This window comes from Parasphingomonas puruogangriensis (assembly GCF_036663635.1).
Classification (GTDB): Bacteria; Pseudomonadota; Alphaproteobacteria; order Sphingomonadales; family Sphingomonadaceae; genus Sphingomonas.
The window spans coordinates 55,151-170,493 of sequence record NZ_JAXOJI010000007.1; the positions used below are offsets into that span (position 1 = coordinate 55,151).

Below are 115,343 nucleotides of genomic sequence, written 5' to 3' on the forward strand. Positions count from 1 at the left end.
ACGTCTCATAGGCGATGTCGACCGGTGACAGCAACGCCCCGCCGTCGAGCCTCAGCGGCCCAGCCAGCGTGATGCGGCGGTCCAGGCCGAAGCGGCTATCGCCAGAGGGATCCGAACAGGTCACGGGCGCAGCGCTAGGGGGGGTGCGGGCCGCTTGTCAATTTCCCCCCGCCCGCTATGCCGCCCTGCCATGACCGCACCTCAGCCAAAACCCTGGATCATGGCCATCGCGCCGTACATTCCCGGCCGCTCGACCACCGATGACGGGCGCAAGGTCGCCAAATTGTCGTCGAACGAAAATCCGCTCGGCACCAGCCCGGCCGCGCGCGCCGCGTTCGCCGGCGCAGCGCACGCGTTGGAACGTTATCCCGACGCCAGCGCCAGCGACCTGCGCGAGACGCTCGCCGTCAGGCATGGGCTCGATCCGGCGCGGATCATCTATGGCAACGGTTCGGACGAGATCCTGCATCTCGTCGCCGGCGCCTTTGCCGGGCTTGGCGACGAGATCATTCACGTGCGCTACGGTTTCGCGGTGTATGAGATCGCCACGCGCCGTGTTGGCGCCATCCCCGTCATCGCGCCGGACAAGGACTATGCGACGGACGTCGATGCGATCCTCGCCGCGGTCACCCACAGAACGCGCATGGTCTATGTTGCCAATCCCAACAACCCAACCGGCACCTACACGTCGAAGGCCGAGATCGCCCGGCTCCATGCCGGCCTGCGCCCCGACATCCTGCTCGTGCTCGATCACGCTTATGCCGAATATATCGAGGGCGATGCCGAGGATGGCGGCATGGCGCTGGCCGAATCGGCGGAGAATGTGCTGGTCACGCGCACCTTCTCCAAGATGTACGGGCTCGCCGCCGAGCGCATCGGCTGGGGCTATGCGTCGAGCGCGATCATCGAGGCGATGCATCGCATCCGTCTGCCGTTCAGCATCACCATCGCCGGCACCGCCGCGGCGATCGCCGCCGTTGGCGACACCGCGTTCGTCGAGCATACCCGGGCGCATAATGCCGAGTGGCGGCGGTGGTTTTCCGACGAGATCGGCAAGCTTGGCAATGCCGGCCTGCGCGCCGTGCCCAGCCAGGCGAACTTCGTGCTGGTCGTCTTCGAAGGCAAGCTCACCGCCGAGGCCGCCTATAAGGGCCTGATGGACGCTGGGTACATCGTTCGCTGGCTCCCCGGCCAGGGCCTGCCGCACGGCCTGCGCATCACCATCGGCACGGAGGACGAGACCAAGGGCGTCGCCGCCGCGCTGCGAATGCTCGTCGATAAAGCCGGCTGATGCTACCGTTCGCGCGCGTGACGATCATCGGGCTCGGGCTGATCGGCTCGTCGATCGCCCGTGCCGTCCGCGCACACCTGCCGACCGTGCGGCTCACCGGCTATGACGCCGATGCCGCGGTGCGCGCGACGGTCGATCGGCTGCAGCTCTGCGATGACGTCACCGAGTCCGCCGGCGCGGCGGTGATCGATGCCGATCTGGTCATCCTTTGCGTGCCGGTCGGCGCGATGGCCGCCGCCGCCGCCGAACTCGCCGCCGATCTGCCCGCAGAGGCGATCGTCAGCGATGTCGGCTCGTCCAAGGCCGAAGTGCTGCGCGTGCTGACCGAAGCACTGCCGGGGGCGACGATCATTCCCGCCCACCCCGTCGCCGGCACCGAACGCAGCGGGCCGGAAGCGGGCTTCGCTTCGCTGTTCCACAAGCGCTGGTGCATCGTCACGCCGGGCGAAGGCGCCGACCCCATTGCCGTCGAGCGCGTGAGCGAATTCTGGCGTCGTCTGGGCGCAGATATCGAAACGATGGCGCCCGAGCACCATGATCGCGTGCTCGCCGTGACCAGCCATTTGCCGCATCTCATCGCCTATACGATCGTCGGCACCGCCTCGGACCTCGAGGAAGTGACGCAATCCGAAGTGATCAAATATTCCGCCGGCGGCTTTCGCGATTTCACCCGCATCGCCGCCTCGGATCCGACCATGTGGCGCGACGTGTTCCTGACCAACAAGGATGCTGTGCTCGATATGCTGCAGCGCTTCTCGGAGGATCTGACGGCGCTGCAACGCGCCATCCGGCTGGGCAAGGGCGAAGAACTGTTCGATCACTTCACCCGCACGCGGGCGATCCGACGGGGCATCATCGAACAGGGCCAGGACGACCCCGCGCCCGATTTCGGGCGGACGCACGAATAGGCTGACCCCTGTTCCCCCGCGAAAGCGAGGCCCCACCGCCACAAGCACCATCCCATGGAACCCTGGGCTCCCGCTTTCGCGGGAGAACAATGTGTATGTCGGCCCAAGGAGCTCCCAGCCCGGTACGGAGTGACGGAGGGCTAGGCCGCGGGCACATCCAGCACGTTGATCGCCGCATGGACGCGCGCGACGACCTCCTCGCGCCCGACGCCAGGCGGGATGACTTCCTGAAACGCGAAGCGGATCACGCCGGACCGTTTGGTGCCCGTTTTGGGCCACACCGTCCCGCTATCGATCGCCACCGGCACCAATGGCAATTTCAACGCACGATACAGCCCGACAAAGCCCGGTTTCAGCTCGGGCTGCTCGCCCGGCGCGACGCGCGTGCCTTCGGGGAAGATCACCACCGAACGTCCGGTCGCCGCCGCCGCCTGGCCGGCGCGCATCATGGCACGCAGCGCGGCGGACGATCCCTCGCGATCCACCACGATCATGCCGTAACGTTGCGCCGCCCAGCCCCATACCGGTATGCTGGCCAATTCCTTTTTCAGCACCACCACCGGCGCATCGAGCAAGGCGACCATTTCGAACGTCTCGAACATCGCCTGATGCTTGCCGACATATAATGCCGGGGTGGTCGGGATCGTGCCCGAGGTGACCACGCGCACCCCCATCACCCAGCGCGCGCACCAGCGGTGATAGCGCGTCCACAAGACGACCCAGAAGCGTAGTGGGCCGGTGCCGAACAGCGCCATGACCGGCGCCATCAGCACGATCGGGACGGAGCCGCCGAAGAAGGCGACCATGAAGGCCCAGGTGCGCACGATGTTCATTGGCCAAGTCCCGTCCACAGCGCGCTTTGGCGCAGCAGCAATTTGTTATATTCGGCCACGAGCAGTCCGAAGCGCGGATGGCTGGGCACGCCGTCACCGATGATTTCGACGTCGTCATCAAGCGCGTGGACCAGTTCGAGCCGCGCGCGCGCCATATGCCAGTCTGACGTCACCAGTCGCACCGAGCGATAGCGATGCTCGGACACCCACGCAGCGGTCTCCTCGGCATTGGATTGTGTATCGACCGCCTCGCGGCCCAGATCGACGCAGCACGCGAACAACCGGGGCGGCGCCTTATATTCCGCCGCTAGCTCGCCTGGCCGCACCTGCGGCGCCACGCCGCTGATCAGCATGCGTTTCGCCGCCTTGGCCTGCATCAGGGCCAGTCCGCGATCGATTCGTCCTGCGCCGCCGGTGGGCACGACGATCGCATCGGTGGTGCGCGCGCCCAGCGGCTGCGGCAGTGCCAGCATGAACACGGCAAAGCCCAGCAGATATAGGATCAGCACCAGGGCAAGCAGCCGTTTGATCACAGGATCCGCCCCAGCGCGCCGGTCACCGCGATGCGCGCCGCAAGCGTCGCCAGCACCGCGAACGCCACCGGCAGCAAGGCGAGCAACAGCCAATCGTGCGGTGCCAGCGCCAGCCCGCTCAACAGATCAGAGCCAAGTGCGCCCAGTTGCATGCCGATCAAAACCACCAACCCGCCGGCCAGCGCTGTGCCCAGCAGCCCGCCGAGCAGCGTATCGAGCGCGATGCGCCGCTGGAACAGTCGCGAAACCTGCACATCGGTCGATCCCAGCATGTGCAGCACCTCGATCGTGTCGCGGTGCGTTTCGAGCCCGGCACGGGCGGCCAGGATCACCACCGCCGCGGTCGCCGCGGCCATCAGCAGAACCAGCGCCAGCGCCAGGCCGGTAACCATGGTCATGAAATCGGCCACCGGCGACATCCAGCTTTCCTGCCGGTCGAGCCGCGCCGCCGGCGCCACGGCCGCCACTGCCTGGGCCACCCGTGCCACCGCCGCGTCGCCCGCTTCTCGCAGATCGACATCGATCAGCGCCGGGATCGGCAGATCGGGGTCCGCTCCATCCGCGCCAAGCCACGGGCGCAGTAGTGATGCCAGTTCGGCGCGGTCCACTTCCTTGGCGCGGCGCACCTCGGGCAGACGGCGCAGCGTGGCAAGCGCGGCGGCGGTTTCCGCGACGCGCGTGGCTTCGACCGGCTCGATCACCTGCACGGTCAACCGGCCGGCAAGTTGCCGGTCGAGCAAGGCGGCAGCCGAGCGCGTGCCGAGCCCCAGAGCGCCCGCCAGCACGGTGAGGAATAGCATGATCGCCATGATCCACATCATCGCGCGCGTGCCGCGGCTTTCGTCGAGCAGCCGGCGGTCGGCGGGGGACGGGATAAGCTTGATCGCCATTATTCGCACCCGCTCATGCGGACGGTGGCGGCGGAAAACGCAACGATCCGGTCGGATCGAGCAGCCGCCCGCCATCCAGCCGCATCATGCGCGCATCGGGAATGCGCCCGAGCAGGTGGAAATCGTGCGTCGCCACCACCACGGTGGTGCCGAGCCGGTTGAGCGAATCGAACAGGTGCAGCAGCCGCTCGGCCATGTCGGGGTCGACGTTGCCGGTGGGTTCGTCCGCGACGAGCATTTCCGGCCGCCCGATCACCGCGCGCGCGATCGCCACGCGCTGCTGCTCGCCGCCGGACAGCGTCGGCGGCTTGGCATTGGCGCGTTCGCTCAACCCCACCCAGGCGAGCATTTCGCGCACCGGCGCCTCGATATCGCTCTCCGGCACGCCGGAGACGCGCAAGGGCAGGGCGATATTGTCGAATGCGGAGAGATGCGGGACGAGCCGAAAATCCTGGAACACCACGCCGATGCGGCGGCGAAAGCCGGGCAGGCGCTTGCGCGGCAGCGTTACGGCATCCTGCCCGAACAGGCGGATCAGCCCACGGGTCGGCCGCTGCGCGAGGTACAGGAGCTTGAGCAATGAGGTCTTGCCCGCGCCGGACGCGCCAGTGAGGAAATAAAACGAGCCGCTGGCGAGCGTGAAACTGACGTCGGACAGCGTCTCCTGGCCGGTGCCATAGCGTAGGCCGACATTCTCGAACTGTACGATATTGGCCATTACCGGCTGATGCCCGCTTCGTTGAAATCATCTGCCCCGCGCACAGCCTTCGCACGTTCGCCCGTCCCGCAGCAAGCGCGCCCGACGCGTGGCCCCAGCACGCCGTCTGGGCATGGCCGGTGCGCCGCCTCTTGCACGGACGCGTCATCGGGTGTTTAGTTTTGGTGCAGCCGGGGGTGCCGGGGCGATACGTAAAGCGTAATTGATGATCCTCGAATGCACCGAATGCCGGACCAGATACGTCGTCCCCGACAGTGCGATCGGGGTTGACGGCCGTACCGTGCGCTGCGCTGCCTGCCGGCACAGCTGGTTCCAGGCGCCCGCCGAGCGCGATCTTGTTGCGCTTGCCGAGGAACCCGAGCCGATCCCGGCCGCGGTCACCACGCCCGTTCCAGCGCCCCCGTCCGCGCCGCCTTCGGTCAGCGATCCTGTCATCATTGAGCAGGAAACAACATCGAGCGAGAGAAATTACGATGCCTTCGCGCATCAGCCACCGTTCCGCGCGCGGCGCAATCCGGCACGGCAATGGACGATCGTCGCGTTCGCCGCGGGCGCGGCGATGCTCGCTGGCCTGGCTGCGTTGGTCTATACCGGCGATACGGGCATCGCCGCGCAGCTCGGCATTCCGATCGCCCCCAGTGAAACGCCGCTCAGGCTGGTCGACAACCCGATCGAGCGCCGCGATCTCGCCAATGGCAGCGAAATGTTCGCGATCAGCGGCCGCATCGTCAATCCTACCGATACGCACCAAGCGGTGCCCGACATCCGCGCCGAACTGCGCGATGCGCAGGGCCGCCTGGTGTTCAGCTGGACGATCCGTCCCGAAGCGACCGCGCTGCCCCCGCGCGGCTCGGTCGAATTTAACAGCGCCAAGCTCGATGTGCCGGTCAATTCGGAGAAACTGGTGCTGAGTTTCTCAGGCGCGCGGCGCTAGCGGTTCACCATGAGCGTCACCCAGCGCAAGCTGGGGTCTCACGGGGCTGTCTTGCGCCAGCCGCTGAGATCCCAGCTTTCGCTGGGATGACGCAAAGGCTTGTAATTGATCGGCGCAGCGAGAAGCTACGTCGCCACGCTTGCCATCCCGGTATCCGCTTGCTAGGGGCGCTCGCCTACCAGCCTGCCGGGCCTTGCCGGCGGTGTTATGTGCGGCCATGGCGGAATTGGTAGACGCGCAACGTTGAGGTCGTTGTGGGCGAAAGCCCGTGGAAGTTCGAGTCTTCTTGGCCGCACCAAGCTCTCCCCAGCCCCTAAATCGAGCGCGCTCGATCGGCGCTGGCGGATCGAGTGGAGAAGAGTAGCGTTGTGCAACCGACGCGGTCTTTCATCCGCGCGTGCGAAAGCCGCTCCTTGCCCCTTGTTGCAGCCCAAGACGTCTATCTCAACGCAATCGGCACTGCCGTGCCGTGCCATGACATCCACCACGCCTTTATCGGCTGGGCGCGCGATCGCCTGGCCCCGCGTGAGGCCAAGCTGTTCGATCGCATGGCGGCGCGCTCTGGCATCGGTCACCGCTGGTCCGTGCTGCCGATCGGCGCAGACGGCGGCTCGCCGGTCGATCCCGGCGGCTTTTATGCCGATGCGATCCTGCCTGGCACGGCCGCGCGCATGGAACTGTATGCCGATGCCGCCCCTGCGCTCGGCCTTGCCGCGATCGATGCGCTCAAGGCGCAGGTCGATCTTGTCAGCATTACCCATGTCGTCGTCGCGAGTTGCACCGGCTTCGTTGCGCCGGGCATCGATCAGATCATCGCTCGGCGGCTGGGTCTGTCGCCCTCGGTCGAGCGGCTGCTGATCGGTTTCATGGGCTGCTACGCCGCGGTAGCGGCGTTGCGCACCGCACGCCACCTGGTGCGCTCCGAACCCACCGCGCGCGTGCTCGTGCTGTGCGTCGAACTGTCGACGTTGCACTTGCAGGACACGCCCGAGATCGAGCCGCTGCTCGCCATGCTGCAGTTCGGCGATGGCGCGGCGGCGGCATTGGTCAGCGCCGATCCGGTCGGTTTCGCGCTGGGCCAACCCTTCGCCACCACGCTCGACGAGTCGCACGATCTGATTCGCTGGGCGATCACCGATCAGGGCTTCGCGATGCACCTGTCGGGCGAAGTGCCGGGCCGCATCGCCCAGGCGCTGGCCGATCCCGCCTTCGCTATCGCGGCGACGGGCGGTCGCACGCCGGCCGAGATCGACGGCTGGGCGGTGCATGCCGGCGGCCGCTCGATTCTCGACGCGGTCGAACAGGGCCTGGCGCTGGCCCCCGACACGCTCGCCGCATCCCGCGCGGTGCTCGTGGAAAACGGCAACATGTCCTCGGCGACACTGATGTTCGTGCTGGCCAAGCTGCTCGCCGGCCCCCGCATCGATGATGGCGTCGCGCTTGCTTTCGGCCCCGGTCTTGCCGCCGAGGGTTTCGCGTTTCGGAGCGCGCGATGAGCCTGGCTCAGCGCGCCATCGCCGAGGAACTGATGGACGCCGAAGATCTCGATGCCGCGACCTATGCAGATGTCGTCGCCGATCTCGCCAAGGTCAACGTCATTACCATGGCGGCCCGCCCGACGCTCGATTTCCTGTCGCGCGGCACCAAGGGCTTGGCGGCGTTCAAGTTGCTCGACGTCGGCTTCGGTGATGGGGACATGCTGCGCCGCATCGCGCGCTGGGCGCGCCAGCGCGGGCTCCAAGCCGATCTGGTCGGCGTCGATCTCAACCCGCGCAGCGAGATAGCGGCGCGGGCGCATACGTCATCCGATCTGCCGATCACCTGGATCACCGGCGATTATGCCGATCATGCTGAGGGCGCAGATTTCATCATCTCCAGTCTCGTCGCGCATCACATGACGCCGGCGCAGCTGGTCGATTTCCTCCGTACAATGGAGGCGCGCGCTGCCAAGGGCTGGCTGATCAACGATCTTCACCGTCATGGTTTCGCCCATCGCGGCTTCCCGCTGCTGGCGCGGCTGTTTGGCTGGCACCGTATCGTGCGCCACGATGGCCAGCTGTCAATCGCACGTTCCTATCGTCCCGCCGAATGGCCGCCACTCTTGGCCCAAGCCGGCCTCACCGACGCGCGCGTCTATCGCGCCTTTCCGTTTCGCCTGTGCGTCGAACACCTGCGCTGATCGTCGGCGGCGGGCCGGCCGGCGCCAGCGCCGCGATCCGCCTCGCCCAGGCCTGCACGCCGCACCTGCTGCTCGAACGCAGCCGCGAGACCGGCGACGCTTTGTGCGGCGGCTTCCTGAGCTGGCGGACGCTCGAATCACTCGCCAGCCTCGGCGTTGCGCCGGACGCGCTTGGCCCCGCCCGCGTCACTAAAGTCCGGCTGTTGGCGGGCGAGCGCATTGTCGAGGCGGCTCTGCCGCGCCCGGCGCACGGCGTCTCGCGCCAGCACCTCGACACGCTGCTGCTGGCCCGCGCTGAAGCAGCCGGCGCGGCGATCGAGCGCGGCGTAACGGTCAAGCAAACGACCGGCCACACGGTGCGCCTGCACGACGGGACGACGATCGCCGCCGACACGCTGTTCCTCGCCAGTGGCAAGCACGATGTGCGCGGCCTTGCCCGCCCCGAGTCAGCACGTGGCGCCGACCCGACGCTTGGCCTGCGCATCCGGCTGGGACCATCGCCAACGCTGCAGGGCCTGATCGGCGACGCGATCGAGCTTCACCTGTTCGATCGGGGCTATGCCGGGATCGTGCTCCAGGAAGACGGCACGGCCAACCTGTGCATGGCTGTCCACCGGTCGCGGCTGACCGAGGCAGGCGATCCCGAGAAACTGCTAGCGATGCTTGGCGCAACGCTTCCCCGCCTTGCCGAACGGCTTGTCTGGCGCGCCGCCGGCAGCGTCGATGCCATTGCCAACGTCCCCTATGGCTGGCGCGCCCAGCGTGGCGAACCCGGCCTGTTCCGCCTCGGCGACCAGGCCGGCGTCATTCCTTCGCTCGCGGGTGAAGGCATGGGCATCGCCATCGCCAGCGGCATCCGCGCGGCGCATTCTTATGCCATTGGCGGCCCCGGTGCTGGGCCGGCTTTCCAGGCTCGTCTCGCCCGCGATCTCGCCCGTCCGATCGGCCTCGCCGGCCTGGTCCGCGACGTCGCCGAACATCCCGTCCTGACCCGCGCGCTGTTGCCGATCGTGCGGCACGCCCCGATCCTGCTCGACCTCGTCGCGCGCGCCACTCGCATCGGGTATCGGGCGTGACTGGTCGGCTAGACTAAATTCTCCTCTCCCGATGGGAGACGGAGTTCACGTCGCCCATTATTGCCGTGATTGCGGCTACGCGCCCCAGAATATCGATCGCGGCCGCTTGTTCAGCTTTCATATAGCGCCTATCCGTATTGGCGCTGCATGGCCCGACAGAAATCCACCCGCACCCGTTCGACATGGCGTCGCCGCTTCGCGCTGGCGCTGAAGATCCTTGTCGGGCTTGGCGTGCTTGCGCTGATCGGGCTGGTCATCGCCGTCTATGTTGCGCGCTCGCAACTGCCGAGCTTCGACGAACTAAAGTCCTCGCCCAATGGTCAGATGATCCGAGTCCATGCCGCTGACGGCACGGTGATCGTTTCGCTCGGGCCAAGCTACGGCGAATGGCTGCATTACGATCAGATCCCGGCAGTGATGCGCGATGCCATGGTCGCGGTGGAGGATCGCCGCTTCCGAGCGCATCTCGGCGTTGATCCGATCGGTCTCGCCCGCTCGGTCAAACTGGCCTATGAATATCGCGGGCAGGGGCGGCGTCTGCAGGGCGCCTCGACGATCACCCAGCAGGTCGCGCGCACGATCTTCCTGTCGAACAAATACGATGTAAGCCGCAAGGCGCGCGAGGCGATCCTGGCGCTCGCCATGGAGCGCAAGTTCAGCAAGGACCAGATCCTCGAACTGTATCTCAACAAGGTCTATTTTGGGGGCGGTGCCTACGGCATCGACGCCGCCTCGCGTCGTTTCTTCGGCCATGGCGCCAACACTTTGTCGTTGAGCGAGGCCGCGGTGATCGCCGGGTTGGTCAAGGCGCCGTCACGCTATTCGCCGACCGCCGATGCCGAAGCCGCGGTGGGCCGCGCCGGGGTGGTCATCCAGCTGATGCAGGAAACCGGCAAGATCAGCGCGGCGGAAGCGGCCATGGCCGATCCCAAGGGGGTCACGCTGGCGCCTGAGCCAAAGCAGAACAGCGTGCGCTATTTCACCGATTGGGCGCTGCCCCAGCTCGAGACGCTGATCGATGAGACGACGCGCCCGCTGGAAGTATGGACCACGCTCGACCTAAACATGCAGCGCGCCGCCGATGCCGCAGTGCGCGCCAATGCGCCGAACAAGGCGCAAGGCGCGTTGGTTTCGATCGACCGCGACGGGGCGATCCGCGCCATGGTCGGCGGCACCGATTACGTCTCGTCCAACTATAACCGCGCGACCCAGGCGGTCCGTCAGCCTGGCTCGGCGTGGAAATTGTTCGTCTATCTCGCCGCGCTCGAGGCCGGGCACAAGGTCGAGGACAAAGTGGTCGATGCGCCGATCAACATCAACGGCTGGAGTCCACGCAATTCCTCCGGCGCCAATCGGGGCGAGATGACGCTGCGCACGGCGTTTGCCTATTCGGTCAACACGGTCGCTGCTAAGCTGGGCCAAGAAGTCGGGTTCGGCACGGTTGCCGATATGGCGCGCCGCTTCGGCATCACCACGCCGGTCGATACGCACCCGGCGATGGTGCTCGGCACGTCGGACGTGCGTCTGCTCGACATGACCCGCGCATTTGCCAGCGTCGCCAATAAGGGCGTCGCGGTGCTACCCTACGGCATTACCAAGGTCACGGCGCAGGGCGAGACGATCTATGCCCAGGCGGTCGATCGCAGCCAGGTGCTGGTCGCGCCCTATGTCGCACAGCAAATGACCGATCTGCTGCAGACGGCGGTCAATACCGGCACCGGCAAGGCGGCGCAGATAGGGCGGCCGGTCGCCGGCAAGACTGGCACGACGAGCTCGAACAAGGACGGCTGGTTCGTTGGTTTCTCCAGCGGCCTCACCACCGGCGTGTGGATGGGCCGCGACGATGCCAAGGTCGTGCCCGGGCTACAGGGCGGCACCGCGCCGGCCCGCGCCTTCGCCGCCTTCATGAAGACCGCGGTCGCCAGTCGCCCGGTCGAACAGTTCGACACGCAGGTCACGTTGCCCGAATGGCAGCTCGAGCCGGACGAGGAGAGCTATTTTGGCCAGCCCGACAATGGCGTGTTCGTCGATGCCGATGGCAATCCGATCGAACAGGCCGAGCCGCCGTCGGACGACGCGCAGGAGGAGCGCGCGATCGCGCCGCCGCCGGTGTCGGAGCAGGATCCCGAGCAGCTCGACCAGGACTGGATCGATCGCGTGCTCGATCGTACCCCGGCGCCTGCGCCCCGCCCGACCTCAGTCCCGCGCCCGGCCGTAGCGCCGCCGCCCGAGCGCCCGGTCGATCGCAGTGTCGTGCGGTCTCAGGAAGCGCGCCCGAACCAGTGAAGCGTGGCGCCGTTGGCGCGCAGCCACGCGCGCGACTCGGCCGGATCGCCTTCGGTCAGCGCATCGGCCAACGCGTGGAAGTCCGGCCCGTGATGCATGTGGATGCGGTGCGCGATCTCGTGCGCCACGGTCGAACGGCGCACGAAGCGGGGGGCCAAGATCAGTCTCCAGCTATAGCGGATCGCACCGCGCGATGTGCAACTGCCCCACCGCGCCTTGGGATCGCCGATCGCCACGCTGGCCACCGTTACCCCGGCCCTGGCGGCAAAGTCCGCCGTATCCGCGCTCAGGATGCGCAACGCCTCACGCTTGAGCCACAATTCGATCCGCCGTGACAGCCCGTCGGCTGGCCCGCCGCAGCGCAATACATCGCCCTCGCGCAGGATGCGGCGCGGCCGGGCTTCGTCCCAATCGACCCGCAGCTCGATATCGTCGAATGGCAGCAGCGCGCCAGGCACGAACGGCCGCCCGGTAGGAAGCCGGGCAAGCTGGCGGTCGATCCAGTCCTGCTGCTCGCCCGCCCAGCGCAGCGCATTCTTCATCGAAGCGCGCGCCGGCAGCGTGAGCCGCACTTGGCCGGTGGCCGGATCGACCGACAATTTCGCGCGCCGGGCGCGCGCGTTCCTAGTGAAAATCACGGGATTTGGGGATGATGCGCACGTCGCGCGGGTTATTGGCGCGGGGGGCTTCCGGACGGCCTGGATAACGCGACGGCTGGCCGCTTTCGAATTCGTCGCACGGCATGAGGTGCAATGTCTTGCGGTCTTTCTCCGCCAGATGATCGAGCATCTGCGTACGATCGATCACGCGCGTCGCCATCAGGTGGACGACGTTGCCGTCGCGGGGACCCGCTTTCTGCACCTCGCCTTCGACCAGCATCAACCGCGCCGACATGATCTCGCGCCGGAAACGCTCAAAAGTGCGCTCCCACAAGACGATATTGGTCACGCCGGTTTCGTCCTCGATCGTCACGAAGATCGCCTTGCCGTTGCCGGGCCGCTGGCGGACCAAAACGATGCCGGCAGTGCGCACGCGCTGCCCGTTGCGCGCGGTCGAGGTCGCGGCGCAGCTCGACACGCCTTCCGCGTCCAGCGCATCGCGCAGGAAATGCATCGGGTGGTTCTTCAGCGACAGGCGCGTCATCTGGTAATCGGCGACGACATGTTCGGCGGGGGACATTGCGGGCAGCGCCAGATCCTCTTCCACGCCAAGCTCGCGCGCGCTGGCTGCGGCGAACAAGGGCAGCGCGGCATCCGGTGTGCGGCGCACTTCCCACAGCGCCGCCCGCCGATCAAGCGCGATCGAGCGGAACGCATCGGCATCGGCCAGCAGCCGCAGCGCGCGCTGCGGCAGGCCAGCGCGGCGGGCGACCGACTCGATCGTGTCATAGGGGATCGCGTCGCGTTCCTGCGCCAAGTCTTGCGCCCAGCTCTGTTTGAAGCCGGTAATCTGGCGTAGCCCGAGGCGCAGTGCGAGGCCGGCCGCACAGGGTTCGAGATGATTGTCCCAGCCACTGGCATTCACATCGATCTCGCGCACCTCGACGCCATGCTCGCGCGCATCGCGCACGATCTGCGCCGGGGCGTAGAAGCCCATCGGCTGCGAATTGAGCAACGCACAGGCGAACACCGCGGGGTGATGGCATTTGATCCACGAGGAGACATAGACCAATCGCGCGAAGGACAGCGCGTGGCTCTCCGGGAAACCATAGCTGCCAAAGCCCTCGATCTGCTTGTAGCAGCGCTCGGCAAAGTCGCGCCGATAGCCACGACCGACCATCCCCTCGACCAGCTTCTGCTCGAAATTGTGCATCCCCCCGACATTGCGGAACGTGGCCATCGCGCGGCGCAACTGATTGGCTTCGGAGGGCGTGAAGGCGGCGGCGACGATCGCCAGCTTCATCGCCTGTTCCTGAAACAGTGGCACGCCATAGGTCTTGCCGAGCAGATCGCGCAGCTCGTCCGGCGGGCCGAAGCGCGGATCGGGTTCGGGATATTCGGTCTTCTCCACGCCGGTGCGGCGTCGGAGATAGGGATGCACCATGTCACCCTGGATCGGCCCGGGGCGGACGATCGCCACCTGCACCGTCAGGTCATATAGGTTCTTGGGCCGGAGCCGGGGCAGCATGTTCATCTGTGCGCGGCTCTCGACCTGGAACACGCCGATACTGTCGCCCTTGCCGAGCATCTCGTACACGGCGGGATCGTTGGTATCGATATCGACTTCTAGCGTATGCTCGCCAAAGCCGTGCTGGCGGAGCAGCGTGAAACTCTTCTGGATGCAGGTGAGCATCCCGAGCGCCAGGATATCGACCTTCATCAGTCCGAGCGCATCGATATCGTCCTTGTCCCATTCGATGAAGGTGCGGTCGGCCATCGCCGCGTGATGTAGCGGCACGGTTTCGTCGAGCCGGTTCTCGGTCAGCACGAAGCCGCCGACATGCTGCGACAGATGGCGTGGGAACGGCGCTTCGAGAATCTGCTGCATGATGAAGCGCAATCGGGCGATCTCGGGATTGGCGACGTCAAAGCCGGCTTCGGCGATGCGGCGCTCTTCCATGTCGCCGGAATGGCTGCCCCACACCGTGCTGGCCATCCGTTCGGGGATATCGTCGCTCAAGCCCAACGCCTTCGCGACTTCGCGCACCGTGCTGCGCGAGCGGTAATGCGCTACCGTCGCGGCGATGCCGGCGCGGTGCCGGCCATAGCGGCGGTAAATATATTGCATCACTTCCTCGCGCCGCTCGTGCTCGAAATCGACATCGATATCGGGCGGCTCGTCACGCTCTTCGGAGACGAAGCGCGAGAACAGCAGATCGTGCTGCATCGGATCAATCGAGGTGACGCCAAGCAGGAAGCACACCGCCGAATTGGCGGCCGAACCGCGCCCCTGGCACAGGATCGGCGGATTTTGCGCGCGGGCGAACTGGACAAGATCGTGCACGGTGAGGAAATAGTAAGAGTAACCTCGCGCGCTGATCAGGGTGAATTCTTCGCTGAGCGTGGCGATCACCTTGGGCGGCATATAATCGGGATAACGCTCGATCGCCGCTTGCCAGGCGATATGTTCGAGCCAGGTCTGGGCATCCCAGCCCTCAGGCACGGGTTCATGCGGATATTCGTAGCGCAGCTGTTTCAGATCGAAGCCGATGCGCGACAGCAGGATTTGCGTCTGTGCGATTGCATCGGGATGATCGCGAAACAGCCGCGCCATCTCCTCGGGTGCTTTCAAATACCGCTCGGCATTGGCCTCCAGCCTCTTGCCCGCCGCGGCGATTGTCGTGCCTTCGCGGATGCAGGTCAGCACGTCGTGCAACGGGCGCTGCTCCGGTGTGGCGTACAGCACGTCGTTGGTGGCGAGCAGCGGCACGCCGGCCTGGCGCGCAATGCGCTGCAGGCGGACCAGTTCCCGCCCATCGCGCCCGTGATGCGGCATTGCCGCGCCGAGCCACACCCGGTCGGGCGCCGCGCGCGACAGGCGTTGGAGCGTCGTGACGATATCCTCGTCCGGTTTGGACACGAGCCGCAGCAATGGCTTTGACGGATCGGCGCTATCATCGAATTGATATTCGGCCGGCTTGCGGTGTTGTTCCTGCTCCTGCGCGGTCGATCCGGACATGACGATCAGCAGCAGATCCTGGCAATAATCGATCAGGTCATCGACATTCAGGATGCAATCGCCCTTTACCGCGCGCAGATTGCCGCGCGTCAGCAGGCGCGTGAGGCGGCCCCAGCCATAGCGCGTGGCGGGATAGGCGACGATGTCAGGCGTGCCGTCGGCGAACACCAGCCGCGCACCGACCACCAGCCGCAGATCGACGGTGCAGGCAGCCCATTCCTCGGGCGTCAGTTCCTCCTTCTCGCCTGCGGCCTTTTTAGCGGCGAGCATGGCGACACGATTCTTGTCGGGCGCGTTCTTCAGCGCGGACCAGGCGCGCACCACGCCGGCCACCGTGTTGCGGTCGGCGATGCCGATCGCGTTCATGCCCAGCCGCCAGGCGCGATCGAGCAGATCGGAGCCGTGACTTGCACCGCGCAGAAACGAATAGTTCGTCGTCGCCACCAGCTCTGCAAACCCCGCCATGCTCATGCGAACAACCCGTGCATGTACCAGCCGGGATCGCGCCGTTCGCTTTCGTACAATCCGTGCCGGAACACCCAGAAGCGGCGGCCGCGCGTATCCTCGATGCGGTAATAATCGCGCGTCAGCTTGGCCCCGGCATCGTGCCACCATTCCGCCGCGATGCGCTCCGGGCCTTCGAAACGCAGTACATCGTGCAAGCTGCGCCGCCAGCGGAACTGGCGGGGTGGGCCGTCGGGGACCTGCGCGGTGACCTGGATCGGCTGCGGTGGATCGAACATGTGCAACGGGCGCATCGGCGGCTCGCCGGTCTCGGGCTCGGGCCAAATCGCTGGGGTGGTCGCGTCGATCGCCGGTAGGGCTAGCACGGCTTGCTCAGGGATATGCGTGTCGCGCGGGGACAGGCGGCGGAAGCGGCCGCGGCCCATGCGCGTGCTGAGCCGATCGATCAGCGCGGTAAGCTCGCCTTCAGCCACTGCACCGCCTTCGAGCAGCAATTGTGTCGGTGCAAGCGGGGCGAGCGAGGGCACGGCCAATCGGATCAGATCGAAACCGAAGCCCGGATCGATCGGATCGGACAAGGTATCCAGCCGCTCGTCGAACAATCGCATCACCACTTTGGGATCGCGCAGAGGCAGGCTGGTTTCGACCGCAAGATCGATCGCCAGCCCATCGCTGCGAAAAAAGCGCGCAGCGAAGCGGCGGCCGCCGAGATGGCGCTCCTCCATATCCTGCGCAGCCTCGGCGGTGAGGTCGCCCAGGATCTGCAGCGCGTGTTCGGTGTGTGCGATCGGCTCGGCCAGGCGGCGCTCGACCATCAGCGCCGGGGCGACACGACGGGCGACGATGCGGCTGTCCGATTTGCCCAGCAACCGCGCTAGCGCGCCGGTCATCGCATCACCGAAGCGCGCGGCGAGCGGGCCGGTCGGGCGGCCGGCGAGGTCGCCGATCGTCTTCAGTCCAGCGCGGCGCAAGGCGAGCTCGGTCGCGTCGTCTAGCCGGAGGGCAACGACGCCAAGGCGTCGCACCGCCCCCTGTTCGTCCGCCGCCGGCATGGTCTGGAACCGCGCCAGCGCCTGCGCCGCCTCGGGCGTGCCGGCTAGCGCATGGCGCGCTTGCAGGCCGTAGGTAGCGAGACGGGCGACGAGATCGTCGGCCAGCGTCTCCTCATGGTCGAACAGATGCGTGCAGCCGGTGATGTCGAGCGTGAGACCATCGGGCGGGTCGATCGCCACGAGCGGCGTGTAACGATCGCAGCCATCGGCGATGCGCTCGAGCAGCAGATGATCGGCGACTGGATCGTGATCGAGGCCGACCAGTTCAGGCACGCGCGCGCGGGCATCGGCCAGCGTCATGTCGATCGCGATGCCTAGCGCTTGCGCACGGGCATCGACCGCGGCGAGTCGCATGCTGCCGCGCACTTTCTCGATCAGCGCATAAGGCGCCTCCGCCGGCGCCGCGCCGTCACGCGCGAGCCGTTCCGCCGGCAAGAGCGGGAACCACAAGCCCAGGTAGCGGCGCGTCCGGGGGGAGGCCGGCCGCGAGCTGCCCTTGTTCACGGAAGATTGCCTGGTCACGATCCCATTCCACACTCCATCGCCCGCCGGTCCTGCCACCGCGCTGACGCACCAATTCAATATCCAGCGCCGCAAAACCCGGCGCGTTCGCTTCCAGCGGCAAGGCCGGCAGCGCGCGGATCGACCAGCGCGTCGCCGCTGCGCTCGGCCCCTGTTCGGCGCCGACGCGCAGCAGCAAGGCAGTCACTCCCGAGGCTTCGGTCGCCACCGCCAAGCGCCTGGTGCCGGTGAGATCCAACGGGCGCGGATTGTTCCACAATTCGATCACCATCACGCCGACCTCGGCACAGCGCGCCACGTCCGCGGCAACGCGCAACAGGCTGAGCGGATCGGGCAGCACGCCGATCACCAGATCGACGCGACCGATGCCCAATTCGACCAGCCCCGGCATGTGCAGCACACCGCCAGCGCGCTGTGCCTCGTCCTGCCGCAGCCACACGACCGGCGCCTGGGGCCGTTCCGCGCGGCGCACGATCATCGAGGCGAAGCCGCCCGCGCTGCTGGCATCCTCGGTCTCGGCGAAAATCTCGTGCAGCCGCCCGCGTTCCAGCCCACCGCCTAGACGCGCATCGATGCCGGCATGACCGAGCGGCACGACACCGGACGTTTCCGTCTGGCGCAGTCCCTCCACCTGGGAGATACGGCGCCGGAGCGCGGCAATGGCAGTGGCCGAATCACGCATAACATGTTCCTGTTATGTTCTAATGCGACTCTGTGCCCGGGGGAGTCAAGGCCGGCGGAGGCCATGCGTTGAACTTGCTCAAACAGGTCTGTCGTCGCGCGGTCGGGATCGCTAGAGGCGCCTAGACGTTAGCGCTGCGCAAGGATGCGCACGGTCGGCAGTGCCGCACAATCGGGGGATATCTCATGGCCACGGGCCTTATCGCGCTGCTCGACGACGTTGCGGCGATCGCACGGCTTGCCGCAGCGTCGGCCGACGATGTCGCTGCCGCCTCGATGAAGGCGTCGTCCAAGGCGATCGGCGTGGTCGTCGACGATGCAGCGGTGACACCGAAATATATCGCCGGCCTGTCGCCGGCGCGTGAATTGCCGATCATCTGGAAGATCGCCAAGGGATCGTTGCGTAACAAGCTGCTGTTCCTGCTGCCGGCCGCATTGCTGCTCAGCGCATTCCTGCCGTGGATCATCACGCCGATCCTGATGCTCGGCGGCCTCTATCTGTCGTTCGAGGGGGCGGAGAAGATTCTCGCTGCCATCATGGGCCATGCGCATGCCGATACGGCGGCGCCCGAGGAAGGGCAGACGGCGGAGGATATCGAAAACCGTCAGGTCAGCGGCGCGATCCGTACCGATCTGATCCTATCGGGCGAGATCATGGCCATCTCCCTGGCCGAGGTGTCCGATCAGTCGATCCTGACCCAGGCGGCGGCGCTGATCGCGGTGTCGTTGATGATTACCGCCGGCGTGTACGGCGTGGTCGGGCTGCTCGTGAAAATGGACGATATCGGGCTGCACCTGGCCAAGCGGCAGGGCGCGGTGCGGGCGCTGGGGCGCGGGATGGTCGGCGCGATGCCATATGTGCTGGGGGCGATCGCCAAGATCGGCACCGTGGCGATGCTCTGGGTGGGGGGCGGCATCCTGATCCACGGGCTGGAGGAATTCCATCTCGAGACGATTCCCCATGCCGCGCATGTGGTCAGCGACGCGATTGCCGGAGTGATGCCGTTCGCGCCCGCGCTCGGCGAATGGCTCGGCTTTGCCATCGCCTCGGCGATTGTCGGGTTGGTGATCGGCGGTCTGGTGGCCTTGGCCGTGCCGCCGCTACTGCGCCTGTTCGGCAAGGGCCATCATTGAGGCGCTAGGTTATCCCAGCGACGTCGAAATGGCCGTAGCGGCGGGTAGCTTTTTAACTGCACGCGGCCCGGGCCTTTGCCGAAATGTTGCTGATCGTGATGGACGCGCGCGCTGTGCTGCCCCGGCGTGGCAGGGCTGTAACGTTTGATTGCTGCACCGCAATAAGGGAACCGCGCCACCGTGCGCTGGTCTAGGTCGGGAAGGTTCGCCCAGCCAATCCAGGTCGTGGCACCGACTCGAGGTCCGTTTTGTCGTTACCCTTATTCAAGACTTTGCGCGCCGATTTCCCTGCGTCGATCGTGGTGTTCCTGGTCGCCTTGCCGCTCTGTCTCGGCGTGGCCTTGGCCTCCGGCGCGCCGCTCTTCTCGGGCGTGATCGCCGGTATCGTCGGCGGTATCGTGGTCGGTTCATTGTCGAAATCGCCGCTGTCGGTCAGCGGCCCCGCTGCCGGCCTGACGGTGATCGTGTTCGCTGCGATCGAGAGCCTGCCGTCGTTCGAGGCTTTCCTGCTCGCGGTGATGCTCGCCGGCGTGATCCAGATCGCGCTCGCCGCGACGCGCTCGGGCATTGCCGCCGAATTTGTCCCTTCGTCGGTGATCACCGGCATGCTGGCGGCGATCGGCGTGATCCTGATCCTCAAGCAGGTGCCGCACGCGCTGGGTTACGATGGCGATTTCGAAGGCAGCTTCGAGTTCTTCCAGGCCGATGGCCGAAACACCTTCTCCGCGATCGTCGATGCCGTGCGCCAGCATCTCTCGGCTGGCGCCGTACTGATCGCGCTGATCAGCCTCGCTTTCCTTTTCTGGTGGGAGGATGCCCGGCCCAAGGACGGGCCGCTGCGCTTCGTGCCCGGGCCGCTGGTGGTGGTGTTGATCGGCGTCGGTGGCAATGCGCTGCTCGGTCTGGTCAAGCCGGAATGGCAATTGCGTGCATCGCACCTCGTGCAGGTGCCGATCGCCAAGAGTTTCAGCGAATTCACCTCGTTCTTCGCCACGCCCGATTTCTCGCAGATCGGCAATGGCGCGGTGTGGACCATCGCGGTGACGTTGGCGATCGTCGCTAGCCTCGAATCACTGCTCAGCGTGAAGGCGGTCGACGAGCTCGATCCACAGCGCCGCACCACGCCCAAGAATTGGGAAATGATGGCGCAAGGCGGGGGCAATATCGTCTCCGGGCTGATCGGCGGCCTGCCGGTCACCTCGGTGATCGTACGCTCGTCGGCGAACGTCGATGCCGGCGCCCAGAGCAAGGCGTCGACCATCATGCATGGCACCTGGCTGTTGCTCAGCGTCGCGCTGATCCCGTTCCTGCTCAACCTGATCCCGCTCGCCGCGCTCGCCGCGGTGCTGATCGCGACCGGCTACAAGCTGACCAAGCCGAAACTGTTCACCGAGCGCTTCAAGCAGGGCTGGTCGCAGTTCGTGCCGTTCGTCGTCACGATCGTCGCCATCCTGTTCACCGATCTGCTCATCGGCATCGTCATCGGCTTGGTCGTCGGCTTCGTGTTCGTCATCGCGCGCAACTTCCGCTCGGCAATCACTTTCGTGTGCGACGACAATGATTGCCTGCTGCGCGCTCGGCGCAACCTGTACTTCATCCATAAGTACGAGCTCCAGACCAAGCTCAACCAGGTGCCCGACAAGGCCAACCTGCTGATCGATCTGTCGTCGACCTCCTATGTCGATCTCGACAATGTCGATGTCATCAACGCCTTCATCAAGGGCGCCGACTATCGCGGCATCAACGTCACGGTGCGCGGCGACGTGGCCGAGCGCAGTGCGCCGCTGATCAACGCACCGACTTCGGGAATCCGTTTCGCATGAAGAATTACAAGCAATTGCTGCTCGCCAACCGCGCCTGGGCACTTGAATTGACCGAAGAAAAGCCTGACTTTTTTGAAAGGCAGACGCTGGGCCAGAAACCCGAATTCCTCTGGATCGGTTGCTCGGACAGCCGAGTGAGCCCCGAGCAGATGACCATGTCACCGCCCGGCGGCATGTTCATTCACCGCAACATCGCTAATCTGGTCAACGACCACGATCTCAACCTGATGTCCGTGCTGCAATATGCCGTGACCGTGCTCGGCGTGAAGCATCTGATCGTTTGCGGCCATTATGGCTGCGGTGGAGTAAAGGCGGCGCTTGATGGGGGCACAACCGGGCCGGTCGATGCTTGGCTGCAGACCGCGCGCGCTGTCGCCGACGATCATTGGGAGGAGCTGGGCAATCAGCCGACGCCGGAAGCAAAGGCCAACCGTTTCGTCGAGTTCAACGTGCGCGATCAGTTGGTCAATCTCGCGCGCACCACCACGGTGCAAGAGGCGTTCGCCAAGAAGCAGGAATTGTACCTGCACGGCTGGGTCTACGACATTCGCGACGGCCGAATCAAACCGCTGATGGAGATTGACCGCGACACGACGCTGGAGGCAGTGCCGCATCCCAAGCGCGTGTTGCTCACTGATGACGAGATCAGGGCCGCACCGCAGACCGCCGATTATTGAGCATTGAGCGGCGCGGATCGCGCCGAACGTGATCGCTCTTGGCCATCCTGCGGCGATCGGGCATTGTTTGGCGCGGCGGCGTTTGTGTGTTGCCGCCGTCGTCCCCCTCGCAATAGCCGGATTCGCTACGATGGCCCTAGCCCCCGACACCACGCCTACCACCGCTAGTAGCGGGGCCGACGCCGCCAGCTTGCGCTGGTTCGTCTTCGCCTTATTCTTCATCTTCGGCGGGATCACGTCCCTCAACGACGTGATCATTCCCAAGCTGAAGGAGCTGTTCACGCTCAGCCATGCTTCAGCGATGCTGGTGCAGACCGCGTTCTTCCTGGCTTATGCGTTGTTTTCGTTGCCCGCCGCAGCGATCGTGCGCCGAGCTGGTTACATGCGTACCGCGGCAATCGGCTTGGTGACGATGACCGCAGGCTGCCTGCTATTCATCCCCGCCTCGTCGACGGCGACGTTCGAACTGTTCTTGCTTGCCCTGTTTGTGCTCGGTGCCGGGATCACCATCGTTCAGGTCGTTGCCAACCCGCTGATTTCGATGCTCGGCGCGCCCGAGACCGCGCCGAGCCGGCTGACCTTCGCCCAGGCGTTCAATTCGCTCGGCACGACGATCTTCCCGCGCGTCGGTTCGGTGTTGATCCTGGGCGGTCTCGCCAGCGTCAGCGCGGCGTCGCTCAGCGGCGCCGCGCTTGACGCCTATCGTGCAGACGCCACGCGCGTCATCGTGCACACCTATCTTGGCCTCGCCGTGGCCTTGCTGGTGATCGCTGCGGCGGTTTGGTCGCAGCGCAACAAGCTGCGCGAACAACAGGATCGCACGGGCAATATCATCCATGCCTTCACGCTGCTGCGCCGTCCACGGTTCGCGATGGGGGCAGCGTGCATCTTCCTCTATGTCGGTGCAGAAGTCGCGATCGGCTCGCTGATCGTCAATTATCTCATGCAGGGCAGTGTCTGGGGCGTCGGCGATGTCGAGGCCGGCAACCATGTCTTCTATTACTGGGGCGGCGCGCTCGTCGGCCGCTTCATCGGCGCGTTCGTGCTGCGCGTTGTTTCGCCGGGCAAGGTGCTGGCGGCGGTCTCGATCGGGGCGATTGCGCTGATCGCGCTTTCCGCCAACACTACCGGTGCCGTCTCGGGCTGGGCCCTGCTAGCGATCGGGTTGATGAACGCGATCATGTTCCCGACGATCTTCAGCCTAGCGAGCCAGGGCCTGGGCACGCGCGCCGCGGAGGGATCGGGCGTGATCGCCACAGCAATCGTTGGTGGCGCGATAGTACCATGGCTGACCGGTGCGCTTGCCGATCTGCAGGGGTTGCACTTCGCGCTCGTGCTGCCGGCCGTCTGTTATGTCTGCATCGTGTTGTTCGGCCTGTACTGCAACGCTAAGCCGGCGCCAACGGCCCCCACCGAGCCTTTGGCGCAAGTATGATCGAGAAAGGTGGCGGCGAAAAATCTACTTAGAAAGATGCAGGGGCGGCCAGAAGCCGCTAAGAAAAAGGCGCTTGGACACGCACGTTATCGAACTCATCGTCGGCACCTATACCGAGTCCGGGGGACAGGGATTGTATCCGTTGTCCTACGCGCCGGCCACCGATAGCTGGAGCGTCGGCACGCCGGAAGCGGTGTTCGCCAACGCGTCGTTCGGGGTGCGCGCATCGGCGAATGGGCTCCTCTATCTGGTCGACGAACACGCTGGGTCCGTTGTGGCCTGCCGGCGCATAGCCGATGGCTGGCAGCGCCTCGCTATCGCTACCACTGGTGGTGCTGCGCCGTGCCACCTTGCGCTGCACCCCGACGGACGCTGGCTGGCGGTTGCCAATTATGAGAGCGGCTCGATCGCCGTGCTGGCGCTCGACCCGGCTGGTCTGCCGCACGGTCCGATGGCGCTGCAACGCCTCGACGGCAGCGGTCCAGATCATGCGCGGCAACAAGGCCCGCACGCCCATTGGGTCGGGTTCGATGATGACGGGCGAAGCCTGATCGCCGTCGATCTCGGCACCGATCGGATCCTGCGCTATCGCGTCCACGCGGCGACCGGTGCGTTGGGCAATGCGGCCATCGCCTATACCGCGCCGGGCGGATCGGGGCCGCGGCACTTGTTGTTCCACCCGCACCTGCCGATGGCCTATCTCGCCAGCGAAATGGCTGCGACCATCACCGTACTGCATCGTGACGGCACGGGCTTTGCCGCAGGAGCCAGTGTGCCGACGCTGGCGGGCAGCTTTGCCGGCCGCAACCTGGCCGGCGGCATGGCGCTCAACCGCGCCGCCGACCGACTGTATGTCGGCAATCGCGGCCATGACAGTGTCGCGATATTCGCGCTCGACGGGTCCGGCGCGCCGACACCGATCGGGCAGGTTCCCAGTGGCAACACGTCGCCGCGCTTCTTATTCGTGCTCGATGTGGTTGCGCGGCTGCTCGTTGCGCATGAAGGCGGCGACACCGTCACGGCGTTCACCATCCAGCCGGACGGCACGCTGACCGACCCGATTGCGATCGCCATCCCCGGCGCGGCCTTTATCGCCCTGGCCTGACGATTCGCTCGACACTTCGGGCGCGCCAGCGGAGAAGCCCGGCATGGCGCAAAATCCCTATTACGCTGGCGCGCTGTCAGATCATTTCGATGGCACCCGTTTCTTCAATCCCGGGCAACCGGCGACGGACCGGACGCTTGGCGAGGTCCTGCGTTGGAAGCTGGGCGAACGCCCGGCGCGCTGGCCGCGGTCGGTGCCGGTCACGCCGGCCAGGCCCGACGAGCGGGTTGCGGGGCTGCGCGCCACGATGGCCGGTCATGCTAGCCTGCTGATCCAGGCGGCGGGCGTGAACCTGCTGACCGATCCGGTGTGGTCTGAACGCGCCCGCCCGGTCCGTTTCGCCGGTCCCAAGCGCGTCACCGCACCGGGCATCGCTTTTGCCGATCTGCCGCCGATCGACGTGGTGCTGCTCAGCCATAACCATTACGACCATCTCGACATCGCCACGTTGCAGCGGCTGCACGCCGATCATGCGCCATTGATGATCATGCCGCTGGGCAATGCCGCGATCGTCGCCCGCGCGGTGCCGGGCGCGCGGACCGCCGAGGGCGACTGGCACGACCGCATCGCCATCGCCCCCGGTTGCACCACGACGCTGACGCGCGCCAACCATTGGTCAGCGCGTGGCGCGCGTGATCGGCGCATGGCGCTATGGGCCGGGCATTGGATCGACACGCCTGCGGGCAGTATCTGGTTTGCCGGCGACACGGCGTATGGCGACGGTGCGATCTTCCGGGATATCCGCGCGCGTTATGGCAGTCCAGATGTGGCGCTGATCCCGATCGGCGCCTATGCGCCGCGCTGGTTCATGTCGGCGCAGCATGCCGATCCCGGCGAGGCGGTACGCATTCTGCGCGACCTCGGCGCGGGGCGGGCGCTCGGTATTCATTGGGGCACGTTCCAGCTGACCAACGAATCGCGCGACGCGCCGGCGTGCGGGCTGATCGCAGCTCTGGCCGCGGCGGACGAACCGGCGGACCGTTTCGTCGCTGCCTATCCCGGCGGCGTGTTCGACTTCTGATCAGTCAATCCGCGGCGATCGTCGATGCCCACTCGGCGTAAGCGGTGGTGCGCGCCATGTGCCTGTTGAAATCGGGCGCTCCGTCCTGCCACCACACCGGACCACGCTCGCCCAGCGCGACTTTGACGCGATCGACCGCGGCGCGCGCCGCCGCCAGCCCCGGCGCATCGTTGGCGCGCAACGCTTGGCCCACCGCGCGCCGAGCGCCCATCAATTCGGCAACTAAAGTTGCCCGCAACTCCTCGGCCAGCTCCGGATTGGTGCGCCGCCACAACCGGCCGCGCACCATGATATAGCGGCCGTCGGGCGTCACCGGGGGCGGTGCCGACACCCAACTCAGCCGGTGACGGCCGCCTTGATCTTCTTGGCCGCGCGCGACACGAAGCCCTCTTCGGCAGCCTCGGCATCGGCCTTGGTCTTGTGCGCCACACCAGCCGGCTCGGCCGGCGGGGCATAGACCGAGAACAGCTTGAGCGGCCCGCTGCCCTTGTTGATGATATTGTGCTCGGCGCCCTTGGGGATGACGATCATGTGATTAGGCGAGACCTTGTTATGCCCGCCATCGACGGTCGCCTGGCCCTCGCCGCTGACGAAGAAGGTGGTCTGGTCGGCAGGGTGGGTTTCCATTCCAATATCCTCGCCGGCGGGAATGCTCATCAGCACGATCTGCACCTTGGCGTCGCGAAAGACTTCTTTCTGAAAGAAGTCATTCTTGCTCGCCAGCTCGATTATGTCCTTGTTGAAAATCGCCATGCTCTGTCTCCGTTGCTGGCAGCAGAACCGTCGGCAACGCTTTTGGATGCGTCAAAAGACACGATCTCGCTGGATGGCGCTTGCCGCTTGGGCCGACCCCATGGCTCGCGCTTGCGCTGCCGCGCGGCATAGGCATCGAGCCCGATCTGTAACCCGATCAGCATGTAGATGAACGACTGGAAGGCGATGGCGATGAACAATGAGCCGACCAGATAGACGATTTGTGCTGCCTGCAGCGCTGCGGCCAGTTCTGCGATCCAGGCTAGCGCGGGATCCTTGCGATAGCGATGCCGCAATAGCTCCATGCGGAATAGCCCGGCCAGATTGAGCAGCAGCCACATGGCTAGCCCCACCCAACCCTGCTCACCCAGCATCTCGAAATAGCTGCTGTGCCAGGCGCGGCCCGAATCGACCATCTTCTCGACGATCGGGGCAGATCCGTCAGTCGGCACGGTCACGGTATTGTAGGCAAAGCGATTTTGCCGATATGCCCCGAACCCGCCACCATTGGGGTGCACGCGGACATAATCCAACGTCCAATTCCACACCGCGACGCGGGTCGAAGCAGATTCGTCGGCCTGATAGCTGCCGATCGTGTTCATGCGTTGCGTATAGGTGGCGGGCAGAAACGGGATCGCCACCGCCACGCCGGCCGCGGCGATGCATAGATAGAGAATGCGGCGCTTGGTGTTGCGTAGCATCAGCACGCCGAGCACGGCGAGACATAGCAGCCCGGTGCGCGCTACCGTGCCGATTGGAATGAGCAGACAGGCAAAGATCAATGCGTAGCAGAACAACGCCTTCAGCTTGCCGCGCGGAAAAATCGTGTCATGGCGCAGCATGAATAGGATCAAGGGAATGATCGCCACCGCCACGGTGGAGATCGTGCTGCCTTCGTACAGCCCGCTATTATTGGCCACGCCCAAGTTGAGCTCGCCATACCCGCCGCCCGACGCCAGCGTCTTAATGCCACCGGTAATGATGATCGACGCCGCCGCCAGAATCATGAACGCCAGCAGCCCCTGAATGCGCAGCCTTGTGCGCAGCGTGAAGGGCAGGAAAATCGCGAAGGTCAGCGTTTTCCACACCCAATCCCATTTCTCCGCGGCGTCGATCGGAAAATCTGCGTTCATCGTGGTGTAGCCGCACCACAATAGCATCAGCAGCATCAGCAACTGGCGCGGCGCCAGTCGCATCCCTTCCTTATTGTCCGCCACCAGCCAGCCGAGCACCGCGCACAGGAAGAAGATCAGCGAGATCGGGATCGCCGCGAGGATGTAATAGGCGAGGCGCTGGGGGGATACGAGATCGATGTAAACGTAACCGAGCACGAACAGGAATGGACGGCGGAAGCCCATGGCCAGCAGCACCAGCAGGTAGCCGAGGAAAACCAGATCCCGCATGTGTTTCCCAAATAGCCGTGCCGTCGTTCGCGCAGCACGCTGCGCAAAGCTTGCCCCGTCTTACCGCGCGATGGTTAGGCGCGGGTTAATCGCCCCGACAGGCGCGTCGCGTTGCCGGCAGTTGCGATATATTAACAGTAGATCCAATAGCTAGCGGGCATGGCAGGCCTGTTCCTCGAGCGTGTTACCGCAACCGAGCCTGCGTCGCTAGCGGCCGCGCGGTCGCAATTTCGGGCGCATGGTTTCGCCGATCCCACCGCGTTCGCGGTGCCTGGCTGGCAGGCGCTGCACTGGCCGCCAATGACGGGCAGTGTCCCCACCATGCTGGTCCGTGGCGACGATCGTGTCGTGGTTGCAGGCACGCTGGTCTATGACGGGCTGATCGGCGCGGCGGCACTGGCGCGCTTGCTCGACACCGCGGCGCTGCCCAGCATCGATTGGTCGCGCATCGGCGGCGAGTTCGTCGCCATGGTACGGCAAGGCGGCCGCAATTTCTTGTTCTGCGATTATTTCGCCTCCTATCAATTATTCCATGATGTCGAGGGCAGCTTCTTCTCGACATCGTTTCTGGCGGCGACCGCCTGCATGCCGCGGCTGCGCTTCGACCGCCAAGGCCTGTACGAATATGCTTTCAACGCCGCGGCGATCGGCGATGACACCGTGATCGACGGGCTAAAGACACTCGGCCCAGACCGGATGATCGAACTGACGCCGGATGGCATCCGCACGCACGCGTTGCGTAAGGACCTGCCCATTGCGACCACCGACGAAACGCTGGCTGACCGGCTGGTCACGCATCGCGATCGACTGATGGCGACGATCGAGCCGTTCGTGCAGCATTATGGCGACGCGATGCACTGCCCGCTCTCGGGTGGGCTCGATTCGCGCTTGGTGCTCGCCGCCTTGCGCGCCGCAGGCGCCGCGCCTAGCGTTTATGTCTATGGCCCGCCGGGCGATACCGACGTGGCCATCGCGCGTCAGATCGGCGCGCGGCAGGGCTTTGACGTACGGTGGATCGACAAGGCAGCAACCGTGCAATTGGCGCCGGAGGCCTTTGCCGCGCAGGTCGAGATCAATTTCGAGCAATCGGATGCACTGCCTAATTTCGGCAATATCTTCGACAATGGCGGCAATCTGCTCGCGCAACAGGCACGTCATGCCGATGGCGCGCTCGCCATATCGGGCGGCTGTGGCGAGATCTTCCGCAACTTCTTCTATCTACCGGACCGTCCGCTCAGCGCGCGCGACGTGGCGCGGGCCTTTTTCGCGCGGGTCAGCCTTGCCGATGTGACGGAAGTTTTCGACTATCGCGCTTTCATGGCGCGCATCGCCGACAAGATCGCCGTCGCGCTCGACGCCGAGGATATCGCGCGCCCCCTGGCCCGCGCGCGGATCGAGCAGGCCTATCCTCGCGTGCGCTGCCGCGCTTTGTTCGGGCGCGAGATCAGCCTGGAAGGGCGCGTCGGAGCCTATGCTATGCCGTTCATCGATCACCGAATGGTCGCCGCGGCGCTGACCTTGCCGATGCCCCTCAAGCGGGCAGGGCGATTCGAAGCGATGCTATTGAACGCGATCGATCCGGCCTTGGCGGCGGAGCCATCGGCTTATGGCCACGATTTTACCGGGTCGCCGGGACGCCGCCATCGGCTGGAAGAATGGTCCACCCGGGCCCGCCCGATCTGGTTGCGCGAAAAGAGCTACGCCATCCAGCGCCGGTTGAAACCGATGTCCGACGAACATGGCGGGCTGCTGTCGTCCGATTATATGGGCCGCGTGATCGATCTCGACTTCCCCGCCATGCGCCGCTTCTTCCGTATCGATCGGATTGGCGACAGCGGGTTGTGGCGCCGCATTGCCGCGCTGGAATATTTCGCCGCGCGCATGGGGGCGCGGCTGGAGCCGTGATCCCGAGGCTCGTCGCGGTCCGCTGAAGCGTGTTTAAGCCCGCTGGCAATCCCGACATCTTCGACCACCGCCGCAGTCGGTGGGATCTATTGGCAAGGATAGCACGTCGCGTTCACGAGACGTTTGACGCGCTTTTCGACCGCTTAGGGCGAGGGCGGCTTGCGTTGACAGCCATCACGCAACAATCGCGACCGATGACCGCTGAAACATGAGACGATCCGCCCGGGGGGAATGATCGGACGGATCGTCCCACATAGCAGCGTGCTAAAGTTGGGGGGAGAAACACACGCTACCTGCTCGAGCGTAAACACCAAAGTCAACGTTGATCAAACTAAGGAATATTACTGGCCGTGAGCTGCGACCGTATTTGGAGGGGTTATGAAGCGGCACGGATGTCGTCTATCGCGGAGCGGACACGTTCGGCGCGACCGTCCACGTTCCAGTTGCGAATGCCTTCCTCTAGAATGCGGGCCCGATCACCGAGATCTGCTTCCTGAAACATTCCCGCCGTTCCAGCCAGCTTGTGCAGCAGGTCTGCCACATCAGATAGCTCAGCGTCAGAGTAAAGGCCGCGCCGTACTAGCTCGTCGAGCGCTTCAAGCGTTTCTAGCTTCCGGACACGGTATCGGTCACCGACCGTACCGCTAGGCCCAGCATTTGGCGCGGACGCCGTCACTGGAACGGGCGAGGCTTTTTGGAGCTGAGCCCACCGCCGCAGCGCTTGCCGCAAAGTAGCTAACGTTACAGGCTTTGCGAGGTGGTCCTGCATTCCAGCTGATAAACACATGGTGATATCATCAGCGTAAGCGTTGGCGGTCAGCGCCACGATCGGTAGCTCAATTGCCGTAAATCCCTGCGCGCGTAGTCGCCGTGTGGCTTCAACTCCATCCATTACGGGCATTTGGATGTCCATCAGCACAAGATGATAAGGCTGGCCAAGCGTCTGTGCTTTATCAATCATAGTGATTGCTTCGGCCCCGTTTGCAGCGATATCGATGTCCCAGCCTAGCTGCTGTAGCATAGCTGTAATTAGGAGCTGGTTGACGTCATGATCCTCAGCCACCAGCACCCGACCGTGCATCTGGCGCCCAGCTGGAAGAGACATATCAGGCAATGTGCCCGTGCCCGGGTCAAGCTGACGAGTGCTGGCGTCGTCCCCCGCTTTTATCACCAGCGGTAAGGTGAGCACGAAGCGGGACCCACCTCCTACATCGGTATCGAGCGCGAGCTGGCCGCCCATCAACTCGGCTAGCCGAGCGCTGATAGGCAGTCCTAGACCCGTGCCGCCAAAACGGCCTGCTGTTGTAGCCTCGGCTTGCACAAAAGCCTCGAAGATTGCGGCATGGCGATCTCGCGGTATGCCTATGCCGGTATCCTCCACGGTCACAGTGTAAGTCGTTCCCAAACCGCCTTTGACCGGGGCCACGCGCACTGTGATAGAGCCCTGCCAAGTAAATTTGGCAGCATTACCGAGCAGATTAAGGACGATCTGCCGGAGGCGAAGGCCGTCGCCGCACAGCATTGTCGGCAAAGCCTCGGAAAACTCCAAGTGTAATGTCACACCCTTGCGCTCAACAGCTGGCCTTACGAGCGTCAAGCATGCATTGATCGCATGGCGTAAATTGAATGCTTCGTGCGCAATCTGCATCTGGCCAGCCTCCACCTTGGAAAAGTCGAGGATGTCGTTAAGCAATCGCATCATGGCACGGCCAGAATCAGCAATCAGCTCGGCCTGACGGCGCTGTTCGCGCGTTAGATCGCCAGTGAGCAGCAGGTCGGTGAAACCGATCACGCCGTTCATAGGAGTGCGGATCTCATGGCTCATGTTTGCCAGAAAGCTGGATTTGGCCTGAACAGCCGATTCCGCCCGCTGCCGCGCCGCATCTAAGTCCACCATCGTGGTGGCAAGTTGATCGGCCATTTGGTTGTAGGCCAAAGCCAACCGGCCAAACTCCGTGTCACGAGTGGTCGTGGCGGCGCGGGCGGTCAGTTCGCCACTTCCGAAACGTGTCACCGCTTGGAGCAGGTCGCGTAGCGGTCGTGATATGCTTGCGCGGATCAGCCAGGCAATGGCCCCGATTAGCAATACTAGAAGCGGGCAGCCGTACAGTAGCAGCGTTCTCACACGGGCAGCAGACAGTGCCGCTGCGGCTGTTCGAACTGACAACAGCCTCGTTTCTTCGTCACGCATCTTGCGGACATGTTCGGTCACCGCCGTCATCAGGTCCCGGCCACGCATCCGTTCCCGAAAGTCTGGTATCGCGTTGGGGGGGGCGGCCCTTGTCCGCTCAACGATTTGTGCTGTGGCTCGCCCCTTTTCCGCAGCGAGTAGTGCCAGCTGCTCGGCACGTTTCTCCTGCACTGGGTTGTCGCGAACGAGCCCTTTTAGCCTGTCTCCTATAGCGTTGGCTTGAGAGACATCCGCATCGAGGCCAATAACGTATGTTTCTTCCTTATTTATCATGTACCCTCGAGCACGCGACTCTGCGCGACGAAGACTTGCTTCGAGCGCATCAAGGCTGACGAGCACATTCTGGGTGTGGCTAACCCTTCCAAAGGCTTTCTGATTTTGAGAGCTGCTCTGTAGAACCAACGAACCGAGCAGTAGCGCGATAACGGCAGTGATGGCGGCCAGGCCGTAGATTCGATTGCTCAGCGGGGCGAGACCGCGGATGGCTTGCTCACGCCCCTCTGGCGCCTGCACGCGACCTTCGACGCCTGCGTTTCTCAATATGTCGGCAAATTTCGCCACGCAATTTCTCCGGGAACTTAGGTCGGAGCGTTAGGCATCGCAGGTTAAGACTTTGGCGGTGGCCCCTGGCCGAAGCCGACCACGGATCTATTGCCGCTCTGCGCGAGCATGGCGACGCTGGTTATGCCGATCGCCCTTCCGCCGCTATCGCGATTGGTCCGAGTAGCGGCGATTGATCGCACGCGAATGCTGAGAGCGAGGCGCACATTCTTGCCAAGCCGTAGGGTGGTCAGTGGTGCGTTCATCAACCGCGCCATAGCGCCGCATGGGTGAGCGCTACAGTCTATCGTTCCGGGATCAGCGGTTGGTTTGCACGCCCTACGCGATCAGCTTCCTGATTGCTTCCGCCCGGGTGTAGATCGTTACCGCATCGATGGATCTAAGCGCCATCGCATCCTGGTAATGCGCGGGATTTCCATCACTGGCCTGCAACAACGATTTTGGGCAAACTGCCAATAGGTTCAACGGTAATTGCTCGAAACAATGTCTCCGCGCCCTCGGACTGGAGCTGGATATGCCCGTGTGTCAGCGGCACGCGTGTACCATCAGGCGCGGTGGTCGCCATGTCCGTGACTGCCGCAACCGGTACGCCGTTCACGACATGGATCGCGCGGTCACCAAGCACATACAGATCGAGCGTATTCCATTGTCCTAACGGCCGTTCCGCGTCGGTGGCGGCTTCGACGTTCCAGGTCGGGGTGCCGTTGGCCATGTCGATCTGCTGCCCGCCCACGCGGAATCGCAAATGCGGCGCGATCAAGGATGGATCGGAGGTGACGGTGATCCGCCCCCGGACTTTGTCGCCGACGGCGACGGCCATGCCGGTCGAGCCCTTCATGATCTCGAATTCCATCGACGGTTGCCATGTCCCGAACACTTCCCCAGGTGCACCGTGCGTGTGATAGAGGAGGCCGTTATTGGGTGGCAGGTGCTTACGCGGCGCCCAGGTCTTTGCCCCCCACTTATATTGCAGCCGAAGATGGTAGTTGCTCAGGTCAGCATTGTGCACGAGGCTGCCCCAGGTACGACCTTTGACCCGGATCGCGGGGCCGCCGTCGATCTGGCGCACGGCAAAATCATCACCGTTGTGTTCAGGACCGATCGGCTTGTGTTCGGGGGTGCTGCTATAAGTCGCAGCAGGATCGACGTAACCGAGCCACGGCGTCCAGTTTTCCAAGCTGCGCCCGTCGAACAGCGCGACCCGCTTGCCGGTGGTGCGGGGCAGGTCGGTCAAGACCAGGCGTTGCCGCCCATTGGCGGGTTCGCCGGCAATGGTTCGCGCCTGTTCGACGGAGCTTTGGGCCATGGCCGCGGTTGGCAGCCAAAAAGCCAGCGTTAGCACCCATTTGTTGGACATCGATATTTCCTACCAATAGGTTTATGCCGCCGCAGGAACGGCTGTACTATTTCTCACGACAAGTTCGTGATGCAACGTTTCCTGCTGCACCGCGCATCCCACGCCGCGCAAGATGCCGACCAGCAACTCGACGGTGCGGCGACCGATCAGCCCCTTGGGCTGTGCGATGGTCGTCAGCGGCGGTTGAAAATAGCGCGCGAGCGGGAGATCGTCGAAGCCGACGACCGAAACGTTCGTCGGGCACGACAGACCGTTCGCGCTAATCGCACTGAGTGCACCCATTGCCATTTCGTCGCTGAAACAGAAAATCGCTGTGACCTGGTGGGCGAGCAGATCGCCTGTGTGGGTGAAGGCAGAGCCGGCAGCATAGTTGCCGATGCGGACGTGCAGGCCGTCCTGCAAGCCGTGGCGCTCTGCGGCGCGCATCGCGCCGGCGAGACGGTCGCGGCTGATCGGGCTGATTTCGGGGCCGGTAATCACCCCGATGCTGCGGTGACCCAGACCGATCAAATGGTCGATCGCGTCCGCACTGGCTGCGGCATTGTCGATGTGGACGCTTGGGACGCCGAGGTCGGGACTATATTCACAGCCGTTGACGATGGGCACAGCGGCGCCTTGGCGCGATAGCAGTGGGCCGAGGCTGGCGGGCAGGCGGTGCCCGAGAAAGATCAGTCCGTCGACCTCGCGGCGCGAGAGCATGTCGGCATATTGATCCTCAAGTTCCGGATCATGCCGCGTATCCCCGACGACGACTGAATAGCCCGCGTCGCGCGCAGCCTCTTCCGCACCACGGATGACGCTCGCGAAGAACGCGTTGGAAATATCGGGCACGGTCAGAAGGATTTTCGCGGCGCGCAGCGTGCGCAGGCTGCGCGCCGCTACGTTAGGGGTATAACCTGACGAGTGAACGACCGCGAGCACGTGCTGACGCGTCTTTTCCGACACCTGCTCAGGCCTGCTGAGCACGCGCGACACCGTGGCGGTGGATACTCCCGCCAGTGCGGCCACTTCGATGATCGTCGTCATTGGGTGGTCATATATGCTCCGGCGCCGTTTCGATATAGCGCCGATGTAATCCTTTACATTCATGTTGCGGCTTCGTAGCTTTCGGCCTGACAAGCAGGAAAACTGCGATCGGAGAGGTGCGAATGGCCGTTGCAGACAAAGCATTCCCCGCCGCAGGCGTGGCCCCTGCGGGCGGCGTGCTGACAGGCCGCTTGAGCGCGATGATGTTCATGCAGTTCTTTGTCTGGGGCGCCTGGAATGTGACGCTCGGCCTCGTCATGCAGACGGTCGGGATCGGCAATCTGATCGGCAACGCCTTTTCGGTCGGCCCGATCGCCTCGATCGCCGGCTCTTTCCTGCTCGGGATGGCCGCCGCGCGCTATGTCAGCCCGCGCCTGCTAATGGTTATCCTGCATCTGATTGGGGGAGCAATTCTGTTTGCACTGCCGTCGTTCGTGACGCCCGCAGCAGGCAATAGTTTCGTCTGGCTGCTACTCGGCTACATGATCCTCTATATGCCGACGGTAGGCCTGGCCAACACGATCGCGCTGAAGAGCTTTGGAGAGCGCACCGACAAATTTCCGTTCGTTCGCGCCTTCGGTACGCTCGGTTGGATCACCGCTGGGTTAATCATCGGTTGGGCCGGACTGTCCGCCAGCCCGCAGATCTTCCGCGTCGCGGCCGTCGTATCGATCGCGCTCGGGCTGTACAGCTTCACGCTGCCGAACGTCGCGTCGGACGCGGCGCGCAATGAGAGCGTTATCCGGCAAGTGTTCTGTGTCGAGGCGTTCGGACTGCTTAAGCAGCGCTCATTCCTGATCTTCATGACCTGCGCGACGTTGATATCGATCCCGCTGGCCATGTATTATGCCTACGCCTCGCCTTATGTCGGCGCGACCGGGATTAGCAATGTCGGCGGTACGCTGGCGATCGGGCAGATGTCGGAACTGGTGTTCATGTTCTCTATGCCGTTTCTGTATCGACGGTTCGGAGTGAAGCCGCTGCTGCTGGTCGGCATGATCGCCTGGGCGGCGCGTTATGCCCTGTTCGCGATCGGCGATGGCGGCTCGTCGCTATGGGCGGTGTATCTCGGCGTCGCGCTGCACGGGGTGTGCTACGACTTCTTCTTCGTCGCCGGCGCAATATATACCGGCACGATCGCCACGCCCAAGGGCGTGAACGCTCAGGCACAGGGAATGCTGACGCTGTTCACCTATGGTGTCGGTATGCTGCTTGGATCGCAAATCGGCGCGCTGCTCTATGCGCAGTTACCCGCCGCGCCGAGCGTCGCCGATTGGCAGCATATGTGGTGGTATCCCGCCATTGCCGCAGCCGTCATCGCCTTGTTGTTCCAGCTGACCTTTCGCGACGACACCAAGCGGGAGGTTGCGGCATGACGGCGATGAAGGGGCCTGCGATATTCCTAGCGCAATTCCTGGGGTCAGAGCCGCCTTTCGATACCCTGGACGGGATTGCCAAATGGGCTGCGGCTCTCGGCTATGTCGGCGTGCAGATCCCGTGCACTACGCAATTGATCAACCTGAAGCTGGCGGCCGAAAGCCAGAGCTATTGCGATGATCTCCAAGGTGGCCTCGCCAGGCATGGAATTGAGGTCACCGAACTTTCGACCCATCTCCAGGGGCAGCTGGTGGCGGTGCATCCTGCCTATGACACGTTGTTCGACGGGTTCGCGCCGCCCGAGCTGCACGGCAAGCCGGTTGAGCGGCAGGCCTGGGCGGTGGAGCAGGTCAAGCTGGCGGCCAAGGCGAGCGCCAATCTCGGGCTCAGTGCGCATGCGACGTTTTCCGGCGCGCTGGCTTGGCCCTATGTCTATCCCTGGCCGCAGCGGCCGACCGGGTTGATCGAGGAAGCGTTCGCCGAGCTGGCGCGGCGCTGGACGCCGATCCTCGACGCGTTCGAGGAAGCCGGGGTCGATTGCGCGTTCGAGGTGCATCCGGGCGAGGACGTGCATGACGGTGCGACGTGGGAGCGTTTCCTGGCCGCGGTCGACCATCATCCACGGGCGCGGCTGCTGTTCGATCCATCGCATTTCGTCTTGCAGCAGCTTGACTATCTCGACTTCATCGATCGCTATCACCAGCGGATATCATGCTTCCACGTCAAGGATGCCGAGTTCAACCCGACCGGGCGGTCGGGCGTCTATGGCGGGTATGAGAATTGGGTCGATCGCGCCGGGCGATTCCGCTCGCTCGGCGACGGGCAGGTCGATTTCTCCGGCATTTTCAGTAAGCTCGCGCAATATGGCTATGAGGGCTGGGCGGTGCTCGAATGGGAGTGCGCGCTGAAGCGGGCCGAGGACGGGGCGCGAGAGGGCGCGCCGTTCATCCGCGATCACATCATCCATCTGACCAAGCGGCCGTTCGACGACTTCGCGGCGAGCGGTGTGGATCGCGCGGCGATCCGCGCGCTGCTCGGCCTGGAGGAGCAGCCGTGAGGCGATTGCGGCTCGGCATGGTCGGCGGCGGGGAGGGCGCGTTTATCGGGGCGGTCCACCGAATGGCGGCCGCGCTGGACGGCGATTGGCAGCTGGCGGCTGGCGCATTCAGCAGCGATGACGGACGCAACGTGCGGACCGGCGACTTGCTCGGGCTGAACGCAGAGCGGGTCTATCCGTCGTTCGAGGCGATGATCGCCGGAGAGCAGGCGTTGCCGGCGGATGAGCGGATCGAGGCGCTGGCGGTGGTCACACCGAACCATCTGCACGCGCCGATGTCGATCGCCGCGCTGGAGGCCGGCTTCCATGTCTTTTGTGAAAAGCCGATGGCGATGAACGTTGCCGAGGCAGAGGCAATCGCCGCAGCCGCTGATGCCAGCGGGCGTCAGTTCGCGCTGGCGTTCACCTATAGCGGCTATCCGTTGATTGAAGAGGCGCGCAAACGTGTCGCGCGCGGTGATTTCGGCGCGATCCGGCTGGTCGAGGTCGAATATCTGCAAGGCTGGCTGAGCCTGCCGATCGATACGGAGGGCAACAAGCAGGCCGAGTGGCGCACCGATCCCGCACGCGCCGGGCTCGGCGGGTGCCTCGGCGATATCGGCACGCACGCGTTTCAGCTTGTCGAGCATGTCTCGGGCTTGGCGGTGGAAGCGGTTTCGGCGGATCTTACGACGCATGTCGCGGGGCGGCGGCTGGACGATGACGTGAGCGCGTTGCTGCGCTTCGCGGGCGGCGCGCGCGGAGTGCTGAAAGCCAGCCAGGTGGCGGCGGGCGAGGAGAACGGACTGCGGCTGCGGATTTACGGCGAACACGGCGGGCTCGACTGGGCCCAGATGGAGCCCAACACGCTGACGTTGCGCTGGCCCGATCGCCCCAGCGAAATCGTGCGCACCGGCGGACCGGGACTGGACGATCGCGCGACGGCGCTCGTTCGCACGCCTGCCGGGCATCCGGAGGGCTATATCGAGGCGTTCGCCAACCTGTATCGCGCCTTCGCCGTGGCAATCCGCGGCGGCGGCGAGCGCCGGTTTCCGGGCGTGGCCGACGGGCTGCGCACGATGCGGTTCATCGAGGCGGTAATTGGCAATGCAAGCGCCGACCGGAAATGGACATTGATGGATACGGGAGACAAGGGGTGAAACTGCGCATCATTCTGGGCGCGGGCAGCGTCATGGCGGCGGCGATGATCGTAGGCGCGGCACCCACCACCGCGCAATCGACGGCGACCGCGCCGCCGGCCTTCGCGGTGTGTCGCGCCTGTCATACGGTTCCGAAAGGCGGCAAGAACGGGATCGGGCCGAACCTGCATGGCGTCGTCGGGCGTGCGGCCGCGACGACGCCCGGTTTCAATTATTCCCCGGCGATGAAAGCATCGAAACTGCGCTGGGACGAGAAGACGCTCGACGCGTATCTTGCCGCGCCATCGAAGATGGTCCCCGGCACCCGTATGCCGATCGCAACGCCCGATCCGGCCAAACGCGCGGCGATCATCGCCTATCTGAAGGCGGAGGGCGCGAAATGATCGCGCTGGTCGCGTGACGCTTTCGCGCCGTTCGCTGATCGCCGGGGGCGCCGCCGCGTCGCTGGTGCCGGCCGCGCTCGTCGCCCAGCGCCGGGGCGGCAACCCTGCGCGATTCTCGCTCGGCTATGCGCCGCACGAGGGCAGCTTTGCCAGTCGCGGCGGATTAATCGAGCAGATCGCCTTTGCCGCGGATCAGGGCTTCACCGCTTGGGAAGACAATGAAGCTGCGGCGCGCCCAGTAGGCGAGCAGGCGCGGATGGCCAAGGCGCTGGCTGAGCGCGGCATGACGATGGGCGTTTTCGTCGCCAGCATGCCGAAATGGGCCAAGTCGCGGCCGCTATTGGGCGCCGATGACGGCGCAGAGCGCGAGGAGTTCCTGGCCGACATCCGCGGCTCGATCGCGGTCGCCAAACGACTGAATGCGACGCGGATGACCGTCGTCACCGGGTTCATGGACCCCAAGCTGCCGGTCGATATCCAGACCGCGCGGGTGATCGACGTGATGCGCCGCGCCGGCGATATCGTCGCGCCACACGGGATAGCGATGGTGATGGAGCCGCTCAACACGCGGACCAACCATCCCGGCGTCTATATGCAGACGATCGCGCAGGGGTTTGCGGTTGCACGCGGCGTCGATAGCCCGGCGGTGAAGATCCTCGCAGATCTGTATCACGAGCAGATCCAGTCGGGGAATTTGATCGCGACGCTCGACACGTGCTGGAGCGAGATCGGCTATCTGCAGTTCGGCGACAATCCAGGACGCAACGAACCGTCGACCGGCGAGATCAATTACGCCTCGATCGTGAAGTGGCTGCGTGCGAAGCGCTATGCCGGGGTAATCGGCATGGAACATGGCAATTCGATCGCCGGACGCGCCGGCGAAGAGCGGCTGATCGCCGCCTATCGCGCGATCGACGCGGCATGACGGGAGCGGGCATGAACAATCGCTTGGTGGCAGGTCTGATGCTGGCGGCAGTGGCGGCGCAGGCCGCGGCGCAGGACAAGCCGGGGTTCACGGACACGCCGATGCTGCCGGGCGGGCAGTGGCGCGTGCATGATGCGGATCGTCCCGCGCCGCCGGTGGTCACGCCGGCCGCCAATCCCGGTGGTCCGCCGGCCGACGCCATCGTTCTGTTCGACGGGCGATCGACCGATGCGTGGAAGGCGGACCGTCTGGCCTGGCCGATCGCCGGCGGCGCGCTGACGATTCCGTCGCGCGCCCGGAGCGGCGGCGAGAACAATCTCGTATCGAAGCGGAGCTTCGGCGACGTCCAGTTGCATCTCGAATTCCGCGCGCCCAATCCGCCGACCAAGGGCTCGCAGGACCGCGGCAATAGCGGCATCTGGTTCATGCAGCGCTACGAGGTCCAAATTCTCGATGGCTATCAGAACCCGACCTATGCCGATGGCACGGTCGGCGCGGTTTATGGCTGGAAGCCGCCGCTGGTGAATGCCGCGCGCCGGCCGGGCGAATGGCAGAGCTACGACATCGTGTTCGAACGGCCGCGCTTTGCGCCCGACGGGAAGCTGGTCCGCCCAGCCTATGTTACCGCGCTGCTTAACGGCGTGCTGGTACAGAACCACCAGGCGATGCTCGGCACGACGATATGGCGCAAGGTCGCAAGCTACACGGCGCATGCCGATGCGGCGCCGATCCAGCTGCAGGATCACGACTCCCCGGTGGCGTTCCGCAACATCTGGGTCCGTCCGCTGCCCGCGGCGGCGATCGCGCAGGATTTGAGGAAGGACGGCAAATGATCGATCGCAGGACCGCGCTGGCCAGCGTCGTCGGCATGTTCGGCGCCACGTTGTTCGCGCCGATCGCGCGCGCCGCCGGGGTGGGCCCGGCGCCCGGCGCGGCGGCCAGTGTGCCCGTCATCAGCGAAGGCCCCCCCAGCATTGCAGTGTTCACGCCGGCGCAGCGCGCGTTAATGACTGCGCTCAGCGAACGCGTGCTGCCGACCACCGATACGCCGGGGGCGATCGCCGCGGGCGTGCCGTCCTATATCGAGAAATTGCTTGCCGACTGGGCCGAGCCGGCGGACCGGATGCCGATCCTGGCCGGGCTGGATGCGATCGAGGCGCGCAGTCTAGCAGAGTATAAGGTGCCCGCCGGGCAGGCCACGGCCGCGCAGCACGATGCGCTCCTCACGCTCGCGATGAACGACCAGCTGCCGTCGGGCGGGGTTTTCTTCGAAGCATTCCGGCAACTCGTCATCACTGGCTATTACACGTCGGAGATCGGCATGACGCAGGAGCGCGAATATCTGCCGGTGCCGGGTGAGTATGACGGCGCCTTCCCTTATTCCAAGATCAACAAGGTGTATTCCGCATGATCGTGAGCCGCAGAAACCTGCTCGTCGGCGCCGGCGCGGCGTCGGCGCTTACGCTCGTTCCGGCGGCCTCCGCCGCGCGACTAAAGGCGATCGGGCTCCAACTCTACACGGTGCGCGACATCTTCGCGAAGGACCCGGTCGGTACGCTCGAGCAAGTCGCGCGGATCGGTTACCGCGAGACCGAATTCGGTGGTGGCGGCTATGAAAGCATGGACCATGCGATGCTCCGCAAGACGATGGTCCGGCTCGGCCTGACCGCGCCGTCCATCCATATCAGCTATGACGCATTGCTGCAGCGGTTCGAGCCGTCGGTGGCGATGGCCAAAACGCTCGGCGCCACGACCGTCGTGCTTCCCTACATGACCGAGGAGCATCGAAATGAGCAGGGCTGGAACGCCGCGTTGCCGAACTTCAATCGCTTCGCCTCGGATCTGAGGAGGGTCGGGCTGGGGTTCGCCTATCACAATCACGACTTCGAGTTCACCGTGCGGCCGGGGGGCGTCAGCCTGTACGATCGGCTGCTCAAGGAAACGGATCCGACGCTCGTGAAGCTCGAACTCGATCTCTACTGGGCTGCGCATGCCGGCGAGGACCTGACAGCGCTGATCGGGCGGCTCGCGCCGCGGCTCTACGCCTATCACGTCAAGGACATGCGCACCGATCGCAGCATGGCGGCGGTCGGGCAGGGGACAATCGATTTCGCCGCGCTGTTCAAGCTTGGGGGCAGCGCTGGCGTGCGGCATTTCTATGTCGAGAATGACCAGGCGCCGGCGCCGTATCTTCCCGACATCGCCACGAGCTTTCGGACACTCCGCGCGCTGCGCTTCTGACCGGTATAAAGAAGGATAGAACATGGCATCGACCAACAGGTTCGACGCGATCGTCATCGGATCGGGCGTCAGCGGCGGCTTTGCCGCCAAGGAACTGACCGAGAAGGGACTGCGGGTCCTGATGCTCGATCGCGGCAAGATGGTCGAGCATGGCGAAGGCTATACCTATGACGGCAAGCCCGCCTATGAGGTCCCAGCGCGCAACATCATGCCCAAGTCATTGGTTGAAAGCGATTATTTCATCGCCAAACACGGCTATCTCGCGCCCAGCAACCGCGAATTCTACAATGATGACCGACTGAACCCCTATGCCCATGACGAGGGCAGCAAATTTTACTGGATCAGGCCTGCGGCGGTAGGCGGAAAATCGATCATCTGGGGGCGCTGGTGCTTCCGCTGGAGTCCCGAGGATTTCGAAGCCAACAAGCGCGACGGCGTGGATGGCGATTGGCCGATCCGCTATGACGACGTCGCGCCGTGGTACAGCTATGTTGAGAAATATATCGGCGTGTCTGGCTCGCGAGAAAATCTGCCGTATCTGCCTGACAGCGAATTCCAGCCGCCGATTCCGATGAACGTGGCCGAGAAATGGTTGAAACAGGGCCTCGAAGCCAAATTTCCAGGCCGCAAGCTGATCCATACGCGGCTGTCTAATATGACCGAGGACAAGCCGGAGCAGAACCGGACGAAGTGTCAGTTTCGCAACCAGTGCAGCAACGGCTGTTCGTTTGGCGCTTATTTCTCAACTCAGGCCGTGACTCTGCCCGCCGCCCGCGCGACCGGGCGGCTGACACTGAAATCGGACGCCGTGGTAACCAACCTGATTTACGATCCAGCAGGCAAGCGCGTGACCGGCGTGCGCTTCATCGATGCCAAGACGGAGCAGGCCCAGACGGTCGAGGCAGACCTAGTATTCCTTTGCGCATCGGCGATCGCGTCGACGCAGATCCTGTTGAACTCGCGCGCGCCGGGCAGCGATCGCAGTCATTTCGATGCAAGCGGAACCCTCGGCCGTTACGTGATGGATCATATCTTCCGGGTCGGGATTGAGGGCGACATCCCCGGGATGGACCAGTTTATCGAATATGGCCGGCGGCCGGGCGCGGTCTATATCCCGCGTTTCCGTAATATCGGTGGAGACGAGGGGCTCGGTTTCAGGCGCGGCTATGGCTATCAGGGCGGTGCCTACCGCAATCCGGCGGCCCCCGTCGGGTTCGGTGCGTCGATGAAACAGGGCATGCGACAATATGCGCCCTGGAAATTCAGCATGGGCGCGTTCGGTGAATGCCTTCCTTATGCGGACAACCGGATCTCGCTGCATCAGTCCAAAGCGGATCGCTTCGGTGTGCCCTTGGTGCGCTTCGACGTACGTTTCCGCGACAATGAGTTGCGCATGATGACGGACGCCAGAACGCAGGGTGAAGCAATGTTACAGGCGGCAGGCCTGACCAACGTGAAAAGCACGGAAAGCGAGCATGTGCCCGGGGATGCGATCCACGAAATGGGCGGCGCACGTATGGGCCGGGATCCCCGTACGTCGGTGTTGAACGAATGGAGCCAGGCCCATACCGCCGCCAATCTGTACGTAACGGATGGCGCACAGATGGCCTCGATAGCGTGCGTGAATCCATCACTGACGTTCATGGCGCTTACTGCGCGCGCCGCCGACCATGCGGTGCGGCAATTGAAGCAGCGCGTAGGGTAGCGAACTGTTCAGCAGTGACCGCTATCGAACTGTAGCAGAATATAACGGTAGCCGAGGCGGTATTGCAGGCCCACCCCGTATCAGTGATCGTTCAGAGATTTAGCAGACACCGAAGCTGGATGATCGGCCAACTCATGCGGATCACCGGTTCTATACGGGCGGACTGTCAGACCGAACGCACCGATCATCAGGCGGTGTGCAGTAGGGCACCGGCACGCCTCGCCCCCCGAGCGCGTGTGTCCGTTCCCCTATTTCAAATCACCACCTGGGGTGATCCGGCCAGCGATAATGTTTTTCTCTGTTAGTGCGCAACGCGGAGACCTGCTGCTTGAGCGTAGCAGAGATGTTTTCCATGAGACGGTACGGTTGTGGTGGAACCGCTTGGGGTAGATATTCGCCCGCGGCATTTGCTGGCTGCGGGGGTAGCGCATGCGCGGGTAACTTCCTGGCGACCTGCTGTTGCCCACATCGTTGCTGGGCGAACGGGTCAACCGCGTCAGGTCGGCGCCATTAGCGCCCATCGTACGGGCCCGCGTGCTCGGTCCCAAAGCCTTCCCGATCATGTGCCGCCTGTTGGGCCGGTGATACCAGCTCGCCTGAGACGATAGCGCTCTGCCATCCCTAAATGAAAGTTGTTGCAACATCGCGGCAAAAACACTAATAGATTGGTTAGCGCTAACATGCGCTTGCTAGATCGCTGAAATGGCGACCAGGAGAGGACCGGGGATGACAGACAATAACGGGACCGGTGCGAGCCGTCTCACGCTTGCTGCGGCGTTGCGTGGAAGCGTGTCGTGTTTCGCGATCGGTGTGGCTGCGGTTTCGACGCCGGCGATGGCGGGCGCGAGCCAGCCGGCAGTGCTGCGTGGCAGCGATACCAGTCCGGCGGTCGTTGCGGGCGGCGCGGGGTCTGCCGATCCTGCCGACGTTCAGAATACGGGCCAGGATGCTGGCGCCGGCGACGAGATCATCGTCACCGGTCGTCGCGCCGCGCTGGAGCAGGCTGATGCGCGCAAACGCAATAGTGAGACGATCATCGACTCCATCGTCGCCGATGATGCCGGTAAGCTGCCCGACAATTCGATCACCGAGGTGTTGCAGCGTGTGTCCGGCGTGACGATCGTGCGCTTCGCCGCGCTCAATGATCCCGATCACTTCTCGGTCGAAGGCTCAGGCATCCAGGTGCGCGGCCTGACCGGCGTAGCCTCGCGCCTAAACGGTCGCGAAGTGTTCAGCGCCAGCAGCGGTCGCGCGCTCCAGTTCGCCGATGTGACCCCCGAGTTGATGTCGGCAGTGGATGTCTACAAGGCGTCGACGGCGGACCTGATTGAGGGCGGCACCGGTGGCCAGATCGATTTGCGCACCAAATTGCCGTTCGATTTTTCTAAAGGACTTCATGTCGCCGCTACGGGCGAGCTCAGCATGGGCGATCTGGCGCAGAAGGCCGATCTTTCCGGCTCCATCCTGGTCAGCAACAAGTGGGAAACGCCGCTCGGCGAGATCGGCATCCTGGGGGATTATGCCTATAGCCGGCTGAGCAGCAATTCGCATTTCTTCCGCACAGAGCCGTTCTTCAAGACACGGATCAGCGGCGAGGATTATTACATTCCCGGCGGCTATACCTATGGCGAGGAGCAGTTCCAGCGCACCCGCACCGGCATCTATGGCGCCATCCAATGGGCGCCATCGGATTCGCTGACGCTGACCGGCACCTTCTTCCAGTCGCGTTATGAAAATACCTCGGGCGATTGGGGTGCCCTGGTACAGTCGCAGACGTTGTCGGTCGATCCGACGGTGAGCAAGTTTGACGCCAACAACGTGCTGATTTCCTCGCCCGCCTTCTTCAATCGCGATCCCGTCACCTTCCTGCCGGGTGGCACGATCAACAGCGGCGGCAACAAGGGCGCGTACGAGAGCAAGACGACGACGCGCGATTACTCGTTGAGCTTCAACTGGGCGCCGGCCGACAGCCCGCTGGCGATCAAGGGGTCGATCCAGCGTGTGTCCTCGACGCGCATCTATGACCGGCTCGACGTGTTCCGCGATGTGGCCTTCCCAGCAGGCTTTGGTTTGGACCTGAGCGGCGATTTGCCGGTGGTCAGCTTGCCGGCGTCCGCCAGTGCGACGCTCAGCGACCCGGCAAGCTATTTCTGGACGGCCAGCATGCCGCACAACGAAGACAATACGGGTCGACTGGACGCCGGCCAGTTGGATGCCGAATACAAGTTCGACAGCAGCTTCCTGCGTTCGATCAAGGTCGGCGGCCGCTATGCCGAGCGCACCGAGCGCGACTTCGACAATGGCTATAACTGGGCGGCGCTCGGCCGCGGCTGGAACGGCGACCCGCAGCTGACCTATGCCAATGCGGCACCTGGCGATGTCGAGACGCATGTCTACAAGGACTTCTTCCACGGCCAAGCCGTGCTGCCGGCGAACCTGATGTTCCCGACCGACGCACTGGTCAGAAGCTATCTCGGTGATCGCACCGGGCTCACCTCGTCGCCGCCGGCCGGCTTCTGTCCGGCGGGCACCGAATATAATTGCTCCGCTTCCGGGCCTTTGCCGAGCAGCACCTATGGCGGCCTCGCGCAGCAGCCGCCGCTCGTGCGGACCGACAATAAGACTCGCACCACGGCGGGCTATGCGCTGGTGCGGTTCGGGCCCGATGGCGGCCGCGGCATCGGCGGCAATGTCGGCGTCCGCGTGGTGCATCTGCAGAACGAGGGCAGCGGTTTCATCCAGCAGAACAGCTCGACGTTCATCCGCGACGGGCAGACCGTGACGCTGACGAGTGCCACCGTGCCTCGTTCTGGAAAAGCGTCGTTCACGCATGTCCTGCCATCGGTCAATTTGGACTATGCGCTGACCGAGAACACCAAGATCCGCGCCGGCTACAACATCACGCTGGACCTTCCATCCTTCCAGGCGCTGCGTGCGTCCGGTTCGGTCGGCGTGGCCACGACGCCCAATCCGATAACGGGCGATCCCGGCATCTTCACAAACTTCACCGCGGAAACGGGCAATCCGCTGCTCAAGCCGACGATTTCGAACAATTTCGATCTGTCGTTCGAATGGTATCCCAAGGACGGCACCACCTTCCACGTGGCGCCCTTCTACAAGCGGCTGACCGATCTGCCGATCTATTCGCTGACGCAGCGGCAGGCCACCGTGGTGTTCAGCGACGGGACCACGGAGAACGTCACCGCCGCCGCATCCGACTATATCAATTCGCCCAAGGCCGCGACGGTCAAGGGCGTTGAGGTCGGCGGGCGTGTGTTCTTCGACATGTTGCCGGGCGCGCTGGCGGGCTTTGGCTTCGAGGGTAATTACACCTTCATCCAAAGCAAGAACCCGGGCGATCTTTATCGGGATATCAACGGCGTCATCAAGAATGACGCGCCGTTGGTGGGATTGTCCAAGCACAATTTCAACGCGACCTTGTTGTACGAACGCAAGGCGATTTCGGCCCGTCTGGCCTATTCGTGGCGCTCCAAGTATCTGCAGACCACGAACGCCAACGGGACCAATCCGACCTATGCATTCTACAGCGCTCCGGGCCCTGCCGAGTCCGCGACCTCGACCCAGATTGCGCTTCCGGTATATGGCGACGATTACGGGCAGCTTGAGGCGAGCGTTCGTTTCAAGGTGACGGAGAATTTCTCCTTCAGCGTCCAGGGAACCAACCTCACCAATTCGATGCTGCGCACGTTGCAGGGCGGCTATCCCGGCGGCAAATTGTACGGGCGTAGCTGGTTCCAGAGCGACCGGCGGATCAGCACGGGCATCAATCTGGCCTTCTGATGACCAGCGTGGCACCTGTCGGTCGGCGGCCGACAGGTCCACACGAGTGAAAAGCCGATGAACAAGCGCATCCTGATCGTCGGCGGCGGTACCGCCGGTTGGCTGACCGCCGCCTATCTGGCCAAGCGGCTGGCCGCCGATCGGCCCGGTGGCGTCGCCATCACGCTGGTGGAATCCAGCGACATCGGCATTTTGGGGGTGGGCGAGGGCACGTTCCCGACGATCCGCCGCACGTTGCAGACGATCGGCATAGACGAGGCCGAACTCGTGCGACGGTGTGGCGCGACGTTCAAGCAAGGCGCGAAGTTCGTTCACTGGCAGCACGCACCGGGCACGCCCGGCCCCAATCATTTCCTGCACCCGTTCCAGCCGGCGGAAGCACCCGGCGGGCTGGAATTGCTGCCCTATTGGCTGCTCGGCGTGGGCGGTGCCGAAAACTGGGACGAGGTCAGCGGCCCGCAGAAGAAGGCGGCGGATGCGCATCGCGCGCCGAAACTGCCGTCGCACCCCGATTATGTCGGCCCGCTCAACTACGCTTTCCATTTCGATGCGGTCACGCTGGCGGCGATGTTGCGTGACCAGGGCGTCGCCAACGGCGTGACCCATCTCACCGACCGGGTTAGCGAGGTTCTGCTGACTGAGGACGGCGCGATCGGCGGCGTACGGACCGAGGCCAATGGCGTGCTCGACGCCGATCTGTATATCGATTGCACCGGCTTTCGCGCCGAGCTGATCGGCAAGGCGCTGGGCATGAAATGGCGCTCGTGCCGCGACACGCTGTTTTGCGACAGCGCGCTGGCGATGCAGGTGCCTTATGCGGATGCCAACGCGCCGATCGCTTCCTACACCATTTCGACCGCGCAGGACGCCGGCTGGGTGTGGGACATCGGGCTGGATACGCGCCGCGGGATCGGCCACGTCTTCTCTTCCGCGCATACCGACGATGCGACTGCGGAAGCGCGACTGCGCGCCTATATCGGCCCTGCGTCGGACCGGCTCGACTGCCGCAAGTTCCGCTTTGGCGCCGGCTATCGTGAGATCAACTGGCACAAGAACTGCGTCGCCATCGGGCTGTCGAGCGGCTTTTTCGAGCCGCTGGAAGCGACCGGCATCGTCTTTGCCGAGGTCGCCGCCGGGATGCTCGCCAATTTGTTTCCGTGGGGCGGCGACTATGAAACGTCAGCGCGCCAGTTTAATCATATCATGCGACAGCGCTACGAACGGGCGCTCGATTTCATCAAGCTGCATTATTGCATCACGCAGCGCCGCGATTCCGCTTTCTGGCGTGACAATGTGGCGGCATCGTCAATCCCCGATAGCCTGCACGACCTGCTCGATCGCTGGCGCTTCCGGCCACCGAGCGAGATCGACGTGGATCCACGCGTCGACATCTTCACCGAGGCGAGCTGGCAATATGTGCTGTACGGCATGGGCTGGAAGACCGATCTGTCGGCCCGAGCCGGCGTGTATCGCTACCACGACGATGCCCGGCGCGCTTTTGCCGAGGCGCGCCGCAAGGCCGATATGGCGATCGCCGGGCTACCCTCCAATCGCGATCTGGTGACCTATGCGCAGACGCACGGCTTCGGGCCGCACGGCATCGCCGCGTGAGCGCTACGGGCGAGCCGATCCGTAAGGTCGTCATTGTCGGCGGCGGCACCGCCGGGTGGATGACGGCGGCGGCGCTGTCGCGACTGACTGCTGCGGGTGTCTCGGTGACCTTGGTCGAATCCGACGAGATCGGCACGATCGGGGTCGGCGAGGCGACGATCCCCTCGCTGCTCGATTTTAATCGCATGCTCGGTATCGACGAGGATGACTTCGTTCGCGCCACCCGCGCGACGTTCAAATTGGGCATCCAATTCCGCAATTGGGCGCGGCTCGGCGACGAGTATCTCCACCCGTTCGGCGTGCATGGTCGCGATGTCGGCGGTGTATCCTTCCATCAGCTGTGGCTGCGCCAAACGCATGACGGTGCGACCGCGTACGATCCCGGCCCGATCGAGGATTATTGCTTGTCGGCGGTCGCCGCGCGCGAGGGCCGGTTCACCCGTCCGTCATCGAACCCCGCTGCGGTCCTGTCGACCTTGTCCTACGCGTTTCACTTCGATGCTGGCCTCTATGCAAGTTTCCTGCGCGATTATGCTGCCGATGGTGGCGTCGAGCGGATCGAGGGGCGCGTCGTCACGGTCGATCAGCATCCCGAAACCGGCTTGATTGAGGCGGTGACTTTGGCCGACGGGCAGCGGCTCGACGGCGACCTGTTCATCGATTGTAGCGGGTTCCGGGCGCTGCTGCTTGGCGAGACGCTGGGCGTGCCCTTCACCAGCTGGCAGCATTGGCTGCCCTGCGATCGTGCCTGGGCGGTGCCGAGCGCGCGCCTCGGCGATGCGGTGCCCTATACCCGCGCCACGGCGGGCAGCGCGGGCTGGCGCTGGCGGATTCCGCTGCAACACCGCGTCGGCAACGGCCATGTCTATTCCAGCCAGCATCTCGACGATGACCAGGCGTTGCGCGATCTGCTCGGCGGGCTTGACGGCACGCCGCTTGCCGAGCCGCGCCAATTGCGGTTCGTGGCCGGGCGCCGCGATCGGCTGTGGGAGGGAAATTGCGTTGCTATCGGCCTGTCTGGCGGGTTCCTCGAACCGCTCGAATCAACCAGCATCCATCTGATCCAATCGGGCATCACCCGGCTGATGAGCCTGTTCCCCAACGGCGCCGTCGATCCTGTGGAGGTCGCCGAATATAATCGCCTGATGCTGCGCGAATATGATCATGTGCGCGACTTCATCATCCTTCATTATCACGCCACGAACCGCAGCGACTCGCCGTTCTGGAATGCCTGCCGGACGATGGAATTGCCGCCCTCGCTGACTGCCAAACTGGCTCTGTGGTCGGGTAAGGCGCGGCTGTTGCGCGAAGCCGGCGAACTGTTCACGCCTGATAGCTGGATCGCCGTGTTGCTGGGTCAGCGCATTCGCCCGTCGGCCTTCGATCCGTTGGCGGCAGCGTTGCCGATGATGGAAAGTGCGCGGCTGATGGCGCATCTGCGGGACATCGTCGCCAAGACCGCCGCCGCGATGCCATCGCACGAACAGTTTATCGCCGAGCATTGCGCTGCAGTTGGTGTGCGGGACTTACAGGTAACGATATGATCAAGACACGCACGCTGCTCTCGCGGTGGGCGCTCACGCGCCTGTTAGCTGCTCTGGCCGGCTTGGCCGGTCCAGCTGCGGCGCAGGCGCCAACCGCCGTGCGATCGATCGACATTGATCTCGCGAAGGCCGGTGCGCCGATCGATCGGTCGTTCGATCTCGCAGTCGGCGCAGATTATGCGGGCACGCTGATCCGCCCAGATAGTCTGGCGCAACTCGATACGGCGGTGACGGAACTCGGCTTTCGCTATGTGCGCTTCCACGACATCTTCACCGATGCGTTGGGCACCGTACAGCGTCGCGACGGCAAGATCGTCTACGACTGGACCAAGATCGACAAATTGTACGATGCATTGCTCGCGCGCAAGATCCGGCCGTTCGTCGAACTAGGATTTACGCCGGCTGCGCTCAAGACGTCGGAACAGACGATCTTCTACTGGAAAGGCAATACGTCGCATCCGCAAGCGGATGGCTGGGCGGCGCTGATCACTGCCTATGTCCGCCACGTGCGCCAGCGTTATGGTGCCGCCGAGGTGCGCCGCTGGTATTTCGAGGTGTGGAACGAGCCCAATCTCGCGGGTTTCTGGGAAAAGGCCGACAAGGCCGCCTATTTTCGGCTGTATGAATCGACCGCGCGCACGATCAAGGCGATCGATCCCGCGCTGCGTGTCGGCGGGCCGTCGACCGCCGGCGCGGCATGGGTGCCCGATCTGCTTGACTATGCTGCGGCGCGGCGGGTGCCGATCGATTTCGTCACGACGCACACGTATGGCGTCGACGGCGGCTTTCTCGACGAACGCGGAGAGGACGACAACAAATTGTCTACCAACCCCGATGCCGTCAGTGGCGATGTGCGTCGGGTCCGGGCGCAGATCGACGCGTCGAAGTTCCCCGGTTTGCCGCTGTTCTTCACGGAATGGAGCAGCAGCTACAACCCGCGCGACCCGGTCCACGATTCCTACATCAGCGGCGCGTACATTCTGACCAAGCTGCGCGCCACGCGGCCCCACGCTCAAGCCATGAGCTATTGGACGTATAGCGACCTGTTCGAGGAAGCCGGGCCACCGCCGACGCCGTTTCACGGCGGTTTCGGCCTGATGAACCGTGAGGGTATCCGCAAGCCCGCCTGGTTCGCGTACAAATATCTTGCCCAGCTGCGCGGTCGCGAGATCGCCAGTGCCGATGATCAGGTGCTGGCGGCGACCGAGGCCAAGCGAACGGCCGTGCTGCTGTGGAACTGGCAGCAGCCGCTCCAAACGGTCAGCAATCGTCCGTTCTTTACGAAGGTGCTGCCGGCGCAAGCAGCATCCGATGCCGCCGTGCGCCTGACACACCTTGCTGCCGGCAGCTATCGCGTCACGGTACGTCGCACCGGCTTTCATGCCAACGATGCGCATACGCGCTATCTGGAGATGGGATCGCCGCCAGCGCTGGATGCCGCGCAACAGGCCGAGCTGCGGCGCCTGACAGCGGACGTGCCCGAGATCACCCGCACCGTGCGCGTCGCGAAGGACGGGCAATACCAGTTACGCGTACCGATGCGCACCAACGATGTCGTGCTCGTCACGCTCGAGCCGGTCGGTACCCATCAAGCGCGCTGACCGTTTCGTGTCGCCGGCAATGACTTATGGACGGACATCACGATGAACACGACCCGGCGTGAAGCACTGACAATGGCGCTGGCATCGGCGGGCATGACCGTATCACCGGCGCGTGCCGACCCTCGGGAGCAAGGCGAGACCGCCGGCGCGCGCGTTGCGTCGGCCATCGTGCCCCGTCCGGGTGTCGAGGGACAGCGCCGCGCCGACCTGGGCGACGGCCGTTTCATCAATCCCGTTCTGGCCGGCGATCGGCCGGATCCCAACATCCTGAAAGACGGTGAGGATTATTACGCGACCTTCTCGTCCTTTCATTATTATCCCGGCGTCACGATCTGGCATTCGCGCGATCTGGCAAACTGGACGCCGCTCACGGCCGCGCTACGCACGCCGATCGGCGAGGTCTGGGCGCTCGACATCGCCAAGTATGACGGCCGGTACTTCATCTATATTCCCGTGCTGAGTGACGGCGATCGTCCGCTCCGGACGTATGTGATCCATGCCCCGAGCATGAAGGGGCCGTGGAGCGTGCCGATCGACATGGAGATCGATAATCATATCGATCCGGGCCACGCCGTCGGTGAAGACGGCAAACGCTACCTGTTCTTCAACGGCGGCGGCCGCGTGCGGATCAGCGACGACGGCCTGTCGGTCGCGGGGCCGGTGGAGCATGTCTATGACGGCTGGCCGATCCCGGAGGATTGGATCATCGAGGGTTTCGCGCTCGAAGGCCCCAAGGTGCTGCGCAAGGACGGCTGGTTCTACCTCTTCTCGGGGCAGGGCGGGACGGCTGGCCCGCCGACCAGCCATATGGTGGTCGTCGCCCGAGCCCGGTCAATCCACGGCCCATGGTTCAATTGCCCGCACAACCCGATCGTTCGCACCACGAACAAGGCGGAACCATGGTGGTCGCGCGGTCACGCCACCGCGGTCGAAGCGCCGGACCGGAGTTGGTGGCTGGTATATCACGGCTATGAGAACGGCTTCCGAACGCTGGGCCGCCAAATGCTGCTCGAGCCGATCGACTGGACGGCGGACGGCTGGCCGCGGGCGCGGGGCGGCGATCTGTCGCGTCCGCTGCCCAAGCCGCGCGGTGTCACCGCAGGCCGCCATGGACTGGCGCTTTCCGGCTTCTCGGCGGACATGTTCGGCACCAAGCTGGCCTTCTTCCGGCCGCAGCCCGATTATCTCGACCGCGCCCGCGTAGCGAATGGCAAGCTGAGGATTATCGGACAGGGCACCAGCCCTGCCAATGCGTCTCCCTTGTTGTTCGTTGCCGGCGATCGTTCGTACGAGATCGTCGTCGAGGTCGAGCTTGAAGGTGCCTCCGTTGCCGGGCTGACCTTGTTCTACAATGACAAGCTGTTCTGCGGTCTGGGGGTCGGGCCCGGCAGCTTGCACGCCTATCGCATCGGCCAGGAAGAACGGTGGCCGCCCGGCGCCAAGATCGACGCCTCGCGCTTGTTTCTCAGGATGCTAAATGACGAGAATGTCGTGACGTTCTTCTACAGCCGCGACGGACGACAATGGATCAAGGATCGCTCGGTAGAAGTGGCAGGGTACAATCACAATGTAGCGGACGGATTTCTGAGCCTGCGCCCCGGATTCTATGCCGCCGGAACAGGCGCGGCCACGTTCGGCAGTTTCAGCTATCGGGCGCTGGTCTGAGCGGGCGCCGTCGGCGCACGCTGGCGTAACGCCTGGGTGATCGCGGCGCTGGCAATGGGGGCCATGCAATCATAGCCCACCGATGTCGGGTGGAGCCCGTCACGGGTCAGTTCCGCCTGCAGCAAGCCGTGCGCGTCGGTCATCGCACCGGCATAATCGGCGTAGCCATAGCCGCGACGGCGCGCGAAGGCGCGCAGCGCGGTGTTAATCGTCCGCAACGTCGCCGGTGGACGGTCTTTCAGCATGTATCGCGCATTGTCTGTATAGTCGTTCACCGGCAGCAGCGACGACAGGACAATGCGGATACCGCGCGCATCAGCAATGTCGGCCATGGCGGTGATGTTGGCGAGGATCGTCTCCGGCGTCTCGATCTGCAACATGCCGCTCACATCGTTGGTGCCGGCGAGGATGATCACCGCGGTCGGCCGCAGCGCGACGACATCCGCCTCGAAGCGCACCAGCATCTGCGCGCTGACCTGCGCGCCGATGCCACGATTGACGTACGGTTTGCCCGGGAAGCTGTGCGCCAGATCCCACATGTCCGTGATGGAGTCGCCGAAAAAAACCACGCGTTGCTCGCGCGTCGTCGGTGCCGGCAACGCCGCATTGGCGGCGGCATAGATGTAGCGTTCGCCGAAATCCTGCATCAGGGATGGCACCAGCTTGGCGCGAAACGGTCCGGCCCACGGCCCCCAGTCACGTGTTTCAACGACGGTGCGGCGCTCCGGGCTGCTCCGATAAGGCGGCGCGTCCGCTGCGATCAACGCCGCGCCGATCAGCAGCAGGAGCCAGCGCTTCATCTGGCGAGCACACCGTGGCGCTGCGCAAAGCCGGTAAATAGGTCGGGCCAGGCCGAGGCGGGCACTGTCTTCGGCAGGCGTGCGCCAAAGCCGTGCCCGCCCTGGTCGAAGGCATGCAGCTCCGCCGGTCGCTTGGCGTCGAGCAATGCCTGGTACAATGCCAGGCTATTCGCGATCGGCACCAAGCCGTCATCGCTGGCATGCGACAGGAACATCGGCGGCGTATCCACCGTGACGCGTGTCTCGACTGAGGCGGCGCGCAGCAGGGCAGGGGGCTGCGTCGGTCCGAATAGCATATCGCGGCTGCCGCCATGCGTGAAGGGAGCAGCAAGGCTTACCACGGGATAGATCAAGCCAGCCAGATCGGGGCGTGCCGACAGCCGGTCGGTGGCGTCGACCGGCGCATACACCGCCTCGGCGTGCCGCGTCGCCAGGCTGCCGGCGAGATGCCCGCCGGCAGAAAAGCCCAGCACCGCGACCCGCCTCGGATCCACGCCATAAGCGGCAGCGCGGGCGCGGATCAGTCGCAACCCGCGCTGCGCATCGGCCAGCGGTACGGTGGCGCGGTTGGCCCAACCTTCGCCGGGCAGGCGGTAGCTCAGGATGAAGCATGTCACGCCGCGTGCGGTCAGCCAGCGCGCCTGTTCCTCCCCCTCATTGTCCCAGGAGAGAAAGCCGTAACCCCCACCCGGCAGCAGCATCACCGCGCTGCCGTCCGGCGTGGCCGGCCGGCGCACGTCGAGCATCGGACGATCCACGCCGGTGATCCAGCGATCGTTGAACTTGGGGTCGCTGGAGCGCTGCTCGACCTTACGCGTCGGCATGGCCGCGGGTGCGCCGGGCGCCTTGCCCGGCCACAGCGCAATGGTCTCGCTTGGCCCGGCGGGTGCGGCCTGCGTCAAAGCCGGGGTGGCGAGCGTCGCGGCGGCAAGGCCCCCGATGACCGTGCGTCGGGTGGGACCATTCATTGTGGGCACACCGCGTCGGCCGGGTCGGTCGCCAGCCGTAGATCGGCAATGGTGATGGCGAACGGCGCGCTCGCGGTCAGCGCGAATGGCTCGGTCACCGTGTCCATCGCCGCGCCTTTGTCGCGGAAGCATTTGAGCGGCACGCGCAGTACCTGCCAGCCGCTGGCCTTGGCCAGGATCGGTGCAATATCCACCTTGCCGCCGCCCAGAGACAGCATCACCGGGCCGATCGGCGGCTTTACCGTGCGATAGGTCAGCTGCAGGTTGAGATCGGCGTTCACCTCGCGCACCAGCGCCAGTTCGGGCCCGCGAATCCGCGCCGCGCCAGCCCCGGTCCAGGCCAATTGCACTGCCCCTTCCTGCGTCGTCGCGCTATCCACCGCGCTGCGCTGCACGGTCGAATCGACGGCGAGCGTGAAGGGCGCCGGCACCTTGCCGCGCGCGAAGAACAGGCTGGTATTGGCCAGGCTGGCGTCGATCCCGGCGACTTCGCTCAAGCGGGTCACCGGGGCACCCTTGGCGTAGCTCAGGCCGTAATCGAACGCGAACAGCGGGTCGTAATTGGGGCCGCCCTTGTTGAGCACGAACTGCCCGGCGGTCTTCGGCCAGCTAAAGGCCAGTTTGCCGTTGAAATCGCGCTTGCCGCCGATCAGCACGTCGGCGACGCCGGCGCCTTCTGATCCCGGGAACCACGCCGCGACGAACGCATCCGACTGGTTGAGCTCGGGATTGACCCATAATGGCCGGCCCGACAGGAATACCGAAACGGTCGGCACGCCCGCCGCCTTTAATTTGGTGAGCAAGGCCAGCGCCTGCTTGTCACCCGGCTCGAATTCCAGCGTGCGCACGTCGCCGCGCATCTCGGCATAAGGCAGTTCGCCGAACACTACGATCGCCACATCCGGCTTGGTGGTGAAGCTGCCATCGGGCGACAAGGTCGCGCTGCCGCCACCCGCCTTGGCGGCGGCCGCAATGCCGGCATAGATCGAGGTCGCCCCGGGGAAATCCTTGTTGGTGTTGCCGTCGCCCTGCCACGACAAGGTCCAGCCGCCCGATTGGCGCGCGATATCGTCGGCCGCGTCGCCCGCCACGAGGATATTGGCGCTGGGCTTCAGCGGCAGTATGCCATTGTTCTTGAGCAGCACTAGGCTCTTGGCCACCGCCTCGCGCGCGACCGCGCGGTGCGCGGCCGAGCCGATCGTGTCGCTCTTCGCTTCCCAGGGGCGCGCCATATCGAACAGGCCGAGCTTCATCTTCACGCGCAGGATGCGGCGCACTGCGTCGTCGATCCGCGCCGCGGGAATCGTTCCCGCCTTGGCGGCGGCGAGCGTGCTGTCGTACAGGCCTTTCCAGCTGTCCGGCGCCATCGCCATGTCCAGCCCGGCATTGAACGTCGCCGGGCAATCGGTGTTGCTGCAACCGGGGATCTGGCCGTGGCCATTCCAGTCGCCGACGATGAACCCGTCAAAGCCCATCCGGCCCTTGAGCACATCCGTCAGCAGGCTTTTGTTGCCGTGCATCTTCACGCCGTTCCAACTCGAAAAGCTGGCCATGATCGTCATCGCGCCGGCCTTCACCGCGCCGGGATAGCCCGCGTCGTGGATCTTGATCAGGGTCGCTTCGTCGACCTGCGCATCGCCCTGGTCGATCCCGTCCTTCGTCCCGCCATCGCCCAGGAAATGCTTGGCCGAGGCGGCGACCTGGCCGCGCTGGATGCCCCAAGCGCCGGGTTTGCCCTGCAGCCCGTCGATCATCGCGCCGGCATAGGAGGCGACGATCGCAGGGTCCTCCGAATAGCCTTCATAGGCGCGGCCCCAGCGATCGTCCTGCGGCACGGCCAGCGTCGGTCCGAAGGCCCAGTCTATCCCCGCAGCAGCGGTCTCCTCGGCGGTCACTGCGCCGATGCGCCGGATCAATGCGGGGTCCCGCGTCGCGCCGAGCGCGCTATTGTGCGGGAAGATCGTCGCGCCGATCACATTGTTGTTGCCGTGCACCGCATCGACGCCGAACATCAGCGGGATCGAGACATGGCCGGGGCGCTGTTCGAGCGCGACCGCGTTGAACGCCCGCGACGTCGCGATCCAGGGGCCGGCGGGCGAGCGATCCGGGCTGCCGATCGGCGGCGAACTGCCGCCGGCGAGGATCGATCCGAGAGGATAGCGGCGCAGGTCTTCCGGCGTGATCGCGCCGATATCGGCCTGGATCATCTGGCCGACCTTTTCCTCGAGCGAGAGGCGCGCGAGCAAGGCAGTGATCTTCTTTTCGGTCGCGGCGTCGATCAGCTGCGGGCTTTTTGCTTGCGGCCAGCGCGTTGGATTGGCAACGCCCGGGAGCTCCTGCGCGGTTGCCGTCAGCGCGGTGCTGCACAATACCGTGGCCAGCAATAATCGGTGAATACGTCCCATAGCGCTCTCCCAAACTCTTTTGCCGCAGCATAACCGATCGATATGCTAGCGCTACCACAATTCGTTTGGGATGGTATTTGCACATCTCTGATGCGCTGCGCTAACGGTCGGTGATGAAGCGTTCATGGTCATGATGCCCCGCAAGCCTCGCGCCGGTTCCGGCCGTCAGAATGGCGCGCCGACGATCGCCGACGTCGCCGCGCTAGCCGGCGTATCGACCATGACCGTGAGCCGCGTGATTAACGCCGAAAGCAATGTGCGCGCTTCCACGCGCGACACGGTCAATGCGGCGATCGTCCAGCTCAACTACGCGCCCAATCGCGCCGCGCGCAGCCTGGCAGGGGCATCCCAGCTCAGGCTCGGGTTGCTCTATTCCAATCCCAGTGCCGCCTATCTCAGCGAATTCCTCGTCGGCAGCCTCGATCAGGCGGGGCGCTCGGACATCCAGCTGGTGGTCGAGAAATGCGAACTTGGCGATCATGAGCGGCGCGTCGTCGAGCGCATGATCAACAGCGGCATCGACGGCGTGATCCTGCCGCCGCCGCTATGCGATTCCCGCAGCGTGCTCGACGTGCTGATCGCAGCGCGCGTGCCCACCGTGGTTGTGGCGACCGGCTGTCCGCCAGCCGAATGTGCGGCGATTTCGATCGACGATCGCGGCGCGGCGCAGGAAATGACCCGCCATTTGATCGAGCTCGGTCACGCACGGATCGGATTCATCACCGGCAACCCCAATCTTACCGCCAGCGCGCAGCGGCTCGAGGGATATCGCGCTGCGTTGGACGGGGCGGGGATGCCGTTCGACCCACACCTCGTCGCCGATGGCTTGTTTACGTACCATTCGGGGCTGGACGCGGCGGACGAACTGCTCGAGCGCGATAATCCGCCCTCGGCCATCTTTGCCAGCAATGACGACATGGCCGCGGCGACCGTCGCGGTGGCGCACCGCCGCGGGCTCGACGTGCCTGGCGACCTCACCGTCTGCGGGTTCGACGATAGCGCGCTGGCGACGACTATCTGGCCCGAACTGACCACGATCCACCAGCCGATCGCCGATATGTCGCGCGCCGCGGTCGAGCTGCTGACCAGCATGTTGCGCGCCAAGCGCGACGGCGGCGAGGTGCGGCACGTGACGCTGGATTACACACTGATCCGGCGGCAGTCGGATGCGGCACCGAGAAAGCGCCCATCGGCGCGGGGCAAGAAATAGCCTCAGATCTGCCGCAGATTTTGTGGACAAGCCTGCGACGACCATGTCCTTTCCGTTCTTCCGCGAAAGCGGGAGCTCAAGGTTGCGGGCGGCGGTGCTGTAATCCTGGTTCCCGCTTGCGCGGGGGAACTGCGATTTGCTTGAGCGGTACAGGCGCCGACCACCCAGTGAGGGCGTTCGCTTAGCCCCGGATCGTCATCGCGATCTCGCGTCGCTCGCCCGGCGCAAGTTTCGCCGCCGCCCCCCGATTGACCGCGTCGGGCATCGCCGTGACCGGTTCGAGGCAAAAAAAGTCTTGGCTCGGCGGCAGGTAGAAATGCAGCAGCGGCGTCCCCGTGCCGGCGAGCGTTATCGCGCCATCGTCGTGCGTGATCGTCGCATGGCCGCCCCAGCCAGTGTAGCAATGATCGATCAACGCGGCGCGCGCGAGCGGCGCCCCGCGCGACCAATCGCCCAACGTATCGGGCGCGGCCAATTGGGTCGGCAGCATCGCCCCATCGGCCTGCCATACGCCGGTGGCGACGAAGGCCAGTGTCGCGACCCCGGCGCGCGCGAAATAGGGGTGGAAGCCGAGACTATAGGGCATGACGTCGTCGCCAGTATTCTCCAGTGTCAGCGTGACGCTCAGCCCGCTGGGATCAAGCGCGATGCACTGCGTGGCGGCATAGCGCCAGGGCCAGGCGTCGTCGGGCGCGTGGGCGTGGGCCAAGGTCGCGCTCGTTGCGTCCGACGCGGTGACGGACCAGGCCGACAGCCAGCCGACGCCGTGCAGGGGATGCGCCTGGCCCGGATAGTTGAGCGGCACGACGTGGCGCTCACTTTCGAACGAAAACGCGCCATTGGCGATACGGTTGGCATACGGCACCAACGGAAAGCTTGCGAGCGACAGCGGATCGCGCGCGCCGACTGGGCTCGGGCGCAGCACATCCACCCCGCGCCGGGTGAGCGACGCGATCGCGCCGCCCGTCGGCTCCAGCGTCGCCGCCCAGTCGCCCGCGGCGATCCTCACCCTTCCATATCCTCGAGTTCGCGACCGCGCGTTTCGTTGACCATCGCCTTGACGAAGAAGAACGACACCGCTGCCGCCAACGCATAGCCGACATAGGTCACTGCCAGGCCGGGCGAGACGGCAAGCGAGGGGAAGCTTACCGAGATTGCGGCATTGGCGATCCACTGCGCGAAGCCCGCCACGGCCAGCGCCGAGCCGCGGATCTGGGTCGGGAACATCTCGCCGAGCATCACCCACATCACCGGGCCCCAACTGACGTTGAAGAAGATCACGTACAGATTGGCGGCGACCAGGGCGATCAGCCCGTTGTTACCCGGCAGCGACACGGCGCCGGCGGCGTCGGTCACCGCGGTGGAAAAGGCCCAGGCGACCACGGCGAGCGTTACCGCCATGCCGGCCGAACCGATCAGCAGCAGCGGCTTGCGGCCGATCTTGTCGATCAATGCGATCGCCAGCAGGCAGGCGCCGATCGATAGCACCCCCGACAGGATGTTGGTCTGCAGCGCGTAATCCTCGGTAAAGCCGACCGCTTCCCACAAGGTGGCGCCGTAATAGAACACCACGTTGATGCCGACGAGCTGCTGGAACACGGCAAGGCCGATGCCGACCCATAGGATCGGGCGGATCTTGCGCGTCTTCTTGTCGATCAGATCGGACAATTTGGGGCGATGATGATCGGCCGCCAGGCTGGCGCGGATCTGCGCCACCTTGCGCTCCGCTTCCGCCGCCCCGAACAGGCGGCTGAGCACCTCCGCCGCCTCGGCATCACGCCCCTTGACGACTAGATAGCGCGGGCTTTCGGGAATGAAGAACAAGGCGACAAAGTAGATAGCCGCAGGAATAACCTGCAACCAGAACATCCAGCGCCACGCTTCATAGCCGCCCCACAGGATCGCGGTGGAGCCGCCGGCATAGCGCGCCAGCACGAAGTTGGCGACGAACGCGCCGGTCAGCCCCGTGATGATCATCACCTGCTGGATGCTCGACAGACGCCCACGCACATTTGCTGGGGTCACCTCGGAAATATACACGGGCGAGGTAACGCTGGCTGCGCCAACGCCGAACCCGCCGATGATCCGGGCGAGGATGAAGATTGCCGAGGATTCCGCCGCACCCGCCAGCAGCGCTGAAAAGATAAACAGGGCCGCAGCAACCATCATCGTGTTGCGGCGCCCGATCAGATCGGACAGCCGCCCTGCGCCAAACGCGCCGATCGACGACCCGACCAGGATCGCGCCGACATTCACGCCGATGCCGAGTCGCCCGAGATCGAACGCCGCTTCCAGCCCCTTCTGCGTGCCGTTGATCACGCCGGAATCGTAACCGAACATGAAGCCGCCAATCGTCGCCACCGCGACGACAAGCATGACGAGCGAGCGGTTGATCTCGCTATGGCCTTGGGGGTGGTCCACTCGGGTATCCTCTTTGTTTCCGGCGCCTCTGTGTGCGCTCAGCTGTTGGCGGGGGGTATCGGTATTCCTGCGATGGTCACGGGGAAGGTGAACACGTCGCCAGCAAAAGGTTGTGCGAGAAGCGCTTCGGCCGACAGACCTTGCCGCGCCGTGGTGACATAGGCCGTGCGGTGGTCCGGGCCGCCGAGCGCGATCTTGGTGACATTGGCGACGGGCAAACGCACCTCGCCGGTCTGCAGCCCGGTCGCGTCATAGCGTCGCGCCGCCCAACCGCCGTAGAACGCCACCCAAACGCCGCCCTCCGCATCGCAGATCGCCCCGTCGGGATGGCCTTCGTCGCCGGTAAAGGCGAGGAATGGGGCGGCGGCGCCGACGCTGCCATCAGCTTCGATCGCGTGCACGGTAATGGTCCGCGCCAGCGTGTCGACGTGGTACAAGCGCTTGCCGTCGGGCGCGATGGCCGGGCCATTGGCGATGCACACCGGATCGATCGCGGTGATGGTAACCGTGCCGGCATCGAGCATGAACACGCGGCCGCTGGCTGCCGTCTCGTCATTATCCATCGTGCCAAAGAAGATGCGCCCCGAGGCATCGACCGCGGCGTCGTTCAGGCGATTGGCCGGCAGGTGCGCGTCGATCTCGGCGATTTGGGCGAACGCGCCGCTCTCGGGCGAAAAGCGATGCGGGCCGGATTGCAGCCCCGCGATCAGGTCGCCGTGCATCGACGGTATGACCCAGCCGACGAATTCCGGCGCATCCCAATGATCGAGCGCTCCCGTTTCCGGCGTGTGGCGATAGACGCGCCGGCTCTTGATGTCGACGAACCACAAAGCGTCGCCGATCCAGATCGGGCCTTCGCCCAGTTCGGCGCCGATCGACAGCAGATGCGCGGCCTGCATCAACGCCATCCGGCATCGACGAAATAGTCGTGCGCGGTGCACATGCGGGCATCATCCGACGCCAGGAACAGCGCCAAGGCAGCGACGTCGGACGGCTGGATGCGGCCGTCGAGGCATTGCGCGGCGACGATCTCGGCTTCGCCCTCGGGCGTATACCAGCGTTCCTGGCGCGGCGTCTGGACGTTGCCGGGGACGATCGTATTTACGCGAATATTGCTCCTACCGAGATCCCTGGCAAGCGCGCGTGTGAGCCCTTCAATGGCCGCCTTGGAGGTCTGGTAGAGCACCAGATCGGGCAAGGCGAGATGCCAGCTGATCGATCCGAAATTGATGATCGCGCCGCCACCGGCCTGCTTCATCGCCGGGATGACGGCCTTGGCGGCGAAGAACTGGTGACGCAGGTTGACGTTGAGCCTGTCTTCCCACACCGCCGGGGTGACATCGTCGATCGTATGGCGATCGTCATTGGCGGCATTGTTGATCAAGATGTCCACGCCCCCCAGCGCGATCTCAAAGGCTTGCATCGCTGCGGCGACCTGATCGAGATCGGTAAGATCGCAGTGACGATAAAGCGGCGCATGGCGCGCGTCGGCGGCGAGTCGTAGGGCCAGCGCCTCGCCCTCGTCATTGGCGATGTCGACAAATCCGACGCGCGCGCCCTGCGCGACGAACGCCTCGACCAAACCGGCGCCGATCCCGGACGCGCCGCCGGTGATGATCACGCTCTTATTCTGCAGGCTGGGATAGCGTGCCCGCGTCTCGCTCGTACTGGTCTGCTGTAACATCAAGATCTCCGACGGCGTCACGCCGTGAGCAGCCCGCGGGCCGCAAGGTTGCGCATCAACGCGCCGATGCCGACGCGCCAGGCGGGCGCATCACGCGACGTGGTGACGGTATTGACGAGGGTGCCGAGCCGGGCGCTGGTGATGGTCACCACGTCGCCGGGCTTGTGCGCGAAGCCACGACCCGGTTCATCGCGATCCTGGGTCGGCGCGAACAGCGTGCCGCAGAACAGCACGAAGCCGTCGGGATAGTGATGCTCGCTCATCGCCTGCGCCAGCAGATCCTCCGGATCGCGACTGATCTCCCGCATCGTGCTTGCCCCGTTGAGGGTATAGCCGTCAGTCCCGGCGATGGTCAGCGCCACGTCGGCAGCGCGCACATCGTCCATTGTGAATTGGGCATCGAACAGGCGGATTAGCGGCCCGATCGAGCAGGACGCGTTATTATCCTTGGCCTTGCCCAGCAACAGCGCCGAGCGGCCTTCGAAATCGCGCAGATTGACGTCGTTGCCGAGCGTCGCGCCGACCGCGCGACCGCACGAATCCGCAACCAGCACGATCTCCGGCTCAGGATTGTTCCAGGTCGAATCCGATCGCACGCCGATCTCGGCGTTGAGCCCGACCGTCGAGAGCACGGGCGATTTGGTGAAGATTTCCGCATCCGGCCCGATCGCCACTTCGAGATATTGTGACCACAGCCCGTCGGCGATGAGTACATCCTTGAGCGTGGCGGCTTCCGCCGAACCCGGCACGACGGCGCGGATATTGCCGCCCAGCGCTTCCTCGATCCGATCCCGCACTTCGACGGCACGATGATGATCGCCGCGCGCGCGCTCCTCGATCACGCGCTCCAGCGCGGAGACGGCAAAGGTGACGCCGGCGGCCTTTACGCAGTGCAAGTCGATCGGGCTGAGCAACGATGCTGTATCAATCGAGTCCAGATCGCCAATCGCGGTGCCACCGTCGAACGCACCCATCTCGATCAAGGCGGAAACCGTCGGCGCGACGCCCGACATGTCGAATGCCGTGCCGTCGCGAATCACGATCGGCGTGGGCCCGTCTCCGCTGTCTATCCGACCTACGAAGCAGCCACTACGCCAGTCGCCCGGCACCGCCTTGAGCAGCGGCAAATGTTCTTGCGACACGTGTTCCCCTCCGTTGTGTTAGCGGTATCGTCTATGCCATAGGGCGTCGTCAAGGGACGTATCGGCGGTCGCGCCGAACGCTATGGAGAGGATCGCGCTGGATGGGGACGGGTCGATTCGAGAGCTGGATCCTCGGGGTTGCGCTGGTCTGCGTCGCCACGCCGGTCGTGGCGCGTCCCGATCTGCCGGCCGATCTATCGGCGCGCTATCGTTGGAGCAACGTGAAGGTCGGCGCCGGCGGCTATGCGCCAAACATCGTGTTCAGCCCGGTCGAGCGCGATCTTGCCTATCTGCGCACCGACATGGGCGGCGCCTATCGGTGGGACGCCAAAACCGCCCGCTGGCTTCCGCTGCAGGACGACAATGCCACCTCCAGCTATATGGGTACCGAGAGTGTCGCCGCCGATCCGCGTGATGCCAACGTCGTGTACCTCGCGGCCGGGATGGGCGCCCGTCAGCCCGCTGCGATCCTGCGATCCGCGAACCGTGGCCGAGAGTGGCGAATCACCCCGGTGCCCTTCGCAATGGGCGGCAATGAAGCCGGGCGGGGGCTGGGCGAGCGGTTGGCGATCGATCCGAACCGGACGTCCACCTTATTCTTTGGGTCGCGCCACGATGGCTTGTGGCGCAGCGACGATGCCGGCGCGCGCTGGGCCAAGGTGACCAACTTCCCGGTCGTCGGCCTGGGCGCGCCCGCCCGTCGCACGTCGCATGGCGGCGTGTCGTTCGTGGTGGTCGATCCGACCGGCGGCAAGACGGGGCAGGCGTCGCGCCGGATCTGGGCCGGCGTCGCCGATCCGGGCCAGGTGCATCTCTACCGATCCGACGACGCTGGGCGGAGCTGGGCGGCGATGCCGGGGCCGGCGCTGTTCGCCGTCAAGGGCGTGATCGACGCGGCGGGCAACCTGTATGTCGGCTATGCCAGCGGCATCGGGCCGAGCGATGCGACGACCGGGGCGGTGTGGCGTTACGGCGTGGATGGCAGCGCGCGCGACGTCACGCCGCGGGCGTATCGCGAGAGCGGCAGCGTCGGTGGGTTCCTCGGCGTCGCGGTGGCGCGCGGCATCGTCGCGGTATCGACGATCGACCGCTACAAGATCGGTGATACGGTGTGGGTTTCGCGTGATCAGGGCCTGCGCTGGGACGATATCGGCAAGCGCAGCCGCCGCGACATTTCGGCGACGCCGTTCCTGCTGCACGAAGGCGACGGGGCGGATTTCGGCCACTGGATTTCGGGATTGGCGATCGATCCGTTCGATCCGCGGCATATCGTCTATACGACCGGCGCGACGGTCTATGCCACGCGCGGATTGGCGACGAGCGGGCCGATCCGCTGGGTGCCCTGGGCCGAGGGGATCGAGCAGACCGCGATCATCACGCTCGTCTCGCCGACCGGCGGCGCACATCTCGTGTCCGGCTTCGGCGATCTCGCCGGGTTCGTGCACGACGATCTGGCGCGCTCGCCGCAGCCCAGCTTTGCGAACCCGTATCTGTCAAACACCAACACGCTGGATTATGCTGGCCGCGCGCCGAACGTGCTGGTGCGCAGCGGCAGCCTGTATCTCGAACGGGCGCGCGACGCGACGTTGGGCTGGTCGGGCGACGGCGGGCGCAACTGGCAGCCGCTCAAGGTGCCGCCGATGGGGACGCCGGCACGGCGCGAAGATCTGATCGGCGAGGCGGCGATCACCGTGTCCGCCGATGGCGCGACTTTCGTGGTGGCAACGCTCGAACCCCGCGTGACGCGGGATCGGGGCACGACGTGGGAGCGTCCCAACGGGCTGCCCGCGGCGACGCGCGCCGTGGCCGATAAGGTGACGCCAGGTGTTTTCTACGCCGTCGATGCGGCGGGCGGCAGGTTGCTGTTGTCGCGTGATGATGCGCGCAGCTTCACGCCGCTTGCCGGGCGGGGCCTGCCGAGCGATCTGTCCGCCGCGCGACCGGCCAACCGCGAAGCGCAATCGGCCTTGGTCGCCTCGCCGCTGGCGGCGGGTGAGTTATGGCTGCAGCTTGGCCGCGCGCTGTACCGCAGCACCGATGGCGGCGCGCAGTTCACGCGCGTCGATGGCGGGCTGGCGATCGAATTGTTCGGCTTGGGCAAGGATGCGGTGTTCGCGATCGGCACCCAGAACGGCACGCGCGGCGTGTGGCGCTCGCGCGATCTGGGGCGGCATTGGGCGCGGATCGATGACGATTCGCATCGCTGGGGCGGGCGCTACCGCGTGATTTCGGGCGACCCGCGCCTTGCTGGCCGGGTCTATGTCGGCACGGACGGACGCGGCATATTCTACGGCGATCCGGTGGGAGAGAAAAAGTGACGTCAGAAAAAATGCCGTTCCCCGGCGATGGCCGGGGCCCAGTCGCGCAGGTTGCGGTAACCGGGCGCAGCGTGCGTAGCTCATGTGCTCTGCAGCTGGGCCCCGGCCTTCGCCGGGGAAAGTTTAAGGGGAAAACTGGGGGGAAGTGGTCGGCGCTGATCGCCGCCGCTCTGCTCGCTGCTCTCCCCACCGTCGCGCTGGCCCAACAGGCCACCCCAATTCCCAAGATCGTCAGCAAAAATGGCCGCCACGCGCTAATTGTGGACGGCGTGCCGTTCACGATGCTGGGCGGGCAGGTCAACAATTCGAGCAATTATCCGGAAGCACTCAAGACGGCTTGGGACGTGCTTGATCGCGTCCACGCCAACACGGTCGAAGTGCCGATCGCCTGGCAGCAGGTCGAACCGGTCGAAGGAAAGTTCGATCTGTCGTTCCTGCAGGAACTGCTCGATCAGGCGCGCGCGCATAACAAGCGCGTGGTTTTGCTCTGGTTCGGCACATGGAAGAACACCTCCTTCGCCTATACGCCGGATTGGGTGAAGCTCGACAACCGCCGCTTCCCGCGCATGAAGACGCGCGACGGCAAGGATCACGGCGTGCTCAGCGCGCATGGCGTGGCGACCCTGGCGGCGGACACGCGCGCGTTCGTCAAAGTGATGGAATATCTGCGCGATCACGATGCGCAGAATACGGTGATCCTGGTCCAGCCGCAGAACGAGACTGGTAGCTATCGCAATCCACGCGATTATTCGCCTGCCGCCGACGCATTGTTCGCGCGCGCCATTCCGGCCGCGCTGGCCAAGGCGACTGGTAAGAGCGGCACCTGGGCGCAGGCGTTCGGCGCGCAGGCCGATCGCGCGTTCAATTCCTGGTATGTCGCCTCCTTTGTCGATGCGATCGCCGCGGCGGGGAAGGTGATCAAGCCCTTGCCGATGTACGTCAACGCGTCGCTTGCCGGCCCCTCCAACGTGCCGGATCCGGACGGCGTGGCGAGCGGCGGGCCGCAGCAGGACGTGCTCGATATCTGGAAGGCGGCGGCTCCCCATGTCGATTTCGCCGCGCCCGATATCTATGATCGGGCGAGCGCCAACGTGGTGCAATATCTCGACAAATATGCCAGGCCCGACAATGCGCTGATGGTGCCGGAGATCGGCAATGCGCGCGAATTCCACCGCTTCTTCTATGCCGCGCTCGGGCGCGGCGCGATCGGCTATGCGCCGTTCGGTTTGGATGCTAGCGGCTATTTCAATTATCCGCTCGGCGCCGGGGATTTGAGCGAGGCGACGCTCGCCCCGTTAGCCTTGCCCTATGCCGCGGTCGGATCGATCATGCGCGATTGGGCGCGGATCGCGTTCGAACGACCGACCTGGGGCGCGGCCAAGCCGGATGACGGCACGGCACAGCGCACCACGATGGGCGCCTGGACGATCTCGGCGTCGTGGGGCGAATGGCAGTTCGGGATGAAGGACTGGACCTGGCTCAAGTCGGAACCCGCGCCCTGGGGCAAGGAGCCGATCGGCGGGGTCGCGGTGGCCCAATTGTCGGCGGACGAATTTCTCGTCGTCGGCGATCATGTGCGGCTGAATTTCGGTACGGCCGACTTCACGCCGAACGGCCTGGTGGTGCGCGTCGAGGAAGGCACGTTCCGCAAGGGGGCGTGGGTCGCGTCCCGCGTGTGGAACGGCGACCAGACAGATTACGGCATCAACCTGCTCGATAAGCCGCAGGTGTTGAAAATCACGATGGGGCGCTACCGCTAAGCGGTGCGGGACAAAATAAGGGGACGGATATGAAGAAGACGATCATCTCCACGCTCATGCTTGGTAGCGCTATCGGCAGCGCGCAGGCGCAGACCTATCAGAAGACCGCCGCGGGTATCGTAGTCAGCCCGGCAAGCGGCCCGGCGTCGCGCATCGAACTATCGGTGCATGGCGATGGCATCGTGCACGTCGTCGCATTGCCCAAGGGCAGTGAGGGGGCCGTGCGCACGCCGAGCTTGATGGCGCCCAATCCGCCCGCCGCCGGTGCGTTCAGCGTTGCGGAGAGCAAGGGGCATGTGTTCGTCCGCGCGGCCAAGTCGATCGCCGATGTCGATCTGCAGACCGGGCAGGTGCGCTTCCTCGATCCCGCCAACCGCGTGTTGCTGGCGGAAAGCGGCGCGCCGGTGTTCCGCCCGACCAGCGCCGACGGCAAGCCCTATGTCGCCGTGTCGCAGCAGTTTAATCGCGGCACCGACGAAGGCCTGTACGGCCTCGGCCAGCATCAGAACGCACAAATGGACTATAATGGCGAGGACGTCGAACTTGCCCAGCACAACATGGATATCGCCGTGCCGTTCGTCGTCTCGACGAACAAATACGGTTTGCTGTGGGACAATGACGGGATCAGCCGCTTCGGCAATCCGACGCCGTACAAGCTCGTCGGCGAGGGGCTGCAGGTCAGCAGTATTGGCCAGCCGGGCTGGAAGGCGGAATATTTCCTGGACGGCAAATCCGTGGTGACGCGGCAGGAAGCCGTGATCAACTATCAGTTCATCAAGGATCAGGCGACCTGGCCCGCCGCCGCCAAGGCCGCGACCACGGCCGCCACCGGCGGTCAGAATACCGCCGGCAATGCGGTGCAGAAGCAGACGGTGGTGTGGTCGGGCGATGTGCTCCCGACGGTCACCGGCGCGCATAAATTCCAGCTTTATGGCTCGAGCTATTTCAAGGTCTTCGCCGACGGCAAATTGGTGCTCGATCGCTGGCGGCAGAACTGGAATCCTTGGTACGCCAATTTCGATCTGCCGATGACCAAGGGCAAAAAGGTCGCGATCCGCATCGAATGGGAGCCCAATGCCGGCTATATGGCGTTGCTGCATAACGATCCGCTGCCTGCCGCCGATCGCCACTCGGTTTGGCTGACCAGCGATGTTGCGCAGGCCAAGGATTATTGGTTCGTCCCCGGCGACACGCTGGACGGGGTTATCGCCGGCTACCGCCAGCTCACCGGTAAGGCTGAGATGATGCCCAAATGGGCCTACGGCTTCTGGCAGTCGCGTCAGCGCTACGAGAATACCGCCGAGCTGACCGGCGTGGTCGAGAAATATCGTTCGCTCGGCATTCCGCTCGACAATATCGTGCTCGATTGGCGCTATTGGCGCGATGACGATTGGGGCAGCCATCGCTTCAACCCGAAATTCTGGTCCGATCCCAAGGCGATGATCGATGCCGTCCACGGCGATCATGCCAATTTCATGATCTCGGTCTGGCCGAAATTTTATCCCACCACCGATACGTACAAGGAACTCGCGGCCAAGGGCTTGGTCTATCAGGGCAATCTGAAGCAGGGCAATGTCGACTGGGTCGGGCCGGGCTACAAGAACACCTTCTACGATCCCTATGCCCCCGAAGGCCGCAAGATTTTCTGGAAGCAGGTCGAGACCCGGCTGGCCAAATTGGGTGTCGACGCCTGGTGGGCCGATGCCAGCGAGCCCGACATGCACAGCAATCTCTCGATCCCCGAGCGGATCGACACGATGGGTCCGACTGCAGCCGGCCCGGCGGCCGAATTCTTTAACAGCTACCCGCTGATGAACGCGCGCGCCTTCTATGACGGCTGGAGCGCGTACAAGCCCAACGTGCGGCCGTTCCTGCTCACCCGCTCCGGGTTTGCCGGGCTGCAGCGTTACGGCGCGGCGATCTGGTCGGGCGACGTCGCCAGCCGCTGGTATGATCTGCGCGCGCAGATTTCCGCCGGGGTCAACGCCTCGATGTCGGGCATCCCCAACTGGACGCACGATATCGGCGGCTTTGCGCTGGAGGATCGCTTCGCCAGCAAGACGCCGACCGCGGAAAATCTCGAGGAATGGCGCGAACTCAACCTGCGCTGGTTCCAGTTCGGCGCGTTCAGTCCGCTATTCCGCAGCCACGGCGAATATCCGTATCGCGAGATTTACGAGATCAGCCCCCAAGGCTCGCCGATGCGCTCCTCGATGGTGTGGTACGATCAGCTGCGTTACCGTCTGATGCCGTATATCTACACGCTGGGCGCCGACACGTTCCAGAAGGACGGCAGCATCATGCGCGGCCTGGCGATGGATTTCCCCGCCGACCTCAAGGCGCGCAAGATCGACGATCAATATCTGTTCGGCGATGCGCTGCTGGTCGCCCCGGTCACGGAATATCGCGCGCGCGCGCGCCAGGTCTATTTTCCGGGCAAGGCGCGCTGGTACGATTTCACCACCGGCAAGGCATATCGCGGCGGCACGTCCGCCACGGTGGACGCACCCTATGAACGCATGCCGCTGTTCGTCCGCGCCGGCGCGGTGGTGCCGATGGGGCCGGTGACGCAATGGGTCGATCAGCAGCGCGATGCGCCGCTGACCATCACGGTCTATGCCGGGGCGAACGGGCAATTCTCGCTCTACGAGGATGACGGGCGCAGCCTGCAGTACAAATCCGGCGCGTCGAGCCGCATTCCGATGCGCTATGACGATCGCAAGCAAACGCTGACATTGGGCGCGCGCGAAGGCGCAGGCTGGGCCGGCATGCCGGCGACACGTGCGATCCGCGTCAAATGGGTCGTGCCCGGCAAACCGGTGACCGACGCCAACGCCTTCGATACGGAAGTGACGTATACGGGCGCCGCCATGACCATCGCGAAGCGCCGCTGATGCACAGCTTGTGGCATCGCCGGGGCGTGCTCGCCGGCCTCGCGGCGATGCCCGCCATGCCGGCATTGGCACGGGCCGGGGGGCTGGCCGCCGGGCCGGTCCAGCCGACCTGGCCGTCGCTGGTCGAGCATTATCGCTATCCCGATTGGTTTCGCGATGCGAAGTTCGGCATCTGGTCGCATTGGGGCCCGCAGGCAGTGCCCGAGCAGGGCGATTGGTATGGCCGGTTCCTGTATATGCAGGGCCATCCGATGTACCGCCACCATCTGGAGGCCTATGGCCACCCCGCCGATAGCGGCATGATGGACGTGCAGAACCGCTGGACCGCCGCCAATTGGGATCCGGCAGCGCTGATGCAGCGCTTCGTGAAGGCGGGCGCGAAATATTTTGTCTCGCTCGCCTGCCATCACGACAATCTCGATTGCTATGACAGCGCGCATCACCCGTGGAACTCGCTGCGCGTGGGGCCGAAGCGCGACGTGGTCGGCACCTGGGCCAAGACCGCGCGCGCCGCGGGGTTGCGCTTCGGCGTCTCGAACCATGCCAGCCATGCTTGGCACTGGTACCAGCCCGCGTACGGCTATGACCCCGAGGGGTCGCGCAAGGGCGAGCGCTACGATGCTTACCGGCTGACCAAGGCGGAGGGCAAAGGCAAATGGTGGCACGGGCTCGACCCGCAGCAATTGTACACCGGGCGGCACATGGTCGCGCCGGACGGGATCGATAGCATCGCGGCGATGGACGCCTGGCACGACGCGCATGACGGGCAGTGGATCGAGACCGCGCCGCCGGGCGATGCGCGCTACGCCAGGCAATGGCTGTTGCGGCAGATCGACCTGATCGAGAAGTACCGTCCCGATTTCTGCTATATGGACAATACCGAACTGCCCTTCGGCCCGATCGGGCTGCAGGCGGCGGCGGATTACTATAATCGCTCGCTACAATGGCACGGCAAGGTCGATGTCGTGCTCACCGCCAAGCAGTTGCAGCCCTATGCGCGCGGTGGGCTGGTGCAGGATGTCGAGCGCGGCTTCTCCGATCGCTTGTGGGAAGAGCCGTGGCAGACCGACACGTGCCTGGGCGACTGGTTCTATAACCGATCGCGCTTCACCGACCGCAGCTACACTTCGGCCGAAGCGGTGCTGCAGCGGTTGGCCGACGTGGTGTCCAAGAACGGCAATCTCCTGCTTTCGGTGCCGCAGCGCGGCGACGGCACTATAGATGGCGAGGAGGAGAACATCCTCGATGGGCTCGCCGCCTGGATGGCGATCAATGGCGAGGCGATCTTCGGCTCGCGCCCGTTCCGCGTCTATGGCGACGGGCCGACGCGGCTCGCCTCGGGCATGAAGAGCGAAGACGGGTTCAAGGGCTTTGCGGCGGGCGACGTGCGCTTCACCACCAGAGGCGGTGCGCTGTACGTACTGTTCCTCAAGGCGCCGCAAGGCACGGCGCGGATCATGGCGCTCGGGCGGAGCCAGTGGAACGGGGCGATCGCGCGCGTGACCCTGCTGGGGGGGCGCACGCTGTCGCACCGGCATAGCGACGAAGCGCTGGAATTGGAGCTGCCGCCCGGACTTGGGATCGTGCCGGTGGTGCGGATTGAGGGGCGTTTCGATTGAGTGCAAGCTGCCAAGGAATTGTTCACCGAGCAGGCGCATCGAAGCGGGATCGCCATTCAATGTAGCCAGATCAGGGCGGCAAGATGAACGAGGCCCGTGAAGTAGACCGCGCGGAGATGTTGACGGGTTGCAAAGCGGCGGAAGTGTTTGAGGCAGCCGACGCATTCCTCGACCTAATTACGATGATGATCGATGGCTGTTTATTCGCAGCCGATACCGTCACCATTGCGATCGAGACCGCGGCTATATCCGGCATCGCCAGCGCGAACCGGCGCAGCGCCTGCTGATCTTGCGGCGCTGCAGTTAGTAAATGCCTTCCCATTCCCGCTACCGGATGAGGGATTGAGCGACCGCTTTGTAATTCCGTTACCACTAAACGATGAGCCGCGATGGCAGTGATAGCCTGTCCCGCCCTTGCGGTTCTTGTGGCACCCCTGTGCGTTTAAGCCGCCTGGCGTCGCGAAACTATTCGATGTCGTGTTGATCGCCAGTAAACCAGCCACCGCCGCTCCACCTGCTTGTTCACGATCGTCTTCCCCTGATGACGACGCTATCGGTCGGGTTGGATAGCGCAACGGCAATTTCGATCGTTCTCGGTAAAATCAAACTCGCCGTCGCGAGGTCCGTTGTCGGCGAGGCTCGGCGCGAGATCGTGTTCGTCACTGACCAGAAGGACGTGTTGCCGATACAGTTCGCGACGCGCGATCTAACCAACGGCTCAAGCGAACACGCGGCTGAGCTGATACCTCGTTCGACGACACACTGCACTGCGATAGGAGACGCTGCTTGAGGCGGCGATCGTGCAAATGACTGACTCGCTACGCTGCGACTCCGCTATTTGCTCCGCAATTGGTGCGGTCTGCGTCGATCGATAGGTGGCCGCCCAACTGCAGCCGTGATCGGCGTCCCGATGTCGTAGCTGTGGCGCCCCAGCCCCGCATCGATCCGCGTCAGGTTCGAGCCGCAGCGGCGACGGTCAACTAAAGCCGATCGCGTTGCCCAAGCGTCCCGCCGCGATCCAGTCGCGTTGCGCGACCTGCAGCAAGTCGAGACGGCCCGCATCATGCACGCCGGCGGAACTGCGCCAGAACATGGTCGCGCGCCGGTATTGCCGGGCCGACTGCAGGAAGTATCGTCGTCTCCCGGTTCCGGGTTTAGTTATAATCGGTCTAACCGCCATTGTGCAGTTCGCGCAGCGGCGCATGCGACAACTGGCGCGGATCGAATACCGTGATCAAGCGAACGTCCCCTCGATACAGCCTTGGGCGAAGGCATAGAAGCGGGCCATCTTGCGGTTCTCGGCCTCGCGCCCGCCGCTTGCCTGATGCCCGGCGGCCATGTCGGTGAGCAGCAGCGTCGGGCGGGCAGCGGTCGATCGCGCACGCACTTCGGCGACCAGTTTTGCCGGTTCCCAATAGCCCACCCGATCGTCCTTCAGCCCGGCGGTGGTTAGCAGCGGCGGATAGGCCACGCGCCGGACATTCTCGTACGGGGAGATTGACGCCATGTAGTCGTAATCAGCTGCGCTCGACAGCGGGTCACCCCAATCAGGGCGGAACAGCGGGACCAGCGGATGCTCGGCGTCGCTCATCGTATTTAGCATGTCAACAAACGGCACCGATCCGATCACCCCGGCCCATAGATCGGGCGCAGCGTTCATCGACGCGCTGACTAGCAAGCCGCCGGCCGACAAACCGTAGGAGACAAGCTTGTCGCGTGCAGCATAGCGCTCGGCTATCAGGTGTCGTGCGCAGGCGATGAAGTCGCCGAAGCTGTTATGTTTGGCGTGCAGACGCCCGTCGAGGAACCAGCGCCGGCCCTTTTCCGATCCGCCGCGCACATGTGCGATGGCATAGCTCCAGCCGCGTTCGACCAAAACGGTCGGTGCGACATCGAACAGCGCCTCGCTCGACACGCCGTATGCGCCGTAGCCATAGAGCAGTAACGGTCCCGTCCCGTCGGCCACGGTACCCTTGCGCGTCAGCAGCGTGATCGGCACGCGTTCGCCGTCCGAGGCGGTCGCGAACAGCCGCCGCACATTGAAGCGCGCCGGATCGAACCCGGCGATGCGCTGGGTAGCGATCACCGTGCTCCGCCCACTGGCCAGGTCGACGTCGATCCAGTGTGGCGGACTGGCGGGCGTCTCGATCATCGCCCGGCAAGTCGCGCCGCGATGATCCTGCCCGAGCGGCACAGTCAGCGCATAAGCGTCGCCCGCGATCGCCACCTGCCGTTCCGTACCGCCCGGCAGCGTGAGGACCATGCGCGGCAGCACGTCGCGCCGTTCGAGCCGCACCAGCGCGCCGCGGAACGACGCGATTTGCAGGATCTGCGTCCCCGCACGGTGCTGCACCAAATCGCCCTGCTCGGCAAAGTTTTGACGATCGACCCGCGCGATCCGCCCGTCGAGCGCGGAGGCATCCTCGACCAGCGCGACCAGGCCGCCGTTCCATTCCTCGATCGAATAGCGCCGCCCCTTGGCGCGCGGCCACACCACCGCCGGAGCACGCGTCTCGCCCGCGGCGGGAATCAGCCGCACCTCGCTGGTATCCGGCCCCGACAGCGTGATCGCGACGAACCCGTCCGCCGCGGTGCGCTCGATCTGCATGAAAATCGCCGGATCGCTTTCCTCATAGACCAGTGTCCCCGGCCCTCCCGCCACCGGCGTACGATATACGCGCGTCGGCCGGTTGCGCGCATCGCGCCAGATCCAGAACAGCCAGTCCGACGAAGGCGAGAAGACCAGCCCGCCATAGCCGTACGCATCGCTATCGACGAGCACCCGCACCGTCCCGCCTGCGATATCGCGCACGCAAATACGATGCCGGTCGTTGCCGCCGACATCTTCCGCCCAGGCATAGGATTTCCCGTCCGGGCTGACCTGTTGTCCGGTGGTGCGATAATAGGCCTGGCCCGCCGCGCGCGCCGCCTCGTCGAGCAATAACTGAACCTCGGACGCGCCGACGCGGTGCCGCGAATAGCGCGCGTGTGATCCGTCCGGATACGCCTTGCCATACGTCCAGCCATTGCGCGACAGGCCAGGTTCGGCATCGCCGACCGGCGCGCGCGCCTGCATCGTTGCGTAGAACGCGGCCTCGTCCGCTGCAACGCGCTCCAACACCGCCTTGGCATAGACATTCTCTGCCAGCAGATGTTCGCGCACCGGCGCCGGCAGCGTCCCAATGCTGCGCTCGCCGCTGGCCGGCACGTATTTTAGCCAGGCATAGGGATCTATCCGGGTCCTGCCGACCTGCGTGCGTACCAGCGGAATGCGCGGCGTCACCGGCGGCGTGGGCAGCGTGCTCCTAGCCGCGCGCGCCGGCAGCGTAACGCCGCCCAACATCGCCGTAATACCTGCCCCCGCGAGGAATCGGCGGCGCGATAAGGCGATACGGGATAGGGCTGGCGACATGGAGGTCGGCGTTCCTCAGTAGTGATGATGAAGAGTAGGGGCGCCCGTATAACTACGGCAATCGATACGTTCCGCCCCGGCGGCAATTTGGCCCGATCGCAATAACCATCGACCCAGCTAGCGCAATCATGACGCTCGAAAACGTCACAAATGCTCGTAACCTTGCAACAGGTCACAACGATGGGGGCGACATTGCGCAACAATAGTTCATTCATATGCCGGGTCAGCGCTATCGCGCTCGCCAGCATTATGCTCGCGCCGTCGGCGTCGTTCGCGCAGTCCGTATCCACCGCCGATACAGAGGCAGGAGATATCGTCGTAACCGCGACGAAGCGTGACGAATCCACGCGAGATATCCCCGGCTCCGTGTCGGCGGTCACCGAACAGGATTTGCAGCGGCTCAACGCACAGAGCCTGTCGGACTATATCACCCGTGTCCCCGGCGTCGTGTTCAACGATTACCAGCCTGGTGTTTCCGAAGTGGTGATCCGCGGGGTCGCCTCGACGACCTATCACGAGGCGAACCAGGCCACGACCGGCTATTACATCAACCAGATCCCACTGGTCGAACCGGGCTTCCCGTTGGTCATCCCCGACATCGATTCGTTCGATGTGAAACAGGTGGAAGTGCTGCGTGGTCCGCAGGGCACGCTGTTCGGGTCGTCGTCGCTGGGCGGCGCAATCAACTATGTCGTTAACGAAGCCGATCCGTCGGCGATCGACGCCGGCGCCGAGGGCATCGTATCCTCTACCCGGCGCGCGGGCGAAGCGAGCTACGCGGCAAAGGCGATGATGAACGTGCCGATCATTGCCGACAAGCTGGCGGTGCGCCTGGTCGGCTTGCAGCGGTACGACGCAGGCTATCTCACCAATACCGGGACCGGCGAGAAGGGCAGCAACGATCTGCGCGTACGCGGCCTGCGCGGCTCGATCGTCTTCACCCCGACCGAAACGACCAAGATCTCCGCGCTTGGGCTCTATCAGGAATATGATCTCGACGATCAGACCTACGTGCAGTTTGGCGCCGATCCGCAGGCCAGAACGTACGATCGCAACACCAATGTCGATGAGTTCCAGGATACCGAGATCCAGCTCTACAGCCTGCGACTCGATCAGGATCTCGGCTTTGCCAACCTCACCGCGGTCGGTAGCCATACGATTAAGAAGGCCGATCTGGCGTTCGACGATTCAATCTTCGGCGGCAACGATCCGCGCACCGATACGCCGCAGCTGTCCAGCTCGGTCGGCAAGTCGACCACCAATTACGGCGAGCTTCGCATGGCCTCCAGTGGCACCGGGCCGTTCACATGGCTGATCGGCGGCAATTATACCAAACTGCGCTCGGACTCTACGGACGGCGCTTTCGTGGAGGGGATCGGCGCCTATATCGATGCCAACCCCGCATTGTTCGGGGGGCAACCGGGGAGCGTGCTGGCACCCGGCGATCTGTTGCGTCGTACCGTCAGCACCAGCCGGGTGCGCGAAATCGCTGCCTTCGGCGAACTGTCCTACACGCTGGCCGACGTGCTCACGCTGACGGTTGGCGGACGATACTTCGAATACAAGTCACAGCCGCGCCTGCAGTTCCTGCCCAACGCCGCGCTGATCGCGCCATTCGATTACGAGCCGGGCGCGCGCAAGGAATCCGGTTTCGTGCCCAAGGTCTCTTTGTCGTACAAGCCCAGCAACCGACTGACCCTGTACGGCCTCTATTCGGAAGGCTTCCGGATCGGCGGGATCAACACCTTTGCCGTGGCAACCGGGGTGCCGATCGAATTCGACAGCGATTCGACGCAGAATTACGAGTTCGGAGCGAAATTCGATCTGGTGCCCGGCACGATGTCGTTCGACATCGCGGCGTTCAACATCAAGTGGAACGACATCCAGTCGCGTCTGTTCACGCCGGTCGATTTCAACGCCTACACCGTCAATGGCGGTGGCGCGAAGATCGACGGGATCGAAATGTCGCTGGTCTTCCGCCCGTCGCGCAATCTGACCTTCACCACCAACCTGACCTATAACGATGCACGCCTGTCGGCCCTGTTGCCCGACAGCTTTGCCCCCGGCGGCGGCTATGCGGCGGGGACGCGACTGCCCGGTGCGTCCGAGTGGATCATCGCCAACCAGCTTGATTTCGAGCTGCGCGATTCACCGCTTCGGCCGCGCATCGGGATCGCGCATCGCTATCTGTCGAAAGCGCCCGTGGCGTTCGGGGCGACGCTTGAAAAGGGCGATTACAGCCTGATCGATCTCAACGCCTCGCTCCGCGTCGCCGAAGGCATTGAGGCGGGCCTGTTCGCCAAGAACTTGTTCGATCAATACGGCATCCTCAACGCGCCCTTCTCGTTCGCCGGCAGTGTCACGCGGCCCCGCACGATCGGTGCCAGCCTGCGGTTCGGTCTGCGTTGACGATTGCCTGATCAGCGCGAAAGTGGCAGTTTCGCGCTGATCGTGGTGATATTGCGGGGATCGGGCCGATAGAGCATTCACACAATCTCGAAACCTGTACTCGGCCGGTATGCGGGCTGACCGACGAATATCCGCCGGGTTTCGTCGATCCGGTCCACGCGCATGATCGTATCCAGGTGCTCTACGCATGTTCCGGCGTGATGTCAGTGGTCACGCCAACGACGAGCTTCGTCGTCCCGCCGCAGCGGGCGGTATGGCTGCCCGCCAACATGCTGCACGAAGTATCTTGTCGTGGGCCGGTATCGCTCCGCACGCTCTACATCGATCCCGCGCTGTACGCGCAGGCGCCGGAATGCCGGGTGATCGAAGTCAGCGATTTCCTTCGCGCGTTGATCCTGAAGGTCGTTTCGTTCGGCCATGACTATGATCGCGACGGCCATGCCGGCCGTATCGTCGAGGTATTACTCAATGAGATCGCGACGATGCCAATTGCGCCTTATGGCGCAACGATGCCGAGCGACGAGCGGCTGTTGCGCGTGTGCAGAGCGATCCTGGCTGATCCGGCGGACAATCGCGACGTCGATCAACTCGCCTGCATCGCCGGGATGGCGCGCCGCACGTTCACCCGCGCGTTCAAGCGCGAGACCGGGATGGGCTTGGGCGTCTGGCGACAGCAGGTGCGGCTGATGCAGGCGCTGTCGCTGATGGCGGCCGGGCGGCCGGTCACGACGATCGCGTTTGACGTCGGCTATGACAGCCCGAGTGCGTTTACCGCGATGTTCCGCCGCGCCTATGGCGTTCCGCCCAGCATGTACGCCTTGCCGTAAAATTCCGGCTGGCCCGATTGCGGCGATGTTTGGCCTCACCGCGGTCTTCGCTCGACCGGACTGGCCCTATCAGATCGACACCGGGCCAACAGCGCCCGGATAACGGAGCAGGACAAGGCATGATTTCCACGATCGAGGCGATGGCCGAGCAGGATGACGTCGATCCCGAGATTCGCGGCTTCATCGCCGCGTTGAACCACGGCTACGGCCAGTTTTCCGATTTCGACGCGCTTCCCCTGCCAGAACGGCGCGCAGCGGCGGAGACGGTGCGGGAACAGTGGCGCGCGGGTGGCCCGGTTATGGCCGAAACGACCGAGACGGTGATCGCCGGCTGCCGCGCGCGTCTGCACCGTCCGGCAATGCCGGCAGGAGTCGCTACGCCACCCGCCTTGCTCTATATTCACGGCGGCGGCTGGACGATGTTCAGCATCGACACGCACGATCGCCTGATGCGGGAGTATGCCGCGCGCGCCGGCATCGTCGTCATCGGCATTGATTACAGCCTCTCGCCTGAGGTCAGATATCCCGTCGCCCTGAACGAAGTGGCAAGCGCGTTCCGCGCGCTGCGCCAGGACGCCGCCACGCTCGGCATCAATCCCGCCGCGATCGCGATCGGCGGCGACTCCGCCGGAGCGAACCTCTCGGTAGCCGCCTGCCTCAGCCTACGCGCCGCGAACGAGACGCTGCCCGCTGCGATGCTCCTCAATTACGGCGCGTTCGATCCCGCGGAGACGCCGAGCTATGCACGGTTCGATGGCCCCGCCTACATGCTGACGATTGCCGAGATGGATCGCTTCTGGGATAATTATGTCGCCGATCCAGCCGCGCGCACCGACCCGCTCGTCGCACCGCTCAATGCCGATCTGAGTGGCCTACCCGCGACTTTCCTGGCGATCGCCGAATGCGACATCCTGGCCGATGCCAACCTGACGATGGCCGCACGCCTGGAGGCGGCTGGCATCGCAGTTGAAGCGCGATTCTACCGCGGCGCGACGCATAGTTTTCTCGAGGCAGTTTCGATCTCCACGCTGGCGGACCAAGCACTGGACGATGCCGCGCGCTGGCTTGCCGCGCGGCTTGGCGCGCACCCGGCGTGAGCTTCGCCCCGCGCTCGCCAGATGATATCGTCGCGCTGATCGCGGCACACCCGCTCGCCTGGGTGATCTCGCGCGATTTCGATGCCACGCCGCTGCCGCTGCTCGCCGAATGCGACGGGGAGGGGAGGTTGGTGTCGTTGTTCGGTCACTATGCCCGCCGCAATCCGCAGGTCGCAATGTTCGAGGCCGATGCCGGGGCGCTAATCCTGTTTAACGGGCCGCAGGACTATGTCTCGCCGACTTTAGTGTCGAACCCTGTCTGGGGCGCAACTTGGAATTACGCGACGCTGCGCATCACTTCCGATATCGCGTTCATGCCGGACGAGACGGACACCGCACTGCGCCAGCTTGCCGCGCATCTCGAGCCCCCCGGCGCTTGGCAGGTCGATGCGATGGGCAAGCGGTACAACCGCATGATTCACGACATCGTCGCGTTCCGCGCCACCGTCAAATCGTGCGAAGCGGTATTCAAGCTGGGGCAGGATGAGGCCGACGGCAGTTTTGCGGAGATCGTCGCTAACCACCCGAACCGCGATTTGGCTCGCGCGATGCTCGATCAAAGCAACCGCCCCGGCCGAATCGCCAATGACGCCGACGCCCCTCCGTGATCGGCTTCTAACTCGTGCGGGGCAAGTCGATAGGGCCGCCGCACGCCGCCGACTAGACGAATCCCCGCCGCCTGGTCGCGGGTCTGGCCCGCGAGCTGCTGCTCACCGTTCTTGCCGATCTTTGCGCGCACGTCGCGCCGACTGCCGAACTGATCAGCGAGGCGTGGGTGGGCTGGCTGCGCAACACCGTCCTGCCACTAATGTTCGCTGATCGTCACCGGTATGGCCTCCGCCGCCGATGACGCGTGCGCCGGCGGCGTCGCAGGATGCGCGCTGCTGTCCATTGCGATCGGCCTGAGCGCTCCGCGCTCGTCGCTGCGACTTTGGAGTAGCTCGATGCGAGCAGGACACTCGAGCAGAACGAACGGCTGGTTTCGCGAAACGGCGGGCGCACGGCACATAATTAGTTATAGGTCAACGGTCCCGATCGCGGCTTCTCTATGATAAACTAAATTCGGCTACCAGCGTCGAACACGGTGCGGCACCGTGGGCTGTTGCCCAAATCTTCGTGCATCACGTTTCAGACGCTCAGATCAATGGCGCGGCGCAACGGGCGTGGCGGGACGGCTATGCCTATATGAAGGCGTTCATCATGCTCGACGATCTGGTGGCTGCGGATATGCGACCGCGGACGCTGTTTGAGGAAAACACGAGGAAGCGGGACCGGCTGATGGGCCGCTGGACGAAATCAACGGGCGTTTCGGCAAGTGGACCGCGGTGACAGCGTCTCAGGGCTTTCGGCGGGAGTGGAAGTTGCGGTCAGAGATTCGGTCGCCAGCGTGGACGACGAATATCGCCGAGGTGCCCAGCGTTCGGGCGTAGCGCGGGCATCGGGCCCTGCAGCCCAGGTAGTATGTTGCCGCGCAGCCGGTTGAGGCTATGCAGGAACGAGATCGAACAAAGGTAACGACGTGACGACTGAATTGCCGACCGGACATGAGTGGAACCAGCAACACGTTCGCTTGGCGATCGACGCGGCAAGTGTGGCCCTTTGGTCATGGAATGTCGACACGGATTTGCTGACGATGGATGATCGCGGCTTCGAACTTTGGGGCATACCGTGGAGCGACAAGGTCACGTTTGAGGAACTGTCGGCCCACATTCACCCGGCAGATCGTGACCGTGTTCGGTCAGCATTCGCAGCGACGCGAGCCGTCTTGGGCGATTACGAGACAGATTTTCGCGTCATTGTTGGTGACGAAGTTCGCTGGATCTCGGCGCGCGGCAAAGGCGACGACGCCGGTATCGTCGGCCGCACGATGTTTGGCATTTTTCTTGACGTCACCGGCCGCAAACAAGCCGAGGAAGGCAACGAGCTGCTCGCCGGGGAAATGAGCCACCGAGTCAAAAACCTGCTCGCCATCGCCTCCGGCCTGACCACCATTACCTCACGATCGGCGACGACCACCGAGGAGATGGCGCAGGACCTCACCGGACGCCTGACCGCGCTAGGCCGCGCACACGATTTGGTCAGGCCGCTGGCAAGTGGCCAGGGCGAAGCTGCGTTGCTCGGAGATTTGTTGTCGATTTTGCTCGCTCCGTATGACGATCTAGGAGCGTTCAAAGGGCGAATCAGGGTTGCGGTTGAGCGGACCGGCGTAGGCGAGACGGCCGCAACCGGACTTGCGCTGGTGATTCATGAACTTGCCACCAATTCGATGAAATATGGATCCCTATCGGACGCGACGGGAACGCTCGACATTTCCAGCGCTTCCGAGACCGATCACATCGTCCTCACCTGGTTGGAACGCGGCGGTCCGCCGGTTTCGCCCCCCGATGGGCCGGACGGCTATGGTAGCAAACTGATCAGACGAAGCGTCGCCAGCCAACTCGGCGGAGCAATCGACTATGATTGGTCGGCAGGCGGCCTGATCGTGACCCTCCGCATCAAGCGCTCTCGTTTGGCTAGGTAAGCGGAAAAGGCGTCGCAGCGGAACGACCGCGTCTTGGAACGGTTTGGCCGTGATGGCTGAATTCCCCGAACGCACCGTCATTCTCATTGTCGAAGACGAACCCTTTATCCGTATGGCCGCGGTTGATCTGCTGGCTGCGGAGGGACGCGTCATTCTTGAAGCTGGTAACGCCGAAGAAGCGCTGGAGGTCATTGCGGCAGAGGAGCGGATCGATCTGCTGTTCACTGACATTAACATGCCTGGGGAATTAGATGGCCTCGATCTTGCCGGGATCGCCTATCGCCAGCAACCAGACGTAAAATTGATTGTTACGTCGGGCGCTAACAAGCTGGCTGACGACGAAGTCCCGGATCATGGCCTTTTCATATCAAAGCCTTATTCCCCGCATGAGCTGACGACTCTCGTCGCGGCGAAACTTGGCGCCCCCAGCTAACACACGAACTGGTCAATTGCTTCAGATAGGTGTCGTGACGCCCCCATCCGGATTAAGCAGATCAATGTTGTAGGTCTTCGCTAATTCATTAGCCTCTTTACTGGCTTTGCGGCACCGCGCATTGCCACCGCTGGCAGCATCTCGAAGGATCTGCTGAGCGGGTCGCGGAGACCGTCACGGCGTTGGCCCGTTCACCGCCCCGAAACCTTGATTTTTTTGGCGAGAGCACGGGACCGGATTGCAGATTGGGTTCGCTCAAGCGTTCTGGCAATCCGAGCCACGCCCAAGCCCTCACGTGCCATGCTTCGAAACTTGGCGTCGTCTTCGTTGGTCCAAGCTTCGCCGCGTCGGGCAGGCATCAAGGCAGCTTTGGCTGACGCGTGGGAAACGCCGGTCCCCGCACCGTCATCCGATTGGCCGGATATGGGCACTGCAGGGCTCGCACGTCGTCATAGCTGCCAGTCAACCAACGCTCGTGGTCGTCCGGGTGGAGGACGGTAATCATGGCCTTTGGGTGTATCGGCGCAACGAGCTCGTTCGGATCGCACGTCACTATCGTGAACCCGGCACCCTCCTTCGTCTGCTGCCAGAAGCCGGCAACGGCGAAGATCGGCTGGTCCGTCACCTGAAACCACATCTCTCCCTTGAGCGGCTTCTTGCCGTCGCCCAGGTCGTGCGTTTCCGGCGTCCATTCGCAAAATTCGGTCAGCGGCACAAGGCAGCGCTGCTCAGGCTTCGACGCCAGCGCTCCCCATTGGGATAGCCCCAAGTTGCGGACGTTGGTCATCGGCCAAGGCGCCGCACCGCCCAGCACGTCCCAAAACATGACATCGATACTGCGGTTGCCGTCGTGCTGACGAACGACATAGGCGCGGCCCTTGGGCCGCAGCTCGCGCGGATCGAAGCGGTTATCCATTGGCCTGGCGCTTAACCACCCAGTCGCACGGAATTGCTCGATGATCGTCTCAGGCTCGCCGAGCATGCGCGCTCGATTACACACTGGCTGGTCTCCGCACGCTCGTTCCTCCAATGTCCGGCGCGTCGAATCACCGGGAGCTAACGTTGGCATACGACCTAGATGCATACGAGGGCGATTGGTGGCTTATTTACGAGGACGAACCGCTAACAGGTGAGCCCCGGCGACGTCTAACAATTCAAGGTGGCCGTGTTTTTAGGGGTCGCCATTACGCCGGCAAATGCCGGGTGGACGGGGACTGCCTGGTGATTGCTTTTGAGACAGAGATCATGCGCTTTCACCCCCATGGTTCCACACCGCTCGTCTACCTGCAGGGCAACCTTGAAGAGGGAGGTTTTCTGCTCAACCGCACGTTAAAGCGCGTCGACCAGCTCCCACCGCCCGCCGCGTCATAGGACGGCTGAATCGTTAAAATTGTAGGGCGCGACCGGATCTTGATCCGTCCCGACGGCAAATATGGCGATGTCGCCTGGCGCGATCTCATCCCTGGCCTGCGCATCCAATGGCGGTGGATGAAGTCGGGCGGTCCGAAGATCCGGACGGCGCTGTGGTATGCGTCGCCGCGGAAGCAAATAAAGTGAAGCGCCGGCTTCATTGCCGCGGACCCCGAGTGAGTTGATCATAGCGTTCGGCGATCGCCCGCCACCGCGCGACTCCCTGCAGATCGCCGGCCAATACCAGGGCGGCGACACGCCCGGCGATGAACGCGGGCGCGCGCGGGCCGTGCTGCCGCTCTACCAGCAGCGCCTCCGCCCAACGTTCGCGATCAGCATCCATGGCAGGCAGGTGGTTGCTCGAGTCATTGCTGACAAGCGGGACAAGCCGCCCGCCGCTATCTTTGCTGCCTCCACCGCCGGTCAAGCCAAGCGCGTGATCAGACTTCGTCGCCGAACCGCCAGAACCGTGTCTCTCGCTGGTTGGGGCCTGCGCGAATCCCGGCCCAGCATTCCCGCTTGGGCAGCTCGACGATCCGATGGATATGCTCGGCCGTCACCTGATGCACGGTGCCAGGGTTTCGGTGAACGAGCTCGCTGCGCCAACTCCCATCCGGCGCGAGCTGGAACACCTCCTCGACATAGCCGCTAGCCAAGATCTCAGTTTCAAAGCTCCACGTATGGTCGTGGATCAGCATTCGGTTCGCCTATGCGGAATCGATGCAGGGCTCGACCGTCGTCGAGATGGTATTTAGTGAACGCGCGCGACATGCGCGCGACGCCACGATGTTCGTTCCCGCAGGCGCGTGATCGACGGCAATGCGCGGTATTTTAGCCGCAGTCATCGCTTCATCCGGCGTCTCGCCAGCCATGTTCGGCGTCGTCTACCGCTTGGAATATATCGTCCTCGACTTGCTGCGCAAAAAGATGCGCTCTAACGGCTTCGGGATCACCATCGCTTGGGAAGGTAACATCTTGGCGCGCTGTGATCGCAAGATCATCGACCCAATCGCCGCGGTCGCGTTGGGAGAGCAGCCATCTACCGAATGGCTCAGCTTTCGATCGATAGATCTCCGGATTGTCCTGATCTTCCATAATTTCCTCGTTGTGCGGCCGTCGCATGACGGCGGAGGCGCCATATTATGCTCGCCGTAGTGCTTGAAGTATCAGCTCCTTATGAACCAACGCCAATCATCGAGCGCGCGATCGAAATTGCTCAGTCGGGAAAGTGCAACTCGCTTGTGGATCTCCGTCGCCAGCTGTCGCCAGAGGGGTATTCGAGCGTCGATCAGCACTTAGCGGGCAGCTCGATCGGCAAACAGATCAAGGGAATGATACATAAGGCTCAGCACGGCTAGTTGGGCTTGGGCGCCGCGATCTGCCGCTCGGTGGTTGATCCAGGCACTACCCGGCGGAGGAGATATGGCCTTTTTCTCATCCCCTGGATGCCCAGCCACAGCACCCGATTCCCTGCACGACGATCAGCGCGAAAATCACCTTTGCAGCGAGGCTCGGACGCTTGTTGCCCCGACCGGTCATGAGCCGCGGCTTACCGTCGGTGTAGCGCTGTCACGATGCTGCGGGGCCGCGATTTCTTAAAGTCGCGCGATCAGGTCCGCGAAAGCGTTGTCGGTCGGCACAGGGTAAGAGGTGTCCACTGCCAGGACGTGCGCATGACCTTCGTCTCGTACTGCCTGTCTTGTAAAAACGCTCTCCACGTAACCTATGAGGTCTTCGGCCTCCTCGCTCGGGCTGAAAAGATCGCCTGCCCAAGTTTCATCAACCGTTTCATTGTCACCCCCAGCCGTTAAACAAACGTCCCGACGCTCAAACGGGTGATCACGATCGGCTTGAAGGCCGACCGAGCGCTATGTGCCGAACTGCGTCATCTTCGCGCTGGTCGCCACCATTCGCGTATGACCGGAACATGATGAGGGAGGAAGTATGGGAACGGCGCTGCCAATTTCCCAATATTTCTGTCTACTCTCAACGCCTTGGTCAAGAAGCAATGGTGCCCGGAAGAGGACTCGAACCTCCACGACCTTGCGATCGCCAGCACCTGAAGCTGGTGCGTCTACCAATTCCGCCATCCGGGCACTGGGTAGGGGGCGGGCTTTAGGGGTGGGGTGACGGCCTTGTCAACACGCATGGTGGTGGGGCAAGGGGTTTGCAGAATTTAGGCAGGATTTCGGCATGAACGCGGACATGAACGGCAAATTGGTGACGCTGATCGGCGGCGGCGGGTTCCTCGGGCGCTATGTCGCGCAGGATTTGTTGAAAGCCGGCGCGCGGCTGCGCATCGCGCAGCGCGATCCGCGCAGTGCGACGTTTCTGCGCACGCAGGGGGGGCTGGGACAGACGCAGTTCGCCGTCGTCGACGTGACCAAGCCGGATTCGGTGCTCCGCGCCGTCCAGGGCTCGGACGCGGTGATCAACCTTGTCGGCATCCTCAAGGGCAAGTTCCACGCGGTTCAAGCCGACGGCGCGGGCCATGTCGCGCGCGCCGCGACCATCGCCGGGGTCGGCGCGCTGGTGCATGTGTCCGCGATCGGCGCGGATGCCGCCTCCCCCTCGGCCTATGGCCAATCCAAGGCGGCAGGCGAGGATCAGGTGCGCGCGGCATTCGAGAATGCGACGATCCTGCGGCCGTCGATCGTGTTCGGGCGCGAGGATCAGTTCGTCAATCGCTTTGCCGGCATGATCGCCAGCGCGCCGGTGGTGCCCGTGCTGCGTAGCGGCGCGAAATTCCAGCCGGTCTATGTCGGCGATGTGGCGGCGGCGGCCACGCGCGCGCTGGCCGATCCCGAGACCTTCGGTGGGCAGACGTTCGAATTGGGCGGGCCGGACGTGCTGACGATGGGCGCGCTGATCCGCTGGATCGTACAGGCGATCGGGCGCACGCCGAGCATCGTCGAGGTGCCCGACATGGCTGGTGCGCTGATCGCCCGCGCCGGCTTCCTGCCGGGCGCGCCGATCACGATGGACCAGTGGAAGATGCTGCAGAGCGACAATATCGTCACCGGCGCGGACGGGCTGGCCGCCTTGGGCATTGCCCCGACGCCGCTCGGCGCGGTCGCGCCCGCCTGGCTGGTGCGTTATCGCCGGCAGGGCCGGTTCGGTGTGGTCAGCGACGCTGCCTGAGGCCATCGGCCGCTATTATCGCGAAACGGGGGACTCCACGTGTACGACCTGATTGTCATCATCCTGCTCGGCATCGTCGAGGGGGTGACCGAGTTCCTGCCCGTCTCGTCCACCGGCCATCTGATCCTGGCGGGCGCCTTGCTCGGCCTGCCGCAGGCGGACGCGACGTTCGATATCGTCATTCAATTGGGTGCGATCCTGGCCGTCGTCGTGTTGTTCTGGGGTCGGTTCATGAAGGTCGGGCGCGGGCTGCTGGCGCGCGATCCCGCGGCGATCCGCTTCACCCGCAACGTGTTGCTCGGCTTCCTGCCCTCGGCGCTGGTCGGTGCGATCGCCTACAAATCGATCAAGGCAGTGCTCGAAGCGCCGTTGGTCGGGCCGTTGGTGGTAGCGATCGCGCTGATCGTCGGCGGCGTGCTGATCCTGATCATCGAAAAATTGCAGAAGCATGTCGTGACCCGCTCCGTGGAGGAGATGCCGTGGCGTACAGCGCTGGCGATCGGCGTGGTGCAATGCCTGTCGATGATCCCGGGCGTCAGCCGCTCGGGCGCGACGATCATGGGTGCGCTCACGCTGGGCGTCGATCGCGAGACCGCGGCCGAATATAGCTTCTTCCTGGCCATCCCGACGATGTGCGGCGCGACCGCATTGGCCTTGTACAAGAGCCGTCATGAATTGGGCGACGCGCATCTGACCGCGATTGCGATCGGCTTCGTCGTGTCCTTCTTGGTCGCGCTGGCGGTGATCCGCTGGTTCGTCGCCTTTGTCGGCAAACACGGTTTTGCGTCATTTGCCTGGTATCGCATCGTCGCTGGCTCGATCGCGCTTATTGCGCTGCTCGCCCGATAGGGCCGAAACGGTATTTTATAACCGCATGTCGCGAGTATCACATGTCAATCTGATAAACGTCGCCGATTATAGGTAAGCATAGCTTACGCACCGTTGTAATTTTGCGTGACTCGTCGTAAAAAGGTAATTATGCGCCGCTTTCGACAGAAGGCGAGGCTGCATGACCGAAACGATGCTCCATTTCGTGGAACGGCCGCAGGCCTATCCAGGCAAGCGCCCGGCAGAGCTGCGCGCGGAGGATTTTCGCGAAATCGCCGATCGCTACGCGCCACCCGCGGCCGAGGATCAGGCCGGGCGCTGCTCGCAATGCGGCGTGCCTTATTGTTCGGTGCATTGCCCGTTGCACAACCATATCCCCGATTGGCTGCGGCTGACCGCCGAGGGCCGGCTGCGCGAGGCCTATGAGCTGAGCAACGCGACCTCGACCATGCCCGAAATCTGCGGCCGGATCTGCCCGCAGGATCGCCTGTGCGAAGGCAATTGCGTGATCGAATTCGCTGGCCATGGCGCGGTGACGATCGGCTCGGTCGAAAAGTTCATTACCGATACGGCGTGGGAAGAGGGCTGGATCGAGCCAGTGACGGTCGGCCCGGCGCGCGGCCAGTCGGTCGGCGTGGTCGGCGCTGGTCCGGCCGGACTGTCGGCGGCGGAATATCTGCGTAACCATGGCTATGACGTGCACGTCTATGATCGCTACGATCGCGCCGGCGGGTTGCTGACTTACGGCATTCCCGGCTTCAAGCTGGAGAAACACGTCGTGACGCGGCGGGTCGATCGCTTGAAAGAAGGCGGCATCGTCTTCCACGAAAGCTTCGAGGTCGGTCGCGACGCCAGCCTCGACGAGCTGCGCCAGCGCCATGACGCCGTGCTGATCGCCACCGGCGTGTACAAGCCGCGCGCGATCAAGGCGCCGGGCGTGGGCAGCGACGGCGTGGTCGATGCGCTCGATTTCCTTACCGCTTCGAACCGCAAGGGTTTCGGTGATGCCGTGCCGGCGTTCGACGATGGCTCGCTGGATGCCGCGGGCAAGCATGTCGTGGTGATCGGCGGCGGCGATACGGCGATGGATTGCGTGCGCACCGCGGTGCGCCAGGGCGCGGCCAGCGTGAAATGCCTGTACCGCCGCGACCGCGCCAACATGCCGGGATCGCAGCGCGAAGTCGCCAATGCCGAGGAAGAAGGCGTCGAGTTCGTCTGGCTGTCCGCGCCGGAAGCCTTTGCCGCATCGGAGCGCGTGACCAGCGTCAAGGCCAGCCGCATGCGGCTCGGCGCCGCCGACGCGAGCGGCCGCCGCGCGCCGGAGATCGATCCCGCGGGTGGCTTCGACGTGCCCGCCGATCTGGTGATCAAGGCGTTGGGCTTCGATGCCGAGGATCTGCCGACCCTGTTCGGTGCGCCGGAACTGGGCGTGACGCGCTGGGGCACCTTGCTGGTCGGCAAGACGCTGATGACCTCGCTCGACGGCGTGTTCGCGGCGGGCGACATCGTGCGCGGGGCGAGCCTGGTGGTGTGGGCGATCCGCGACGGGCGCGATGTTAGCGCGGCGATGCACAAGTGGCTGAAGGCCAAGGCGGCGAGCGAAAGGCAGGCAGCGTGATGATCCGGTTTTCCGCACTGGCCTTGCTTGCACTGGCGACGCCTCTGGGCGCGCAGACGCCGGCCGCTCCGGCTGCTCCGGCCCAGCCCGATCCGGCACGGCAGGCCGCAGCCCAGCGGGTGATCAATCGGCTATGGCCGCTTGGCACCTATCGGCGGCTGATGGACGGCACGATGTCACAGATGGTCGATACGATGATGGACCAGATGTACGCCATGAAGACGAGCGACGTGGATCCCACCGCGAAGGGCGAAGCCGGTCAACAGACGATGGGCAAGGCGATCGCCGCCGAAGATCCGTATTTTCGCGAGCGCATGCAGCTGAGCACCAAGGCGATGTTCGACGCCATGCTGCCCTTGATGGACAAGATCGAGCCCTCCGTGCGCGACAGTATGGTCACAATTTACGCTCGAAAATTCTCGGCTTCGGAGTTGCAGGCGATGGAGGCATTCTTCGCCACGCCGGCGGGCCAAGCCTATGCGCGCGAATGGCTGCTGAGTTTCATGGATCCGGAGATCATGAAGGGCATGCAGGCCTTCGCCCCGGAAATGATGCGTGCAATGCCGGCGATCATGAAGAAGGTCGAGGCGGCCACCGCCCACCTGCCGCCCGCACCCAAGAAAAAAGTGTCGCCGCAATGACTTTAGAATCCGAACGCCAGCGTCTCGCCGAGCATGGCATGTACCGCCCCGAATTCGAATCCGATGCCTGCGGCGTCGGGCTGATCGCCGCCACCGATGGCACGCCCTCGCGCCGCGTGGTGCAGTCGGCGATCGATGCGCTGAAGGCGGTGTGGCATCGCGGCGCGGTGGATGCCGATGGCAAGACCGGCGACGGCGCCGGGCTGCACGTCGATCTGCCGCTCAAATTCTTCGACGACGCGGTGGCCGCCTCGGGCCATCGCCCGCTGCCTAATCGCCTGGCGGTGGGCATGATCTTCCTGCCGCGCACCGATCTCGGTGGGCAGGAGGAATGCCGCACGATCGTCGAAAGCGCGATCATCGAGGAAGGCTATAAGATCTACGGCTGGCGCCAAGTGCCGGTCGACGTGTCGGTGATCGGCCTCAAGGCGCAGACCACGCGGCCCGAGATCGAGCAGATCATGATCGCGGGTCCGCTGCCCGACGAGCAATCGGCCGCCGAGTTCGAGAAGAACCTGTATCTGGTCCGCCGCCGGATCGAGAAGCGCGTCATCGCCGCGCAGATCCAGGGCTTTTACGTCTGCTCGCTCAGCTGCCGCTCGATCATCTACAAAGGGCTGTTCCTCGCTGAATCCCTTTCGGTGTTTTATCCGGACCTTCAGGACCAGCGCTTCGAATCGCGCGTCGCAATCTTCCATCAGCGCTATTCGACCAACACCTTCCCGCAATGGTGGCTGGCGCAGCCGTTCCGCTGCCTGGCGCATAATGGCGAGATCAACACCATTCGCGGCAACAAGAATTGGATGATCAGCCACGAGATCAAGATGGCCGCCAATGCCTTTGGCGAGCATTCGGAGGATATCAAGCCGGTGATCCCGGCTGGCGCCTCCGACACTGCCGCGCTGGATGCGACGTTCGAGGCAATCTGCCGTTCGGGCCGCGACGCGCCGACCGCCAAGCTGATGCTGGTGCCCGAGGCCTGGGGGCCCAAGGGCGAGATGCCCAAAGAGCATCTCGACATGTACAAATATCTCGGCTCGGTGATGGAGCCGTGGGACGGCCCCGCCGCCTTGGCGATGACCGATGGGCGCTGGGCCGTCGCGGGGATGGATCGCAACGCGCTGCGCCCGTTGCGCTACACGCTGACCAGCGACGGGCTGCTGATCGTCGGATCGGAGACCGGCATGGTCGTGGTGCCGGAATCGACCGTGGTCGAGAAGGGGCGGCTGGGGCCGGGGCAGATGATCGCGGTCGATCTCGACAGTGGCACTTTGTTCAAGGACCGGGAGATCAAGGATCAGATTGCCGGCGAGGCCGATTACGGCGCGATGGTGGGCAATTTCCTCGATATCGACGATCTGCCGGCGCCGCCGGGCGATGCCGTGACGCGCTTTCCGCGCGCCGATCTCACGCGCCGCCAGATCGCCGCCGGGCAGACGTTGGAGGATATGGAGCTGATCCTGTCGCCGATGGTCGAAGGCGCCAAGGAAGCGATCGGATCGATGGGCGACGATACGCCGCTGGCCGTGGTGTCGGACAATCCGCGGTTGATCAGCCATTTCTTCCGGCAGAATTTCAGCCAGGTGACCAACCCGCCGATCGATTCCTTGCGCGAACGCCATGTCATGTCGCTCAAGACGCGGTTCGGCAATCTCGGCAATATCCTCGATACCGACGAGCGGCGCGATGGCGTGCTGGTGCTTGAATCGCCGGTGCTGACCGGGGCGGACTGGCTGCGGCTGAAGGCGTTTTTTGGGCCCAAGGTGGCCGAAATCGACTGCACGTTCGAGACGGGCGGCACGCCGGAGACGCTGCGCGGCGCGATCGCGCGCATTCGTATGCAGGCCGAACAGGCAGTGCGCGAGGGCAAGAGCGAATTGTTCCTGAGCGACATGAATGTCGGCGAAGATCGCATCGCCATTGCCGGCGTGCTCGCCGCCGCGGCAGTGCACACGCATCTCGTGCGTAAGGGCCTGCGCTCCTACGCCAGCATCAACATCCAGACCGCCGAATGCCTCGACACGCATTATTATGCCGTGCTGATCGGCGTCGGCGCGACCACGGTGCACGCTTATCTTACCGAAGCCTCGATCGCCGATCGGCATGAGCGCGGGCTGTTCGGCGATCTGCTGCTCGAGGAATGCCTCAAGCGGCATCGCAAGGCGATCGACGAGGGGCTGCTCAAGATCATCTCGAAGATGGGGATCGCGGTGATCTCCTCCTATCGCGGCGGGTATAATTTCGAGGCGGTTGGCCTCTCCCGCGCGCTGGTCAACGATTTCTTCCCCGGCATGCCGGCGAAGATTTCGGGCGAGGGCTATGCCTCTTTGTTCGTTAACGCGACCGACCGGCACGATGCCGCTTATGACAGCGCCATCGTCCATCTGCCGATCGGCGGCTTCTATCGTCAGCGACATTCGGGCGAGACGCATGCTTATTCCGCGCAACTGATGCACCTGTTGCAAAGCGCCGTGGCGACCGATTCCTACTCCACCTATCTGCAATTCTCACGCGGCGTGGAGGCCTTGCCGCCGGTCTATCTGCGCGATCTGCTGCAGTTCAACTTCCCCGACGAAGGCATTGCCCAGGATCAGGTCGAGGCGATCACCGAAATCCGCAAGCGCTTTGTCACGCCCGGCATGAGCCTGGGCGCACTTAGCCCCGAGGCGCATGAGACATTGGCCATCGCCATGAACCGCATCGGCGCCAAGGCTGTGTCGGGCGAAGGCGGCGAGGATGTCGCGCGCTTCAAGCCCTATGCCAATGGCGACAACGCCAATTCGGGCGTCAAGCAAATCGCGAGCGGCCGCTTCGGCGTGACCGCGGAATATCTCGGCAGCTGCGAGGAGATCGAGATCAAGGTCGCGCAGGGCGCCAAGCCCGGCGAGGGCGGGCAATTGCCCGGATTCAAGGTCACCGAATTCATCGCCAAATTGCGCCATGCCACGCCCGGCGTGACGCTGATCAGCCCGCCGCCGCACCACGATATCTATTCGATCGAGGATCTCGCCCAGCTGATCTACGACTGCAAGCAGATCAATCCGCGCGCCCGCGTCTGCGTGAAGCTGGTCAGTTCGGCCGGGATCGGCACGGTCGCAGCGGGCGTGGCCAAGGCACATGCCGACGTGATCCTGATCGCCGGCCATGTCGGCGGCACTGGTGCCTCCCCGCAGACCAGCATCAAATATGCCGGCACGCCGTGGGAAATGGGCCTGTCCGAGGTCAACCAGACGCTGACGCTCAACGGCCTCCGCGGGCGTATCAAGCTGCGCACCGATGGCGGGCTTAAGACCGGGCGCGACATCGTTATCGCCGCGATCCTGGGGGCGGAGGAATTCGGCATCGGCACGCTGAGCCTCGTGGCAATGGGCTGCATCATGGTGCGGCAATGCCATTCCAACACCTGCCCGGTTGGGGTGTGCGTGCAGGACGAGCGGCTGCGTGCGAAATTCACCGGCACGCCGGAAAAGGTCATCAACCTGATGACCTTCATCGCCGAGGAAGTGCGCGATATTCTCGCGCGGCTGGGCTTCAAGAGCCTCGACGACGTGATCGGGCGGACCGAATTGCTCCGCCAGGTCAGCCGCGGCGCCGAGCATCTCGACGATCTCGATCTCAACCCGATTTTGGCCAAGGTCGATGCCGACGACAGCCAGCGCCGCTTCTCGCTGGGCACGTTCCGCAACGACGTTCCCGACAGTCTCGACGCGCAGATGATTCGCGATGCGGCGGCGGTATTCAGCCGCGGCGAAAAGATGCAGCTGACCTATTCGGTACGCAACACGCACCGCGCGGTCGGCACGCGGCTGTCGAGCGAGATCACCGCCAAGTTCGGCATGTCCACGCTTGCCGATGGCCACGTCCATGTCCGGCTGCGCGGCTCGGCCGGGCAGAGCCTCGGCGCGTTCCTGTGCAAGGGCGTCACGCTGGAAGTGTTCGGCGATGCCAATGATTATGTCGGCAAGGGCCTGTCGGGCGGCAAGATCGTCGTGCGACCGATGGTCAGCGCGACCTTGGCCAGCCAGCGAAACACGATCATCGGCAACACCGTCCTGTACGGAGCCACCTCGGGCAGCCTGCTGGCGGCGGGTCAGGCCGGCGAGCGCTTTGCGGTGCGCAACTCGGGCGCGACGGTGGTGGTCGAAGGTTGCGGCGCCAACGGTTGCGAATATATGACCGGCGGCGTGGCGGTCGTATTGGGAGAGGTCGGCGCCAATTTCGGCGCCGGCATGACCGGCGGCATGGCTTTCGTCTACGATCCCGATGGCAGTTTCGAGCGGCGCGCCAATCCGGAAAGCATCGTCTGGAACCGGCTTTCGTCGGTTCATTGGGAATCGGTGCTGCTCGGCCTGGTCCGCGCGCACCATGCCGCTACCGACAGCAAATGGTCGGGCGCGTTGCTCGACGATTGGGGCCGCGCGATCGATTTGTTCTGGCAGGTGGTGCCAAAGGAAATGCTCGGTCGCCTGCCACACGTGCTCGATGATAGCCTCGCGGTGATCGCCGCGGAGTGAGGGCGGACTCGAATACCGGCGCGCAGCATGCTATGCAGCGCGCCGGTATTCGGATCGGACGGCGTATCATGCGACTGATTTCCTTAGCGACTTTCATCGCGGCCGTGGCCGTTGCGGCGCCCGCTGCGGCGCACGAGCGTACCGCCCCCACGGTCGATCAGGTCGCGCAGGCGCTCGCCGATCCGCAGGTGCAGGCCAGTGTGGCCACGGTCCTCGATGCCTTCGCCGGTGCGATCCTCGACACCCGTGTCGGCCCGCTAGCGCATTATACCGACAAGGTCCGCCCGGACGACACGCTGCGCGACCTTGCCCGCCGCGACGATCCCGCCTTCGACCGCCATTTGCAGGACCGCACGCGGGGCGCGGTGGCGTTGGCCCGCCGCACCGCGCGCGATGCCGCCGCGATGCAGAAAGAACTCGCCGCCACGGCCGAACGTCTGCGCGGCCTGATCGCCATGACGTCCGGCGCCTTGAATGCCGCCAGCAACGCATCGCCCGACGATCAATAGCGCTGATTTACGCGCGGTGACCCTATCGGCCCCCGGCACCTTCGCCTAACAGACTCGCATGTGGCAACTTCATCAATTTCCGCTCTGCCCGTTCTCGCGCAAGGTCCGCCTGCTGCTCGGCGAAAAGGGCGTCGGCTATGAGCTGAAGCGCGAATCGCCGTGGGAGCGGCGCGACGAATTTCTCGACATGAACCCGGCGGGGCAGGTCCCGCTGATGGTCGATCAGGGCCGCAAGATCCTGCTGATCGATTCGATGGCGATCTGCGAATATCTCGAGGAAACGGTCGACAAGGCGCAGATGATCAGCGGCACGGCGCAGAATCGCGCCGAAATCCGCCGGCTGGTCGCCTGGTTCGACACGCAATTCTATGCCGATATCACCGCGCCATTGATGCACGAACGCATGATCAAGCGGCTGGTGACCAAGGAATCGCCTGATTCGAAGGCGCTGCGCGAGGCGATGAAAGCGGCGGTGCGGCATCTGGATTATACCGATTATCTGCTCGGCCACCACAATTGGATCGGTGGCACGACGATGAGCCTGGCCGATCTCGCCGCTGCCGCGCAGATTTCGGTGACCGATTATCTCGGCGGGATCGATTGGAAGAATCACGAGGAAACCGCGCGCTGGTATGCCGGGATGAAGAGCCGGCCGGGCTTCCGGCCGCTTCTGTCCGAGCGGATGGAAGGCATCTCGCCGCCGCCGCATTATGACGACGTGAATTTCTGATGCATGTCACCCACGATGCCGCCGCCGCCGCGGCGCAGACGATCGGCTTCGACGACTTCCTGAAAGTCGATATCCGCATCGGCACGATCCTCGAAGCGTTGCCTTTTCCCGAGGCACGCAAGCCGGCGGTCAAGCTGGTGATCGATTTCGGGCCGGTGATCGGCGTGAAGCGCTCGTCGGCGCAGATCACCGAACATTATGCGCTGGAGGATTTGCCCGGCCGCCAGGTCGCCGCCGTGGTCAATTTCCCGCCGCGCCAGATCGGGCCGATGATGTCCGAAGTGCTGACGCTGGGTTTCCCCGATGCCGAGGGCAAGGTCGTTTTGGTCTCGTCAAGCGCGCCCGTGCCCAATGGTGGCCGTCTTTTCTAGCGCGGCCCGCATCGGCACGGCGGGCTGGTCGATCCCAGCGCCCTCCCGCGCAGCGTTTCCGGTCAGCGGCAGCCAGCTCGAACGCTATGCCACGCGGCTCAACGCGGCCGAGATCAACAGCAGCTTCTATCGCCCACACCGGCGCAGCACCTATGAACGCTGGGCGGCAAGCGTGCCGGCCGACTTCCGCTTCTCGGTCAAACTACCCAAGACGATCACGCACGAGCTCCGGCTGGTCGGCGGTCAAGAGGTCATGGCGCGCTTCGCCGGGGAGATTGCCGGGCTGGGTGCCAAGCGTGGGCCGATATTGGTGCAACTGGCGCCGAGCCTGATCTTCGATGCGGACGTGGCGGCGGCGTTCTTCACCCAGGCCAGCGCCATGCTCGGCGGCACGATCGTGTGCGAGCCCCGCCATGCCAGCTGGTTCGACGCGGCGGCGGACGCGCTATTGGTCGCGCATCGCATCGCCCGCGTCGCCGCCGATCCTGCCAAGGTCCCGGGCGCGGCGCAGCCGGGCGGCTGGCGGGGGTTGCACTATACGCGCCTGCACGGCTCGCCGCAGATGTATCGCTCGGAATATGACGCCGCCGCGATCGCCGACCACGCCACCGCGGCGCGCGCCTCGCCGGGTGAGAGCTGGACGATCTACGACAATACGACCGCGGGCTTTGCGCTGGCCAACGCGCTGGAACTGGCGCGGATGCTCGGGATTAGCGCCCAACTCTAGCTTCCCTCCCTTTCGGGGAGAGGAGGACAAGGGCGCCGCGCGGCCCGACCTAGCCAGCCAAACTCTTCGACGCCTGTTCGAACATATCCCTCGATAGCCCCGGCGTGGCCACGATCCGCTCCAGTTCGCCGCACATCAGCGCCGCCCGCGCTTTATCGAAGCGACGCCAGCGGCCGAGCGGCGGGATCATTTTCGCCGCGGTCTGCGGGTTGAGCCGATCGAGCGCGATCAACTGATCGGCGACGAAGCGATAACCCGCACCATCGGCCGCATTGAACGCGCGCTGGTTGACACTGAACGCGCCGATCAACGCCCGCGCGCGGTTGGGGTTGGCCAGCGTGAAGTCACGGTGCCGCGCGAGCTCCTCGACCATCGCCAATGTGTCGTCGCGCGCGCTCAAGGCCTGCGCCTGGAACCATTTGTCGAGCACCAGCGCATTGTCGCTGTAGCGATTGTAGAAGATGTCGAGCGCGGCGACGCGTTGCGGCGAATCGCCGGCGACAAGCGTGGCCAGCGCACCCTGGCGGTCGGTCATATTGTCGGCGCGGTCGAACTGCGCGAAGGCCAACCCTGCCGCGTCCGCTGCCCCGCTGGCCGCGATATAGCCCAACGCCACCGTTTTCAGCCGCCGCAAGCCCTTCGCCGCCGGCGAATATTCGAACGTGTCCGCCTGCGTTGCGTCATAGGCGGCGCGCCAGCGGGTATCGAGGCTGCGCCCGACATCGCGGCGCAACGCCTCCCGCGCGCGGAAAATCGCTTCGGGATCGACGCGCGCCATCTGATCGCCGATGAACGCGTCGGACGGCAGCAACACGACTTCCGCCACGAACGCCGGATCGAGCGTGGCATCGTCCAGCGTATTGGCGATCGCGGCGATCACCGCCTGATGATCGGCCGCGCCGTTGGCGGCGCTTTCCACCAAGGTGTCGAGCATGAGCTGCTGCATCGCCTCGTAGCGCGCGAACGGATCGTCGTCATGCGCGCTCAGAAAGGCGAGATCGGCCGCGCTACGGTCGGTCTCGACCACGACGGGCGCGGAAAAGCCGCGGTTGATCGACAGTACCGGGCGTTCGCTTATGCCCTCGAACACGATCCGCTCGGATGGTTGGTCGAGCAACACCAATTGCTCCGCGGCGAGCGTTTGTGCGGTATTGGCACCGAACAGTTTGAGCTTGAGCGGCAGGACCATCGGCTGCTTGGTCGGCTGGCCCGGTGTCGGCGGGGTACGCTGTGACAAGGTCAGCGTGGCGCGGTCGCTGCCAGCATCGTGCGCCAGACTGGCGGTGACTCGCGGCGTGCCGGCTTGAGAGTACCACAGCCGGAATTGCGCCAGGTCCACGCCGCTGCCCGCCTCCATGCTGGCAACGAAATCCTCGCACGTCGCAGCGGTGCCGTCGAAGCGTTCGAAATACAGATCGGTGCCGGCGCGGAAGCGCTGTGGCCCGAGGATCGTGGCGATCATGCGGATCACCTCGGCGCCCTTGTTGTAGATCGTCGCGGTGTAGAAGTTGGAGATCTCCTGATATTCGTCCGGCCGGATCGGGTGCGCCAGCGGCCCGGCATCCTCGGGGAATTGCGCCGCGCGCAAGCCCCGCACGTCCTCGATGCGCTTGACCGCGGCGCTGCCCTGATCGGCGGAAAAGCCTTGATCGCGGAACACGGTGAAGCCTTCCTTGAGGCTCAGCTGGAACCAGTCCCGGCAAGTGATGCGGTTGCCCGACCAATTGTGGAAATATTCGTGCGCCACGACCGCGGCGATGGCGTCGAAATCGTAATCGGTCGCGGTGTCGGCATCGGCCAGGATGTAGCGGCTGTTGAAGATGTTCAGCCCCTTATTCTCCATCGCGCCGAAGTTGAAATCGTCCACCGCGACGATGTTGAACACGTCGAGATCATATTCGCGGCCATAGACGCGCTCGTCCCACGCCATCGAGGTCTGCAAGGCGGCCAGCGCATGTTCGGTCTTGCGGAGATCGGCGGCGCGCACCCAGATGCCGAGCGCCACGTCGCGGCCCGACATGGTGGTGAAGGTCGCGCGATTGGCGACGAGATCGCCTGCAACTAGCGCGAACAGGTACGAGGGTTTGGGGAACGGATCGTGCCAGTCGGCCCAGTGCCGGCCGTCCGGCAGCGTGCCCGAGGCGATCGGATCGCCATTGGCGAGCAGCACGGGATAGCGTGCCTCGTCCGCCACCATATGGACTTTGTAGACGCTGAGCACGTCGGGGCGATCGGGGAAGAAGGTGATGCGGCGAAAGCCCTCCGCCTCGCACTGCGTGCAGAGGTTGCCGCCTGAGGCGTACAGGCCCATCAACTGCGTGTTGCGTTCGGGCGCGATCTCCACTTCGGTCTCGACGACATGGGCCGTGCCGCCGAGCGGAATGACCAGCCCGCCATCCTTCAGCCACCAATCGTTGATCGCCACGCCGTCGACCTTGACCGACAGCGGCGTCTGCCCGGCGCCGTCGAGCACCAGCGGGCGGTCGTGCGCGCTGCTGCGCACCACGTTGAGCGTCGCCCGGACCAGCGTGGATGCCGCGTCCAATGCGAAATCCAGGGCGATCTCCGGCACCTGCCAATCCGGCGGGGTATAATCCTCGCGCCGGATGACGTGCGGGGAAAGGGGCGGGTGGGCGATGGCCTGAACGTCGAGCATAGGCCAGATGTAGGGATGCGGCGCCGTCCTGTCATCGGAATCACGCCGCTTGCGCGCGCTAATGTCCATGCTACCGCGCAAACACGCGCTTGGACGCGTAAAGGACTTGTAATGCTTCGTTTCTTGGGCGCTGCGGCATTGGCGATGATGGCGGGCGCCGCGCTGGCCGAGGATGCGCCGACCGTTCGGCCGCGCGACCTGAAGGCGATCAACGCGATCGTTACCGCACCCTTGCCGGACGATCAGGCAGCGATGAAGGCACATGTCATGTTTCTCGCCTCCGATGCGATGCGCGGGCGCGAGGCGGGCAGCCCGGAATATGATATCGCCGCACAATATGTCGCGGCGCAATTCTACGCCGCGGGGCTGCGCCCGGCAGGTGACCAGGGCGGCTATCTGCAGCAAGTGCCGCTGACCACGTATCGCGCTGCCGATCGCGGTAATTTCGTGCTGACGCGTGCCGGCCGCCCGCCGCTCCGCCTGCTGTTAGGCGAGGATTATGCCCCCGCCGCCGATCCCGCCGCACGCGTGACGTCGCTCGACGCCGGTATCGTCTTCGTGGGCTATGGCATCGTTTCGCCGCAGGCGGGCCGCAATGATTATGCCGGCGTCGATGTGCGCGGCAAGATCGTGGTCTATTTCGCCGGTGCGCCGGACAGTTTGCAAAGTGAGGAACGCGCGCATTTTTCCAGCAGCAGCGCCAAGCAGGCGATCGCCGCCGAGCATGGCGCGCTGGGCACGCTGACCATCGACCGCACCGACGCGGCGGGCTTCGCCAAGTTCGCCGCCGGCTGGGACCGCGCCCGCACCACCTGGGCCAAGCCCGACGGCACCGGCAAAGCGGACAGCGTGCCCAATCTCGGCACGCTCAGCCCCGCCGGCGCGGCGAAACTGTTCGAAGGGAGCAAGACCTCCTGGTCGCAAGTGCTCAAACAGTCCGGCAATAGCGAAACGCGCTTCAAGGCCGAGCTGCTGCCCGGCAGCCTGGCCGTCGCCTTGCGCTCGACCTTCGAGCCGGCGCAGAGCAGCAACGTCGTCGGCATCATCCCGGGCAGCGATCCCGCGCTCGGCAAGCAGGTCGTCGTGCTGTCCGCGCATCTCGACCATCTCGGCGTCGGCAAGCCCGATGCTAGCGGTGACACGATCTATAACGGCGCCGAGGACAATGCCGTCGGCATCGCCAGCCTGATCGAAGAGGCCAAGCGCTTCAAAACCAGCGGCAAGCCGCCACGCCGCACGATCATGTTCCTTGCCGTCACCGCCGAGGAAAAGGGCCTGGTCGGCGCGGATTACTTCGCGCACCACCCGACCGTGCCGCTGGCGTCGATCGTCGCCGACGTCAATCTCGACATGCCGATCCTGACCTTCGCCTTTCAGGACATGACCGTCTACGGCGCCGACCGTTCGACGCTCGGTCCGCTGGTGGCCAAGGCGGTCGCCACGTTGGGCGTCAAGATGGGCCCCGATCCCGATCCGGCGCAGGGCTTTTTCGTGCGCTCGGATCATTACCGCTTCGTCCAGCAGGGCGTGCCATCGGTGTTCCTGTGGCCCGGTCAGGCCGGCGCCGGCAAAGCGGCCTATGCCGATTTCCTCGGCAAACATTATCACCAGCCGTCGGACGATCTGGCGCAGCAACCGTCGCTCGATTGGGCGCAGGGCATCCGCTTCGTCGACGCCAATTACGCCATTGCCCGTGCCATCGCCGACGCGGACGAACGACCGCGCTGGAACAAGGGCGATTTCTTCGGCCTGCTCTACAAAGGTTATGGCGCAAAATAGTGTTTCATGTCCCCTATGGCCGGTTGGGTTTGGGGAGACGGCGATGCGCAAAGCGGTGTGGGCGGGCGTGATACTGGCGGCGACATTGCCCGGCATGGCGCATGCCGCCAATCCGGGCTTCGATGTTGAGGCCGCAACGCGCGCCTATCTCGATCTGCTGCAAGGCCCGGCGCGGGCGAAATCTGACGCTTATTTCGAAGGCGGCTATTGGCTGCCGTTGTGGAGCACGCTGGTCTCCAGCCTGATCTATCTTGCGCTGCTATACACCGGCGTGTCGCAGCGCCTGCGCACCTGGGCGGAGCGTAAGACCAGGAAGCGCTGGCTGGTCCCGGCAATCTATGCGCTGCCGTTCGTCGCGCTGATCACGGTGCTGGCCTTGCCGTGGTCGATCTACGAAGAGTTCGTGCGCGAGTATCAATACGGCCTGATGAACCAGAGCTTCGCTGCCTGGGCGATCGATGCGGCCAAGGCGTTCGGCATCGGCCTGATCGTCAATGCGTTGCTGTTCATGCTGATGTTCTGGGTGATCCGTCACTTCCGCCGCGGCTGGTGGCTGATCGGCACCGGCGTGATGGCGGGGGTGGTGCTGTTCCGCGCGTTGATCGCGCCGGTGTTCATCGCGCCCTTGTTCAACACCTATACCGAGCTGCCCGCCGGGCCGATCCGCGACCGCATCGTTGCTATCGCCGCCGCCAACCAGATCCCGGCCGAGCATATCTATGTCTCGGATGCGTCGCGCCAGACCAAGCGCATCTCCGCCAATGTCTCGGGGGTCGGGCCGACGATCCGCATCACGCTCAACGACAATCTGCTCGAGCGCACCGCACCGGCCGAGGTCGTCGCGGTGATGGGTCATGAGATGGGTCATTATGTGCTCAACCACATCTGGAAGCTGATCCTCTCCTTCACGCTCGTGTTCCTGCTGCTATTCTTCGTGGTCAGCCGGCTGGCGCCGGCACTGATCGCGCGCAACCCGCGCTGGGGCGTGCGCGACGTCGCCGATCCCGCGGCAACGCCGGTGCTGCTGCTGCTCGCCGGGCTGGGCGTGCTGGTGCTGACGCCGGTGCTGAACTCGATCATTCGCCATCACGAGACCGAGGCGGACATTTTCGGGCTCGATGCGGCGCGCGAGCCGGATGGCTTCGCCAAGGTGGCGATGCGGCTGTCGGAATATCGCAAGATCTCGCCCGGGCCGGTGGAGGAGATATTGTTCTTCGATCACCCCTCGGGCGAAAACCGCGTTCGGCGCTCGATGCAGTGGAAGAAGGATCATGTGCCGGGTGCCACGGTGGTGATGCCGGGGCCGATCGCGGGAAGGTAGCCAATACCGTCATCCCAGCGAAAGCTGGGATCTCAAGCGGCCGATGTGGAACAGGAGCCGCACGAGACCCCAGCTTTCGCTGGGGTGACGGGGATGCTCGGGGTAGGGAGAGCAAATGTCTCGCCTGCTGATCTTCGGCCTCGGCTACACCGCCGAGCGCATCGCCGCCGCGCTCACTGCCGAGCGCTGGCACGTTACGGGCACCAGCCGGGACGGCCGCGACGGCACGCTCGCCTTCGCTGACAGCGCCGCCGTCACCCGCGAAATGGCGCTGGCCACGCACATCCTGTCCTCCGTGCCGCCCGCCAATGATCAAGACCCCGTATTGGCCAGCTACGGCGCCTACCTCGCCACATCCCGCGCCTGGCTCGGCTACCTTTCCTCGACCGGTGTCTATGGCGACGCCGCCGGCGCCTGGGTCGATGAAAACGCCCCGATCCGCGGCCGGCGCGGCGCACGCGCGGCAGCGGACGGCGCGTGGCTCACGCTCGGCGCGCGCGTGTTCCGGCTGCCGGGCATTTACGGTCCGGGCCGCTCGGCGCTCGATCGCGTCGCCGAGGGCCGGGCGCATCGTGTCGATCTAGCGGAACAGGTGTTCAGCCGCGTGCATGTCGATGACATCGTCGCCGGCGTGCTCGCCGCGCGCACCGCCCCGTCGGGCGCCTATAATCTGTCCGACGACGCACCGTGCGGCCAGAACGAGGTCATCGCCTTCGCCGCGCACCTGCTGGGCCGGCAGCCGCCGCCCTTCGTCGGCCTCGACACGCTGAGCCCGATGGCGCGCGCTTTCTACGCCGAGAACCGGCGCGTTTCGAATCTCAAGGCCAAGCGCGTGCTCGGCTGGCAGCCGCTTTACCCCGATTACCGATTGGGCCTGCGCGCCCTGAGCGCGATGACCAGCCCGGCCATCGCCAGCGCCGCGCCGACGCCCGCCAGCAGCGACCAGCGATAGCCTTCGAACAAGGTCGACAGCACCATCGCGATCACCGGCGTGAGCACGCCCGAATAGGCCGCCTTGGCTGGCCCGATCACGCGGATCAGCCCGAAATACAAGGTGAAGGCGATCGCCGAGGCGAACACGCCGAGATACAGTACGCCGAGGATATAGGCTGCGCGTAACTCGAACACCGGCGGGCCGGTCAGCGTGAAGGCCACCACGCCGTCGAAGCCCGCGCCGATCAGCATCGAGAAGCCTAGCATCGTTGCCATCGGATAGCGTTTGGCCGCCTGCGTGCCCTGCATGATATTGGCGCTCGAGGCAGAGCAGACCGCGAGCAAGGTGATGCCGATACCGATCAGCACGGCGTGCGATCCGCTGCCGCTGACGCGCGCCTCGTGCAGGAACAGCAACCCCACGCCGGCCATCGCCACCGCAGATCCAAGGAGCAATTGCGCGCCCATCTTCTGCCCCAGGAAAATGCGCGCCAGGATCGCGTTGGGCACGAGCAACAGCGCGAAGACGACGGCGACCAGGCCGGACGTGACATAGCTTTCGGCGCGATAGACGAAATTGAAGTTGAGGCAGAACTGCGCCAGCGCCAGCGCGGCGGCAAAGCCCCAGCCGCGCGCATCGACGCTGAGCTTCTCGCGCTTGAACGCGGCATAGCCCAGCATCGTCACGCCGGCGACGAGGAAGCGATAGGTCACCGACCAGCTTGGGGGCACCACGCCCAACTGGTCCTTGATCACCAGCCAGGTCGAGCCCCAGATCACGGTAACGATGGCGAACGGGATCAATACCGCCAAGCGGGTGGAGCGCGGCGCGAGCGTGTCGCTCATGTGTCGGGGCGCTCACGCTCCGGGGCCCGCTCGCCAAGCTTGCGTTCCCATGCCAGCGCATCGGTGACGATCAGATCGAGATCGGCGCGCTGCGGCGTCCAGTCGAGCGTGCGCAGGATCGCCGCATTGTCGGAAATCAGCGCCGCCGGATCGCCCGGCCGCCGGCCTTGCGGCTGGCGCACCACTGCCATGTTGGTAACCCGATCGACCGCATCGAGCACCTCGTTGACCGAGAAACCGCGGCCATAGCCCGCGTTGAGCGTGTGGCTCTTGCTGGGCTCGGCGACCAGCAGCTCGAGCGCGCCGACATGCGCGGCGGCGAGATCGCTAACATGGATGTAATCGCGCACCCCGGAGCCGTCCGGCGTATCGAAATCGGTGCCGAAGATGGCGACCGAATCACGCTTGCCGGTCGCCGCCTCGACCGCGACCTTGATCAGATGCGTCGCGCCGGTGGTGGATTGCCCGCTGCGGCCCTCTGGGTCGGCGCCGGCGACGTTGAAATAACGCAGCGCCGCATAATTGATCGGGTGCGCTGCGGCCACGTCACGCAGCATCGCCTCGGTCATCAGCTTGGACATGCCGTACGGGTTGATCGGTACGGTCGGGCTGGTCTCGGACACTTTCTCGGTATCCGGCGTGCCATAGGTTGCGGCGGTCGAGGAGAAGATGAAGTGCGGCACGGCTTCGGCCACGGCACTTTCGATCAGGGACCGGCTGGCGGCGGTATTGTTGCGATAATATTTGAGCGGATCGCTGACCGATTCTGGCACCACCACCGATCCGGCGAAATGCATGATCGCCTGTACCTGATGGTCGCGGATCACGTCGCGCACTTGGGCATCCTCAATCGCGCATTCGACCAGCGTCGCGCGCTGGTCGACCGCCCAGGCGAAGCCGGTTACCAAATTGTCGATCACCACGACCTTATAGCCTGAATCGAGCAGCGCCAGCACTGCATGGCTGCCGATATATCCGGCCCCGCCCGTCACCATCACCGTCATGTCGCGCATGTGCTGCTCCCTCGGCGTTCCGCCTATCAGCGCTACTTATCCGGCGCTACCGGTGGATGAGAAGAATTGGTTCACGCGAAGGCGCGAAGAACAAAGGCGCGAAGATATTGAAGTGCTTCGCGTCCTAGTCCCTTTGCGCCTTCGCGTGAAACTATCTATGCGCGGCGCGGCGCAGGCGGTCGTTGATGGCGGCACCGATATTGCGGTGGGGAATCGGGGCGATGGCGAGCGTGGCGCGGTCGCTGGCGTCGGCGCGATGGAGCGCGTCGAACAGGTTGGCGGCGGCTTCGGTCAGGTCGCCCGTGGCCGAGAGCGTGGCGTCGCCGGTGATGGGGCCGAAACCGATCAGCCATTCGTCGGCCTGCGCGTCGCTGGCGTTAAGGCGCAGCGGCTTGCTTGGTGCGTAATGGCTGTCGAGCTGCCCGGGCGCGGTCACCGTTCTCCCGTGAACGCGGGAGTCCAGGGTAACGGTGCGCAGCCCTGGTGACCCTGGGCTCCCACTTTCGCGGGAGAACAGCGTATCGATCGCTTCCGCGGTGATCGGCCCCTCGCGCAAAATCTGCACCCCGCGGACGGTGGAAACGATCGTCGACTCAACCCCGGCCTCGGTCGCCCCGTCATCGATTACCAGCGGTATCCGCCCATGGAGGCTCGCCACGACATGCGCCGCGCGCGTCGGGCTGATTCCGCCACTGGCGTTAGCGGAGGGCGCCGCCAGCGGCACGCCGCTTGCTTCCAGCAGCGCGCGCATCGCGCGGTGCGCCGGCACGCGGAGCGCTACCGTATCCAAGCCTGCCGTGACCAGCGACGCAATTCCCGCATCGCCCCGCACCGGCAGCACCAACGTCAGCGGCCCCGGCCAAAAGGCCGCCGCCAGCCGCGACGCTGCGTCGTCAAACACAGCAATGCGCTCGGCCGCCGCCAGATCCAGCACATGCACGATCAGCGGGTTGAAGCTCGGCCGGCCCTTGGCCGCATAGATCCCCGCCACCGCCGCCGACTCGGTGGCGTCCGCCGCCAGCCCGTACACCGTTTCGGTCGGCACCGCGACGCAGCCGCCGCTGGCGATCACCCGCGCCGCATCGGCGATCGCCGCCGCGCCGTAGGGTAAGGTCAGCGTCTCGCGCGCAGGATTTGGATCGGCCATGCGGCGAGGCTATAGCGCCCGCAAACCGACAGGATAAGAGCCATGCCCTTCACGCCCGCCACCGCCGAACAACGCTTCGTACTGACCCACATCACCGGCATCGCCGAGCTCGCCGGCAGCGAACGCTTCGCCGCCGCCAGCGACGATGTGGTCGATGCGGTGCTCGACGGCGTCGGGCAGCTGGCCGAGGGCGAATGGGCGCCGCTTGCGCGAATAGGCGATACGGTCGGCGCGACCTGGACCGCCGAGGGCGTGGTGATGCCCGACGGCTTCGTGCAGGCCTATCACGATTATGTCGAAGGCGGCTGGGGCACGATCGGCGTGCCGGAGGAATTCGGCGGCCAGGGGCTGCCCTTCGCGATCCAGACCGCGGTGATCGAGACTCTGGGCTCGGCCAATATGGGCTTCGCTTTGTGCCCGACGCTGACCGTGGGGGCGATCGAGGCGCTGGCGCATCACGGATCGCCTGAGCAACAAGCGCTGTATCTGCCCCATCTCGCCACCGGCGAGTGGACTGGCACGATGAACCTCACCGAGCCGCAGGCCGGCTCCGATGTCGGCGCGCTGCGCAGCACCGCCAAGCCGCTGGGGGACGGCACGTTCGCCATCAAGGGCACCAAGATCTACATCTCGTTCGGCGATCACGACATGGCGCCGAACATCGTCCACCTCGTCCTCGCCCGCACGCCGGGCGCGCCGGCCGGCACCAAGGGCATTTCGCTGTTCCTCGTGCCGAAATACCGGCTCAACGCGGATGGCACGCCGGGCGCGTTCAACGATGTTCGCGTCGTGTCGATCGAGCATAAGATGGGCCTCCATGCCTCGCCGACCTGCGTGCTGAGCTTCGGTGATAACGACGATTGCATCGGCGAGCTGATCGGCGGCGAGTTCGGCGGCATCCGCGCGATGTTCACGATGATGAACAATGCGCGGCTCAATGTCGGCCTGCAGGGCGTGCAGGTGGCCGAGGGCGCGACCCAGGCAGCGGTCGCCTACGCGCTGGAGCGCGTGCAATCCGCCCGCGCCGGTTCGGCCAGTCGCGATTCGGTGCGGATCGTCGAACATCCCGACGTCCGTCGCATGCTGATGCGCATGAAGGCGCAAACCCAGGCGGCACGCGCGCTCGTCTATCTTGCGGCGGCGCAAGTCGATCGCGCCACGCTCGGCGAAGCTGGCGCGCAAAACCGGCTCGAGATCCTGACGCCGCTGGCCAAGGCGCATGGCACCGATATCGGCTGCGAAGTGAGCTCGATCGGCGTGCAGGTGTTCGGGGGTATGGGCTATATCGAGGAAACGGGCGCGGCGCAGTTCTTCCGCGATGCGCGCATCACCCCGATCTACGAAGGCACTAATGGCATCCAGGCCGCCGATCTGGTCGGCCGCAAGCTCGGGCTCGATAATGGCGGCGCCTTTGCCGCGCTGATCGCGGATATGCGCGCCGAAGCGCAGGATGCCGGGCTGATCCAGTTGATCGACGCGTGCGAGGAGATCGGGCGCGGCATGATGGCGCTTGATGCCGACGATAAATTGGCTGGTTCCTATCCGTTCCTCACCATGCTGTCGGTCGCGACCTGCGGTTGGCTGATGGAGCGGCTTGGTCGCGCGACCGAAGGTGCCGAAGGTGATGCCAGCTTCCTCGCCATGAAGAAGGCGGCGACGCGCTTCTATGTCGAGCAGATCGTGCCCGAAGCGCTCGGCCTGAAGGCGGCGGCGACCGCCAAGGCGGATGTGCTGTATTCGGTCGAGGCGGAAGCGTTCGCGGCATGAGCTTTGATCGCAGCTTTGACATTGACGCCTATCTCGCACGGCTCACGCTCGGCGCGCGGCCGTCGCCCGACGCCGAGGGGCTCGCGCGGCTGCAGCGGGCACATCGCTTGGCCATCCCGTTCGAGAATCTCGACGTGATCCTGGGTCGCGGGATCGCCATCGATAGCGGCAGCGTGTTCGCCAAGCTCGTTACCGCGCGGCGCGGCGGCTATTGCTTCGAGCATAACCGCTTGTTCGGCGACGCGCTGGCGGCACTGGGCTTCGTCGCGCGGCCGCTGCTCGGGCGGGTGTGGATCCTCAATCCCGAACAGACGCCGGGGCAGACGCACACGCTGAGCCTGGTGACGATCGACGGGCAGGACTGGATCGCCGATCCCGGCTTCGGCGGCAGCTATACCCCGCCAATGCCGGTGCAGGACGGCGCCACTGCTACCGCGCCCGACGGGGCGACGTTCCGGCTCGATGCCGACGCGACCTATGGCTGGATGCTGTCGCGTGACGCCGGCGAGGGGTGGCAGCGCGAATACAGCTTCACTTTGGCGCACGTGTGGGATGCAGACCTGGCGATGGCCAATCATTGGTGCGCCACCGCGTTGGCAAGCCGCTTCACGCGGAATCGCATCGTCAGCATCGTGCTGCCGAACGGTTTCGCGAGTTTGAACGGCCTGTCCTATCGCCGGCGTAACGGCGCGGACGAGACGGCGGCGGAGATCAGCGATCCGCGGGTGTACAAGCTGCGCTTGAGCATGTTGTTCGGGATCGATCTGAGCGCGGAGGACGTGGCGGCTTTGGGGGTGTTCGAGGCTTAGGCGTCGTTCCTTCGCCACTCAAACCACCGTCATCCCAGACTTGGTCCGAGATCCAAGGTGCCGCGCCCGCAATCCTCGCCTTTAAATTCCCATCCACAGCCACCCGTTGGATCCCGGACCAAATCCGGAATGGCGGTAGGAGATGGTTGGGGAGGCTAAACCCGTTCCCGCTCCAGCAGATCCGCCGCATCAAGCCCAAGCAGATCGATATGGCTCCTGATTCGCGGCCAGCTCGTCTTCAGAAACAAGTCCCGCTCGGCCAGCTTCAGTCGCTCCGCCGCGCCCGCCAACACGAACATGCCCACGCCGCGGCGCACCTCGACATAACCGTCGTCCTGGAAGCTCTGATAGGCCTTGGCCACGGTCAGCGGATTGGCGCCATGCTCGGCGGCGAGCGCGCGGACCGAAGGCAGCTGATCGCCGGCGCCAAAATCGCCGCGCAGGATCGCGGCGGAAATCGTCGCACGCAGCTTCAGATATACCGGGCTGTCTTCGCTGTTGAGCGCTGTCATAGCGCCTTAATACAGCAATGGGCCGTTTCGTCCAGCGTGTTGATCTCGATTATGCGCAGGCGCCCAATGCGACACGATCCGTGCCAGGTCCGGCCGCGGGCGTTCGTCGAGCGGGCGCGCCGGCGTGCCGATGAACATGAATCCGGCGATGCGCTCCGGCGCGGCGCCAAACGCATCGCGTACCGCGTCGCTGAAGCTCGGCCAGCCGGTCAGCCAGCCGCCGGCAAAGCCCAGCGCATGCACCGCGTGAAGCAAATTCATGCACACCGCGCCGGCTGACAATTCCTGCTCCCACAAGGGAATATGGCTCTCCGTCTTGGGCGCATATAGCACCACGACCAAGACCGGGGCCTGATGCGCAAACTGTTCGAGCGAATCGATTTCGCTGCGCGACGCCTGCGGCCGCTCGGCGCGATAGGCGTCGGTGATGACCGTCGCCAAGGCATCCCGCGCGTCCGCATCGACGATCACGAAGCGCCATGGCGCGAGCTTGCCATGGTCCGGCGTGCGTGCGGCGATCGTCAGGATCTGGTCGAGCGCAGTGGCATCGGGGCCAGGGGCGATCAGGTCGCGCGGTTTGCCCGAGCGGCGCGTAGCGAGCAGCGAGAGCGGAGTGGTGCGATCGTTGAAGGTCATCGCCGCCCTCTAGCGTGTCGGGACGGATGTTTACACCCGGGCGATTGCCGCTAGGTTGCCGCGCATCAGGTCGCCCAAGAGCGGCTGAGGGTTTCAGGGAGTTTCCGCCACATGGCGAGTGCGTACCACGCCGCAAACAGCGGCAAGACGTTTCTGGGGCACCCCCAGGGGCTGTTCATTCTGTTCTTCGCCGAAATGTGGGAGCGTTTCTCCTATTACGGCATGCGCGCGCTGCTGATTTTCTACCTCACAAAACACTGGCTGTTTTCTGACGAGAAATCGGGCGTCATCTACGGCGCCTATACCGCTCTGGTGTTCATCACGCCGGTGCTCGGCGGCTATCTCGCCGATCGCTATCTTGGGCAACGCAAGGCCGTGACCTACGGCGCGGTGCTGCTCACCTTCGGCCACTTCCTGATGGGCTTCGAAGGCACCGGCGGGCAGGGATCGAGCGCGATCAACATGTTCTGGCTCGCGCTGGCCTTCATTATCGTCGGCGCCGGCTTCCTGAAGGCCAATATCTCGGTGATCGTCGGGCAGCTTTACCCGCGCACCGATGTGCGCCGCGACGGCGCCTATACGATCTTCTACATGGGCATCAATGTCGGTGCGTTCCTCGGTTCGCTGGCGTGCGGTTATCTCGGTGAGGTCTATGGCTGGTCGTACGGCTTCGGCGCAGCCGGTGTCGGCATGCTGCTCGGACTGATCGTTTTCATCCTCGGCAAACCGCTGTTGCTCGGCAAGGGCGAAGCGCCCGATCCCGCGCGGCTCAAGCAACCGGTGCTGGGCGTGCCGCTCGAATGGCTGCTCTATGGCATCGGTCTCGTCGCGGTACTCGGCATCTGGGTGCTGATCCAGTATCAGGATGCGGTCGGCTGGCTGCTGCTCGTCGCCGGCATCGTGCTGGTCGGCTATGTGCTGACCTTCGCGGTGACCAAATTGCCGCGCGAGGATCGCAACCGCATCTTCGCCGCCATGTTCCTGATCCTCGGCTCGATCCTATTTTGGGCCTTGTTCGAACAGGCCGGCTCGTCGCTCAGCCTGTACACCGATCGCTACGTTTCCCGCTCTGGCGTGCCGGCCTCGATGTTCCAGTCGATCAACGCCGCCTATATCGTGCTGCTCGGCCCGGTCTTCGCGACCTTGTGGACGGTGCTCGGGCGCAAGGACCTCGAGCCGTCGGCGCCAGCCAAGTTCGGTCTAGCCTTGCTGCAATTGGGCGCCGGCTTCCTGGTGCTAGTCGCGGGCGCGGCGGCGACGGGGCACGGCCTGCCCACGCCGGTCCTGTTCATCTTCCTGCTCTATCTGCTGCACACGATGGGTGAGCTTTGCCTCTCGCCGGTCGGCCTGTCGGCGATGAACCGGCTTGCCCCGGCGCATATGGCCTCGCTGATCATGGGCACTTGGTTCTTCGCCTCGGCGGCGGGCAATTTCACCGCCGGGCTGATCTCGGCAGCGACCGGCGCGGAAGCGGCTTCGGGCCCCGGCGCGGGGCAGCAGACCGTGCTCGACGTCTATCAACTGATTGGTTGGATCTCGATCGGTGCCGGTGTCGCGGTGCTGCTCGTCGCGCCGCTGATCAAGCGGCTGATGCATCTTGATACGCTGCAGGATGCCGATCACGCGCTGGCCGGCGAACAACAGATCGGCGAAGCCGATGCGGCCGGCTTGCGCACCACCGGCGAACTTAAGGCGTGACGCGCACGTCGCCGGCGCCCCAGTGGGGCGCTGGCGGCATCCGCTTCGGCTATCGATCGGTCAGACGAAGCAGCCGAGTTCGGTGAGATTGGCCTCGACCGGATAACCGGTCACCTTGACGCCGCCGGTCTCTAACCAGGCTTGCGCATCGAGCGGGCGATCGGCGCCTCGGCCCGCGCTAAGATGGATCACACCGGGCACGCCGCGACGACGCAGCGTGGCGTGCCCGCTATCGCCTGGTGCAGGCAAATCGATCGGAACGGCATGAACGGTGCCGTGGCGCGGATTGCCCAGCCGATGCTGCGCCCCAGGCGCAGCTCTTTTGCTGTGGCGCGCGCGGGAGCGAAGCGCGGATCATCGGGGCGCACGAACGTGCCGAAGCGCGGCGACATGCGGTTGAATGGTCGCACCAGCAGTTCGATACGAGCGGCCAGCATGCTGTCCGCGGCTTCGGCGAACGCCTGGCGCCGCCAGCCGACCCCGGAGAGCGTGCGGAAATTTCGCGCGATCGTTGACGGCCGCGCCACCGCTCACCTGCTCTCGACCGCGCCGACATCGAGATGATCGCGACCGACGCCATATTTGTGCTCGATCAGCGCCATCGACTGGCCGACATGCGCGGCGATCGCGTGATCGCCCATCCGCTCAAGCGCCCGACAGGCCTCTTGCAGCAATGTGTATACCCGCAGCGGGTCCATCTGGTCCTCCGGAAAAAGGGAGCCGGACGACGGCCCGGTAGGCGTTGTCCTATACAGGCCCCGCAGCGCTTCCGGAACTGCAAACTGTACCGCATGCGTCGCCGCCGACCAAACATGCCAGGCCGGAAAGTCCCAATATCCGGGCTTTTCCCGGGTAGATACGGCCTGCTATGGTTTTGTTGTCGGCCGGTCCCGATGGTCTTGTGCGCGGTTGCGGCGGGTCACGTCAAGGACGCCCTGAGGTGGCCGCGCACGCCGCAAATTGTGCGGTCGCGTAGACTTACCCAACCACGAGACCAGTCACGGTGAATGCTTGGCATCACATAAATCAATGTGTGCGGTACTACACCGGAATTATGATACATGTTAATGACCCAAATGCGGAACCGGTTTGAACGTGATTGAGGGGACAGGATAGCCAAAACGGGCTGTATTGTTTCGGCACAGGGGGAGCAACACGATGGAAAGCGTCGAGGACCTGATCAAGGACCTTAGTACCAAGCTGGGGGATATCGCTGGCGAGTTCAGCTCGCGGGCTGATCGGATCATTGCATCGGGTCGCGCGGTGGGGGATGCGAACGGCACGGATCCGCTCACACCGGTCAACTTGGTCGCGCGTGCGCGGCAGCAGCTGGCGGTGCGTAAGGCGCGACGGCGCTATTTCCCCGCCGATCTGTTCCACGAACCGGCCTGGGAAATGCTCGTGGCGTTGTTCATCATCTACCAGACCGATCACAGCATGAACGTAAAGGCGCTGGTATCCTGCAGCGACGCGCCGGCGACTACATCGCAGCGCTGGATCGATCATCTGCACAAATCCGGGCTGATCGACCGCGTCACCGATACCGTGGATCGCCGGCGCATCGATATATCGCTCAGCGATCGCGGCTATGATGCGATGGCCCGCTATCTAAGCGAGCTTGCCGACGAAAGCTGAGCCGTTTACCCGCCGGATCTTGGCGATACCGCTGCAGGGAATTGCCGGTATCTGCTTGGTCCAAGGGTCGCCTAGCCACTGGACCAGGGGAGTGCGGCGCTTCGGTGCGCCTAGCCAAGGCTTCATTGCCCCATCTAGATCGGCGCCCGATTAACTATCGGGGCGTGCAAGGCGATGAAGCAACGGCTTGAAATCAAACCGTTATACGACCTATTTTGATAATGGCAGGCGAACCGGCCCGAATCGAGATCGTAGCTTTTCATTAATCTGGATCGCATAAAAATTGCCCCGGACGTGAACGTTCGGGGTCAGCATGCGAGTAGAGCGTAACCAATATCGGGGGAGGGGAGCGCGGGCATTGCCGCTGGGCAGATCGAGCCCGCACCTTTTGCCGAGCACGATCGCCGCCAGCGTCTTCACCATTGGCGATGCCAAGAGGCTAGCCGGCAAGCGCTTGCCCCACGACGCCGCGCTTAGTCATGCCGCGCATGTCGCCGACCGCGCGCGTGTCGGCCGGCTTCGCCTGCGCCACCGGGCGAAGTTGCAATGATGGCATTAGGCGATGCGCGTGCGTTCCGCACGCTGGCGGAAGCGGATGGCGGCACGGCGCTCAACGAATTCGCTGCGGCATTTGCGTTGCGTAGCGTCGGCGAAACAGACGTGATGATAGAAGCCTTGAGCAGCGAGGCGATCCGACAATGGCGGCTAGCGGATGCGACCTTTTGGCAACGCGTGCGCTTCCGCGCGCGCCACTTG

Annotated in this window: 99 protein-coding genes and 2 tRNA genes (2 of these 101 running past the window's edge); 62 read left to right on the forward strand and 39 right to left on the reverse strand. The window is 64.6% G+C overall.

Annotated features, from left to right (window positions below; translation table 11 throughout):
- On the reverse strand, positions 1 to 124 hold the start of the coding sequence (gene metX, locus U1739_RS16040) for a homoserine O-acetyltransferase MetX (RefSeq protein ID WP_332709586.1). 1,010 nt of this gene lie to the left of the window's left edge; the window shows 124 of its 1,134 coding nt (coding positions 1-124); the start codon lies at positions 122 to 124; its stop codon lies beyond the left edge, outside the window.
- Between the two features lie 66 nt (positions 125 to 190).
- Here metX and hisC point away from each other — a divergent pair, with 66 nt between their 5' ends.
- Together hisC and U1739_RS16050 are read left to right on the forward strand one after the other, a co-directional pair.
- The gene (gene hisC / locus U1739_RS16045; RefSeq protein ID WP_332709587.1) at positions 191 to 1,291 is read left to right on the forward strand and encodes a histidinol-phosphate transaminase; all 1,101 of its coding nucleotides are present in this window, start codon (positions 191 to 193) and stop codon (positions 1,289 to 1,291) included.
- Positions 1,291 to 2,199: a prephenate/arogenate dehydrogenase family protein gene (locus tag U1739_RS16050; protein ID WP_332709588.1), complete on the forward strand. Its 909-nt coding sequence runs from the start codon at positions 1,291 to 1,293 to the stop codon at positions 2,197 to 2,199. Before hisC ends, U1739_RS16050 begins: the two co-directional genes overlap by 1 nt.
- Positions 2,200 to 2,339: 140 nt before the next feature.
- Here the strand turns inward: U1739_RS16050 and U1739_RS16055 are convergent, their stop codons facing one another.
- Genes U1739_RS16055 through ftsE form a run of 4 tightly spaced genes read right to left on the reverse strand, consistent with a single transcriptional unit; the run spans position 2,340 to position 5,173 of the window.
- On the reverse strand, positions 2,340 to 3,032 hold the full coding sequence (locus tag U1739_RS16055) for a lysophospholipid acyltransferase family protein (RefSeq protein WP_332709589.1): 693 nt from the start codon (positions 3,030 to 3,032) through the stop codon (positions 2,340 to 2,342).
- Positions 3,029 to 3,565 carry a YdcF family protein gene (locus U1739_RS16060; RefSeq protein WP_332709590.1) on the reverse strand — a complete coding sequence of 179 codons (537 nt, stop codon included), beginning with the start codon at positions 3,563 to 3,565 and terminating at the stop codon, positions 3,029 to 3,031. Before U1739_RS16060 ends, U1739_RS16055 begins: the two co-directional genes overlap by 4 nt.
- Entirely contained in the window at positions 3,562 to 4,455 is an 894-nt protein-coding gene (locus U1739_RS16065; RefSeq protein WP_332709591.1) for a cell division protein FtsX, read from the reverse strand. Before U1739_RS16065 ends, U1739_RS16060 begins: the two co-directional genes overlap by 4 nt.
- A gap of 13 nt (positions 4,456 to 4,468) precedes the next feature.
- Positions 4,469 to 5,173, reverse strand: a complete 705-nt coding sequence (gene ftsE / locus U1739_RS16070) for a cell division ATP-binding protein FtsE (RefSeq protein ID WP_332709592.1) — start codon at positions 5,171 to 5,173, stop codon at positions 4,469 to 4,471.
- A gap of 205 nt (positions 5,174 to 5,378) precedes the next feature.
- Here ftsE and U1739_RS16075 point away from each other — a divergent pair, with 205 nt between their 5' ends.
- The 6 genes from U1739_RS16075 (at position 5,379) to U1739_RS16100 (ending at position 11,648) form a co-directional block, all read left to right on the forward strand.
- Positions 5,379 to 6,107 carry a zinc-ribbon domain-containing protein gene (locus tag U1739_RS16075; protein WP_332709593.1) on the forward strand — a complete coding sequence of 243 codons (729 nt, stop codon included), beginning with the start codon at positions 5,379 to 5,381 and terminating at the stop codon, positions 6,105 to 6,107.
- 211 nt (positions 6,108 to 6,318) lie between these two features.
- A tRNA-Leu gene (locus tag U1739_RS16080) sits at positions 6,319 to 6,405 on the forward strand.
- A 115-nt stretch (positions 6,406 to 6,520) separates the two neighbouring features.
- Positions 6,521 to 7,603 carry a type III polyketide synthase gene (locus U1739_RS16085; RefSeq protein WP_332709594.1) on the forward strand — a complete coding sequence of 361 codons (1,083 nt, stop codon included), beginning with the start codon at positions 6,521 to 6,523 and terminating at the stop codon, positions 7,601 to 7,603.
- Positions 7,600 to 8,286 carry a methyltransferase domain-containing protein gene (locus tag U1739_RS16090; protein WP_332709595.1) on the forward strand — a complete coding sequence of 229 codons (687 nt, stop codon included), beginning with the start codon at positions 7,600 to 7,602 and terminating at the stop codon, positions 8,284 to 8,286. The genes U1739_RS16085 and U1739_RS16090 overlap by 4 nt, the downstream gene beginning before the upstream one ends.
- Entirely contained in the window at positions 8,265 to 9,362 is a 1,098-nt protein-coding gene (locus tag U1739_RS16095; protein ID WP_332709596.1) for an NAD(P)/FAD-dependent oxidoreductase, read from the forward strand. The genes U1739_RS16090 and U1739_RS16095 overlap by 22 nt, the downstream gene beginning before the upstream one ends.
- Positions 9,363 to 9,509: 147 nt before the next feature.
- Complete coding sequence (locus U1739_RS16100) at positions 9,510 to 11,648, forward strand: transglycosylase domain-containing protein (protein WP_332709597.1); 2,139 nt, start codon at positions 9,510 to 9,512, stop codon at positions 11,646 to 11,648.
- Here U1739_RS16100 and U1739_RS16105 read toward each other — a convergent pair.
- The 4 genes from U1739_RS16105 to U1739_RS16120 are packed head-to-tail and all read right to left on the reverse strand — an operon-like array spanning position 11,624 to position 17,987.
- Positions 11,624 to 12,286 carry a M48 family metallopeptidase gene (locus U1739_RS16105; RefSeq protein ID WP_332709598.1) on the reverse strand — a complete coding sequence of 221 codons (663 nt, stop codon included), beginning with the start codon at positions 12,284 to 12,286 and terminating at the stop codon, positions 11,624 to 11,626. The genes U1739_RS16100 and U1739_RS16105 overlap by 25 nt on opposite strands.
- Positions 12,273 to 15,731, reverse strand: a complete 3,459-nt coding sequence (locus tag U1739_RS16110; RefSeq protein ID WP_443025586.1) for an error-prone DNA polymerase — start codon at positions 15,729 to 15,731, stop codon at positions 12,273 to 12,275. The genes U1739_RS16105 and U1739_RS16110 overlap by 14 nt, the downstream gene beginning before the upstream one ends.
- Positions 15,732 to 15,733: 2 nt before the next feature.
- Positions 15,734 to 17,137 carry a Y-family DNA polymerase gene (locus tag U1739_RS16115; RefSeq protein ID WP_443025587.1) on the reverse strand — a complete coding sequence of 468 codons (1,404 nt, stop codon included), beginning with the start codon at positions 17,135 to 17,137 and terminating at the stop codon, positions 15,734 to 15,736.
- Positions 17,138 to 17,192: 55 nt separating this feature from the next.
- Positions 17,193 to 17,987 carry an ImuA family protein gene (locus U1739_RS16120; RefSeq protein ID WP_332709601.1) on the reverse strand — a complete coding sequence of 265 codons (795 nt, stop codon included), beginning with the start codon at positions 17,985 to 17,987 and terminating at the stop codon, positions 17,193 to 17,195.
- A 185-nt stretch (positions 17,988 to 18,172) separates the two neighbouring features.
- On the opposite strand from U1739_RS16120, the gene U1739_RS16125 reads away from it, so the two are divergent.
- The 6 genes from U1739_RS16125 to U1739_RS16150 all read left to right on the forward strand — a co-directional run bounded on the left by U1739_RS16125 (position 18,173) and on the right by U1739_RS16150 (position 25,181).
- A complete protein-coding gene (locus tag U1739_RS16125) occupies positions 18,173 to 19,120 on the forward strand; it encodes a DUF808 domain-containing protein (RefSeq protein WP_332709602.1) in 948 nt (315 codons plus the stop codon).
- 248 nt (positions 19,121 to 19,368) lie between these two features.
- Positions 19,369 to 20,943 carry a SulP family inorganic anion transporter gene (locus tag U1739_RS16130; RefSeq protein WP_332709603.1) on the forward strand — a complete coding sequence of 525 codons (1,575 nt, stop codon included), beginning with the start codon at positions 19,369 to 19,371 and terminating at the stop codon, positions 20,941 to 20,943.
- A complete protein-coding gene (locus tag U1739_RS16135; protein WP_332709604.1) occupies positions 20,940 to 21,620 on the forward strand; it encodes a carbonic anhydrase in 681 nt (226 codons plus the stop codon). Before U1739_RS16130 ends, U1739_RS16135 begins: the two co-directional genes overlap by 4 nt.
- Positions 21,621 to 21,750: 130 nt before the next feature.
- Complete coding sequence (locus tag U1739_RS16140) at positions 21,751 to 23,055, forward strand: sugar MFS transporter (RefSeq protein ID WP_332709605.1); 1,305 nt, start codon at positions 21,751 to 21,753, stop codon at positions 23,053 to 23,055.
- Positions 23,056 to 23,128: 73 nt separating this feature from the next.
- Positions 23,129 to 24,160 carry a lactonase family protein gene (locus tag U1739_RS16145; RefSeq protein WP_332709606.1) on the forward strand — a complete coding sequence of 344 codons (1,032 nt, stop codon included), beginning with the start codon at positions 23,129 to 23,131 and terminating at the stop codon, positions 24,158 to 24,160.
- Between the two features lie 43 nt (positions 24,161 to 24,203).
- Positions 24,204 to 25,181, forward strand: a complete 978-nt coding sequence (locus tag U1739_RS16150) for an MBL fold metallo-hydrolase (RefSeq protein WP_332709607.1) — start codon at positions 24,204 to 24,206, stop codon at positions 25,179 to 25,181.
- A gap of 4 nt (positions 25,182 to 25,185) precedes the next feature.
- Here the strand turns inward: U1739_RS16150 and U1739_RS16155 are convergent, their stop codons facing one another.
- The 3 genes from U1739_RS16155 to U1739_RS16165 are packed head-to-tail and all read right to left on the reverse strand — an operon-like array spanning position 25,186 to position 27,337.
- On the reverse strand, positions 25,186 to 25,470 hold the full coding sequence (locus U1739_RS16155) for a hypothetical protein (protein ID WP_443025588.1): 285 nt from the start codon (positions 25,468 to 25,470) through the stop codon (positions 25,186 to 25,188).
- A 47-nt stretch (positions 25,471 to 25,517) separates the two neighbouring features.
- Positions 25,518 to 25,934, reverse strand: coding sequence for a cupin domain-containing protein (locus U1739_RS16160; RefSeq protein WP_332709609.1), 417 nt, complete (start codon positions 25,932 to 25,934; stop codon positions 25,518 to 25,520).
- On the reverse strand, positions 25,910 to 27,337 hold the full coding sequence (locus tag U1739_RS16165; protein WP_332709610.1) for a putative O-glycosylation ligase, exosortase A system-associated: 1,428 nt from the start codon (positions 27,335 to 27,337) through the stop codon (positions 25,910 to 25,912). Before U1739_RS16165 ends, U1739_RS16160 begins: the two co-directional genes overlap by 25 nt.
- Before the next feature lie 159 nt (positions 27,338 to 27,496).
- Between U1739_RS16165 and U1739_RS16170 the strand changes: the two genes are divergently transcribed.
- Entirely contained in the window at positions 27,497 to 29,242 is a 1,746-nt protein-coding gene (locus U1739_RS16170; protein ID WP_332709611.1) for an asparagine synthetase B family protein, read from the forward strand.
- Positions 29,243 to 29,618: 376 nt separating this feature from the next.
- Here U1739_RS16170 and U1739_RS16175 read toward each other — a convergent pair whose 3' ends face one another.
- The 4 genes from U1739_RS16175 to U1739_RS16190 all read right to left on the reverse strand — a co-directional run bounded on the left by U1739_RS16175 (position 29,619) and on the right by U1739_RS16190 (position 34,377).
- Positions 29,619 to 31,994, reverse strand: coding sequence for an ATP-binding protein (locus U1739_RS16175; protein ID WP_332709612.1), 2,376 nt, complete (start codon positions 31,992 to 31,994; stop codon positions 29,619 to 29,621).
- 44 nt (positions 31,995 to 32,038) lie between these two features.
- Positions 32,039 to 32,239, reverse strand: a complete 201-nt coding sequence (locus U1739_RS16180; protein WP_332709613.1) for a hypothetical protein — start codon at positions 32,237 to 32,239, stop codon at positions 32,039 to 32,041.
- 173 nt (positions 32,240 to 32,412) lie between these two features.
- Entirely contained in the window at positions 32,413 to 33,351 is a 939-nt protein-coding gene (locus U1739_RS16185) for a 3-keto-disaccharide hydrolase (protein WP_332709614.1), read from the reverse strand.
- 21 nt (positions 33,352 to 33,372) lie between these two features.
- Complete coding sequence (locus U1739_RS16190) at positions 33,373 to 34,377, reverse strand: LacI family DNA-binding transcriptional regulator (protein WP_332709615.1); 1,005 nt, start codon at positions 34,375 to 34,377, stop codon at positions 33,373 to 33,375.
- Between the two features lie 122 nt (positions 34,378 to 34,499).
- Between U1739_RS16190 and U1739_RS16195 the strand changes: the two genes are divergently transcribed.
- From U1739_RS16195 to U1739_RS16260, 14 genes are all read left to right on the forward strand, one after another.
- A complete protein-coding gene (locus tag U1739_RS16195; protein ID WP_332709616.1) occupies positions 34,500 to 35,753 on the forward strand; it encodes an MFS transporter in 1,254 nt (417 codons plus the stop codon).
- Positions 35,750 to 36,811 (forward strand): sugar phosphate isomerase/epimerase family protein, encoded by a 1,062-nt coding sequence (locus U1739_RS16200; protein WP_332709617.1) that lies wholly within the window; start codon positions 35,750 to 35,752, stop codon positions 36,809 to 36,811. Before U1739_RS16195 ends, U1739_RS16200 begins: the two co-directional genes overlap by 4 nt.
- A 17-nt stretch (positions 36,812 to 36,828) precedes the next feature.
- Positions 36,829 to 37,950, forward strand: coding sequence for a Gfo/Idh/MocA family protein (locus U1739_RS16205; RefSeq protein ID WP_332709784.1), 1,122 nt, complete (start codon positions 36,829 to 36,831; stop codon positions 37,948 to 37,950).
- A gap of 32 nt (positions 37,951 to 37,982) precedes the next feature.
- Entirely contained in the window at positions 37,983 to 38,333 is a 351-nt protein-coding gene (locus U1739_RS16210) for a c-type cytochrome (RefSeq protein WP_332709785.1), read from the forward strand.
- Between the two features lie 13 nt (positions 38,334 to 38,346).
- Complete coding sequence (locus U1739_RS16215; protein ID WP_332709618.1) at positions 38,347 to 39,258, forward strand: hydroxypyruvate isomerase family protein; 912 nt, start codon at positions 38,347 to 38,349, stop codon at positions 39,256 to 39,258.
- Positions 39,259 to 39,269: 11 nt separating this feature from the next.
- Entirely contained in the window at positions 39,270 to 40,091 is an 822-nt protein-coding gene (locus U1739_RS16220; RefSeq protein ID WP_332709619.1) for a 3-keto-disaccharide hydrolase, read from the forward strand.
- Positions 40,088 to 40,669 carry a gluconate 2-dehydrogenase subunit 3 family protein gene (locus tag U1739_RS16225; protein WP_332709620.1) on the forward strand — a complete coding sequence of 194 codons (582 nt, stop codon included), beginning with the start codon at positions 40,088 to 40,090 and terminating at the stop codon, positions 40,667 to 40,669. Before U1739_RS16220 ends, U1739_RS16225 begins: the two co-directional genes overlap by 4 nt.
- Positions 40,666 to 41,499: a sugar phosphate isomerase/epimerase family protein gene (locus U1739_RS16230; protein ID WP_332709621.1), complete on the forward strand. Its 834-nt coding sequence runs from the start codon at positions 40,666 to 40,668 to the stop codon at positions 41,497 to 41,499. The genes U1739_RS16225 and U1739_RS16230 overlap by 4 nt, the downstream gene beginning before the upstream one ends.
- Positions 41,500 to 41,521: 22 nt before the next feature.
- A complete protein-coding gene (locus U1739_RS16235; RefSeq protein ID WP_332709622.1) occupies positions 41,522 to 43,204 on the forward strand; it encodes a GMC family oxidoreductase in 1,683 nt (560 codons plus the stop codon).
- Between the two features lie 726 nt (positions 43,205 to 43,930).
- The gene (locus U1739_RS16240) at positions 43,931 to 47,005 is read left to right on the forward strand and encodes a TonB-dependent receptor (protein ID WP_332709623.1); all 3,075 of its coding nucleotides are present in this window, start codon (positions 43,931 to 43,933) and stop codon (positions 47,003 to 47,005) included.
- 57 nt (positions 47,006 to 47,062) lie between these two features.
- Positions 47,063 to 48,616 (forward strand): tryptophan halogenase family protein, encoded by a 1,554-nt coding sequence (locus U1739_RS16245; protein WP_332709624.1) that lies wholly within the window; start codon positions 47,063 to 47,065, stop codon positions 48,614 to 48,616.
- On the forward strand, positions 48,613 to 50,160 hold the full coding sequence (locus U1739_RS16250; protein WP_332709625.1) for a tryptophan halogenase family protein: 1,548 nt from the start codon (positions 48,613 to 48,615) through the stop codon (positions 50,158 to 50,160). The genes U1739_RS16245 and U1739_RS16250 overlap by 4 nt, the downstream gene beginning before the upstream one ends.
- The gene (locus tag U1739_RS16255; protein WP_332709626.1) at positions 50,157 to 51,761 is read left to right on the forward strand and encodes a GH39 family glycosyl hydrolase; all 1,605 of its coding nucleotides are present in this window, start codon (positions 50,157 to 50,159) and stop codon (positions 51,759 to 51,761) included. The genes U1739_RS16250 and U1739_RS16255 overlap by 4 nt, the downstream gene beginning before the upstream one ends.
- 42 nt (positions 51,762 to 51,803) lie before the next feature.
- Entirely contained in the window at positions 51,804 to 53,426 is a 1,623-nt protein-coding gene (locus U1739_RS16260) for a family 43 glycosylhydrolase (RefSeq protein WP_332709627.1), read from the forward strand.
- On the opposite strand, the gene U1739_RS16265 is transcribed toward U1739_RS16260, so the two are convergent.
- Genes U1739_RS16265 through U1739_RS16275 form a run of 3 tightly spaced genes read right to left on the reverse strand, consistent with a single transcriptional unit; the run spans position 53,408 to position 57,599 of the window.
- The gene (locus tag U1739_RS16265) at positions 53,408 to 54,226 is read right to left on the reverse strand and encodes a GDSL-type esterase/lipase family protein (RefSeq protein ID WP_332709628.1); all 819 of its coding nucleotides are present in this window, start codon (positions 54,224 to 54,226) and stop codon (positions 53,408 to 53,410) included. The genes U1739_RS16260 and U1739_RS16265 overlap by 19 nt on opposite strands.
- Positions 54,223 to 55,194: an alpha/beta hydrolase gene (locus U1739_RS16270; protein WP_332709629.1), complete on the reverse strand. Its 972-nt coding sequence runs from the start codon at positions 55,192 to 55,194 to the stop codon at positions 54,223 to 54,225. Before U1739_RS16270 ends, U1739_RS16265 begins: the two co-directional genes overlap by 4 nt.
- Entirely contained in the window at positions 55,191 to 57,599 is a 2,409-nt protein-coding gene (locus tag U1739_RS16275; RefSeq protein WP_332709630.1) for a glycoside hydrolase family 3 protein, read from the reverse strand. The genes U1739_RS16270 and U1739_RS16275 overlap by 4 nt, the downstream gene beginning before the upstream one ends.
- Before the next feature lie 133 nt (positions 57,600 to 57,732).
- Here U1739_RS16275 and U1739_RS16280 point away from each other — a divergent pair, with 133 nt between their 5' ends.
- Positions 57,733 to 58,809, forward strand: coding sequence for a LacI family DNA-binding transcriptional regulator (locus tag U1739_RS16280; RefSeq protein WP_332709786.1), 1,077 nt, complete (start codon positions 57,733 to 57,735; stop codon positions 58,807 to 58,809).
- 181 nt (positions 58,810 to 58,990) lie between these two features.
- Here the strand turns inward: U1739_RS16280 and U1739_RS16285 are convergent, their stop codons facing one another.
- Genes U1739_RS16285 through U1739_RS16305 form a run of 5 tightly spaced genes read right to left on the reverse strand, consistent with a single transcriptional unit; the run spans position 58,991 to position 64,056 of the window.
- Positions 58,991 to 59,818: an aldose 1-epimerase gene (locus tag U1739_RS16285; RefSeq protein WP_332709631.1), complete on the reverse strand. Its 828-nt coding sequence runs from the start codon at positions 59,816 to 59,818 to the stop codon at positions 58,991 to 58,993.
- On the reverse strand, positions 59,815 to 61,230 hold the full coding sequence (locus U1739_RS16290) for a sugar porter family MFS transporter (RefSeq protein WP_332709632.1): 1,416 nt from the start codon (positions 61,228 to 61,230) through the stop codon (positions 59,815 to 59,817). Before U1739_RS16290 ends, U1739_RS16285 begins: the two co-directional genes overlap by 4 nt.
- A gap of 38 nt (positions 61,231 to 61,268) precedes the next feature.
- Complete coding sequence (locus U1739_RS16295) at positions 61,269 to 62,129, reverse strand: SMP-30/gluconolactonase/LRE family protein (protein ID WP_332709633.1); 861 nt, start codon at positions 62,127 to 62,129, stop codon at positions 61,269 to 61,271.
- The gene (gene xylB / locus U1739_RS16300) at positions 62,129 to 62,914 is read right to left on the reverse strand and encodes a D-xylose 1-dehydrogenase (protein ID WP_332709634.1); all 786 of its coding nucleotides are present in this window, start codon (positions 62,912 to 62,914) and stop codon (positions 62,129 to 62,131) included. Before xylB ends, U1739_RS16295 begins: the two co-directional genes overlap by 1 nt.
- 17 nt (positions 62,915 to 62,931) lie before the next feature.
- Positions 62,932 to 64,056 (reverse strand): fumarylacetoacetate hydrolase family protein, encoded by a 1,125-nt coding sequence (locus tag U1739_RS16305; protein ID WP_332709635.1) that lies wholly within the window; start codon positions 64,054 to 64,056, stop codon positions 62,932 to 62,934.
- Between the two features lie 101 nt (positions 64,057 to 64,157).
- Here U1739_RS16305 and U1739_RS16310 point away from each other — a divergent pair, with 101 nt between their 5' ends.
- The 5 genes from U1739_RS16310 (at position 64,158) to U1739_RS16330 (ending at position 72,934) form a co-directional block, all read left to right on the forward strand.
- Positions 64,158 to 66,374: a WD40/YVTN/BNR-like repeat-containing protein gene (locus U1739_RS16310; protein WP_332709636.1), complete on the forward strand. Its 2,217-nt coding sequence runs from the start codon at positions 64,158 to 64,160 to the stop codon at positions 66,372 to 66,374.
- A gap of 269 nt (positions 66,375 to 66,643) precedes the next feature.
- Positions 66,644 to 68,134, forward strand: a complete 1,491-nt coding sequence (locus tag U1739_RS16315; RefSeq protein WP_443025580.1) for a DUF5597 domain-containing protein — start codon at positions 66,644 to 66,646, stop codon at positions 68,132 to 68,134.
- A gap of 29 nt (positions 68,135 to 68,163) precedes the next feature.
- On the forward strand, positions 68,164 to 71,028 hold the full coding sequence (locus U1739_RS16320; RefSeq protein ID WP_332709637.1) for a TIM-barrel domain-containing protein: 2,865 nt from the start codon (positions 68,164 to 68,166) through the stop codon (positions 71,026 to 71,028).
- Positions 71,028 to 72,647 carry an alpha-L-fucosidase gene (locus tag U1739_RS16325; protein WP_332709638.1) on the forward strand — a complete coding sequence of 540 codons (1,620 nt, stop codon included), beginning with the start codon at positions 71,028 to 71,030 and terminating at the stop codon, positions 72,645 to 72,647. The genes U1739_RS16320 and U1739_RS16325 overlap by 1 nt, the downstream gene beginning before the upstream one ends.
- 83 nt (positions 72,648 to 72,730) lie before the next feature.
- Positions 72,731 to 72,934, forward strand: coding sequence for a hypothetical protein (locus U1739_RS16330; protein WP_332709796.1), 204 nt, complete (start codon positions 72,731 to 72,733; stop codon positions 72,932 to 72,934).
- Here the strand turns inward: U1739_RS16330 and U1739_RS16335 are convergent.
- Positions 72,848 to 73,150 (reverse strand): excalibur calcium-binding domain-containing protein, encoded by a 303-nt coding sequence (locus U1739_RS16335; protein ID WP_332709788.1) that lies wholly within the window; start codon positions 73,148 to 73,150, stop codon positions 72,848 to 72,850. The genes U1739_RS16330 and U1739_RS16335 overlap by 87 nt on opposite strands.
- Positions 73,151 to 73,881: 731 nt before the next feature.
- Positions 73,882 to 75,990: a S9 family peptidase gene (locus tag U1739_RS16340; protein ID WP_332709639.1), complete on the reverse strand. Its 2,109-nt coding sequence runs from the start codon at positions 75,988 to 75,990 to the stop codon at positions 73,882 to 73,884.
- Between the two features lie 318 nt (positions 75,991 to 76,308).
- Between U1739_RS16340 and U1739_RS16345 the strand changes: the two genes are divergently transcribed.
- The 8 genes from U1739_RS16345 to U1739_RS16375 all read left to right on the forward strand — a co-directional run bounded on the left by U1739_RS16345 (position 76,309) and on the right by U1739_RS16375 (position 83,346).
- Positions 76,309 to 78,468 carry a TonB-dependent receptor gene (locus U1739_RS16345; RefSeq protein WP_332709640.1) on the forward strand — a complete coding sequence of 720 codons (2,160 nt, stop codon included), beginning with the start codon at positions 76,309 to 76,311 and terminating at the stop codon, positions 78,466 to 78,468.
- Between the two features lie 116 nt (positions 78,469 to 78,584).
- Positions 78,585 to 79,295, forward strand: coding sequence for an AraC family transcriptional regulator (locus tag U1739_RS16350; RefSeq protein WP_332709789.1), 711 nt, complete (start codon positions 78,585 to 78,587; stop codon positions 79,293 to 79,295).
- Between the two features lie 119 nt (positions 79,296 to 79,414).
- On the forward strand, positions 79,415 to 80,392 hold the full coding sequence (locus tag U1739_RS16355) for an alpha/beta hydrolase fold domain-containing protein (RefSeq protein ID WP_332709641.1): 978 nt from the start codon (positions 79,415 to 79,417) through the stop codon (positions 80,390 to 80,392).
- On the forward strand, positions 80,389 to 81,000 hold the full coding sequence (locus U1739_RS16360; protein ID WP_332709642.1) for an FMN-binding negative transcriptional regulator: 612 nt from the start codon (positions 80,389 to 80,391) through the stop codon (positions 80,998 to 81,000). Before U1739_RS16355 ends, U1739_RS16360 begins: the two co-directional genes overlap by 4 nt.
- A 592-nt stretch (positions 81,001 to 81,592) precedes the next feature.
- Entirely contained in the window at positions 81,593 to 81,721 is a 129-nt protein-coding gene (locus U1739_RS16365; protein ID WP_332709643.1) for a hypothetical protein, read from the forward strand.
- Positions 81,718 to 81,822, forward strand: coding sequence for a DUF4113 domain-containing protein (locus U1739_RS21250; RefSeq protein WP_443025581.1), 105 nt, complete (start codon positions 81,718 to 81,720; stop codon positions 81,820 to 81,822). The genes U1739_RS16365 and U1739_RS21250 overlap by 4 nt, the downstream gene beginning before the upstream one ends.
- An 89-nt stretch (positions 81,823 to 81,911) precedes the next feature.
- A complete protein-coding gene (locus U1739_RS16370) occupies positions 81,912 to 82,913 on the forward strand; it encodes a sensor histidine kinase (protein WP_332709644.1) in 1,002 nt (333 codons plus the stop codon).
- A gap of 52 nt (positions 82,914 to 82,965) precedes the next feature.
- Positions 82,966 to 83,346: a response regulator transcription factor gene (locus tag U1739_RS16375; protein ID WP_332709645.1), complete on the forward strand. Its 381-nt coding sequence runs from the start codon at positions 82,966 to 82,968 to the stop codon at positions 83,344 to 83,346.
- Positions 83,347 to 83,704: 358 nt separating this feature from the next.
- Here U1739_RS16375 and U1739_RS16380 read toward each other — a convergent pair whose 3' ends face one another.
- The 3 genes from U1739_RS16380 to U1739_RS16390 all read right to left on the reverse strand — a co-directional run bounded on the left by U1739_RS16380 (position 83,705) and on the right by U1739_RS16390 (position 85,454).
- Positions 83,705 to 84,346: an SOS response-associated peptidase family protein gene (locus U1739_RS16380; RefSeq protein ID WP_332709646.1), complete on the reverse strand. Its 642-nt coding sequence runs from the start codon at positions 84,344 to 84,346 to the stop codon at positions 83,705 to 83,707.
- A gap of 567 nt (positions 84,347 to 84,913) precedes the next feature.
- The gene (locus tag U1739_RS16385; RefSeq protein WP_332709647.1) at positions 84,914 to 85,099 is read right to left on the reverse strand and encodes a DUF6961 family protein; all 186 of its coding nucleotides are present in this window, start codon (positions 85,097 to 85,099) and stop codon (positions 84,914 to 84,916) included.
- Positions 85,100 to 85,196: 97 nt separating this feature from the next.
- Positions 85,197 to 85,454, reverse strand: coding sequence for a hypothetical protein (locus U1739_RS16390; RefSeq protein WP_332709648.1), 258 nt, complete (start codon positions 85,452 to 85,454; stop codon positions 85,197 to 85,199).
- 121 nt (positions 85,455 to 85,575) lie between these two features.
- Between U1739_RS16390 and U1739_RS16395 the strand changes: the two genes are divergently transcribed.
- The gene (locus U1739_RS16395; RefSeq protein WP_332709649.1) at positions 85,576 to 85,911 is read left to right on the forward strand and encodes a hypothetical protein; all 336 of its coding nucleotides are present in this window, start codon (positions 85,576 to 85,578) and stop codon (positions 85,909 to 85,911) included.
- Complete coding sequence (locus U1739_RS16400) at positions 85,899 to 86,114, forward strand: hypothetical protein (RefSeq protein ID WP_332709650.1); 216 nt, start codon at positions 85,899 to 85,901, stop codon at positions 86,112 to 86,114. Before U1739_RS16395 ends, U1739_RS16400 begins: the two co-directional genes overlap by 13 nt.
- A 651-nt stretch (positions 86,115 to 86,765) precedes the next feature.
- On the opposite strand, the gene U1739_RS16405 is transcribed toward U1739_RS16400, so the two are convergent.
- Positions 86,766 to 86,852 (reverse strand) — tRNA-Leu (locus U1739_RS16405).
- A gap of 109 nt (positions 86,853 to 86,961) precedes the next feature.
- Here U1739_RS16405 and U1739_RS16410 point away from each other — a divergent pair.
- The 9 genes from U1739_RS16410 to U1739_RS16450 all read left to right on the forward strand — a co-directional run bounded on the left by U1739_RS16410 (position 86,962) and on the right by U1739_RS16450 (position 97,835).
- Positions 86,962 to 87,897 carry a complex I NDUFA9 subunit family protein gene (locus U1739_RS16410; RefSeq protein ID WP_332709790.1) on the forward strand — a complete coding sequence of 312 codons (936 nt, stop codon included), beginning with the start codon at positions 86,962 to 86,964 and terminating at the stop codon, positions 87,895 to 87,897.
- Between the two features lie 39 nt (positions 87,898 to 87,936).
- Complete coding sequence (locus U1739_RS16415) at positions 87,937 to 88,746, forward strand: undecaprenyl-diphosphate phosphatase (protein WP_332709651.1); 810 nt, start codon at positions 87,937 to 87,939, stop codon at positions 88,744 to 88,746.
- 160 nt (positions 88,747 to 88,906) lie between these two features.
- Positions 88,907 to 90,343 (forward strand): NAD(P)-dependent oxidoreductase, encoded by a 1,437-nt coding sequence (locus U1739_RS16420; protein ID WP_332709652.1) that lies wholly within the window; start codon positions 88,907 to 88,909, stop codon positions 90,341 to 90,343.
- Entirely contained in the window at positions 90,343 to 90,984 is a 642-nt protein-coding gene (locus tag U1739_RS16425; RefSeq protein ID WP_332709653.1) for a DUF2059 domain-containing protein, read from the forward strand. The genes U1739_RS16420 and U1739_RS16425 overlap by 1 nt, the downstream gene beginning before the upstream one ends.
- The gene (gene gltB / locus U1739_RS16430; protein ID WP_332709654.1) at positions 90,981 to 95,498 is read left to right on the forward strand and encodes a glutamate synthase large subunit; all 4,518 of its coding nucleotides are present in this window, start codon (positions 90,981 to 90,983) and stop codon (positions 95,496 to 95,498) included. Before U1739_RS16425 ends, gltB begins: the two co-directional genes overlap by 4 nt.
- 68 nt (positions 95,499 to 95,566) lie before the next feature.
- Positions 95,567 to 96,007, forward strand: coding sequence for a hypothetical protein (locus tag U1739_RS16435; RefSeq protein ID WP_332709655.1), 441 nt, complete (start codon positions 95,567 to 95,569; stop codon positions 96,005 to 96,007).
- Positions 96,008 to 96,065: 58 nt separating this feature from the next.
- Positions 96,066 to 96,737: a glutathione S-transferase family protein gene (locus tag U1739_RS16440; protein WP_332709656.1), complete on the forward strand. Its 672-nt coding sequence runs from the start codon at positions 96,066 to 96,068 to the stop codon at positions 96,735 to 96,737.
- Positions 96,737 to 97,108 (forward strand): tRNA-binding protein, encoded by a 372-nt coding sequence (locus tag U1739_RS16445; RefSeq protein ID WP_332709657.1) that lies wholly within the window; start codon positions 96,737 to 96,739, stop codon positions 97,106 to 97,108. Before U1739_RS16440 ends, U1739_RS16445 begins: the two co-directional genes overlap by 1 nt.
- Complete coding sequence (locus tag U1739_RS16450) at positions 97,089 to 97,835, forward strand: DUF72 domain-containing protein (protein ID WP_332709658.1); 747 nt, start codon at positions 97,089 to 97,091, stop codon at positions 97,833 to 97,835. The genes U1739_RS16445 and U1739_RS16450 overlap by 20 nt, the downstream gene beginning before the upstream one ends.
- Positions 97,836 to 97,884: 49 nt before the next feature.
- Here U1739_RS16450 and pepN read toward each other — a convergent pair whose 3' ends face one another.
- On the reverse strand, positions 97,885 to 100,491 hold the full coding sequence (gene pepN / locus U1739_RS16455) for an aminopeptidase N (protein ID WP_332709659.1): 2,607 nt from the start codon (positions 100,489 to 100,491) through the stop codon (positions 97,885 to 97,887).
- 111 nt (positions 100,492 to 100,602) lie between these two features.
- Between pepN and U1739_RS16460 the strand changes: the two genes are divergently transcribed.
- The 3 genes from U1739_RS16460 (at position 100,603) to U1739_RS16470 (ending at position 104,543) form a co-directional block, all read left to right on the forward strand.
- Positions 100,603 to 102,270, forward strand: a complete 1,668-nt coding sequence (locus U1739_RS16460; RefSeq protein ID WP_332709660.1) for a M28 family peptidase — start codon at positions 100,603 to 100,605, stop codon at positions 102,268 to 102,270.
- A 43-nt stretch (positions 102,271 to 102,313) separates the two neighbouring features.
- Positions 102,314 to 103,591 (forward strand): M48 family metalloprotease, encoded by a 1,278-nt coding sequence (locus tag U1739_RS16465; RefSeq protein WP_332709661.1) that lies wholly within the window; start codon positions 102,314 to 102,316, stop codon positions 103,589 to 103,591.
- Between the two features lie 115 nt (positions 103,592 to 103,706).
- Complete coding sequence (locus tag U1739_RS16470; RefSeq protein WP_332709662.1) at positions 103,707 to 104,543, forward strand: Rossmann-fold NAD(P)-binding domain-containing protein; 837 nt, start codon at positions 103,707 to 103,709, stop codon at positions 104,541 to 104,543.
- Here U1739_RS16470 and U1739_RS16475 read toward each other — a convergent pair.
- The 3 genes from U1739_RS16475 to U1739_RS16485 form a co-directional block, all read right to left on the reverse strand.
- Positions 104,453 to 105,370 carry a DMT family transporter gene (locus U1739_RS16475; protein ID WP_332709663.1) on the reverse strand — a complete coding sequence of 306 codons (918 nt, stop codon included), beginning with the start codon at positions 105,368 to 105,370 and terminating at the stop codon, positions 104,453 to 104,455. The two genes, U1739_RS16470 and U1739_RS16475, sit on opposite strands and share 91 nt — an antisense overlap.
- Positions 105,367 to 106,383: a UDP-glucose 4-epimerase GalE gene (gene galE, locus U1739_RS16480; protein ID WP_332709664.1), complete on the reverse strand. Its 1,017-nt coding sequence runs from the start codon at positions 106,381 to 106,383 to the stop codon at positions 105,367 to 105,369. Before galE ends, U1739_RS16475 begins: the two co-directional genes overlap by 4 nt.
- A gap of 151 nt (positions 106,384 to 106,534) precedes the next feature.
- Positions 106,535 to 107,530 (reverse strand): L-threonylcarbamoyladenylate synthase, encoded by a 996-nt coding sequence (locus U1739_RS16485; protein WP_332709665.1) that lies wholly within the window; start codon positions 107,528 to 107,530, stop codon positions 106,535 to 106,537.
- Between the two features lie 42 nt (positions 107,531 to 107,572).
- Between U1739_RS16485 and U1739_RS16490 the strand changes: the two genes are divergently transcribed.
- Positions 107,573 to 109,297, forward strand: coding sequence for an acyl-CoA dehydrogenase family protein (locus U1739_RS16490; RefSeq protein WP_332709666.1), 1,725 nt, complete (start codon positions 107,573 to 107,575; stop codon positions 109,295 to 109,297).
- Positions 109,294 to 110,106 carry an arylamine N-acetyltransferase family protein gene (locus U1739_RS16495; RefSeq protein WP_332709667.1) on the forward strand — a complete coding sequence of 271 codons (813 nt, stop codon included), beginning with the start codon at positions 109,294 to 109,296 and terminating at the stop codon, positions 110,104 to 110,106. The genes U1739_RS16490 and U1739_RS16495 overlap by 4 nt, the downstream gene beginning before the upstream one ends.
- Positions 110,107 to 110,261: 155 nt before the next feature.
- Here the strand turns inward: U1739_RS16495 and U1739_RS16500 are convergent, their stop codons facing one another.
- Entirely contained in the window at positions 110,262 to 110,618 is a 357-nt protein-coding gene (locus U1739_RS16500) for a GntR family transcriptional regulator (RefSeq protein WP_332709668.1), read from the reverse strand.
- A 6-nt stretch (positions 110,619 to 110,624) separates the two neighbouring features.
- Complete coding sequence (locus U1739_RS16505) at positions 110,625 to 111,254, reverse strand: nitroreductase family protein (protein WP_332709669.1); 630 nt, start codon at positions 111,252 to 111,254, stop codon at positions 110,625 to 110,627.
- Between the two features lie 111 nt (positions 111,255 to 111,365).
- Here U1739_RS16505 and U1739_RS16510 point away from each other — a divergent pair, with 111 nt between their 5' ends.
- Positions 111,366 to 112,952: a peptide MFS transporter gene (locus tag U1739_RS16510; RefSeq protein WP_332709670.1), complete on the forward strand. Its 1,587-nt coding sequence runs from the start codon at positions 111,366 to 111,368 to the stop codon at positions 112,950 to 112,952.
- A gap of 60 nt (positions 112,953 to 113,012) precedes the next feature.
- Here U1739_RS16510 and U1739_RS16515 read toward each other — a convergent pair whose 3' ends face one another.
- The 3 genes from U1739_RS16515 to U1739_RS16525 are packed head-to-tail and all read right to left on the reverse strand — an operon-like array spanning position 113,013 to position 113,650.
- Positions 113,013 to 113,144, reverse strand: a complete 132-nt coding sequence (locus U1739_RS16515; protein WP_332709671.1) for a hypothetical protein — start codon at positions 113,142 to 113,144, stop codon at positions 113,013 to 113,015.
- Complete coding sequence (locus U1739_RS16520) at positions 113,141 to 113,479, reverse strand: lasso peptide biosynthesis B2 protein (protein ID WP_332709672.1); 339 nt, start codon at positions 113,477 to 113,479, stop codon at positions 113,141 to 113,143. The genes U1739_RS16515 and U1739_RS16520 overlap by 4 nt, the downstream gene beginning before the upstream one ends.
- A 3-nt stretch (positions 113,480 to 113,482) precedes the next feature.
- A complete protein-coding gene (locus U1739_RS16525) occupies positions 113,483 to 113,650 on the reverse strand; it encodes a hypothetical protein (RefSeq protein WP_332709673.1) in 168 nt (55 codons plus the stop codon).
- A gap of 460 nt (positions 113,651 to 114,110) precedes the next feature.
- Between U1739_RS16525 and U1739_RS16530 the strand changes: the two genes are divergently transcribed.
- Both U1739_RS16530 and U1739_RS16535 read left to right on the forward strand, forming a co-directional pair.
- Complete coding sequence (locus U1739_RS16530; protein ID WP_332709674.1) at positions 114,111 to 114,587, forward strand: MarR family transcriptional regulator; 477 nt, start codon at positions 114,111 to 114,113, stop codon at positions 114,585 to 114,587.
- Between the two features lie 546 nt (positions 114,588 to 115,133).
- A protein-coding gene (locus tag U1739_RS16535) for a hypothetical protein (RefSeq protein WP_332709675.1) crosses the window boundary here: on the forward strand, positions 115,134 to 115,343 show its 5' portion. The gene runs 30 nt beyond the window's last position; only the first 210 of its 240 coding nucleotides appear in the window; it begins with the start codon at positions 115,134 to 115,136; the stop codon falls past the right edge of the window.

Excerpts from the sequence above, each read along its gene's own strand:
- hisC (WP_332709587.1), top strand. The coding sequence starts at position 191 with ATGACCGCACCTCAGCCAAAACCCTGGATCATGGCCATCGCGCCGTAC.
- U1739_RS16050 (WP_332709588.1), top strand. The coding sequence starts at position 1,291 with ATGCTACCGTTCGCGCGCGTGACGATCATCGGGCTCGGGCTGATCGGC.
- U1739_RS16055 (WP_332709589.1), bottom strand. The coding sequence starts at position 3,032 with ATGAACATCGTGCGCACCTGGGCCTTCATGGTCGCCTTCTTCGGCGGC.
- U1739_RS16065 (WP_332709591.1), bottom strand. The coding sequence starts at position 4,455 with ATGGCGATCAAGCTTATCCCGTCCCCCGCCGACCGCCGGCTGCTCGAC.
- ftsE (WP_332709592.1), bottom strand. The coding sequence starts at position 5,173 with ATGGCCAATATCGTACAGTTCGAGAATGTCGGCCTACGCTATGGCACC.
- U1739_RS16075 (WP_332709593.1), top strand. The coding sequence starts at position 5,379 with ATGATCCTCGAATGCACCGAATGCCGGACCAGATACGTCGTCCCCGAC.
- U1739_RS16090 (WP_332709595.1), top strand. The coding sequence starts at position 7,600 with ATGAGCCTGGCTCAGCGCGCCATCGCCGAGGAACTGATGGACGCCGAA.
- U1739_RS16100 (WP_332709597.1), top strand. The coding sequence starts at position 9,510 with ATGGCCCGACAGAAATCCACCCGCACCCGTTCGACATGGCGTCGCCGC.
- U1739_RS16110 (WP_443025586.1), bottom strand. The coding sequence starts at position 15,731 with ATGGCGGGGTTTGCAGAGCTGGTGGCGACGACGAACTATTCGTTTCTG.
- U1739_RS16115 (WP_443025587.1), bottom strand. The coding sequence starts at position 17,137 with ATGCGACTCGCCGCGGTCGATGCCCGTGCGCAAGCGCTAGGCATCGCG.
- U1739_RS16120 (WP_332709601.1), bottom strand. The coding sequence starts at position 17,987 with ATGCGTGATTCGGCCACTGCCATTGCCGCGCTCCGGCGCCGTATCTCC.
- U1739_RS16125 (WP_332709602.1), top strand. The coding sequence starts at position 18,173 with ATGGCCACGGGCCTTATCGCGCTGCTCGACGACGTTGCGGCGATCGCA.
- U1739_RS16135 (WP_332709604.1), top strand. The coding sequence starts at position 20,940 with ATGAAGAATTACAAGCAATTGCTGCTCGCCAACCGCGCCTGGGCACTT.
- U1739_RS16140 (WP_332709605.1), top strand. The coding sequence starts at position 21,751 with ATGGCCCTAGCCCCCGACACCACGCCTACCACCGCTAGTAGCGGGGCC.
- U1739_RS16150 (WP_332709607.1), top strand. The coding sequence starts at position 24,204 with ATGGCGCAAAATCCCTATTACGCTGGCGCGCTGTCAGATCATTTCGAT.
- U1739_RS16155 (WP_443025588.1), bottom strand. The coding sequence starts at position 25,470 with ATGGTGCGCGGCCGGTTGTGGCGGCGCACCAATCCGGAGCTGGCCGAG.
- U1739_RS16160 (WP_332709609.1), bottom strand. The coding sequence starts at position 25,934 with ATGGCGATTTTCAACAAGGACATAATCGAGCTGGCGAGCAAGAATGAC.
- U1739_RS16165 (WP_332709610.1), bottom strand. The coding sequence starts at position 27,337 with ATGCGGGATCTGGTTTTCCTCGGCTACCTGCTGGTGCTGCTGGCCATG.
- U1739_RS16170 (WP_332709611.1), top strand. The coding sequence starts at position 27,497 with ATGGCAGGCCTGTTCCTCGAGCGTGTTACCGCAACCGAGCCTGCGTCG.
- U1739_RS16180 (WP_332709613.1), bottom strand. The coding sequence starts at position 32,239 with ATGAACGCACCACTGACCACCCTACGGCTTGGCAAGAATGTGCGCCTC.
- U1739_RS16185 (WP_332709614.1), bottom strand. The coding sequence starts at position 33,351 with ATGTCCAACAAATGGGTGCTAACGCTGGCTTTTTGGCTGCCAACCGCG.
- U1739_RS16190 (WP_332709615.1), bottom strand. The coding sequence starts at position 34,377 with ATGACGACGATCATCGAAGTGGCCGCACTGGCGGGAGTATCCACCGCC.
- U1739_RS16195 (WP_332709616.1), top strand. The coding sequence starts at position 34,500 with ATGGCCGTTGCAGACAAAGCATTCCCCGCCGCAGGCGTGGCCCCTGCG.
- U1739_RS16200 (WP_332709617.1), top strand. The coding sequence starts at position 35,750 with ATGACGGCGATGAAGGGGCCTGCGATATTCCTAGCGCAATTCCTGGGG.
- U1739_RS16205 (WP_332709784.1), top strand. The coding sequence starts at position 36,829 with ATGGTCGGCGGCGGGGAGGGCGCGTTTATCGGGGCGGTCCACCGAATG.
- U1739_RS16210 (WP_332709785.1), top strand. The coding sequence starts at position 37,983 with ATGGCGGCGGCGATGATCGTAGGCGCGGCACCCACCACCGCGCAATCG.
- U1739_RS16220 (WP_332709619.1), top strand. The coding sequence starts at position 39,270 with ATGAACAATCGCTTGGTGGCAGGTCTGATGCTGGCGGCAGTGGCGGCG.
- U1739_RS16225 (WP_332709620.1), top strand. The coding sequence starts at position 40,088 with ATGATCGATCGCAGGACCGCGCTGGCCAGCGTCGTCGGCATGTTCGGC.
- U1739_RS16230 (WP_332709621.1), top strand. The coding sequence starts at position 40,666 with ATGATCGTGAGCCGCAGAAACCTGCTCGTCGGCGCCGGCGCGGCGTCG.
- U1739_RS16235 (WP_332709622.1), top strand. The coding sequence starts at position 41,522 with ATGGCATCGACCAACAGGTTCGACGCGATCGTCATCGGATCGGGCGTC.
- U1739_RS16240 (WP_332709623.1), top strand. The coding sequence starts at position 43,931 with ATGACAGACAATAACGGGACCGGTGCGAGCCGTCTCACGCTTGCTGCG.
- U1739_RS16245 (WP_332709624.1), top strand. The coding sequence starts at position 47,063 with ATGAACAAGCGCATCCTGATCGTCGGCGGCGGTACCGCCGGTTGGCTG.
- U1739_RS16255 (WP_332709626.1), top strand. The coding sequence starts at position 50,157 with ATGATCAAGACACGCACGCTGCTCTCGCGGTGGGCGCTCACGCGCCTG.
- U1739_RS16260 (WP_332709627.1), top strand. The coding sequence starts at position 51,804 with ATGAACACGACCCGGCGTGAAGCACTGACAATGGCGCTGGCATCGGCG.
- U1739_RS16265 (WP_332709628.1), bottom strand. The coding sequence starts at position 54,226 with ATGAAGCGCTGGCTCCTGCTGCTGATCGGCGCGGCGTTGATCGCAGCG.
- U1739_RS16270 (WP_332709629.1), bottom strand. The coding sequence starts at position 55,194 with ATGAATGGTCCCACCCGACGCACGGTCATCGGGGGCCTTGCCGCCGCG.
- U1739_RS16275 (WP_332709630.1), bottom strand. The coding sequence starts at position 57,599 with ATGGGACGTATTCACCGATTATTGCTGGCCACGGTATTGTGCAGCACC.
- U1739_RS16280 (WP_332709786.1), top strand. The coding sequence starts at position 57,733 with ATGCCCCGCAAGCCTCGCGCCGGTTCCGGCCGTCAGAATGGCGCGCCG.
- U1739_RS16295 (WP_332709633.1), bottom strand. The coding sequence starts at position 62,129 with ATGCAGGCCGCGCATCTGCTGTCGATCGGCGCCGAACTGGGCGAAGGC.
- xylB (WP_332709634.1), bottom strand. The coding sequence starts at position 62,914 with ATGTTACAGCAGACCAGTACGAGCGAGACGCGGGCACGCTATCCCAGC.
- U1739_RS16310 (WP_332709636.1), top strand. The coding sequence starts at position 64,158 with ATGGGGACGGGTCGATTCGAGAGCTGGATCCTCGGGGTTGCGCTGGTC.
- U1739_RS16320 (WP_332709637.1), top strand. The coding sequence starts at position 68,164 with ATGAAGAAGACGATCATCTCCACGCTCATGCTTGGTAGCGCTATCGGC.
- U1739_RS16325 (WP_332709638.1), top strand. The coding sequence starts at position 71,028 with ATGCACAGCTTGTGGCATCGCCGGGGCGTGCTCGCCGGCCTCGCGGCG.
- U1739_RS16330 (WP_332709796.1), top strand. The coding sequence starts at position 72,731 with ATGAACGAGGCCCGTGAAGTAGACCGCGCGGAGATGTTGACGGGTTGC.
- U1739_RS16340 (WP_332709639.1), bottom strand. The coding sequence starts at position 75,990 with ATGTTGGGCGGCGTTACGCTGCCGGCGCGCGCGGCTAGGAGCACGCTG.
- U1739_RS16345 (WP_332709640.1), top strand. The coding sequence starts at position 76,309 with ATGCTCGCGCCGTCGGCGTCGTTCGCGCAGTCCGTATCCACCGCCGAT.
- U1739_RS16355 (WP_332709641.1), top strand. The coding sequence starts at position 79,415 with ATGATTTCCACGATCGAGGCGATGGCCGAGCAGGATGACGTCGATCCC.
- U1739_RS16365 (WP_332709643.1), top strand. The coding sequence starts at position 81,593 with ATGCTCGACGATCTGGTGGCTGCGGATATGCGACCGCGGACGCTGTTT.
- U1739_RS16375 (WP_332709645.1), top strand. The coding sequence starts at position 82,966 with ATGGCTGAATTCCCCGAACGCACCGTCATTCTCATTGTCGAAGACGAA.
- U1739_RS16385 (WP_332709647.1), bottom strand. The coding sequence starts at position 85,099 with ATGGATGCTGATCGCGAACGTTGGGCGGAGGCGCTGCTGGTAGAGCGG.
- U1739_RS16390 (WP_332709648.1), bottom strand. The coding sequence starts at position 85,454 with ATGCTGATCCACGACCATACGTGGAGCTTTGAAACTGAGATCTTGGCT.
- U1739_RS16395 (WP_332709649.1), top strand. The coding sequence starts at position 85,576 with ATGCGCGGTATTTTAGCCGCAGTCATCGCTTCATCCGGCGTCTCGCCA.
- U1739_RS16400 (WP_332709650.1), top strand. The coding sequence starts at position 85,899 with ATGCTCGCCGTAGTGCTTGAAGTATCAGCTCCTTATGAACCAACGCCA.
- U1739_RS16410 (WP_332709790.1), top strand. The coding sequence starts at position 86,962 with ATGAACGGCAAATTGGTGACGCTGATCGGCGGCGGCGGGTTCCTCGGG.
- U1739_RS16420 (WP_332709652.1), top strand. The coding sequence starts at position 88,907 with ATGACCGAAACGATGCTCCATTTCGTGGAACGGCCGCAGGCCTATCCA.
- U1739_RS16425 (WP_332709653.1), top strand. The coding sequence starts at position 90,343 with ATGATCCGGTTTTCCGCACTGGCCTTGCTTGCACTGGCGACGCCTCTG.
- gltB (WP_332709654.1), top strand. The coding sequence starts at position 90,981 with ATGACTTTAGAATCCGAACGCCAGCGTCTCGCCGAGCATGGCATGTAC.
- U1739_RS16435 (WP_332709655.1), top strand. The coding sequence starts at position 95,567 with ATGCGACTGATTTCCTTAGCGACTTTCATCGCGGCCGTGGCCGTTGCG.
- U1739_RS16440 (WP_332709656.1), top strand. The coding sequence starts at position 96,066 with ATGTGGCAACTTCATCAATTTCCGCTCTGCCCGTTCTCGCGCAAGGTC.
- U1739_RS16445 (WP_332709657.1), top strand. The coding sequence starts at position 96,737 with ATGCATGTCACCCACGATGCCGCCGCCGCCGCGGCGCAGACGATCGGC.
- U1739_RS16450 (WP_332709658.1), top strand. The coding sequence starts at position 97,089 with ATGGTGGCCGTCTTTTCTAGCGCGGCCCGCATCGGCACGGCGGGCTGG.
- pepN (WP_332709659.1), bottom strand. The coding sequence starts at position 100,491 with ATGCTCGACGTTCAGGCCATCGCCCACCCGCCCCTTTCCCCGCACGTC.
- U1739_RS16460 (WP_332709660.1), top strand. The coding sequence starts at position 100,603 with ATGCTTCGTTTCTTGGGCGCTGCGGCATTGGCGATGATGGCGGGCGCC.
- U1739_RS16465 (WP_332709661.1), top strand. The coding sequence starts at position 102,314 with ATGCGCAAAGCGGTGTGGGCGGGCGTGATACTGGCGGCGACATTGCCC.
- U1739_RS16470 (WP_332709662.1), top strand. The coding sequence starts at position 103,707 with ATGTCTCGCCTGCTGATCTTCGGCCTCGGCTACACCGCCGAGCGCATC.
- U1739_RS16475 (WP_332709663.1), bottom strand. The coding sequence starts at position 105,370 with ATGAGCGACACGCTCGCGCCGCGCTCCACCCGCTTGGCGGTATTGATC.
- galE (WP_332709664.1), bottom strand. The coding sequence starts at position 106,383 with ATGCGCGACATGACGGTGATGGTGACGGGCGGGGCCGGATATATCGGC.
- U1739_RS16485 (WP_332709665.1), bottom strand. The coding sequence starts at position 107,530 with ATGGCCGATCCAAATCCTGCGCGCGAGACGCTGACCTTACCCTACGGC.
- U1739_RS16490 (WP_332709666.1), top strand. The coding sequence starts at position 107,573 with ATGCCCTTCACGCCCGCCACCGCCGAACAACGCTTCGTACTGACCCAC.
- U1739_RS16495 (WP_332709667.1), top strand. The coding sequence starts at position 109,294 with ATGAGCTTTGATCGCAGCTTTGACATTGACGCCTATCTCGCACGGCTC.
- U1739_RS16500 (WP_332709668.1), bottom strand. The coding sequence starts at position 110,618 with ATGACAGCGCTCAACAGCGAAGACAGCCCGGTATATCTGAAGCTGCGT.
- U1739_RS16505 (WP_332709669.1), bottom strand. The coding sequence starts at position 111,254 with ATGACCTTCAACGATCGCACCACTCCGCTCTCGCTGCTCGCTACGCGC.
- U1739_RS16510 (WP_332709670.1), top strand. The coding sequence starts at position 111,366 with ATGGCGAGTGCGTACCACGCCGCAAACAGCGGCAAGACGTTTCTGGGG.
- U1739_RS16525 (WP_332709673.1), bottom strand. The coding sequence starts at position 113,650 with ATGGACCCGCTGCGGGTATACACATTGCTGCAAGAGGCCTGTCGGGCG.
- U1739_RS16530 (WP_332709674.1), top strand. The coding sequence starts at position 114,111 with ATGGAAAGCGTCGAGGACCTGATCAAGGACCTTAGTACCAAGCTGGGG.